Below are 115,343 nucleotides of genomic sequence, written 5' to 3' on the forward strand. Positions count from 1 at the left end.
GGCACGCGGCTTCACCGACCTGAAGGCCACCCTCAAGCTGGCCGTCTCCGGCAACAACCCACCCGACGTCGTCCAGGCCAACCAGGGTTACCCGGACATGGTCGCCTTCGTCCGCGCGGGGTTGCTCGCCCCGCTCGACAACTACGCGGGCATCTACGACTGGAACACCCGCTACCCGACCACGCTGCTCAACCACAACCGGGTCTCCGCCGACGGCCGCCGCTTCGGCACCGGCCGGCTGTACGGCATCTCCCAGACGGGCGAGTTCGTCGGCCTCTACTACAACAAGGACCTGCTCGCCAAGAGCGGCCTCAGGCCGCCGAGGACCTGGGGCGAGTTCACCGACCAACTCGCCCGCCTCCGCTCGGACGGCCGCCTGCCCATCCAGTTGGGCAACCTCGACAAGTACCCGGCCATCCACACCTTCGGCGTCCTGCAGAGCCAGGCGGGCGCCGCCCCCGTGCGCGACCTGGTCTTCGGACGCGCCGGCCGCTTCGACACCCGGCAGACCAAGGACGCGGCGGCCACCCTCGCCGACTGGCGCCGGCGCGGGTACCTCCCCAAGGGCGCCAACGGCCTCGGCTACGACGACGCCGCCAAGAAGTTCGCCTCCGGCGACGGCGCGTACCTGATCACCGGCACCTGGCAACTCGCCGACCTCAAGAAGGCCATGGGCGACAACCTCGGCCTCATGCCGCCACCGCCGGCCACCGCGGGCGGCCCGCCGGTCTCCACCGGCGGGCAGGGCCTGGCCTGGTCCATCACCTCGCGCAGCAAACACCCCGAGGTCGCCGCCGCCTACCTGGACTTCCTCACCAGCGAACACGCCGCCGACGTGATGACCCGGCACGGCGTGCTGCCCGCCGTGCCGGGCAAGGCCGCCGCGCGGGTGCCGCGCACCAGCGTGGACGGGCAGATGCTGGACACCTGGCGCCGCCTGAACGACGCGGACGCCCTGGTGCCCTACCTCGACTACGCCACACCCACCTTCTACGACACCCTCTCCGAGGGGCTCCAGGGCGTCATCGCCGGCGCCCAGTCACCCGAACGCTTCGCCGCCACCGCCCAGCGCGACTACGCCGCGTTCATGGCCGAACAACGCGAGGGCGACCGGGACGCCGCGGCCGGGCCGGGTCCGCAGCGGGACGGCCGATGAAGGGCGCCCCGCGCGGACCGGCCCGGCTCATCGGCCGCCGCTACGCGCGGCGCGCCCCGGGCGAGCCGCGCGCCGTCGGCTACCTCTACGTCCTGCCCGCGCTCGCGCTCTACGGGGCCCTGCTCATCTTCCCCTTCGGCCAGTCGGTGTGGCTGTCCCTGCTGCACTGGGACGGGCTGACCGCCGCCACCTGGGCCGGCGGCGACAACTACCACGACCTGCTCACCGACCCCGAGCTGCGCGCCCCCTTCGCCCACGCGCTGATCCTGCTCGTCTTCTACTCGGCGCTGCCGGTGGCCATCGGGCTGCTGCTGGCCGCCCTGCTGTCGCGGGCCAGGGTGCGCGGCATGACCTTCTTCCGCACCGTGCTCTTCCTGCCGCAGGTGCTCGCGCTCGTCGTCGTCGGCGTCACCTGGCGCTCGATCCTCGCCCCCGACGGACTGCTCAACGACACGCTGGAGGCCGTCGGCCTCGCCGCCCTGACCCGCCCCTGGCTGGGCGACTACGACTGGGCGCTGCCGGCCGTCGGCATCGTCGGCACCTGGGTCAGCACGGGCCTGTGCATGGTGCTGTTCCTGGCCGGAGCGCAGCGCATCCCGCGCGAGCTGTACGAGGCGGCGCGCCTGGACGGAGCCGGCCCGATCCGCGAGTTCCTCGCCGTCACCCTGCCGGGCCTGCGCCCGCAGATCGCCGTCGCGCTCACCCTGACCATCGTGGCCGGCCTGCGCAACTTTGACCTGATCTACATCACCACCAGCGGTGGACCGGGTAATGCCACGTCCGTCCCCGCGTACGAGGTCTACCACCGGGCCTTCGAGACCAACCAGGTGGGCTCCGCCGCCGCCATCGGGGTGACGCTGACCCTGCTGATCTTCGTGCTGACCGTCGGCATCTCCCGGCTCGTGGAAGGGCGGCGCACATGATCTCGCGCACCGAACGGACCCTCACCTACGCCATCCTCGCCCTGTTCACCGTCGTCTCGCTGACCCCCGTGCTCGGCATCCTCGCCACCGCGCTCGGCCCGCAGTCCTCGCTGAGCACCGGCTTCACGCTGCCGGACGACGGGCTGCACTGGGGGAACTTCGCCGACGCCTGGACCCGCGGCCACTTCGGCACCTACCTGCGGAACTCGACCCTGGTCACGCTGTCCGTGGTCGCCGTCGCCACGCTGCTGTCGGTGCTGGCCGGCTACGCCTTCGGGGTGATGCGCTTTCCCGGCTCCACGGTGCTGTTCTACCTGTTCGTGCTCGGCCTCGCGCTGCCGCAGGAGGCCCTGGTCGTCCCGCTCTACTTCGACCTGCGCCACCTCGAACTCACCGACACGTACTGGGGCCTGATCCTGCCGCAGGCCGCCCAGTCGCTGGCGTTCGGCGTGTTCTGGATGCGCACCTACTTCCGCGGCAGCGCCCGGTCCGTGATCGAGGCGGCGCGGATCGACGGCGCGAACAGTTGGACCACCCTGTGGCGGGTCCTGGTGCCCATGGCCCGCCCCGCCATCTCCACCCTGGTCGTCATCGTCTTCATGTGGACGTGGAACGAGTTCCTGATGGCCCTGGTCATGGTCAGCGACGAGGCCTATCGCACGGTCCCGCTCGGCCTGGCCTTCTTCCAGGGACAGCACAGCTCGGAGACGGCGCTGCTGGCCGCGGCGGCGGTGCTGATCGCGCTGCCCGTGGTCATCGTGTACGTGGCACTCCAGCGCCGCTTCATCGCGGGCATGCTCAGCGGCGCCGTCAAGGAGTGACCGCGCGCGACACGCGGGAGCCCCCGGTGCCGCCGGCATCGGCGTCCGCCGTCGCTGCCTGACGGCGGGGTGGCGGGGGCGCTGGGCGTCGACCATGCGGCCGAACCGGCGAGATCTGCGGGGCGTCGCCCCTCGCTGCCGGCCATCGGGGTGCGCACGGGTGATCATCGGACCATGTGGATGGCGGTACGGGCGAACGGGTGCCCCCGCCGCGCCGGCGCCGCCCGGCGCGCGGCGGGCGGGTGCCCGTTTGTCCAAGGGTCGCGCGTGAGCGTCCATGGACCCGTCCGGGACGTGGCGCGAATCCTTGAGCCCCGACCGGGTCGCCGCGACACCCCCCGACGAAGGCGAGCGTGTGAGCATGACAACCATCGACGTGGGACGGCGCTCCCTCATCAAGCGCGCCACCGCGACCGGCCTCCTCACCGTGCCCGCACTCGCCGCGCTCAGCGCGTGCGCGACGGGCGGCGGCGGGGGCACGCAGCAGGTCGCCGAGGGCAAGAAGTCGGCGCGGAATCCGCTGGCGGTCAACGAGAGCGCGGGGCTGGACGTCGTCATCTTCGACGGCGGTTTCGGCGAGGAGTACGCGAAGGCCGCGCAGGCGGAGTATGTGAGGGCGTATCCGAAGACGGACGGGAAGATCAAGCATTCGGCGACGCAGAAGATCCAGGCGAAGTTGGCGCCGCGGTTCAACGGTGGTACGCCGCCGGATCTGATCGACAACTCGGGTGCGGAGCAGATGGATTTCGGCACGTTGGTGTCGAAGGACCAGCTCACGGATCTGCGGGAGTTGTTGGACGCGCCGTCACTGGATGATCCGAACAAGAAGGTGCGGGACACGCTGCGGCCTGGCGTGTTGGAGATGGGCCAGTTCGAGGGGGATGAGGTCTGGGTCCTGTACTACGCCTACACCATCTACGGGGTGTGGTATTCGAAGTCGTTGCTGGCCAAGCACGGCTGGGAGTATCCGCAGACCTGGGACGAGATGTTGGCGTTGTGTAAGGAGGCGAAGAAGCAGGGGATCGCGGGGTGGACGTATCCGGGGAAGTACCCGTACTACCTGCCGTTCAGTCTGTATCCGTTCATCGCGAAGATCGGTGGCCGCGAGACGTTGGATGCCATCGACAACCTGGAGCCGAACGCGTGGAAGCACGACGCGGTGAAGGCCGCGTTCGAGGCGTATCACGAGTTGCAGGCCAAGGGGTACGTCCTCAAGGGCACGCCGGGGCTGGATCATATTCAGTCGCAGGTGGCGTGGAACGAGGGGAAGGCGTTGTTCATCCCGAACGGTTCGTGGGTGGAGAACGAGACGAAGAAGACCACGCCGAAGAACTTCGATATGGGTGTGGGTGCGCCGTCGTCGTTGGATGCGGGTGACAAGCTGCCGTACGGGACGATCTGGGCTTCGGGTGGTGAGCCGTTCATCGTGCCGAAGAACGCGAAGAACCCGCGGGGCGGTATGGAGTTGTTGCGGATCATGTTGGGCACGAAGTCCACGCAGAACTTCATCCAGCAGGTGTCGTCGCTGTCCTCGCTTAATGGTGGGACGGAGGGGTTGCGGCTTCCGCCGGGGTTGGCGTCGGCGCAGGAGTTGTGGAAGAAGGCGGGGGATAACGTCGTCAATCCGCGGTTGCAGGATTGGTATGTGACGTTGCAGAAGGAGAAGATCGGGGTGGCGGCGTTGGGCGAGATGATGGCGGGGCGTATGTCGCCGAAGGAGTGCATGGCCAAGTGTCAGAAGTTCGCGGATGAGACGGCGAAGGACTCCGCGGTGAAGAAGTACCGGCACAAGTGAGGGCGCGCTGGCAGTGGCGCTTCCCGCGGGCGAGGAGTGGGGTCGGTAGTAGTGCGGCACGGTAAGTACGGCTTCATCGTGGGGTTTTTGGCCCTGCCGTTGGCGATTTACGCGGTTTTTGTGATCTCGCCGTTCGTCCAGGCTATCTACTATTCGTTCACGAATTGGAGTGGTCTGAGTTCGGATCTCCAGATGGTGGGGTTCGATAATTACCGTAAGTTGCTGGATGATGATGTGTTCTGGCATGCGTTGCGGAACAATCTGGTGTTGTTGCTGGTGTTGCCTTTGGTGACGCTGGGTATGGGGTTGTTCTTCGCGTTCATGTTGAATGTGGGTGGGCGGCGTAAGGGGGCGGTGGTCTCGGGTGTGCGGGGGTCGTCGCTGTACAAGGTGGTGTACTTCTTCCCGCAGGTGTTGTCGATCGCGATCGTGGCGTTGATCTTCCAGTTCGCGTACAACCCGAACAGTGGGGCGTTGAACTCGTTCCTGTCGGGGATCGGGTTGGACTCGGTGCAGCCCAACTGGTTGGGTGATCCGAGCCTGGCGTTGTGGTGTGTGATGGCGGTGATGGTGTGGAGCAACGTCGGGTTCTACGTGGTGTTGTTCTCGGCGGCGATGAGCACGATTCCCCGGGATTTCTACGAGGCGGCGTTGTTGGATGGCGCGAACCGGTTCACGACGTTCTTCCGGATCACGTTGCCGCTGCTGTGGGACACCGTGCAGACCGGTTGGGTGTACATGGGCATCCTGGCGTTGGACGCGTTCGCGGTGGTGCAGATCATGACGGTCGGTCCCGGTGGTCCTGACTACTCGACCGAGGTCCTGACGTGGTTCGTGTACACGAAGGGCATTCGGGACGGGCAGGCCGGTTATGCCACCGCGTTGGGGGTGGCGTTGCTGATCGTCACGATGATCTTCGCGGCGATCGTCATGCGCCTCGGCCGCCGAGAAAGGCTGGAGTTCTGAGATGCCAGCACACCGTGCCCCTGTCGTACGCGTACGCCCTGACGTGGAGAGGAACGCGCCGTGAGCGGAGAGCTGTCATCCAAGGACCTGGTCGACATGCCCACGGCGCTGGAACTGCCCAGCGCGCAACCCCCCGTGAAAGTCGCGCCGCCGACGGTGTCGGGTGCCGGGCGGCAGCGTGGGGACCGCGCCGGTGGGGTGCTCAACGTGTTCTCGCACGGCATTCTGGCCGTGTGGGGACTGTTGGTCACGCTGCCGCTGTTGTGGGCGGCGATGAGTTCGCTCAAGACCGACCGGGAGATCTTCACCTCGCCCTGGTCGCTGCCCTCGTCGCTGCATTTCCAGAACTGGTCCGACGCGTGGAACACCGCGAACATGGGCCGGTACTTCCTGAACTCGGCCGTCGTCGTCGCCGGCTCCCTCTTCGGCACCATGCTGCTGGGCGCCATGGCCGCCTACGTCCTGGCGCGGTTCGAGTTCCGTGGGAACCGGTTCATCTACTACCTGTTCGTCGGCGGCATGAGCTTCCCCATCGTGCTGGCGTTGGTGCCGCTGTACTTCGTGTTGCAGAACATGGAGATGCTCAACACCAAGCACGGCCTGATCCTGGTCTACATCGCGTACTCGCTGCCCTTCACGGTCTTTTTCCTGACCTCGTTCTTCAAAACCCTGCCCACCTCCGTGGCAGAGGCGGCGATGATCGACGGGGCCTCGCACACGCGCACGTTCTTCCAGGTCATGCTGCCCATGGCCAAACCAGGACTGATCAGCATCGGCATCTTCAACTTCCTGGGCCAGTGGAACCAGTACATGCTGCCCTACGTACTCAACCAGGGCGAGGAGAAGGACAAACTCCTCCCCCAGGGACTGGTGGAACTCGCCGTCTCCCAGGGATACAAAGGCAACTGGGCCGTCCTCTTCTCCGGCCTCCTCATCGCCATGATCCCCGTCCTCGCCGTCTACATCATCTTCCAACGCCAGGTCCAGGCCGGCCTCACCGCCGGCTCGCTGAAATAGCCGGCCCGCCCTGACCCTCCGGCCCCGGACACGCGTAAGCCGCCGGGCACCAGCCCGGCGGCTTACGCGGAATATCGAGCACGATCCAGTTCAACCGCGTCGAACGCGAGTGCCGCCCCGCATCACCAGAGGACAGGCGGTACGCGACGACGAGGAGACCGGCCCGTCAACGGGCCTTCGCGGCTCGCGGTATTTCTAGTACTCCACCCAGTTGTGCTCCTGGGCCAGTTCGATGATGCGCTTGCGCGCCAGCACCAACTGCGTTCCGGTGAGCGAGGGAACGGCGTGCAACAGCGCTTCCGTCAGCTCGAGTTGGAATTCGGCGGAGGTCAGCACGTCACAGGTGCCATCCTCGGCCTCGGTGCGCACGCGCGGGCGGACCACGTCCCCGGTCACCGTGCCGGCCGGAGCGGAGCGCTCGATCAGCCGCACATCCGAAGCCTTCAGGCCGCGCTGACCATCTTCGATATCGAAAGCGACCCGAAGCCCCGGGCGAAACAGGGACTTGTCGCTACGCAGGTCGTTCGCGTGCATGAACACGTCCTCATCGCCGTCATCCGGCGTGATGAACCCATAGCCGCGGACCTCGTCAAACCGCAGAATCTTTCCCGTTGCCACCGCGAATACCCCACAACTCAGTCAATCGCTACCACAACCAGCGGCGTCTCTCGCCGACGCCGTTCACAGCCTACAAGGAAAACTCCGTACGGGAAGGGGCGTCCTGCCCGTGCTCAACACACCCACCGACAGCGACCACGAGGGTGGCGCCGGCCCCCCACGACACCGGCATGCGGCCCCCACAACACCGCGCGTGACGCACGCTGCGTTCGGCACACCCAAGTGGTTCACCTGGGTGTGGGCCACCCCCACGGTCGCTCGCCCCGCCGCCCCAATCCGCCGCCCCAGGCCGGTCGCGTCGGGGCCGGCGAGGCAGCCTGGTGCCATGTCCGGCACCGAGGGCGTGAACTGTCCGCCTTCTGATGGGATGTGACGCACCGGGTTGGCAGGGATGAGACACGTTCCCTGACGGCGCCCTGTGGTGGCGCGACATCGGTCCTAGCGTGCCGGCCATGACGACGCCCACTCCGCGTGAGGCGCGACGCTGCTACCACGCGCTGCATCCCGTCCACGCCGCCTACTACTTCGCGCCCGAGCACGACGACGCGTACGCGGCGCTCGGCCTGGAGCGCGGACCGATGGCCTACCTCGCCGGGCGGGCGGCACCGCTCGGACCGGTGGGCCCGGGCGCCGTGGTGGCGATGTTCTACAACTTCCAACCCGCCCTGGTGGCCCGGCACCTGCCGCGCGCCTGGCAGGTGGCCGCGCCGGAGCGGGTGCTCGCCACCCGGCCGCGGATCGTGGACGCCTGCCTGCGACGGCTGCTCGGGCCCGAGGCGCTGGCCTCCCGCGAGGTGGCCGAGGCGGCCGACCTCGCGCTGCGGGCCGCCGAGGGGTGCGGGCGCCCCGCGCGACCGCTGTACTCGGCCAACGCCGACCTGCCCGTCCCCGACACGCCGCACCTGGCGCTGTGGCACGCCGGGACCCTGCTGCGCGAACACCGCGGCGACGGTCACCTGATGGCGCTCTCGGCCGCCGGCCTGGACGGCCTGGAGGCGCTGGTGACCCACTCGGCCACCGGCACCGGCTGGAAGCCGCGGTACCTCCAGGCCAACCGTGGCTGGTCCGCCACCGACTGGGCCGCCGCGCAGGATCGCCTGCGGGAGCGCGGCCTGCTACGGGACGACGGCGAACTGACGGAGCGGGGCATGGAGTTGCGCCGGTCCATCGAGGCCGAGACCGATCGGCTCGATCTCGCTCCCTACCGCCACCTGGGCGCGGCCGGCACGCGCCGCCTGACGGAGCTGGCCGGGCCGCTCGGCAAGGCCGTACTGGCCGGCGACGGGCTGCCGCTGGCACAGCTGGGCAAGGGGTGAGGCGCCGATGGCGATTCGGGGGCCCACCGGGGAACGGGAAATTTGAATCCCGAAAGGCTTGACTGGGTCGAGCGATGTGATGAGATGCTGCACGGGTTCGTGGGAATTCCGCAGCCGCGCGATCCGCACCGTACGGGCGCGGCGAAACAGTACGCGGATCCCACCCTCGACCGATTCCGGTCATGTGAACCGGAGTCGGCGCGAGCCACTTACGAGCGTGACTCCACCGGTACGACGGGCGCGAAGGAGATGAGCGGCACCGAAACGTAGCTGACGGGTTCTTGTTGCCTAACGGGGGGCAGCTACTCGGACCTCATTCCGAACCTCTTCCACCGGCGTCGGGCCGCCTACGGCCCCGCCGTCGTACCGAACTGACCAGGCATTTCGCGGACGAGCCGGCCTGGCGCGCGGTGTGGTCACCCTGCTCGCGCAGCGCGGTGCGGCGCGTTCGGCGATAAGGAGAACCCGACCCGCGAGGGTCTTCGTAAAAGGGTTTTCCAAAGCGTCGGGTTGGCGATGGCGGATGAGGTGTCGAGCCTGCCTGAAACACATCTGAGGAGTCACTCGTGAACACCTTCGCGGGACATCGCCTTCCCTTGTCGGCCGCCCAGAGAGAAATATGGATCGCGCACCACATCGACGTAACGGGCGCGCTCCACAATTGCGGCGGCTACGTGGAGATAAACGGAGAGGTCGACGAGGGGAAACTCGCCGAGGCCGTGCGTCTGGTCGCCGCCGAGACGGAGGCGCCGCGGCTGCGGTTCGCCACCGAGGACGGCGAGCCCCACCAGTACCTGGCCGAGTCCGCCGACCCGCTGCGCGTCGTACGACTCGACGGGGAGCGCGATCCCGAGCGGGCGGCCGAGGAGTGGATGCACGCCGACCTGGCCCGCCCCACCGACCTCGCGGACGGGCCGCTGGTCCGCCACACCCTGCTGCGACTGACCGCCGACCGGTCACTGTTCTTCCTGCGCTACCACCACATCGTCCTGGACGGCTACGGCCAGGTGCTGTACTGGCGGCGGCTGGGCGCGCTGTACACGGCGCAGGTCACCGGCGTCGCCGCCCGGCCCACCGCCTGGGCCCCGCTCGCCGACCTGCTCGCCGAGGAGCGCGCCTACCGCGCGTCGGACCAGCACGCCGCCGACCGCGCCCACTGGCTCGCCACCATGGCCGAGCCTCCCGAGCCGCTGCGGCTCGGCGACGCGAGCACCCCGCCCGCCGTCCCCGCCCCGCGGCACGGCCCACCCGCCCGTGTCGAGCACGTACGCCAGAGCGCGGCCCACCACCAGACGCACTGGTCAGCGGTGGTCATCGCGGCGACCGCCGGCTACCTGCACCGGGTGAGCGGGCAGTCGGACCTGGTCATCGGCCTGCCGGTGCGCGCCCGCACCAGCCGCGCCGCCCTCACCACCCCCGGCATGTTCGCCAACGTGCTGCCGCTGCGGCTCGCCGTGACGCCCGAGACCACCTGCGGCGAACTGGTCGAACAGGTCGCCAGCCGGGTCAGCGAACTCCTCAGCCACCAGCGCTACCGTGGCGAGGAGTTGCACCGCGAACTCCGCGCCCAGCAGGGCGCCGCCGACCCCTCCGGCGTGGTCGTCAACGTCATCCCCTTCGACGGGGCGATCCGCTTCGGCACCCGGGACGGCGCCGTCCACCAGGTCTCCTCGGGCCCCGTGCGCGACGTGGCCATCGAGTTCTACGGCGGCACCGACGGCACCGACGTACGGGTGCGCGTCGACGCCGCCCCGCACACGCACGAGGCCAGCACCCTGGACGCGCACCGGGCGGGCCTCGGCACCTTCCTCGACGCCTTCACCACCGCCCCCACCGACCACCCCGTCGGCCGCGTCGACCTGCTCGACCCGGCCGGGCGGGCCCGCCTCGCGGCCGAGGACCGCGCGCACGCCCGCGCCTACGACCTCGACCGCTGCCTGCACGAACTCGTCCTCGACCAGGCGGCCCGCACCCCCGACGCGGTGGCCGTGCGCTACGCGGACACCGCGCTCAGCTTCCGCGAACTCGTCGACCAGGCCGCCCGCATCGCCACCCACCTGCGCTCCCTCGGCGTCGGCCCGGGCCACCTCGTCGGCGTCCACGACGAGCGCTCGCCCCGCCTGGTCGCCGAGCTGCTGGCCGTCCTGCTGGCCGGGGCCGGCTATCTGCCACTCGACCCGGAACTGCCCGCCGCCCGACTCGCCTTCCAGATCGAGGACGCCGCGCCCACCGCCGTCCTCACCCGCTCCGACCTCGCCGCCCAACTGGCCGACACCGGGGCCCGCCTCATCGCGACCGACACCCTGCTGCCCATCCTGCCCGCGGCCGAGCCGCCCGCCGCCGGCGCGAGCCCGGACGACACCGCGTACGTCATCTACACCTCGGGCTCCACCGGCCGCCCCAAGGGCGTCGTCGTGCCGCACCGCGGCGTCGTCAACCGACTCCTGTGGATGCGGGAGACCTACCAACTGAGCGCCGAAGACCAGGTGTTGCAGAAGACGCCGACCACCTTCGACGTGTCCGTCTGGGAGTTCTTCTGGCCGCTGCTCGCCGGCGCCACCCTGCGGCTCGCCGCCCCCGGCGCGCACCGCGACCCGCGGGCCCTCGCCGAGACCATCCGCACGTACGGCGTCACCACCACCCACTTCGTGCCCTCCATGCTCGACCTGTTCCTCGCCGAACCCGTCGCCGCCGAACTTCCCAGCCTGCGCCGGGTTCTGTGCAGCGGCGAGGCGCTGCGCCCGGAGACCGTCGGCCGCTTCTTCGCCCGCTACGCGCCCGGCGAGGCGGACCCGGCCATCGAGCTGCACAACCTGTACGGGCCCACCGAGGCGTCCATCGACGTCACCCACTGGCGCTGCCGGCCCGGCGACGCCGCCGGACCGGTGCCGATCGGCCACGCGGTCGCCAACACCAGCCTGTACGTGCTCGACGCGGCCGGACAGCCGGTGCCCGACGGCCTGCCGGGGGAGCTGCACATCGGCGGCGTCCAGGTCGCCTCCGGCTACCTGCGCCGCCCCGAGCTGACCGCCGCCGCCTTCCGCCCCAACCCGTACGGCGCCGGCGCCCTCTACCGCACCGGCGACCGCGTGGTGCGCCGCGCGGACGGCGCCCTGCTGTACGGTGGGCGCCTGGACCACCAGATCAAGGTCAACGGCTTCCGGGTGGAGCCCGGCGAGGTCGAGAGCGTCCTGCTCGGCCACCCGGCGCTCGCGCAGGCCGTGGTCAGCGCCCCGCACCGGCCCGACGGGCAGCCCCACCTGGTCGCCCACGTGGTGCCGAGGTCCGACGGGCAGGTACCGGCGCCCGAAAGCGGCGCGCTCCTCTCCTGGCTGCGCGAGCGGCTGCCCAGCCAACTCGTCCCCGCCCACCTGCTGGTCATCGACGCGCTGCCGCTGCTGCCCAACGGCAAGCTGGACCGCTCCGCCCTGCCGGCCCCCGGCGCCCAACCTGACCAGGCGCCGGCGACGCCACCCGAGACCTCGGCCGAGCACCTGCTGCACGCGGCCTGGGCCACCGTGCTCGGCGTCGCCGACTTCGGCGTGGACGACTCGTTCTTCACCCTGGGCGGCGACTCCATGCACGCCCTGCGCGTGCGCGCCGAGACCGAGCGCGGCGGCCACACCTTCGCCGTCGCCGAGCTCTTCGCCGGCCCCTCCGTGCGCGAACTGGCCCGCGTGCTGCGCCCGGTCGCCGACGCCGCGCCGCGCACCGAGCCGTTCGGGCTTCTCACCCCGGCCGACCGGGAGCTGTTGCCCGCCGGGCTCGACGACGCGTACCCGCTCAGCGCCATGCAGGCCGGCATGCTCTACCACGCCGCCTACGCCACCGACTCCGCCGTCTACCGCGTGGTCACCAGCGTGCGCGTGGCCGCCCGGCTCGACCTCGACGCGCTGCGCGCGGCCCTGGCCGACGTCGCCCGCCGCCACCCCTCGCTGCGCTGCTCCTTCGACCTGACGCGCTACTCCGAGCCGCTGCAACTGGTCCACCACCAGGTCACCGTGCCCCTCGAACGCGGCGACGACCTCGGCGGTCTGGGCGAGGACGAGCGGCGCGCGGCCATCCGCGCCTGGGTGGAGCGGGCCAAGTTCACCCGCTTCGACCCCGCCGAGCCACCGCTGCTCAGGTTCACCGCGCACCCGTGCGGGCCCGACCAGTTCGAGCTGTCCGTGGTGGAGCACCACGTCGTGCTCGACGGGTGGAGCGACATGCGGATGCTGGAGGAGATCGTCGAGCACTACGCCGCCCACCTGGCCGGCGCACCGCTCGACCTGCCCGCCGTGGCCGCCACCTACCGCGACTTCGTCGCCGCCGAGCGCGCCGCCACCGCCGACCCCGCCGCCCAGGACTACTGGAGCCGGGTGCTGACCGGCGCCGGCGAAGGCCCGCTGGCCGCCGTTGCCGGCTCGGCGCCCGGCCCGCACGAGGGCGGTGGCAGCCGCCGCTACGACGTGCCCGTACCGCCCGAGACCGCCACCCGCCTGCGCGCGCACGCCAAGGCCGCGGGACTGCCGCTCAAGTCGCTGCTGACCGCCGCCCACCTGGCCGTGCTGCGGCTGGTCGGCGGCCGGGACGAGGTGCTCACCGGCGTCGTCGCCAACGCCCGCCTGGAGGTGCCCGGCGGCGACGCCACCATCGGCGTCTTCCTCAACACCCTCCCTCTCCGCGCCGACCTGGCCCAGGCCACCGTCCTGGACGCGGCCCGGACGGCGTTCGCCCACGAGCGGGACAGCGCCGCCCACCGCCGCTACCCGTACGCCCGGATGCGGGACGACCAGGGGCGTGAGCCACGGCTCGACGCCTACGTCAACTTCATGGACTTCCACCGCGACCGGCGGCACGGCCAGGGCCTGCCCATGACGGTCACCGTGGGCGTCGCCGAGACCAACTACCCGCTCGCCGTCAACTTCCTGGTCGACCCGGACGGCGGCGGCCTGCAACTCTGGCTGGACTGCGACCCGGCCGTGCTGCCGGCGGAGTTCTGCGCCCGCCTCGCCGGCTACTACGCCCGCGCCCTGGAGCACGCCGCCCACCACCCAAGCGCCCCCGTCCACACCCTGGACCTGCTGGACCCGGCCGAACACCGGCGACTGGCCGCCTGGCACGGCCCGGTCGCCGAGTACGACCGCGGCGCCACCGTGCACGGCCTGATCGAGCGCCGGGCCGCCGAGCGACCCCGGGCCGTGGCCCTCGCCCACCGCCACGAGGAACTGGACTACGCCGGGCTCGACACCCGGGCCAACCAGCTCGCCCACCACCTGGCCGCGCTCGGCGTCGGTCGTGGCGACCTGGTCGGCGTGAGCCTGCGGCGCGGCCCCGACCTGGTGGTGGCCCTGCTCGCGGTCCTCAAGTCCGGCGCGGCCTACGTCCCCATGGACCCCGGCTTCCCGCGCGGCCGGCTGGCCACCATCGCCGCCGACGCCGACCTGAGCTGCCTCATCCAGGGCCCCGGCATCCCCGAGGGGCTCACCGCGCCCCGCCTGGTGGACGTGCGCGCGGACGCCGAGGCCATCGCCGCCCGGCCCGGCCAGCCGCTGGGGCGCGCGATCGACGGCGAGGACACCGCGTACGTCATCTACACCTCCGGGTCGACCGGCGCGCCCAAGGGCACCGCCATACGGCACCGCAACGCCGTCAACTACTTCACCGGCATGGACCAGCGGGTCGGCTGCGAGCCCGACGACGTGGTGCTCGCCGTCACCAGCGTCTCCTTCGACATCTCCGTCACGGAGCTGCTGTGGCCGCTCACGCACGGCGCCAAGGTGGTACTCGCGGGGGAGCGCGTCGTCAGCAACCTGGTGCCGCAGGCCGCGACCCGCGAGCGGGCGGCGACCTTCAGCCTGTTCTTCTTCGCCGCGTCCGGCGGCGACGACAACCGGGCCGGCTACCAACTCGTCCTCGACGCGGCCCGGTTCGCCGACCGCAACGGCTTCGAGGCGGTGTGGACCCCCGAACGGCACTTCAACGCCTTCGGCGGCCTCTACCCCAACCCCTCGGTCATGTCGGCCGCCCTGTCCACGATCACCGACCGCGTCGCCCTGCGCAGCGGCAGCGTGGTCGCCCCGCTGCACGACGCCGTGCGCATGGCCGAGGAGTGGTCCCTGGTGGACAACCTCTCCGGCGGCCGGGTCGGGCTCGCCTTCGCCGCGGGCTGGAACTCCAACGACTTCGTGCTGCGCCCGGAGAACTTCGCCGACCGCAAGCGGGTGATGGCGGACCAGCTCGCCGAGTTCCGCGCGTTGTGGCGCGGCGAGCCGGTCCGCCGCGTCGGCGGCAGCGGCGAGGAGGTGGACGTGCGGATCTTCCCCGCCCCGGTGCAGGACGAGCCGCCCATCTGGCTCACCTCCGTCGGCACCCTGGAGACCTTCCGCAAGGCCGGCGCCACCGGCGCCAACCTCCTCACCCACCTGCTCGGCCAGACCCCGGCCGAACTCGCCGAGCGCCTCGCCGCCTACCGCGAGGCCAGGGCGGCGGCCGGGCACCAGGGCCCGGGCCAGGTGACGGTCATGGTGCACACCTTCCTGTCCGACGACCCGGACCAGGCGCGCGAGCGAGCCCGGGACCCCTTCCGCGACTACCTGCTCAGCTCCACCGAGCTGTGGCGCACGGTGTTCGCCACCACCGGCCACGACCTGCCCGAGATGGGCGCGCGCGAGCAGTTGGAGGCCGTCGTCGACCTGGCCATCGACCGCTACTTCGCGACCTCCGGCCTCTTCGGCTCCCCCGAGACCTGCGCCGACCTGGTGCGCGAACTCTCCGCCGCCGGCGTGGACGAGATCGCCTGCCTGATCGACTTCGGCGTCGAGCCCGCCGCCGTCATGGACAGTCTCGGCTGGGTCGACAAGCTACGGGACGCGCACGAACAGGAGGTCGCCGACAGCGGCCACTCGCTGGCCGAGCTGTGCGCGCGCCACCGGGTGACGCTGGCCCAGGGCACCCCCTCGCTGCTGAGCGCCATCGCCACCGAACCCGAGGCGCTGGAGGCGCTGGGCCACCTGCGCGCGCTGCTCGTCGGCGGCGAGGCGTTCCCACCCGGCCTCGCCGAGCGGCTACGCGAGGCGCTGCCTAAGGTCGCGGTGTTCAACATGTACGGGCCGACCGAGACCACCATCTGGTCCACCGCGCACGCCCTGGACCCGGACGGGGAACCCGGCACCACCGTTCCCATCGGCACCCCGCTCGCCAACACCCGGGTGCGGGTGGCCGACGCGCACGGCCACCCGGTGCCGATCGGGGTCAGCGGCGAGCTGTGGATCGGCGGCGACGGCGTCGCCGCCGGCTACCTGGGCCGCCCCGAACTGACCGCCGAGCGCTTCGTCACCGCCGACGACGGACACGGCTACTACCGCACCGGCGACCGGGTGCGCCGCCGCGCCGACGGCGTCCTCGAGTTCCTCGGCCGGATCGACCGGCAGGTGAAGATCCTCGGCCACCGGGTGGAGCCGGACGAGGTAGAGAGCGTGCTCTCGCGCCACCCCGAAGTCTCCGCCGTCGCCGTCACGGCCGTCGACGGCCCGCGCGGCACCGAACTGGTCGCCTACGTCGCGCCCGCCAGCACGCCGTCGGACGACGCGGCGCGCGAGGCCCACGTCCGTGGCTGGAGCGAGGTGTGGGAGAGCGCGTACACGGCACAGGACACCATTGACGCGACCGACCCGACCGAAGCGGGCGGCGCGGACGACGCGACCGGTTCGCCCTTCGCGGGCTGGCTCAGCAGCTACACCGGCGAGCCCATCCCCGAGCCGCAGATGCGCGAGTGGCTGGCGCACACCGTGGAGCGGGTGCGGGCGCTGGGGCCCGGCGCGGTCGCCGACATCGGCGTGGGCGTCGGCCTGGTGCTGCGCTCGCTGGCCGAGCGGGCCGACGCGTACCACGGCGTGGACATCTCACCCGCCGCGCTCTCCGCCGCCGCCCGCTGCCTGGGCCCGGGCCGCCCGCTGCCCGCCCATGTCACGCTCGCCCACGCCGGGCCCGAGTACCTGGCCACGCTCGCGCCCGGCAGCCTGGACACCGTCGTCCTCAACTCGGTGGTGCAGTACTTCCCGGGCACCGGCTACCTGCGCACCGTGCTCACCGACGCGCTGCGCGCGCTGCGCCCCGGCGGCGCGGTCTTCGTCGGGGACGTGCGCTCGGTCGAGATGCTGCCGGAGTTCCACACCGCCGTACAACTGCACCGCGCCACCCCCGTGCACACGGTGGCCGAGATCCGGGCCGCCGTCGACCGGCAGGCCCGCGAGGAGCGGGAGCTGTGCCTGTCCCCGGCGTTCTTCCGACAGTTCGCCGCGGAGGCGCCGGGTGACGTGCGGGTGCGCGTCGAGCTCAAGCGCGGCCGGGCCGACAACGAACTCTCGCTCTTCCGCTACGACGTGACGCTGTTCGCGCCCCCGGCGACGGCCGGCCCGGACGACGCGCCACGCCCGGGCGAGCCGGCGGCCACGCCCGCCCCGCGCGTCGTCGCCTACGCGGACCCGAACGCGCCGGCGCCCGCCGGCGCCACGGCCACCGAGACCCTCCGCGGCCATCTCGCGCGGGCCGGCGGCCCCGTCCTGGTGACCGGCATCCCCAACCGGCGCCTGGTGCGCACGGCCGCGGCCGTACGCGTGCTCGCCGAGGCCGCGGACGCCGGCGAGGCCACCACCGCCTGGGACGTGGAGCGTGCCCTGTGGGAGCTGACGGCGGACACGGCCGACGCCGACGCGGGCGCGCACCCCGAGGACGTGTGGGAGCTGGCCGCGCGAACGGGCCACACGGTCCGCCTGCTGGTCCCCGACGACGGCCGACTCGACCGGTTCGACGCGCTGTTCCAACCCGCCGACCCCACGACGGCCGACCCAGTCCCTCGGGGCACGGCCCCGGCGGGCGCCCCACCCGGCGACCCGGCGCCAGCCGGCGACCAGCCGCCCGCCGATCACCGGCCCGCCACCGCGCACCCGGCCGCCCTGGCAGATCCGGCAGACCCGGCAGACCCGAAGGACCCGTCATGAGCCCACACCGACCGCTGGCCAACGATCCGCTCGCCTCCACCTGGTCCGCCGGCCTGCGCTCCGCCCTGCGCGGCTACGCCCGCGCCCACCTGCCCGAGCCGATGGTGCCCGCGCACTTCGTCGTCCTGCCCGAGCTGCCGAAGCTGCCGAACGGCAAGGTGGACCGGGCAAGCCTGCCCGCGCCGAGCGCCGAGGCCGAGACCCCGAGCGACTACGTCGCCCCGCGCACCGCGGTCGAGGCCCGCCTCGCCGGCCTCTGGCAGGACCTGCTCGGCAGCGACCGGGTCGGCGTCGAGACCGGGTTCTTCGACCTCGGCGGCGACTCGCTGACCGTCCTGCGGATGGCCGGCCAGGTCAAGGAGGCGTACGGCGTCCGCGTCGACCTGCGCCGCCTCTTCGAGGAGCCCACCGTCGCCCACCTGGCCCGGATGGTCGGCGACCAGCCCGACGTGGTGGTCAGCGAGGCGGCGAGCCCGCGCGGCGTCGCGGCCCGGGACATGGCCGCCGACGCGACGCTCCCCGACGACGTGCGGCCCACCGCGTCGGCCCTCCCGCCGGCGTCGGCCCCGTACCGGACCGTGCTGCTCACCGGTGGCACCGGGTACACCGGCGCGTTCCTGCTGCGCGAGCTGCTGGAGCGCTCCACCGCGACCGTGTACGTCCTGGTGCGCGCCGAGGACCCGGCGCGGGCCACCGAGCGGGTACGGGCCAACCTGGCCGAGTACGGGCTGCTGCGCGAGGACGACGCGGCGCGCGTGCGCGGCGTGCCCGGCGACACCGGCCGCCCCTACCTGGGGCTGACCCCGTCCACCTACCGGGAGTTGGCCGAGCGGGTCGAGATGATCGTGCACAACGCGGCCATCTCCAGTTGGCTCGTGCCCTACCCGAAGATCAAGCCGGTCAACGTCCTCGGCGCCCTGGAGGTGCTGCGGCTCGCGGGGCGCACCCGGGTCAAGCCCGTGCACTTCGTCTCCACCACCGGCGTCTACCCGGGACACCGCGGCGCGCGGACCTGGCCGGAGGAGCGGCTGACCGTGGCCGACGGCGTCGCCGGCGGCTACCGGCAGTCCAAGTGGGTGGCCGACAACCTGATGACCTCGGCCCGCGAGCGCGGCATCCCCACCCACGTCTACCGGCCGAGCCCCATCACCGGCGCGCGGACCACCGGCGTCTGCTCCGCCGACACCTTCATCAACCACCTCATCAAGGGCTGCCTGCAACTGGGCGCCTACCTGGACTTCGACATGGCCGTCGACCTGGTGCCGGTGGACTTCGTCGCCGCCAGCGTCGCGCACATCGCGCTCGGCGGCGTACGCGAACACGGCGTGTTCAACCTGCCCGGCGCCGGCGCCCTCGGCATGAACCGGATCTTCGAGCTGATCACCGAGTGCGGCTACCGGCTGCGCAAGCTCCCCTACGACGCCTGGTACGGCGAGCTGACGGACGCCGCCGCCCGAGGCGAGGACAACGAACTGATCCCCTACCTGCCCCTGTTCGGCCCGGAGGGCCCCGCCGAGGAGGTCGGGTTCGCCGGCAGCAGGCCCGAGTTCGACGCCACGCACCTGAGCGCCGCGCTGGCCGGGTCCGGCATCACCTGCCCGCCGGTCGACCGCGACCTGATGGGCCGCTACCTCAGCTACTTCGTCTCGACCGGCTACCTGCCCGCCCCCGACGGCGACGGGCCCGACACCCAGCCCGGTCCAGAGCCCCTGGAGCGCACCACCATGACCACCAGCACCCCGGAAGCCGCCAACCCCACGGCCCCCACCCCGGCCCCCGAGCCGAACGCGCGGCCGGCCACCGACGCCGTCCCCGACTTCCCGATGCCCCGCGCCCACCCGCTCGACCCGCCGCCCGCCTACCGCGAACTCAGCGCCGCACAGCCGGTCTTCCGGGTCCGCACCCCGCGCGGCGAGCTGGTGTGGGTGGTCACCCGGCACGAGGACGCCCGCGCCGTCCTGACCGACCTGCGCGTCAGCTCCGACCCCAAGAGCCCGGGCTACCCCTCGTACATCTCCGGCGACACGCCGCTGCCGCCCGGCTTCTTCCTCAACCAGGACCCGCCGGACCACACCCGGCTGCGCCGCCTGGTCACCCGCGAGTTCCTCATCAGCCAGATGGAACGCAAGCGCCCGGCCATGCGGCGGGTGCTCGACGGGCTGCTCGACGACCTCCAGGCGAAGGGCCCCGGCGCCGACCTGATCGGCGGGCTCGCGTTCCCCATGGCGGCGACCGTCATGTGCGAACTCCTCGACGTGCCGTACGAGGACAAGTCCGTCTTCATCACCCTCACCGACACCGTCCTCGACCGCTCCAGCACTCCGGAGCAGGCCGAGAACGCGGCCAGTGAACTCATGGCGTACTTCGACCGGCTGGTGACCGCGAAGAAGCGCGCGCCCGGCGACGACATGCTCGGCCGACTCGCCGAGCAGGAGGCGAACGGCACGCTCAGCCACGACGAGTTCGTGGGCCTGGTCATGCTGCTCCTGCTGTCCGGCTACGACACGATGGCCCAGATGATCGGCCTCGGCACGGCCACCCTCCTGGAACACCCCACCCAACTCGCCGACCTGCGCGCCGACCCCGCGCTGTACCCGCGGGCGGTCGAGGAGTTGCTGCGCTACCTGTCCATCAACCACGCCGGACTGCCCCGCGCCGCGACCCGGGACCTGACCGTCGGCGGGCAGCACATCCGGGCCGGCGAGGGCCTGCTGGTCATGCTGAACGCCGCCAACCGCGACGCCAGCGTCTTCCCCGAGCCCGACGTCTTCGACATCCACCGCGCCTCGCCGCAGGCCCATGTCGCCTTCGGACACGGCTTCCACAAGTGCATCGGCCTCACCCTCGCCCGCGTCGAGCTGACCACCGTCTTCGCCGGCCTCTTCGAGCGCTTTCCCACCCTGCGGCTCGGGGTGCCCCTGACGGAGCTGCCGTTCCGGCACGACATGGTCCTGTACGGACTGCGCGAACTGCCCGTCACCTGGTGACGCCACCGTGGGCGGCGCGCCCGGCGCGCCGCCCGTGACCCACGCACACAGCAACACGAGACGAACGAGGACGAGGGGGACCCGAGATGGCGGCCGAGACCGTTTTTCTCCTGCCGGGCCAGGGCGGCTACGTGCCGGGGATGTTCGCGGGCGAGACCGCGACCGAGGTCGCGGAGGTGCTGCACATCGCCGACGCGGTGGCCGGCGAGTTCGGCCGCGGGGGAGTGTCGGGCCTGCTGACCGACCCGGACGCGCCGGACGCGGCCACGCTGGCCAAGGACGACTCCTTCACCCTGCAACTGGCGCTGTACGCCGCCGCGCTGGCCAGCGCCCGGCGCGCCGCCCACCGCCGGAGCCCGGACGTGCTCGTCGGGCACAGCATGGGCGAGATCGCCGCACTGACCTACGCCGGCGCCTTCGACATCGCCGACGGCGCCCGCCTGGTGTGCCACCGCGCGCTGGCCCTGCTCGCCCACTGCCCACAGCCCGGCGGCATGCTCGCCCTCACGCTGCCGGCCGGCCGCGCCGAACACCTCGTACGGGCCGTCGCCGCGCCGGGGCTGGCCGTCGCCGTGACCAACGCGCCCCGACACACCGTCGTCTCGGGCCCGGAGGAGGCCCTGGCCACCGTGGCGCGCGTGGCCTCGGCCCTGGAGGTGGGCGCCGTACGGCTGCCCGCGCCCTTCCCCTTCCACGGCCCGCTGCTCGGCGTGGCCGCCGAGGCGTTCGCCGCGGCCGTGTCCGACGTACGCCAGCGCCCGCTGCGCGCGCTGGTCTACTCACCCGTCGCCGGGAGCCACGTCACCGACGCGACCGACCTCAAGGCCCTGCTCGCCCGCCAGTTGACCGCACCGGTGCCCTTCCTGGCCGCCGTCCGGGAACTGCACGCCGCGGGCGCCCAGCACTTCGTGGAGTGCGGCGCGGCCGGGCTCGCCGGCCTGGTGCGGCGCAGCGTCCCCGACGTCAGCACCGAGTCGACGACCGACACGTCCGCCGCGCCCGCGACCGGCGCCGGACCGGTGCCCGCTCCCGTCGACGCCGCGACGCTGGGGGGTGGTGGGCGTGACGTGTTGGGTGAGTTGCGGGAGTTGTACGCGGGAACGTTGGGTTATCCGGTGGAGGCGGTGACGGGGGACGCGGATCTTGAGGCGGATCTGGGGATCGACTCGTTGAAGCGGGCGGAGATGTTGGGGAAGGTGTCGACGCGCTTCGGGTTGGACGCCTCGGTCGATGGTGGTCGTTTCCTGGCCCAGTCCACGCTCGCCGAACTGGCCGAGCTGGTCACCGCCGCGGCGGGCCGGCCGACCGACCCCGGCGCCGCGTCCCCGACCGCCGCACCGCCCACCCGCACCGCCGACCCGGCCTCGGCCGCCGCTCCCACCCTGGCCTCTGGCCCGGCCTCGGCCGCCGCTCCCACCCTGGTCCCCGAAGCGGTCCCGGCCTCCGGTGAGATCGCGGGGGAGGAAACCGGGGCGCGCGCTGTGTTGGGTGAGTTGCGGGAGTTGTACGCGGGGACGTTGGGTTATCCGGTGGAGGCGGTGACGGGGGACGCGGATCTTGAGGCGGATCTGGGGATCGACTCGTTGAAGCGGGCGGAGATGTTGGGGAAGGTCTCGGCGCATTTCGGGTTGGATGCCTCGGTTGACGGTGGTCGTTTCCTGGCCCAGTCCACGCTCGCCGAGCTGGCCGAGCTGATAGCCGCCGCCCGGGCCACCGGACGCTGACCGGCCGACGATCACGGAGCCCCGCATGACGCCGCAGTCCGCCCACCCCGCCCGCCCGGTCATCCTGGTCGCCTCCGACGGCACGGCAGCGGCCGGGGAACTCGCCCGCCAACTCGCTGCCGACGGTGCCCACGTCGTACCCGACCACTCCGGCGATCCGCTGGCCGCCGCCGACCGACAGGGCGCCATCGACGCGCTGGTCACCGTGGCCGCCAGCCCCACCCCGGCCGCGCACCGCGCCCCGTCCGCCGCCACCCTGGCCGAGCTGGCCGGGCGCGGCTGCGGCGCCATCGTGCATGTCACCCTCGGCCCGCCCGGCCCGTCCCACCCGGCCCGCGACGCCGGGCGCGCCACCGTGGGTGACCCCACCCCCGAGCCCAGCGCGCCGTCGGCCGTACCCGCCACGGGTGGCCGCGCGCCGGTGCGGACCCACGCCGTGCACGCGCCCACGGACGCGGCCCGGGCCGTCGCCCCGCTCGTCCGCTTCCTGCTCGGCCCCGACGCCGGCGCCCTGCACGGCCAGACGCTGACCCTCACCGGCGAGGCGACGCCGGCCCCCGAGCCGCCACCAGCCCAGACACCGCCTCCCGCGACCGCCGCACCCCGGCCGGCGGCCGACCCCACGCCCGCCAACCCCACGCCCGTCGACGACGAGGTGGTCGTCGTCGGCATGGGGCTCGCCGTGCCGGGGGCCAGTTCGCCCGAGGCGTTCTGGGACCTGCTGCGGGCCGGCGAGCCGATGTTCGGCGAGCCGGGGGACCGGCTCGACCTGGCCACCCTGTGGTCGGCCGACCCGGCCGCCGAGGACAAGACGTACGCCCGGGTCGCCGGCTTCATGCGCGACTTCGTACCGCACCCCCGGCTGCGCGAGGAGATCGCCGCGGGGCGGTTCGCCAGCGACGAGTTCACCGCCCGGTGGCTGCGCCACTCGCTGCTCCAGGCCACCGACGACGTGACCATCCGCGCGTCCGACCGGCACCTGTTCGCCGTCGGGCTCACCCCCGACGGCAGCCACCACCTGGAACAGAGCCTGGTCACCACCGGCGTGCGCGGCCTCCTCGGCGCGGCGGGCGCCGACGTGCCGGCCGGGTTGGACGCGCTGTACCCGCTCGGCGCGGCGGCGCCACACGAGGTGTTGCCGCACCGCATCGCCCGGCTCGCCGCCCCGGACCTGCCGCCCGACGCGGAGATCGTCGTGGTCGACACGGCCTGCTCCTCCTCGCTCTACACCATCGACCTCGGTGCGCGGGCCCTGCGGGCCGGCGAGTGCGACGTGGCCCTGTGCGGCGGTGCCTTCGCGCTGAGCGCGCAGAGCATGGTCCTCTTCGCCAAGCTGCACGGTCTGTCCAGGACCGGCGAGGTGCGGGCCCTGGACGCCGGGGCCGGCGGCGTCCTGTTCAGCGACGGGGCCGCCATGCTGACCCTCAAGACGTACGCCAGGGCGCGCGCCGACGGCGATCCGGTGCTCGGCTTCGTGGCCGGCTTCGGCGGCTCCTCCGACGGGCGGGGCAAGGCCATCTACGCGCCCAACGCCGCGGGCCAGCGGATCGCCCTGGACCGGGCCTGGACCCAGGCGCGGGCCGAACCGGCGGACGTGGACTGGGTCGTGGCGCACGCCACCGGCACCCCCACCGGCGACCGGACCGAGATGACGGCCCTCGGCCAGAGCGCGGGCCCGGACAAGACCTGGACCATGACCTCCAACAAGTCCCTGGTCGGGCACGCGGGGTGGGCCGCGGGCGCGGTCTCCGCCATCCACGCGCTCCTCGCCCTGCGGCACGGGGCCATCCCCGCGCAGTCCCGCTTCGCCGCGCTCCCCGCCGATGTCGCGGCGAGCGTCGAGGTGCCCACGCGCGAACTCCCCTGGCCCGCCCGACCCGAGCGCCGCCGTCTGGTGGGCGTCTCGGCGATGGGCTTCGGCGGCACCAACGGGCACCTGCTGCTCTCCGACCGGCCGCGCGGCGGCGACCACCGCACGGGGGCACCCTCGCCCGCCACCCGTACGGACCGGCCCGCCGCCGACGCGGCCCCCCTCGCCACCGCCGGCCCGCGCGCCGTGGCGGCTGACGGAACATCCTCCGGCGCGTGCGCCCCGGTCTCGCCCGACGGGGCGTACGACCCCGTGGTGGTCGTGGCCACCGGCACCCACCTGCCGGACCTGCCGGACGCCGCGCGCGTCCGGCGCTGGCTGGCCGGGGGCGCCCCCGACTGGCCCGCCACCTTCGGCGACGCCTACCCGATGCCCTCGCCGGTCGAGGCGCGCCTCGCGCCGTCCGCGCTGGCGGCGCTCGACCGCAGTCAGGTGATGGCCCTGCGGTGCGCCGACGAACTCGCCGGCGACTGGCTGTCGGACGCCGCGCTGCGCGCCCGCACCGGCGTGTTCGTCGGGCACACCGGGCCCACCCGCTCCGCGCTCGCCCACGACCTGCGTTGTTACCTGGGCGACCTCACCGCCAAGCTCACCGACCCGGCCGGCCTTCCGCCCGCGCTGCTCGGCGACGCCGTGCGCGCCCTGACCCCGCCGACCAGCGAGGACTCGTACCCCGGCCTGATGCCCAACATCATCGCCGCCCGCGTGGTGCAACGGCTCGACCTGCACGGCCCGAACATGACCCTGGACGCCGGCGCCGACTCGACCCACTCCGCCCTGGCGACCGCCGTGCGCTACCTGCGGGACGGCGAACTCGACCTGGCCGTCGTCATGGGCGTCAACGCCGTGAGCCCGCTGCTGCCCAGCCCGGACGGCCGACAGCCCGCCGACGCCGCCGTGGGCCACCTGCTCACCCGGCTCAGCGTCGCCCGCGCCCACTCCCTGCCCGTACTCGGCACCCTGGCCATCGCCCCGCCCACCGCGCCCGACCCCACGACGCGGGGAACGCGGCGACACGCGGCGGGCGACGAGCGCGGTTACCGGGGCGCCGAAGGGGCCGTGGCCCTGCTGCGCGCCCTGCGCGCACCGGGCGACGGCGTCCTGCTGCGGCCGACGGAGGACGCCCACACGCCCGCGCTCCGGGTGAGCGCACCGCCGGACGCGGTGCGCACGGCGGACGCGGCGCGCGAGCCGAACGCGCGGCCGGCGCCCACGGCGCTAGCGGCCCGACCAGGCCGCTAGCGCCGCCGAGGCGTCCCTCGCCGAGCACCTGGCCCGACACGCCGTGACGCTGCGGCCCGTGCCGCCGCGTCCGGTGCGCACGGCGCTGCCGGCCCTGCCCGCCGGGGCGCTCGTCGTCACCGACGACCCGGCCGCCGTGGCCGCGCACTGTCCGCCCGACTGCCTGGTCGTGGCCCCCGCGTCGGCAGCCTCGCCGGCCCCCGCCGCGTACCCGGCCCCGCCCGGCGGCCCCACCGTGCTCCACCTGGACGACGCGGCCGACCTGCCCGCCGCACTCGCCGCCCGGGGGCGCGCCGGCGCCGCCCAGGTCCGGGTGGTCGTCGGCGCGCTCCGCGCGGAGGCCGGTCGCGCGGCGGCGTACGTGGCCGACGCGGACGGCGTGCCGCAGCGCCTGCTCGACCTGCACGACCTGGCCTTCGTGGCCGCGCAGAGCTGCGCCGGGCCGCTGCGGGACGGTGGCTGCTACGCGGTGCTCGCCCTGGCCGCGCTCGACGGCCCCACCCCCCGCCCGCACGCGGGCCTCTTCGGTGGCCTGGTGCGCAGCCTGGAGCAGGAGCTGCCGGGCGCCCTGGTGTACGCGCTGTTCACCGACGCCGCCGACGCCGACACCGGGCTCACCCAGCTCGCCGCCGAGTCCGCCCTCCACCGCCACCTGCCGCTCGCCTACCAGAGCGCGGGCCAGCGCGGCGAACTCACGCTCATCCCGGTGCGCGAGGACCACCGGGCCGGCGCCACGGACCGGCCGGGGACCGCCGGCCTCGGGTTGCCGGCCGACCCGGTGATCGTGGCGACCGGTGGCGCGCGCGGCCTGACCGCCCACCTCGTGCACGAGATCGTCGCGGCCGGCGCGCCCCGCTCCGTATGGCTGATCGGCACCGGCCCCGAGCCCGACCCGGGCGACGTGGAACTGGCCGCGCTGCCCAAGGTGGAGGCGGTGCGCCGCCTCATGCCACGCCACCCCGGCGAGAACCTGGCCGCCCTGGGCAGGCGTTACGAACGCGCCGTGCAACAGGCCGAACGGGCCGGAACGCTGCGCGCGTTGACAGAGGTGTGCGGCCCGGACCGGGTGCACTACCGGCAGTGCGACGTGCTGGACGCCACGGCGGTGGACCGCGTGATCGGCGAGGTGCTCGCCCGCGAGGGCCGTGTCGACGTGCTGCTGCACGGCGCGGGGCTCGCCCGCAGCGCCGCGCTGGAGCGCAAGCGGCTCGCCGACTTCCGCACCGTGCGCGACGTCAAGGTTCGTGGCTACGCCCACCTGCGGGCCGCCCTGCGCGGCCACCGGCCTGCGCTGTGGTGCTCGCTCAGCTCCATCTCCGCCTTCACCGGACTGCGCGGGGAGCCGGACTACGGCGCGGCCAACGAGTTCCTGCTGCTCGCCGCGGCCCAAGCCCGCGCCGACGGCCGGGACGAGGTCGCGTTGGTCTCCGGCCTGTGGGTGGAGTCGGGGATGGCGTCGGCCGACACGCCGGGCGGCGCGTTCCTGGCCCGCCAGGCCGAGATCGGGCAACTCACCGACGCCCAGGGCCATGCGTTCTACCGTACGGAACTGGCCGGGCGCGGCAGCCACGGCCTGGCCACCACCTGGATCGGCGACCTGGACTGGGCCACCCTGGAGCGCGCGGCGCCCGGCTTCCGCGCCGCCTGCCGGGCGTTGGCCGAGGCCGCGCCGGAGCCGCCGCGCGCCGCCGCGCCCCGCCCACCGGCCCGCGCCTTCCTCACCGGCCCGCCACGGCAGGTCCCCGCCGGGAGCGCCCCCGTGGCGGCCTCCGACTCCGCCGCCCCCGCGGCCTCGTCCGTCTGGGACTGCGAGGTGAGCCTCGACCGTCACCCCTACCTCCTCGACCACCTCGTGGACGGGCGGCCCACGGTGCCGGGCACCTTCATCCTGGAACTGGCCGCCGAGGCGGCGGCCGAACTCGCCCCAGGGCTGACGCCGGTGCGGATCACGGACGTGGTGCTCTCCCAGTTCATCCGGGCCGCACGGCACCGCTGGCCCCGCACCCTGCGGGTGACGGCGACCACCGAGGGGCCCGGGCGGATACGGGTGCGCGTCACCAGCCCGCCCCAGGGCCCGGTCCCCGAGCGCGAGCACACCCGCATGGTCGTGCACCTGGCCCGCAGCGCACCCGTCGGCCCCTGGTGCCCGCCGCCCGCCGGGCCCGGCACGCCGGCCCCCAACACCTACCGGCTGCCGGGCACCCCCGTGCGGTTGGGCGGCGTCTTCGACGCGCTGAGCGAGCCGCGCTTCGAGCCCGACGGCGGGTCGGCCGCGCTGCGCCTGGCACCCGTGCGCGACAGCGCCCCCTTTGACGGCTTCCTGCTGCCCAGCCTGGCGCTCGACTGCCTGTTGCGCACCTGCGTGCTCGACGGCCGCCGGCCGGGCGCCGTCCCCGTCCTGGTGCCGACGGCGCTGGCCAGCGTGGACCTGTTCACCACGGCCAACGACCGGGAACTGGCCGCCGCCTACCCGGAAGGGCTCGTGCTGCGCCACTGGTTCGACGCCGCCACCGACGCCGAGCGCTACGCCGCGCTCGCCCCGGACGGCCGCGTGCTGCTCCAGGTCACCGGCGTCAGCGGCGCGGTCAAGGGCTGGTACGACCCGGCGACCGCGTCCTGGCGACAGCAGGCCCCGACCGCCGCCGCGCCACCGGGCCCGTCCGCGTAGACCCACCCGGGCGGCCCCACGCCGCCCGCGCACGCCCACCACGGCACCCCGGGTGCCGCCGAACCCAGCACCGACGATGCGGAGTACGTGATGCCATCCGAAGCGGCCGACGCCAGGCCCCCCGGCCAGTCGCCGAAGCCCACCCCAGACCAGGCGCCACCGCCGGACGCCGGGCCGGCCGGCCCGCCCGGTGGGCCGGCGCCCGACGCGGCCGAGGAGGCGGCGTCGCGGCGCGCCCGGCCGTGGACGCTGGGCCTGGTCTGCGTGGCGATGTTCATGCTGATGCTGGACGTCACCGTGGTGAACGTCGCCCTGCCCGAGCTGCGCACCTCCCTGGACGCCGGCTTCTCCGACCTCCAGTGGGTCATCGACTCCTACACCCTGACCCTGGCCGCGTTCCTGCTCACCGGCGGCTCGCTGGCCGACCGGCTGGGCCGCAAGCGGGTATTCACCGTCGGCCTGGTGGTCTTCACCCTGTCCTCGCTGGTGGCCGGCCTGGCCCAGGACGTGCTCGCGCTCAACCTGGCCCGTGGCGTCCAGGGCGTGGGCGCCGCCGTGCTGTTCTCCGTCGGCCCCGCCCTCATCGGCCACGAGTTCCGTGGCAAGGACCGCGGCATGGCCTTCGGACTGTTCGGCGCCGTCGCCGGGCTCGCGCTGGCCTTCGGGCCGCTGGTGGGCGGGCTGCTGACGGACGCGCTGAGCTGGCGCTGGATCTTCCTGGTCAACGTGCCGATCGGGGTGGCCGCCCTGCTCGCGGGCGCGGTGCACCTGCGGGAGTCGCGACAGCCACAGGCGCACCGCGTCGACTGGTGGGGCATGGTCGCCTTCGCGGCGTCGCTCACCCTGCTCGTGCTCGGCTTCCTGCGCGGCGAGTCCTCCGGGTGGACCAGCGGCCCCATCCTGGCGGCCTTCGGCGGAGCCCTCGTGCTCATGATCGCCTTCGTGGCCATCGAGCGGCACCTCGGCGAGCGGGCCATGTTCGACCTGAGCCTGCTGCGCATCCCCACCTTCGGCGGCATCTGCGTGGCCACCTTCCTCTCCAACGCGACCAGCCTCGCCGCAGTCTTCCTCCAGATCTCCTACATCCAGAACGTGCTCGGCTTCTCGCCCTGGGAGACCGGCCTGCGGCTGATGCCGATGATGCTCACGCTGTTCGTGGTGGCCGCCCTGACCGGCGGGTTGCTCCAGACCATGCCGCCAGGGCTGCTGGTGGGCCTGTCCATCGGCTTCATCGCCGCCGGCATGGGCCTGGTGACGCTGGTGGAGCCGGACAGCTCCTGGACCGCGCTGCTGCCCAGCATGATCGTCACCGGCATCGGCATGGGCCTGTTCAACCCGCCCCGCGCCGCCGTCACCATCGGCGTGGTGCCGCCCGAGAAGGCCGGCATGGCCTCCGGCATGGGGGAGACCTTCCAACAGGTGGGCGTCGCCGTGGGCATCGCCGCCTTCGGCGCGCTCTTCCACCACCGGGTCACCGACGCCTTCGCGGCCTCGGACGCCGGAGACCAACTCGGCGACCGGGCCCACGAGGTAGGCACCGCGGTGGCCGCCGAGGGCCAGGGCCAGGCCGTCGCCGACGTTCCCGCGGACCTCGCCGACCCGGTGGCCGAGGCCGCCAGGACCGCCTTCGTCTCCGGGCTGACCGACGTGATGGCGCTGTGCGCGGCCGTGTGCGCGCTCGGCGCCGTGGTCGCCTTCGCCTTCATCCGCCGCCGCGACCTGCACGCGAGCGCGCGGGAGGGCGCCGGCGCCGAGCCCACGCCCGGCCCGGACTCCGCCCCGGTGCCCGCCTGACGCGCCCCGCCCGCGGGCGCCCCCGTACCGTCGCGGGCCGGCCCGGTAACCCCCTCACCGGCCGGCCCGCGACGCCCGCCCCCGCGCGTGCGGGTGCGCGGGTACGCGGCCGGCGTCGACGCCGGGGTGCACCCCGGCCCGCGGGCGTGAGCGCGCACGCGGAAGACTCGTGGGGCAAGCCCGAGCACGAGCCAACGAGGAGATCCACGATGCCCCCAGCGGCGCGCACCGCGACCGGCGTCCCCGCCGCGCCCCCGTCGACCACCACGCGGAGCCGGCCCCGCCCCACCCACCACGGCAGCGTCACCTGCCCACGCCCGGTGCCGGACCCCGCCCTGCGGCTGTTCCTCTTCCACCACGCCGGCGGCTCCCACCTGCTCTACCGGGGCTGGGCCGAACACTTCCCGGCCGACTGGGAGGTCTGCCTGGTCAACGCCCCCGGCCGGGGCAGCCTGCACGACGTGGGCCCGCTGGCGAGCAGCGAGGAGCTGGTGGCCTACCTCGTACGGGACCTGGAACCGCTGCTCGATCGGCCCTACGCCTTCTTCGGACACAGCATGGGCGGCCTCGTGGGGTACGAACTGTCCCGCCGACTCGCCACCGAGGGCCGACAGGTTCCCCGCTGGCTCGGCGTCTCCTCCTGGGGCGGGCCCCGCCCGTCTCCCGGCGCGGGGGCGCGGGGAGCCGAGCCCGAAGGACCGGCCGGCGGCGCGGGCCTGGCGCGGCACCTGTTGCCGGACGCCGAACTGCGCGACTGGCTGCGGTCGGTGGGTGGCACGCCGCCCGAACTACTCGACGACGACGGCCTGTGGGCGATGTTCGCCCCCACCTTCCGGGGCGACTTCTCGGTGGTGGACACCTGGCGCCCGGCGCCCGGCGCCGCGCCGCCGCCCGTGCCGCTCACCGTCTTCGGCGGTGACGCCGACGCCGTGGTGCCGCCCGCGCGGCTCGCCGGCTGGGCCGAGCACACCCCGCACTTCCAGGGCCTGCATCTGCATCCGGGCGACCACTTCTACCTGCGCGACCACGAGCGGGCGGTGGCGCGGCAGATCACCGAGTCCCTCACCCCGCTCCTGCCCACCCAGACCGCTCCTTCCCAGCCCCGCTGACGGCCCGACACCCGCGACCGGTGCGCCCGCGAGGCGACGGGCTCACCGGTCGCGAGCGGCGGCCCGCCCCGGCGAGGGCATGGCGACCGGATGAACCCCGGTGAACGCGGATGAACAGCGGATGCCACTCCCACCCCACCCCGCACCGGCCCAGAGGTACCCCCGTTCACCACCTGACGCGGGTCGCCCACCGGCCGCCTCCGGCTCACCCCACCTGGTAAAGCACCAGGTCAGAGCCGCACGTCGAGATGAATGCCACGAGGGTGGTCGGGCAGCACGGCGGCCCGGCGAGGGGCGCTCGCCCAGCCTTCGCCGGGGCCGGCCCGTACCGACGCGGTGTTGACGCGGCGCCCGGGCCGTTGCGACGCTCCGCCCATGTCAGCCACCCGCCCGCACCCCGCACGGCGCCCGCACGCCGCGCCGTGGCTCGGCCCGGCCGCGTGTCCACGCCGCCCGGCCGCCGCGTGACGCTGACCCGTACGCGGCGGGGGGTGCCACTTTCCGCACCCCATGGAGCCACCCGAGGGCACAGCCAAGAAGCCCGGCCCCCACCACCCAGCCCGCACCGCCCCACACCCGCCACCCGGCCGCGACCGCGCGCCGGGCCGCCGCCCCCCAAGCACCGAAAGGGCATCGCCATGACCTCCGCGCCGACCCGTGTGACGCCCGCCGCGACCGACCGCGACGACGGCCCGTTGCGTACCACCCGCCTCAACGGCCGCATCGGTGCCGTCATCGAGGGGGTGTGGCTCGGCGGTGACCTTGACGCCGCCACCGTGGCGGCCGTCCGCGAGCGCGTCCTCGCCCACAAGGTGGTCTTCTTCCGTGGCCAACACCACCTGGACGGGGTGCGACACGAGGCGTTCGCCCGGCTGCTCGGCACGCCCGTCGCCCACCCCACCGTCCCCTCAGCGGACGGCCGGTACGCGCTGAGTATCGCCTCCGACCACGGCGGCCGGGCCAACCAGTGGCACAGCGACGTCACCTTCGTCCCCGCCTACCCGGCCTTCTCCATCCTGCGGGCCGAGGTCATCCCGCCCTACGGGGGCAACACCCTGTGGGCCAACACCGCCACCGCGTACGCCGAACTCGCCGAGCCGCTGCGCATCCTCGCCGACAGCCTGCGGGCCCTGCACTCCAACGAGTACGACTACGCCGCCGTCCAACCCGACGCCCGGGACGAGCGACTCGACCAGTACCACCGGGTCTTCACGGCCACCTCGTTCACCACCGAGCACCCCGTGGTGCGCGTACACCCCGAGACCGGCGAACGCACCCTGGTGCTCGGCAACTTCGTGCAGCGCGTCAGAGGGGTGCCCAGCAGGGACTCGCGGCTGCTCATCGACCTGTTCCAGCACCACATCGAACGCCCGGAGAACACCGTGCGCTGGCAGTGGCAGGAGGGCGACGTGGCCATCTGGGACAACCGGGCCACCCAGCACTACGGGGTGGACGACTCGGGCGACCACCCGCGCGTCCTGCGCCGGATCACGATCGACGGGGAGGTCGCCATCGGCGTGGACGGGCGGCCGAGCGTGCTGGTGAGTCCGCGGACGGTGCCCGCGCCACCGTTCGGCACCCCGTCGGGGGCCTCGACGGCGGGATCACCGGAGGCCGGCGCGCCCGGTTCGGCGGGCTCACCCGCCTGACGGCGCGGCCCGCGGTGGCGCGGCTCGGCCGTGGGCGGGGCGGCGCCGTACGGGGGAGCCGTACGGGACGGGGCCGGAGGTGGGCGGTGGGGGTGCGAGGGCGGCGGCCGGGGCCGGGGCGCATGGGCCCGGCCGGCAGCCGCGGGGCCTGGTCGGCCATGTCGGCGGGTGGGCGCTGTGTGCCGTCGCCGCCGTACGGTCCCGTGGCCAGTGCCCGGGACCGGCCCGCCATCGCGGGCAACGTGCTGGTGCGGCCGTCAGGAGGCCGGGACCTCCGCCGCACCGTCGGAGTGGGACAGGGCGGCCGAGAGGCTGTCGTGGATCAGGAAGACCTCGGTCAGCCGGGTGGCGCGCAGCACCTTGAGCGTGAACGAGTCAGCCACCACCAGCCGCAGCAGCCGCCCCCTGCGCCGCAGGCGGTTGGCGAGCTGGCACAGCACGCCCAGGCCGCTGCAGTCGATGAAGGTGACCGCGGTCAGGTCGACCACCACGTCCGGCTGCCGATCCAGGTCCTGACCTGCGAGGAGGTCGCTGTTCGCGGCGGCGACGAGGATGTCTATCTCGCCGTGGAGCTCGATGATCAGGAACCTGTCAAAGGTCCAACGCCTGATCGCGTAGGGGAGTTCGTACTGCTCGGACATGGGGCGCTCCCTCGCCAGTGAAGGCGGGTCGATGATTACTCTGTGTTACTGTTTTTCGCCGCTCGGCGCCTCGGAAGGGATTGTGTGGTGTCGTTCATCCGCAGTTTCCGTGCCACGGGCTGAGGCGGCTACCAGGGATGATGCCCAATTCAACGGTGATCTACCGTCGAAAGGGGAACTTCTTGTGCCGAATCTGCATTTCGACCGATGATTACGAGGAGTAATTGCCCTTCGGGGCGAGTTTGGCGAAGTCTCATCGGCATACGTACAGTTCGGGGGTTTGCTGGTAGCACGAGGCCGAGGGACGGTAAGCGGCGATGACGGTGGCTGAGGAAAGCCCGGCCGAGGAGCAGGGGATCGACCCCGACCGACTCGCAGCCTGCTTGGACGTACTCGCGGAGCTCGATCGGCTGCCGCTCGACCACCCCGACGCGATAGCCGTGCGGCGGGCCACGGCCGGGATCTACCGGACGGTGAAGCAGCGCCGTCGCCAGGAGCGGCGCGCCGCCAAGACCGCCCACGACAAGGCGGTCACCGAGGCCACCGCCACCGGCGCCGCCGACCGCATCGACGACGAGACGATGGGCATCCCGCTGGCCGCCACCGCGGCCACCGAGATCGTGGGCGTGCTCCAGCGGCCCCGGGCCTGCTACATCTGCAAGACCCGGTACACCGAGGTGGACGCCTTCTACCACCAGATGTGCCAGCCGTGCGCCAAGGAGAACCGGGCCCGGCGCGACGCCCGCACCGACCTGAGCGGGCGGCGGGCGCTGCTCACCGGTGGCCGCGCCAAGATCGGCATGTACATCGCCCTGCGGCTGCTGCGGGACGGCGCGCACACCACCATCACCACGCGCTTCCCCAACGACGCCATCCGCCGCTTCAAGGCGATGCCCGACAGCGCCGAGTGGCTGCACCGGCTGAAGATCGTCGGCATCGACCTGCGGGACCCGGCCCAGGTGGTCGCGCTGGCCGACTCGGTGAGCGCCGAGGGCCCGCTGGACATCCTCATCAACAACGCCGCCCAGACCGTGCGGCGCACCCCGCGCGCCTACGCCGAGCTGATCGCCGCCGAGCAGGCGCCGCTGCCGGCCGGCGAACTGCCCGCCAAGGAGGTGTTCGGCCACTTCGGCAGCGGCAGCCACAACACGCTGCCCGGGCAGGCCGGCCGCTCCGACGAGCTGACCCCGAACGCCATCACCGCCCTCGCGCTGACCAGCGGCTCCGCCTCGCTGGCCCGCATCGAGGCCGGCAACGCCATCGACGCCGGTGGCCTGGTGCCCGACCTGGACCCCACCAACAGTTGGATACAGCGGGTCCACGAGGTGGACCCGCTCGAACTCCTCGAAGTCCAACTCTGCAACGTCACCGCGCCGTTCGTCCTGGTCAGCCGGTTGCGCCCGGCGATGGCCGCGGCGCCGGCACGCCGCAAGTACGTGGTGAACGTCTCCGCCATGGAAGGCCAGTTCAGCCGCGGCTACAAGGGCGCGGGACACCCGCACACCAACATGGCGAAGGCCGCCCTGAACATGCTCACCCGCACCAGCGCCCAGGAGATGCTGGAGACCGACGGCATCCTGATGACCGCCGTGGACACCGGCTGGATCACCGACGAGCGGCCCCACCCCGACAAGGTCCGCCTCGCCGCCGAGGGCTTCCACGCGCCGCTCGACCTGGTGGACGGCGCCGCCCGGGTCTACGACCCGATCGTGCGCGGCGAACTCGGCGAGGACCTGTACGGCTGCTTCCTTAAGGACTACGCGCCCTCCGCCTGGTAGGCACGCCGGCCGATCCGGCCCACGACGTCAGGTGGCCCGCGCCGGGAAGGCGCGGGCCACGGGTCGTTATGGCAGGCGGTGTTCATCGCCGTCGGCGGTTGGCTCAGGTGCCGGGCTTGCGGCCGTAGACGAAGGTGTCGTCGCCGTTCCGAAGCAGGCTCCAGTACTTCTTGGCGTCGGCCGTGCGCATGTTGACGCAACCGTGCGAACCCGGCGCCGACCACACGTTGCCGCTGATCGCGTGGAACGCCTGCCCGCCGTCGAAGAACTGGCTGTAGGGCATGCGCACGTGGTATAGCGTCGACCAGTGGTTGATGTTGCGCCAGTAGACCTTCTTGGACCCGGTGCGGGTCTCGTGGCCGTTGCGTCCGGTACGCACCGGCACCGGCCCGTACACCAGCTTCTTGCCGTCCTGGACCCAGCTCAACTGGCGGCTCAGGTCCACGCAGGCGATGCGTCCCCTGTTGGTGGGGCACTTCTTCGCCTTGTTGGGGTTCTTGCCCGCCGCCCGCTGCTTGCCGACCAGGTCCATCATGTTGCGCGTGATCGGCCCCGCGTACCCGATGTTGGGGGAGATGGCGTGCGCCGTCTGGAAGGAGCGGATGGCCCGGCAGTCGGCGGCCGACTGCTTGCCGTCCACCGGCCGGCCGAGGAACTTCTCGGCCTGCTTCTGGTACGGCCCCGCCTTGGCCGTACAGGCGCTCGCGGCCTGCGCGGTGCCGCTGCCCAGCGCGACGCTGAGCGGCACCGTCAGGCCGGCGATGCCCAGCAACACCCCCACCCGACGGCTCACCGTCCGGCTTCTACTCCCGTGTGAGCCCTGCTTGTTACTCTCGTTCACCCTCATGCCTCATATGACTGTTCATATGACCTCTTGGTTGCCGAGCGAATGCGACCAATCCCGCCCGATTTCCGTCGCGGACGTTCCCCCGCCCGGCGCGGCCCCTCCCTCGTCGGGGGCATCTTGCGCCCGCCCTCGCCCGGACGTGCCCGAGGGCGGGACGGCACGTGAGAGCGTGGTGCGTGGGCTGGGGGACCGGGACCCGGAGCGGAACGACGATCCACGGGAGGTCACGCCATGGCGACGACCGCGACGGAGCGGCTCGACGCGGCGGTGCGGCGGCTGACGCCGCGACCGGACGACAACCGGCTGGTGCCGCTCGTGGCGGCGGGCACGGCGCCGCTGGACGCCATCGCCACGCTCGCCCTGGAGCAGTACCGCATCATCGACAGCGACCGGCGCGCCTTCCTCCACCTGGCGCAGCGCTCCACCGGCTCCCCGGCCATCAGCACCTTCTTCACCGCGATGGCGGACGGTGAGTACATCGCCATGAGCCGGCTGCACGACCTGGCCGCAGCCTGCCGGCTCGACCAGGCGACGGTGCGCGACTACCGGCCCCGCGCCGGATGCCAGGTCTACCCCGCCTACCTGGCGTGGCTGGCGCTCAACGCGGAACCCGCCGACGTCGTGCTCGCCCTGGTCGCCAACTTCACCGCCTGGGGAAAGTACTGCGCCACGGTCTCCCACGGGCTGCGCACCCACTACGGCTTCGACGCGCGGGGCTGCGGCTTCTTCGACTTCTTCGCCCAACCGGTGCCCGGCGACGGCGAGCGGGCGCTCGCCGCCGTGCGGGCCGGCCTCGACAGCGGACTGCTCACCGAGGCGGCGGACCACTACGGGGACCTCGTCCTCCACTACGAGCTGATGTTCTGGAACACGCTCGCCGACCTCGCCCCGGCCGGGCCCGCCCGCTGAGCCCGCGGGCGACGGCCCGGAAAGCCAGGAGCCCGGAGGCGGCCCGGAAAGCCAGACAGCAGATGTCCGGTACCGGCGAGAGCATCGCGCCATGACGACGAGTTGGAACGACGTACGCCAGGCCGCCCCGGAGCTGGCGGACTGGGTCGAGGCGCGCTTCGCGGCGTACAAGCACCACGTCCTGGCGACCCTGCGCGCCGACGGGTCACCGCGCGTGACCGGCCTTGAGGTGGCCTTCCTCGGCGGCGAGGCGTGGCTGGGCATGATGTGGCACTCCCGCAAGGCGCTGGATCTGCGCCGCGACCCCCGCCTCGCGGTGCACGCCAATCCCGGGCCGGGGGCGGAGCTGCCGGACGGGGACGCCCGGTTCGGTGGGCGGGCCGTCGAGGTGCCGACGGGCGCGGCGCGCGCGGCGTACATCGCCGAGATCAAGCCACCGGAGCCGTTCCACCTCTTCCGGGTCGAGGTGCGTGAGGTGACCCGCACCCGGATCGTGGACGGCGCCCTCCAGCTCCAGACCTGGCGACCCGGGAGCGGGGTGCGGACCGTGTGGCCGCACGAGCCGGACGGCGCGCCGGACGCGGACCGGGGCGCGGACGAGGTCGGGCGGGGGTAGCCGGTGGCCGGGGCGCGCCTCGGCGGCCGTGGGCGTTGACCGGGCGGGTCGCGGCTCCGCCGGGCGGTGCCCGCCCGCCGCGCGCCGTGTCGCGTCCCGTGGGCGGGTGGGAGTAAATGGGAGGGGAAGGGGCAGCCGGTCGATGACGGGCGGATTGTCCGTGCACGCGAACCACAGGAGTTTCCTCATGGCGTACGACATCACAGCGATGACGGTGCCGCCGATCTACCCGGAGCCCGTGCCACCCGGCACGCCCGACCCCGTGCCGCCGACGCCCACGCCGCCCCCCGGCCCAGGGCCAGGCCCGGGTCCCGGGCCCGAGCCGGGGCCCGGCCCGGGACCGGTGCCACCCATTCCGCCGGACCCGACCCCGGCGCCGGGGCCCACACCGGGGCCCGAGCCGACGCCCCAGCCGGGCCCGGCCTGACCGGCGCCGCACCGGCCAGTCGGCCTCCGCGCCACGGTGCCGCCCGGGGTTCCCGCCCCGGGCGGCACCGTCGCGTCCGGCGCCGGCCGACCGCCGCGCCCGGCGACCGCACGCTCACCCCGCTCCGCCCCCGTCCCCCGCTCCGCCGGCTGTCCGCCCGGTGGAGCGGTGTCGCGTCCACCGTGTGATTCGCGCCGTTCGCTGGATGAACTAAGGCGACAAGGGGCTGAAATCATGGGTTTCCCAGGCCAGTTGGCGGTCTAGGCTAAGCGGCGGGGCATAGGGCGACGGCATGAGGACGCGCGAGCGCGCGAAGCAGAACGGAGCATGACCTGCCATGCCCACATCGTCCGCGGACATCTACCACGTGCCAGGCGAGCAGGCGGACTGGACGCCCGACACCGACCCCGTGCCGCTGCACCGCCTCTCGGTGCCGGCCCCCAACGTCCTGCCGTTCGCGATCGGCACCTTCGACACCATCGGCCCGCTGTCCCGGGCCACCTTCCCGCACCGGCACACCTTCTACGAGCTGCTCTACGTCACCTCCGGAACGGGCACCCACGTCATCGAACAGGTCCCCTGGCGGCTGCGACCACCCCATCTGTGCGTGATCGCCCCTGGCCAGGTGCACTACTGGGCCGGGGTGCGTGACCTGCAAGGGTGGGTCGTCCTGTTCACCGACGACTTCCTGCTGGCCCACCCGGAGGACCGGGCCGCGCTGCGGCGGCTGGCCGAGCGGCCGTGGCTGCATCCCGACCCCGGCACGGCGCCGGCGCTCGCGGCGCTCATCTCCGACATGGGGCGGGAGTTCCGCGACCGCGAGGACGGGTTCATCACGGTGCTGCGGTCCTATCTGCACGTGTTGATCGTCCGGGCCCAGCGGCTGCCCGGCGCGCTGCCGCCCGAGGAGGAGACCGTCGGCAGGTCGACCGCCGTGGCCCGGCAGTTCGCCCAGTTACTGACGATGCACACGCGCAGCGGCGGCACCGCGCTCTCCCCGCGCCCCGCCGGGGGCGGCAGCGGCGGCGGCCGGGCCGCCGTGCGCGCGACCGTCGGGGCGTACGCGGTGCGGATCGGGGTCTCGGTGGGCTATCTGACCGAGGCCGTCAAGCGCACCACCGGCCGCACCCCCGGCCAACTGATCCGGGAGGCGGAGATCCGCGAGGCCAAGCGGCTGCTCGCGGCCACCGGCCTGACCGTCAGCCAGGTCGCCCGCGAGGTGGGGTTCGCCGACCCGGCCTACTTCTGCCGCTTCTTCCGCCGCGAAACCGGGCTCAGCCCGGGTGACTTCCGCCGCCAGTCCGAGCGTGACCCCCTGCCACCGGCGGCTTCGCCGGGGACCGGAGGGAATCACCACGTTCGCCGAATCGAGTCCATCGACCGGCCCTGAGCGCTCCGCATAAGTTCAGTCCCGCTCGTACGGCCAGCACGACTCACCCCCAAAAAGGACCGCGGGAGGAACACCGTGGAAGGCGAGAACACCCAAGACCCCACGAACACGCACGAGGGCTCGCGTAGAGGCATGACCCGCAAGACGCTGCTCAAGGCGGCGCTCGCGGCGGCCCCCCTGCCGATCGTGCTCGGCGGCGTCTCCTGGGCGAAGGACGACCGGACGCCCTCGGGGCAGCCGCTCGCGCCCACCCCGTACTGCGACGACAACGACGACCCGACGCCGCCGCAGATGGAGGGCCCGTACTTCAAGCCCAACTCGCCCCGGCGCACCTCGTTGCTCGAATCGGGGATAACGGGCACCAAGTTGACGCTCACCGGCTACGTGTTCGGCCTCGCGTGCCGGCCCATAGCCAACGCGCTGCTCGACTTCTGGCAGGCGGACGTGCGCGGCGCGTACGACAACCGTGGCTACCGGCTGCGCGGCCACCAGTACACCGACGCCCAGGGCGCCTTCAAGCTGGAGACCATCGTCCCCGGCCTCTACCCGGGCCGCACCCGGCACATCCACGTCAAGGTGCAGGCCCCGAACCGGCCCATCCTCACCACCCAGCTCTACTTCCCGGGTGAGCCGGGCAACAACAGCGACCCGATCTTCCACCCGGCGCTGTTGATGAACATCTCCAACGGTGGCGGCGGGAAGCTCGCGAAGTTCGACTTCCTGCTCAACGTCAACCAGCGAAGCGGTCGCTGAGCCGCCACCCTTCGCCGGGCACCTGAACACCTGAGCACGTGACCCACCGTTGGTGCTGTCCGCTGCCCCTGCACCACTTCCCCACACGCCGCGCGGCGCGGCTGGTGCGCACGCGCCGCGCGGTCAGGGCACGGCACGGTGGAACGGGCACCGCACCGCTCGCCTTCCGGGGAAGGCGAGCGGTGCGGTGCGATCTTTGGCATCGTGGGACGGGCGAGCCTCCCCGCTCTTCGCCCGCCCGCCCCACGCCCCCTAGAGGTGCTCGATGACCCTCGCTCTCGTGCTCGACTGCTCGGACCCGGATGCGCTGGCCCCCTTCTGGGCGCGGGCGCTCGGCTACCGCGTCGTCCGTGGCAACCCGCCCTACGTCGTCCTCGGCGACCCGGGCGGCGTCGGCCCCGAGTTGCTGTTGCAGCGGGTGTCCGAGCCCAAGCGCGGCAAGAACCGGATGCACATGGACCTGCGGGTGCCCCGGATGGAACCCGAACTGGCCCGGTTGCGCGCGCTCGGCGCGCGGACGGTGCGCGGCCCCTTCGACGACAACGGCTGGCTGACGACGGTTCTCCAGGACCCGCAGGGCAACGAGTTCTGCGTGCTGGAGGTGCCGGACGCGGCGCGCCCCGCCGACCAGCGGCCCGAGGCGGCCGAAAGCACCGCGCCGGACGGCCCGTCGAGCTAGCGGCGCTCCTTCGCCCGGTCCGGGTTGCGCCCGTTGCGGCGCATCCAGTATGCCGGCAGGAACCAGCAGCACGTGAACCAGACCAGCACGGCGCCCACCAACCAGCCCGCCATCGTGTTGGTGACCACCACGCGCATGATGAGCAGGAGCGCCGAACCGATCGTGCACAACAGCAGGATCAGGCCGATCAACGTGAAGCGGGAGGCCCAGATCACGGTCTGTGGCTTGACGCCCCAGCCGGTGACGAAGCGGTGGATGGAGACCGGGGCGATCAACGCGCCGGTGGTCGCGGCGCCGAGCAGCACGGTGACCACGTAGATGTTGCGGTTGGTGTCCGACAGGTCGGGGAAGCGCGGCGTGAAGGCGACCGTGAGCAGGAACGCCAGCAGGATCTGCACGCCCGTCTGCGCGACACGCACCTCCTGCAGGAGTTCGACCCACCGCCGGTCCGCGCGCTCGTCCTGACTCTCCTGCCGTCCGCTACCTCCCGGTATCCGGTCTGACCCGGGACCGTGCTCGGCCTCGCCGGGTTCCTGGGCGCATGTTCCCTGGTTCACGTCCACGACCAGTTCCTCACCTCGGGCAGATCCTCTCCGTGCTCTCTGATGTACGCGTGGTGTTCGGTGCGTTTGTCGTTCATGCGCTGGCGCACCCCGATGGCCGTCAGCGCGAGGCCCGGGACACGGTCGATGACGTCCATGACCAGCCGGTAGCGGTCCATGTCGTTGCGGACGACCATGTCGAACGGGGTGGTCGTGGTGCCCTCCTCCTTGTAGCCGCGGACGTGGAGGTTGTCGTGACCGGCGCGGCGGTAGGTCATGCGGTGGATCAGCCACGGATAGCCGTGGTAGGCGAAGATCACCGGCTTGTCGGTGGTGAACACGGCCTCGTAAGCGCTGTCCGGCAGCCCGCTCGGATGGTCGCGCGGCGGCAGCAGCCGCATCAGGTCCACGACGTTGACCACCCGCACCGCCAGCTTGGGCAGGAACGCCCGCAGCAGCGACGCTGCGGCCATCACCTCCATGGTCGGCACGTCACCGGCCGCGGCCAGCACGACGTCCGGCTCCCGTCCGGTGTCGGTGCCCGCCCAGTCCCACACGCTGACACCCCGGTGGACGTGGTGGATGGCGTCCTCGACGGGCAGCCAGTCGAACGAGGGCTGCTTGCCGGCCGCGACGATGTTGATCCGGTCCCGGGTGTCCAGCGTCTGCTGGGCCACCGCCAGCAGCGAGTTGGTGTCCGGCGGCAGGTAGACCCGGATGGTGTGCGGGTCCTTGTTGACCATGTGGTCGATGAAGCCCGGGTCCTGGTGCGAGAAGCCGTTGTGGTCCTGCCGCCACACGTGCGAGGTCAGCAGGTAGTTGAGGGAGGCGATCGGCATCCGCCAGGGCAGCTCGCGCGACACCTTCAGCCACTTGGCGTGCTGGTTGGCCATCGAGGTGACGATGTGGATGAACGCCTCGTACGACGAGAAGAGGCCGTGCCGCCCGGTCAGCAGGTACCCCTCCAGCCAACCCTGGCAGTTGTGCTCCGAGAGCATCTCCAGGACCCGCCCGTCGCGGGCCAGGTCCTCGTCCACCGGCAGGATCTCCTCCTGCCACCCCTTCCCGCTGGCCTCGTACACGTCCTGGAGCCGGTTGGAGGCCGTCTCGTCCGGCCCGAAGACGCGGAAGTCCCGCCGCTCGTCGGTGGCTCGCAGCACGTCCCGCAGCAGCGCGCCGAGGGCCCGGGTCGGCTCGTGGAGCGTGGCGCCGGGTTTGATGACCTCGACGGCGTAGCGGCGGATGTCGGGCAGCGGCAGCGAGCGCAGCAGCCGGCCGCCGTTGGCGTGCGGGTTGGAGCCCAGGCGCCGGTCGCCGCTCGGCACGTGGCCCAGCACCTCGGGGCGTGGCCGGCCGTCCTCGTCGAAGAGCTCTTCGGGGCGGTACGAGCGCAGCCACGCGGCCAACTGCTCCAGGTGCTCCGGGTTCTCGCGCAGCCCGGACAGCGGGACCTGGTGGGAGCGCCAGGTGTTCTCGACCGGCTGCCCGTCCACCTCCTTGGGGCCCGTCCAACCCTTGGGCGTGCGCAGCACGATCATCGGCCAGCGGGGCCGGGTGGCGGCGGCCGAGCCACGTGACCTGGCCTCCCGCTGGTGGGCGGCGATGCGGTCCAGGGCGGTGTCCAGCGCGGCGGCGAGCTGTTGGTGCACGTCCCGCGGCTCGTCGCCGCTGACGTAGAGCGGGTCGTGCCCGTAGCCGCGCAGGAGTTCGTCGAGTTCCCGCTGTGGCATTCGGGCCAGCACCGTCGGGTTGGCGATCTTGTAGCCGTTGAGGTGCAGGATGGGCAGCACCGCGCCGTCGTGCATCGGGTCGAGGAACTTGTTGCCGTGCCAGCCGGTGGCCAGCGGGCCGGTCTCGGCCTCGCCGTCGCCGACGATGGCCGCGACCAGCAGGTCGGGGTTGTCGAACGCGGCGCCGTAGGCGTGGCTGAGCGAGTAGCCGAGTTCGCCACCCTCGTGGATCGAGCCGGGTGTCTCGGGCGCCACGTGGCTGGGCACGCCGCCGGGGAAGGAGAACTGCCGGAACAGACGCGCCATGCCCGCCCCGTCGCGCGGCACGTCCCGGTAGACCTCCGAGTAGCTGCCGTCCAGCCAGCAGCAGGCCACCGTGGCCGGGCCGCCGTGCCCGGGGCCCGTGATGTGGATGGCGTTCAGGTCCCGGGCGGAGATGACGCGGTTCAGATGCGCGTACACGAGGTTGAGCCCCGGGCTCGTACCCCAGTGGCCGAGCAGCCGTGGCTTGATGTGGTCCGGGCTCAGCGGCTCGGTGAGGAGCGGGTTGGCCAGCAGGTAGATCTGGCCGACGGCCAGGTAGTTGGCGGCCCGCCAGTACCGGTCCACCGTGGCGAGATCGTGATCGGACAACGGTTGGGGAGGGGCTGTGGCCATGCAGCGGGCCTTTCTGGTCCGGGGACGTCGACGGTCTCCGACTACCCAGCCTGGCTCCGGTATGCCGACCCCGCGAGCCAGGCCCCCGCCGGCGAAGGCCGCCGGCACCCGATCGGTGGGCTCCTGACCAGCGGCGGAGCGCGGGCCGGCGCCTACGGTCGGTGACGGGCCGCGCACCGTAACCGGTCGTCGGGCCTGGCGGGTGCCGGCGGTCGCGGGAGGTTTCCCCGGGGCGGGGGAGGCGGGGCTGAGGGACGCGTTTGCGGGTACCCGCAGGGCCTGCATGGTCGAACGACGGGGCCACGGCCCGCGCGCCGCGCCGGGTGCTCGCGTGGCGCGGCGCGGGGAGACGGCGTGGCCCCGCGCACCGCGAGCCAAGGAGGCACCGTATGCCCATCGCCACCGTGAACCCGGCGACCGGCGAGACCCTGATGACCTTCGACGCACTGAGCGAGGAAGCGGTGCGGGAGCGGCTCGATCGGGCCGAGGCGGCCTTCGCCGACTACCGCACGACGAGCTTCGCCCACCGCGCCGAACTCCTGAACCGGGCCGCCGACCTGTTGGAAGCCGACCAGGAGACGATCGCGCGCACCGTCACCACCGAGATGGGCAAGCCGCTGGGCGCCGCCCGGGCCGAGGCCGCCAAGTGCGTGAAGGCGATGCGCTGGTACGCCCGGCACGCCGAGCACCTGCTCGCCGACGAGCAACCCGCGCCCGACGACGTCGCGGACTCCGGCGCGGTCCGCGCCTTCGTGCGCTACCGGCCGATCGGCCCGGTGCTCGCCGTCATGCCGTGGAACTTCCCGATCTGGCAGGTCGTGCGGTTCGCCGCGCCCGCCCTGATGGCCGGCAACGTGGGCCTGCTCAAGCACGCGTCGAACGTCCCGCAGACCGCGCTGTACCTGGAGGAGCTGTTCCGCAGGGCGGGGTTCCCCGCGGGTGTCTTCCAGACACTCCTGGTGGGCTCGGGCGCCATCGAGGGCATCCTGCGCGACCCGCGGGTGGCGGCGGCGACCCTGACCGGCAGCGAGCCCGCCGGGCAGTCGGTGGCCGCCATCGCCGGCGACGAGATCAAGAAGACCGTCCTGGAGCTGGGCGGCAGCGACCCGTACCTGGTGCTGCCGTCGGCCGACGTGGAGCGCGCGGCGCGCACGGCCGTCACCGCGCGGACCCAGAACGCGGGCCAGTCGTGCATCGCCGCCAAGCGCTTCATCGTGCACGAGCGGGTCTACGACGCGTTCACCGAGGCCTTCGTGGCGGGCATGCGGGCGCTGCGCGTCGGGGACCCGACGGACGAGGCCACCGACGTCGGCCCGCTGTCCAGCGAGGCGGGCCGCGCCGACCTGGAGGAACTGGTCGACGACGCGCTGCGGCACGGGGCGAACGCCCTGTGCGGCGCCCGCCGCCCGCCGGACCAGCCGGCCGGCTGGTTCTACGAGCCGACCGTGCTCACGCACCTCACCACCGACATGCGCATCCACCGGGAGGAGGCGTTCGGGCCGGTCGCGTCGCTGTACCGGGTGGCCGACCTGGACGAGGCGATCGCCCTCGCCAACGACACCTCCTTCGGGCTCAGCTCCAACGCGTGGACGCGCGACGAGGCCGAGCAGAAGCGGCTCATCCGCGACCTGGCCGCCGGCGGCGTCTTCTTCAACGGCATGACCGCCTCCCACCCGGCGCTCCCCTTCGGCGGCGTCAAGCGCTCCGGCTACGGCCGCGAGCTGGCCGGCCACGGCATCCGCGAGTTCTGCAACGTCACGACCGTCTGGTACGGCCCGCCGAACGGGTGAGCCGCCCGGGCGCGCGCGGCGCGCCCGGGCCGCCCGGTTCAGTCCGCCTGGGCCGGGCGCACCAGCACCCGCACCGTGCGCAGCCGCTCGTCCGCGGCGTCCGGGACACGCATCCCCGCGTCCACGCCGGTGTGCAGGTAGCGCAGCACCGGCTCGGTGAGCCGCTCGCCCGGCAGCGCGGCCGGGATGCCCGGCGGGTAGGGCGTGAGCATCTCCGCCGCGATCCGCCCGGCCGCCGCGGACGGCGGCACGTCCTCGGTGGCGCCGAAGTACGCGTCGCGCGGCAGGCACACCTGCTCAAGCCGCAACTCCCCAGGCGTGGGCACGGCCACCGGTGGCGCGTCCCGCAGCTCTGACGCGTGCGCCACCAGGTCGCGCAGCGCCGCCACCAGCGGCCGGGTCGTCGCGGCCGAGTCGGCGTGGGTGAGCTGCGTGCTGATCCGCCGGTGGTCCACGAGGTGCACGTCGATCCGGTGGTGCTCCCGCAACCACCGCGCCGCCCGGTAGCCGGTGGTGCCCGTCTCCGCGAGGTCGATCACCACCGGCAGCGGGTCGAGGTCCGCGGCACGCCCGGGTCCGACGAAGTCGGCGCGGTCACACACGTGCAGCCCCGGCAGCGTCTCGATCTCGGCCCGCACCTCCTGGGCCAGGTCGAGCGCGTCGCCGATGAGCTGCTTGCCGTGTTCGACCATCTGCCGGCGCCAGCCGTCCAGGCCCGCGTAGATCAGCACGGACGGGCTGGTGGTGCCCAACAGGTCGGCCCGGGAGGCGAGCACCGCGGGGTCGATCAGGTCTCCGCCGAGGTGGAAGACCGAGCCCTGTTCCAGGCCACTGCCCATCTTGTGGATGCTGGTCACGCACACGTCCGCGCCGGCGTCCATCGCCCAGGTCGGCAGGTCGGGGTGGAAGGGCAGGTGAGCGCCCCACGCCTCGTCCACGATCAGCGGCCGGCCGCGCCGGTGGCACACCTCGGCGATGCCGACCAGGTCCGCGCACGCGCCGTACGGGGTGGGGCTGGTGACCAGCGCGCCGCGCGCCTCGGGGTGGGCGGCGAACGCGGCCTCGAACGCCTCCGGGGACGGCGGGTGCGCCAGCCGGCGTTCCTCGTCCCACTGCGGCTCCACCCACACCGGGCTCACCCCGGAGAGGATCAACCCCGCGACGACGGACTTGTGCGCGTCCCGGCCGACCAGCAGCTTCTGCTGGGGGCCGGCCACCGACAGCATGGCCGCCTTGACGGACAGCGAGCTGCCGCAGGTGGAGAAGAACGTGAGCCGCGCGTGCACCGCCTCGGCCATCAACTCCTCGGCCTGCACCAGCACCTGACGCGACTCCTGATGGTCGTCGAGACCGCCGATGGCCAGCACGTCCGCGGCGAAGGCCGCGTCCCCCAGCACGGCCCGCACCCGTGGATCGGCGCCCCGCGCCTGTTTGTGGCCAGGGGGCGTGTACGAGAGTTCCCCGTCGGACTGGTAGCGGCTGAGAGCTTGCAGGATCGGCGCTTGGCTTTGGTCCATGCGCCACGGGTTCCCCGCGGGTCCGCGACCTATCACCGCGGTAGGCCGGTCGTGGCGTCCGCCGCGGCGCCTGGCCCGTACGTGATCTCCGTAGGTGATCTCCGCGCCCCAGGGGACGCCGGAGGCGAGCGGGTCTCTCTCCTCCGCTACGGTGCGCTCTCCGAGCCCGTGCTGACCACCGAGTCGGACCGGGTGGCGGTGGCTTCACCGAGGAGCCCCGCGTCGACTACCGGGTCTCCACGGGTGTCTACGGTGTCTCCCGCGACACCCTCAACCCCTACCCACCGGGCCCGCCGCTCGGCTTCGACCAACTCGTCCTCGACCCGCTCGCGGCCGACGCCCCACCACACGCCTACGATTTCGACGGCTACTGGCTCGACACCGGCCGACCCGACGCCACCGACCGCGCCAATGCCGAGTTCACCCAACGCCGCGGCGTCCTCATCAAGGGAGCGTGACCGACCCGATGCGCATCCTCGTCCTGGGAGCCGGCGGTTTCCTCGGCGAACACACCGTCCGGCACCTGCGCGCCCTGCCCGGCGCGCGGGTGCTCACCGGCGGTCGCTCGCCCGCAGCCGACGCCCACATCGACCTCGCCACCATCGGCGTGGACCAACTCACCGACACCCTGGCCGCGCTGCGCGTGGACGCCGTGGTCAACTGCGCGGGCGCGGTTGGCGGCGGCTCGCTCGCCCTGGCCGGCACCAACGCCCGTGGTCCGGCCGCCCTGTGCGCGGCGCTCGCCGACGCCGCCCCCGGCGCCCGCCTCGTCCACCTCGGCTCCGCCGCCGAGTACGGCGCCTCCAGCGGCGACCTCGCCCTCACCGAGTCCAGCCCCACCTACCCGTTCGGCGTCTACGGGGCCACCAAGCTCGCCGGCACGCTCGCCGTCACCTCGTCCGGGCTCGACGCGGTGGTGCTGCGGGTCTTCAACCCGATCGGCCCCGGCTCGCCCACCAGCAGCCTGCCCGGGCGGCTCGCCGCCCTGCTGCGCGACGCCGACCGCGAGGGCACCATCCGGGTGGGCGCCCTCTCCGCGTACCGCGACTTCATCGACGTCCGCGACGTGGCCCGGGCCATCGGCCGTGCCACCACCGCCCCCGCGCCACTGCCGCCCGTCCTCAACCTCGGCAGCGGCACCGCCCACCCCGTGCGGGCCGTCGCCACCGGGCTCGCGCGGCTGGCCGACTTCCACGGGCACATCGACGAGAGCGGCGCCGACTCGGGTCGTTCGCCGGCCGCCTCCCGCGCCTGGGCCGACATCACCACGACCACCGCGGCGCTGGACTGGGAGCCCCGCCACACCTTCGACCAGTCGCTCGCCGACCTGTGGGCCGCCGCCACCGGCCAGCCCCTCGACGCACCGCGATGAACCCCGCGCTCCCACCCCCGGGGCCCCTGCTCGTGCCGCAGTACGTCCACCCCACGGAGAACCCGGCGGCCTGGCGGGCGCTCCACGGGCGCGCGCGGCGGCTCCACGCCGTGGTGCTCAACGCGGCCGACGGCCCGGGCCGCCGCCGCGACCCCGCGTCCCACGCCGGGGCGCGGGACCCGCGCGCAGCGGCGTACGCCTGCTCGGCTACGTGGACACCGCGTACGGGCGCCGGTCGCCGCGAGCCCTACTCACCGACGTCCTGGTCACCTTCGCGGGCGACTGGGCCAGCTACCAGCGGGCCCGGGTCCCCGTGGACGATCGGGCACGCGTCGCGGCGGATGTGCCACCTGGTGTACGTGGTGCCCGATAACGAGCAAAAAAAGGTGGCCCGTACATCGTATGATCGCGGGGCGGCGCCGCACTGTGCGGTGCCGGGGGAGGGGAGCAACCCGTGGCGGTGTCCCCCGTCTGGTGGAGACAACGGCAGGGGAGACGACGGGTGACGGCGCGGACCTCGCTCGCGGCATGGACCGGCGCGGCACTGCTGGTGCTGGTCGGATGCTCGAACGATGACACGGACGGTGACACGAACGACGACCAGGCGGCCAGGCCGTCGCCGACCAGTTCCGGCGAGCAGGCCCCGCGCGAGCCGGGGGAGCGGGCCGCCGTGAAGTGGCAACCGCGTCCCGGCACCGGCTGGCAGTGGCAGCTCAACGGCCGCGTGGACACCAGCTTCGACGTGCCCGTCTACGACATCGACGGCTTCGACAACTCCGCGAAGACCGTGGCCGGCCTGCACGCCGACGGCCGCAAGGTGATCTGCTACATCAACGCCGGTGCCTGGGAGGACTGGCGCCCGGACGCCGACGCCTTCCCCGAGGCCGTACGCGGCAAGGGCAACGGCTGGGAGGGCGAGCGCTGGCTGGACATCCGCCAGCGCGACACGCTGCTGCCGCTGATGGCCAAGCGGATGGACATGTGCGTGGAGAAGGGCTTCGACGCCGTCGAGCCGGACCTGATGGACGGCTACCGCAACCGCACCGGCTTCCCCCTCACCGCCGCCGACCAACTCGCCTACAACCGCGGGTTGTCCAAGCTCGCCCACGAGCGCGGCCTCGCCGTGGGCCTGAAGAACGACCTCGACCAGATCCCCGAGCTGGTGGACGACTTCGAGTTCGCGGTCAACGAGGAGTGCGCCGAGTTCGGCGAGTGCGCCAAGCTCACGCCGTTCATCAAGGCGAACAAGGCCGTCTTCCACGTCGAGTACACGCTGCCGACCGACAAGTTCTGCCGTACCGCCAAGGACCTCGGCCTCAGCTCGATGCGCAAGCGCCTGGACCTCGACCCCTGGCGCGACGCCTGCTGACCCCCGCGCCCCGGAACCCCGACCTGCGCCCCGGCCACGGCCGCACGGCCTGGCCTGATCGCGCCGCCAGCCCGGGACCCCTCCAGGCCGCGCCGGCCTAGCATCGCCAGGGTGCGGGCAACCACGGGCTGAGGCGGGGTACATGGGTTGGTTGACACGCCGGCGGCGCTCGGGCAACGGGCCACGGCTGAGCCACGTGACGCGGGCCGCGGTGCGGGCGGCCAGGGCCCGGGCCGCCGCGGCCGGCCTGGAGCCGGACGACGACCGCTCCCGGCGGGGCACGGAGCGGCACATCGTCTTCCGTGGCGGCGACGCGGAGCTGGCCAAGCGGTACCTGCTGGACCTCCCGCCGGTCGAGGAGCGGCTGCTGCGCTACGTCGTGCGGACCCCGGACGGCACCTGGGGCAGGGACTCCGGGGGCCTGTACCTGGAGGCCCTGCGGCCGTGGCAGCGGGACGCGTCGGCCGCCGACTGCACGGGCACGGTCGTCGCCGTCGCGGGGCTCCGGGGCCTCGTCCTGGCGGCCCGTGGCCAGAGCGACAACTTCATCGCGGAGGTCGCCTGCGGCCGGTGCGAGCACGAGTGGTACGACGGCCTCCGCTACCAGGCCGTCACCGCCGTACGCTGCCCGCACTGCGGGGCGCTCAACGGCGTGGACAGCGGCTGCGTCAACGTCAACCCGTTCTAGCCAACCCTCGTCCGGCCGCCCGCCGACGGCCCCGGGGCCCGTGCGCACGCCCAACGGGCGGGCCGCGGCCCGGCGACCCGCCACCCCGGTCCCTAGAGCCGCACCACGGTGACCTCCGTGGCCTTGACGCTGGCCCACGCCGCGGTGCCCTCCGCGAGGCCGAGCTCCACCGCCGCCGCGGGGGTGATCTCGGCCACCAGGTCGGGCACCTGCGCCGAGCCGAGGACCACCCGCAACCGGCTGCCCACGGCCGTGATCTCCCGCACCCGGCCCGGCCACACGTTGCGCGGGCTCCCGCTCGGCCGCTCCCGGTGCAGCGAGACCGCCTCGGGCCCGAAGATCGCCAGCGCCGCGCCCGCCTCCCCGACGGCTTCCGCGCCCGCCTTCTCCGCCGCCCCGGCCGCCGGCGGGGCACCGGCCGCTTCCTCGCCCGTGACCGGGTGCGCTCCGCCGCCACTCGGCGCGGGCGGCGGGTCGGCGGCCACCAGGCGCCCCGGGCCCGGCAGCGCGAGGCCACCGTCCGCGGTGACGGTGCACCGCCAGGCGTTGCGGCCGAGCATGCGGGCCACCCAGGGCGACCTCGGGTGGCGGGTCACCTCGGTCGGCGTCGCGTACTGCACGACCCGCCCCCGCTCCAGCACCAGCACCCGGTCGGCGAGCGAGACCGCCTCCACCGGGTCGTGCGTGACGATCAGGCAGACGCCGTCGAAGGCGGCCAGATGCCGGCGCAGCGCGTGGCGCACCTGGGCGCGGGTCGTCTGGTCGAGCGCCGCGAGCGGCTCGTCGAGGAGCAGCAGACGTGGTCGTACCGCCAGCGCCCGGGCCAGTGCGACGCGCTGCGCCTGCCCGCCGGAGAGCTGGCCGGGCCGGCGCTGCGCGAGGTGCCCCACCCCGAGCCGCTCCAGCCACTCCCGCGCCACGCGGTGCGCCTCGGCCGCGCCGACGCCGCGCGCCCGCAGCCCGTACGCGGTGTTGCGCACCGCCGTCAGGTGCGGAAACAGCGCGCCGTCCTGGGGCACCCACGCCACCCCCCTGCGGTGTGCCGGGAGGTCGCCCACCTCCGCGTCGCCCAGCCGCAGCGTGGCCCGCGACCGGTCGGTGAGCCCGAGCAGGGCGCGCAGCAGCGTGGTCTTGCCGGCGCCGTTGGGCCCGACGACGGCTATGGTGGTGCCCGGTGGCGCGTCGAGGGTCAGCTCGTTGAAGCCGGTGAGTTCGGCTCGCAGCGACCAGCCGGCCCGCCCGGCACCGGGCGCCTCAGCGCTGCCACGCCGGCCGTCGCCGGCAGTGCTGCCACCAGGGGCGTCGCCGTCCGGGCCCGCCTGCGCGTCCGGGCCTCCCTCCGTGTCCACGCCCGGAGCGTCGAACAGCGCGTCGTCCGGGCGCCCGGACGGTTGGCCCGGTGCGGGCGGCCCGTCGCCGTCGTGCGCGGCCTCGCGCCGGGTGCCGCCGCCCGGCGCGCGGGTGCCGCCGGCCCATCGGCCACGCAGCGCGATCAGCACGGCCATCGCGATGCCGAGCAGCAGCAGGGACACCGAGGTGGCCGCCGCCGGATCGACCTGCAACAGCAGATAGACCTGGAGCGGCAACGTCTGGGTGACCCCCGGCAGGTTGCCGGCGAAGGTGATGGTGGCCCCGAACTCGCCCAGCGCCCTGGCCCAGGTCAGCGCGGCGCCCGCGAGCAACCCCGGCGCCACCAGCGGCAGCGTGACGGTACGGAAGACCCGCCACGGACCGGCACCGAGCGAGGCGGCCGTCTCCTCGTACCGGCGGTCCAACCCGGCGAGTGTGCCCTCCAGGCTGATGACCAGGAACGGCATCGCCACGAACGTCGCCGCGACCACCGCGCCCGCGGTGGAGAACGGCAGGGTGACACCGAACCAGTCCTCCAACACCCCGCCCAGCAGCCCCTTGCGGCCGAAGCCCAGCAGCAGCGCCACGCCGCCCACCGTCGGCGGCAGCACCATCGGCAGCAGGACCAGCGAGCGCACCAGCGTCTTGCCAGGCAGCGCACCCCGGGCGAGCACCCAGGCCAGCGGCACGCCGAGCACCACGGAGATGCCCAGCGACCAGAACGAGACGGTCAGCGACAGCCACAGCGCCTCCCGGACCGGCGCGCTGCCCAGGTGCGTTCCCAGCTCGGACCAGGAGGTGCGGGCCACCATGCCGGCCAGCGGGAGCAGCAGGAACGCGACCGCGAGGGCGGCCGGCAGGGCGAGCGCCAGCGGCGTGCCCGCCCGCGCGACCCGCCGCCCGCGCACCGGGCGCCGACCCTCGCGAACCGGCCTCGCCCGCTCCGGCCCCCGATCGGCCCCAGCCCGGGGAAGATGTTCGGGGTCGCCGCCCCCATCGCGCGCGCTGCGTTTCATCCGTGCCGGTTCCTTACGGGTTCAGGAGGGCTCAGGGGCGCTGGAACCCCGCCGCGCGGAGCACCTTCTGCGCCGTGGGCGAGGTCAGCCACCGGACGAACGAGGTGGCCTGCGCGTCGTGCCGGGAGGAGGTGAGGGGCGCGGCGGGGTAGGTGGCGATGGCGTTCTGGGCGTCGGGGATGGTCACGGTGTCGACGCTGCCCTTGGCGGTGGCCGCGTCGGTGACGTAGACGATGCCCGCGTCGGCCTCGCCGAGCGTGACCTTGCTGAGGACGGCCCGCACGCTCGGCTCCTGCGACACGGGCTTGACGCTCACGCGCTGCCCGTCGAGGACTGCCTGGCTGTAGCGGCCCACCGGCACCTCGGGCGCCGCCAGGACCACCTTCAGGTCCGCGTCGGAGAGGTCGCGCAGGCCGCGCACGCGGTGCGGGTTGCCCTCGCCCACCGCTATCACCAGCCGGTTCCTCGCGATGGTCGTCATCGGCCCGGTCTCGCCCCGCAAACCGCGCATCGTCGGCAGGTCCGCGGTGACCAGCGCGTCGGCCGGGGCGCCCTGCCGCACCTGCGCGGCCAGGTCCTGCGAGCCGGCGAAGGAGAACCGCACCCGCACGTCCGGGTGCTCCTTCTCGTACGCGTCGCCGACCTTGGCGAACACGTCGGTGAGCGAGGCCGCGGCCAACACGGTCAACTGGGTCCGGCCCTCCCCACCGCCACCGGCGGACTCGTCGCCGGAGCCGCACCCGGCCACGGTCAGCAGGGCGGCGAGGCACAGCGCGGCGGCGGCGATCCGGCGGCGCGGGCGGGCGAGGGACATGGACGGCTCCTTGGAGAGATCCCGGGCGGGGGCCGGCGCGGGCCCGGACCACGGCGGTACGGCGGGTCAGATCCGGTCGATGTGCACGTTGGTGGACTTCACCCGCGCGGTGGCGCGCACGCCCACCTCAAGGCCCAGCTCCTCCACGGCCTCCCGGGTGAGCAGCGAGACGAGCCGATGCGGCCCGGCCTGGATCTCCACCTGGGCCGCGACGTCACCGAGCTTGACGGCGGTGACGATGCCCGCGAAGGCGTTGCGCGCCGAGGTGTACGGCACGTCCTCCTCGCCGTCGGCGGCCTGCGCCAACTCCACGGAGAACGCCGCGAGGTGCCGGCCGTCGATCAGGCGCCGCCCACCCTCGTCGCGGTGCGTCTCGACGCGACCCGCGTCGGCCCACCGGCGCACGGTGTCGGCACTGACGCCGAGCAACCGCGCGGCCTGACCGATGCTGTAGGACTGCATGTGCGGGACAATAAGCGACCTCTGGCAGCACCTGCAAACCTACGAGCGGTAATCGCTCGCATCTGCTGCCTCGCCTCCACTGTCTGTGGGTCCCACGCCTTATCCCATGAGCGCGCTCCCACGCCCCACGCCAAGGCGGCGCACTGAAGCGCGTCGAGAGCGGGAACACCGGGCGCACCCTCCGCACGCCCACCCATGCGTCACCCCGCCGCCCCCGCCGGGTCACCCGGCGTACGGCGGGTGGCCTGATGCGCGGCGCCACGCGGACCGTACGGGCGGCGCAGCGCATGCGAGAGCCCCGGCTGCGCCGCACGGGTGGTGACGCGACCGGGGCGGGGAGGGGCGGGTCTGTCGGCGGCGGAACGGCGTGTGGGCTGGGGCCGCCCCGCCGGGGGCCGCTAGCGGGCGGCCGGCGCCGCCGCGGGCGGCACCACGATCGCCGTGACGACGAAGCCGTCGTGGATCACCCAGCGGCCGTCGAACCCGGTGAGGGGGAACCCGTCGGGGATGTCCGCCGACGGGAGCAGGCGGGCCCGGAAGGTGCCCTGGTGGGCGGGGCCCTCGGCGTCGCCGGCCACCGCGGCCTCCGGCGTGAAGGTCAACTCGGCGTCGGAGAAGTCGAGTTCACGCCGGGCCAGTGGGTACCACGCCTTGAAGACGCTCTCCTTGGCGCTGAACAGGAGCCGGTCCCAGTGCACCGGGCCGCCGGGCCCCCAGGCGCCGTCGGCGATCCGCTGGCCGCGCTCCCGCTCGGCCTCCAGCGACACGATGCCGAGCACGCCGTCGGGCAGCGGGGCGTGCGGTTCCGCGTCGATGCCGATCGAGCGGGCCGCCGTGTTCGGCGCCAGGGCCGCGGCGCGGTACCCGTCGCAGTGGGTCATGCTGCCCACCACGCCGTCGGGCCAGTTGGGCTCGCCGCGCTTGCCCGGCAGGACCGGGGTGGGCGGGAGGTCGAGGCCGGCCATCGCGCGCCGCGCGCAGGCGCGTACCGTGGTGAACTCGCGGCGCCGCTTGAGTACCGCGCGTTCGAGCAGCGCGGCCTCCTCGGGGAAGAGCGCGTCGGGCTCGGCGTCGGTGCGGACGGCCTCGGCCCAGGAGACGACGCGGGGGACCAGCGCGGTCGATATGACCGAAGCCGAAGAGGCGGGTGCCGCCTCGTTTGTCAAATCCTTCACCGTGGCCTCGTCCGCGTCCCGTCCCATGGCCAACCCCCGTTGTGCGTAAGCGCCTTGCAGGTCATTCTGTCCGTACCTTAGCGATCTGTCGCGCTTACCAGGGGGGAACGAGGGCAAGATCACAGTGTGCCCTACTCCTGTCGTTCACAAACCTCCCCTAGTCTCCGTCGCATGACGGTCCTGCCCGACGGGCTCCCCTTGGCAGCCGAGTTCCCGGACGCATCCCGAGAGCAGTGGCAACAGCTAGTTGGCCACGTGCTGCGCAAGTCCGGTGCGTCCGACGCCACCGGCGTCGCGGCCGAGGAGGCGCTCAGAACCCCGCTCCAAGACGGCATCTTCGCCCGCCCCCTCTACACCGCTGACGACGCCCCCGACGCGTCCGCCGTCGGCTACCCCGGCTTCCCTCCCTTCGTGCGCGGCGGGCGGCCCGAGGGAGCGGCGGTCGCCGGCTGGGACGTACGCCAACGCCACGCGCACCCCGACCCCGAGCGCACCCGGGAGGCGGTCCTCGCCGACCTGGAGAACGGGGTGTCCTCGCTGTGGTTGGCGGTCGGCGACGGGGGACTGCCCACCGACGCGCTGCCCCGGGCCCTGGACGGGGTCTACCTCGACCTGGCGACCGTCGCCCTCGACGCGGGCGCCGACTTCGCCGCCGCGGGCTCGGCCCTGCTCGCCCTCTACGACCAGCGCGAGGTGCCCCGGCACGCCGCGCTCGCCGTCCTCGGCGCCGACCCGTACGGCGTCCTGGCCCGCACCGGCCGCGCCGAGGCCCTGGACGGGCATCTGGCCGCCGCCACCGAACTGGCCCGCCGGGCCAGCCGCGACTACCCGGGCGTACGGGCGCTGAGCGTGGACGCGCTGCCCTACCACGAGGCCGGCGGCTCGACCGCCGAGGAACTCGGCTGCTCGCTCGCCGCCGGCGTCGGCTACCTGCGCGAACTGACCTCGGCCGGACTGCCCGTCGACGCGGCCCTGGCGCAACTGGAGTTCCGCTACGCGGCCACCGCCGACCAGTTCCTGACCATCGCCAAGCTGCGCGCCGCCCGCCGCCTGTGGGCCAGGGTCGCGCAGGTCTGCGGCGCGGCAGGCGGCAGCGCCGCCCAGCGGCAGCACGCGGTGACCTCGCCGGTGATGATGACCCGGCGCGACCCGTGGGTGAACATGCTGCGCACCACCGTCGCCACCCTGGGCGCCGGCGTCGGCGGCGCCGACGCCGTGACCGTGCTGCCCTTCGACAGCGAGCTGGGCCTGTCTGACGGCTTCGCCCGCCGCGTCGCCCGCAACACCTCCTCCATCCTCATCGAGGAGTCGCACCTGGCCCGCGTCATCGACCCGGCCGGCGGCTCCTGGTACGTGGAGCGGCTGACCGCCGAGGTCGCCGAGGCCGCCTGGGCCTTCTTCCAGGAGATCGAGGCCGCCGGCGGCATGGCCGACGGGCTCACCTCCGGCCTGATCCCCGACCGGCTCGCCGCCACCTGGCAGCGCCGCTCGAAGGACCTCGCCCGACGCAAGGAGCCGATCACCGGCGTTAGCGAGTTCCCGCTGCTGGACGAGCGCCCCATCGAGCGCGAGCCGGCCCCGGCCGTGGCGACGCCGGAGGGCGGCCTGCCCCGGGTGCGCCGCGACGAGGCGTACGAGCGGCTCCGGGCCCGCGGCGACGCCCACCGGGCGACGGCGGGGGAGCGGCCGAAGGTCTTCCTCGCGACGCTCGGCCCGGCCGCCGCGTACACCGCCCGCGCCACCTTCGCCGCCAACCTCTTCCAGGCCGGCGGCATCGAGGCCGTGCGGGAACAGGCCGGCACCGACCCGCTGGCGGCGGCCGAGGCGTTCGCCGCCAGCGGCGCGCGGATCGCCTGCCTGTGCTCGACCGACCAGCTCTACGCCGAGCAGGCCGCGGACGCCGCCACTCGGCTCAAGGCCGCGGGAGCCACCCGGGTCTATCTGGCGGGCCGCCCCGGCGAGCGGCGGGAAGACTACGAGCGGGCCGGGGTGGACGAGTTCGTCTTCGCGGGCTGCGACGCGGTCGAGGTGCTGACCTCGGCCCTGAACACCATGGGGATTGCGTGATGCGAGGCGAAGCAGCAGCGACGGGTCAGATCCCGAACTTCGCGGACGTCGAACTGGCCGAGGAGGGCGGGAGTCCCGGCCCCACCGCCGACGACTGGCGCGCCGCGCTCCGCGAGAGCACCGGCAAGGACCAGGACGCGCTGGTCTGGGAGACGCCCGAGGGCATCGGCGTCAAGCCGCTCTACGGCGCCGAGGACCTGGCCGGCGTCGACTTCCTGAACACCTACCCGGGCATCGCGCCCTACCTGCGCGGCCCGTACCCGACGATGTACGTCAACCAGCCGTGGACGGTGCGCCAGTACGCGGGCTTCTCCACCGCCGAGGAGTCCAACGCCTTCTACCGGCGCAACCTCGCCGCGGGGCAGAAGGGCCTGTCGGTCGCCTTCGACCTGCCCACCCACCGCGGCTACGACAGCGACCACCCGCGGGTGACCGGCGACGTCGGCATGGCGGGCGTGGCCATCGACTCGATCTACGACATGCGGCAGCTCTTCGACGGCATCCCGCTGGACAAGATGAGCGTGTCGATGACGATGAACGGCGCGGTGCTGCCCGTGCTCGCGCTGTACATCGTCGCGGCCGAGGAACAGGGCGTCGCGCCCGAGAAGCTGGCCGGAACCATTCAGAACGACATTCTGAAGGAGTTCATGGTCCGCAACACCTACATCTACCCGCCGCAACCCTCCATGCGGATCATCTCCGACATCTTCGCGTACACCTCGCAGAAGATGCCGCGCTACAACTCCATCTCCATCTCCGGCTACCACATCCAGGAGGCCGGAGCCACCGCCGACCTGGAGCTGGCGTACACCCTCGCCGACGGTGTGGAGTACCTGCGGGCCGGGCTGGACGCGGGCATGGACGTGGACGCCTTCGCGCCGCGCCTCTCTTTCTTCTGGGCCATCGGCATGAACTTCTTCATGGAGATCGCCAAGCTGCGCGCGGCCCGCCTGCTGTGGGCCAAGCTGGTCAAGCAGTTCGACCCGCAGAACGCCAAGTCCCTCTCCCTGCGCACTCATTCGCAGACCTCGGGCTGGTCGCTGACCGCGCAGGACGTGTTCAACAACGTCGCCCGCACCTGCGTCGAGGCCATGGCCGCAACCCAGGGCCACACCCAGTCGCTGCACACCAACGCGCTCGACGAGGCGCTGGCGCTGCCCACCGACTTCTCCGCCCGCATCGCCCGCAACACCCAACTCCTGCTCCAGCAGGAGTCGGGCACCACCCGGGCCATCGACCCGTGGGGCGGCAGCGCGTACGTGGAGCGCCTCACCCACGACCTCGCGCGCCGCGCCTGGCAGCACATCGAGGAGGTCGAGGCCGCCGGCGGCATGGCCAAGGCCATCGACGCGGGCATCCCCAAGCTGCGCGTCGAGGAGGCCGCCGCGCGCACCCAGGCCCGTATCGACTCGGGCCGGCAGCCGGTGATCGGCATCAACAAGTACCGGGTGGACAGCGACGAGCAGATCGACGTCCTCAAGGTCGACAACTCCGCCGTGCGGGCCCAGCAGATCGACAAGCTGCGCCGGTTGCGCGAGGAGCGGGACGAGCAGGCGTGCCAGGACGCGCTGCGGGCGCTGACCGGCGCCGCTCGGGACGGCGCCCAGCGCGGCGGCGGCCTGGAGGGCAACCTGCTGGCCCTGGCCGTGAACGCGGCCCGGGCCAAGGCCACCGTCGGCGAGATCTCGGACGCCCTGGAGCAGGTGTACGGGCGGCACTCCGGCCAGATCCGTACGATCTCCGGTGTGTACCGAGACGAGGCAGGAACGTCATCAGGCGTGGAGCGCACCCGGGCGCTGGTCCGCGCCTTCGAGGAGGCCGAGGGCCGGCGCCCGCGCATCCTGGTCGCCAAGATGGGCCAGGACGGGCACGACCGGGGCCAGAAGGTGATCGCCACCGCCTTCGCCGACCTCGGCTTCGACGTGGACGTCGGCCCGCTGTTCCAGACCCCCGCCGAGGTCGCCCGGCAGGCGGTGGAGGCCGACGTGCACATCGTCGGCGTCTCCTCGCTGGCCGCCGGCCACCTCACGCTGGTGCCCGCGCTGCGCGAGCAACTGGCCGAGGCGGGGCGGGAGGACATCACCATCGTGGTGGGCGGCGTCATCCCGCCGCAGGACGTCGAGACCCTGCGCGAGATGGGCGCGGCAGCCGTCTTCCCACCCGGCACGGTGATCCCCGACGCCGCCTACGACCTGGTCACGTCGCTGGGCGCGGCGCTCGGCCACGAGCTGTGAGCCCATGCCACCCAAGATCGACATCGACCAGTACGTACGCGGTATCCGCGAGGGCTCGCGGGCGCACATCGCCCGCGCCATCACCCTCGTGGAGTCCACCAGGCCCGACCACCGGGCGCTCGCCCAGCAGTTGCTGATCGAACTGCTGCCGTACGCGGGGGGCGCCCGCCGCGTGGGCGTCAGCGGCGTGCCGGGCGTCGGCAAGTCCACCTTCATCGACGCGCTCGGCACCCTGCTCACCGAGCGCGGCCACCGGGTCGCGGTGCTCGCCGTCGACCCGTCCTCCAGCCGCACGGGCGGCTCCATCCTGGGCGACAAGACCCGGATGGAGCGCCTGGCCGTGGACCCGGCCGCCTTCGTCCGCCCCTCACCCACCTCGGGCACCCTGGGCGGCGTCGCCAGGGCGACCCGGGAGACCATCGTGCTGATGGAGGCCGCGGGGTACGACGTGGTGCTGGTGGAGACCGTGGGCGTGGGCCAGTCCGAGACGGCGGTGGCCGGCATGGTGGACACCTTCCTGCTGCTCACCCTGGCCCGCACCGGTGACCAGCTCCAGGGCATCAAGAAGGGCGTCGTGGAGCTGGCCGACCTGGTGGCGGTCAACAAGGCCGACGGCCCGCACGAGCGTGACGCCCGCTCCGCGGCCCGCGAACTGGCCGGCGCCCTACGGTTGCTGCGCCCGCAGGCGGCCCCGTCATCGGCTCCCGCCGCCGGGCCCGCGGGCACGCGCGGCGGCGGCGACGCGCCGCCGCACCCGGACGAGGTGTGGAACCCCCCGGTGCTGACCTGTAGCGCCCGCGAGGGCACGGGCCTCGACGCGCTGTGGGAGCGCGTCGAGGCACACCGCAAGGTCCTGGACGCGACCGGCGCGCTCGAGGCCAAGCGGCGCGACCAGCAGGTGGAGTGGGTCTGGTCGATGGTCAGGGACCAACTCCTGACCCAGCTCCGCGAGCACCCCGCGGTACGCCGGGTGGGACCCGAGGTCGAACGCCAGGTCCGGGAGGGCACGCTCACGGCCTCCCTGGCGGCCGAACGCGTCCTGGCCGCGTTCGCCTCGCCGACCACCGGCGAGGAGTCCGGCGCGTCGCTCAACGGGGGCGCGCCCCGCATCTGAGGCGGCCCGTGCCGGCCGGGCGCCCCGCGCGCCCGGCCGGCCGGGGCCGGGCCTAGCCGGCCGGGGCGACCAGCGTGGGGGACTGCCGCGAGCGGCGCAGCGCGTCGGCGACGAAGCCGCTCGCCTTCAACTCCTCCACGAGGTCGCGCAGGAAGTCGACCGTCGCCGGCTCGCGGTCCCTGGTGGTGCCCACGGCCTGCCGGATGTGCATGAACGGCTCCGTGAGCAGGCGCAGGTCCGGCTGCGCCGCGACGTACTCCGTCAGCGGCTCCCGGATGCCGGCCGCGACCTCAAGGCCCTCGGCGCGGAAGGCCGTCACACCCTCGTCGCCGCGCACCACGCTGGCGTGGCGCAGGGTGCGGGAGAGGAACAGGTCGTACGCGGACCCGCGCTTGACGCCGATGCGCACGCCCGCCCGGTCCACGTCGGCGGCGGTGACGAACGGTGCGCCGTGGGGCACGGCGTACACGCCCTCGATGAGCGCGTACGGGGCGGTGAAGGCGACGTCCGCCTCCCGGGCGGGCTCGACGGCCAAGAAGCACAGGTCCGCCTCGCCCGTCGCCATCGCCTCGTACGACTCGCGTGCCGCGTCGAAGCAGCGGAACGCGACCGGGACGCCCAGCCGCGCGCCGACCTCGCGCGCGAGGTCCACCGTGATGCCGGCCGGAGCCGTCGGCGTGCCCTGGGCCAGGACCGGGTTGCCCAGGTTGATGGAGGCCCGCAGGGTGCCGAGCGGGGCGAGGTCCCGCGCTATGTCGGTGATCGCGTTCGTCATGGCCCGGAGTCTAGGCCGCCCGCCTCGCCCGTCGCCGCGCGGAACCGTCGGTCACGGGCGGGCCGCCAGGCCCAACTCCTCCGGTCCCAGGTCCGCGAAGAACCGCTCCACGTCGGCCGGGCTCACCTCCGCGAGGTGGGCCGGACTCCAGCGGGGCCGGCGGTCCTTGTCGACCACCTGCGCGCGCACGCCCTCCACCAGGTCCGGCGTGGTCAGCGCGGCGCAGGAGACCCGGTACTCCTGGTCCAGGACCGGCTCCAGGGCGCCGAGTCGCCGGGCCCGGCGCAGCGCGCTCAGGGTCACCTTCAGCGCGGTGGGCGACTTGCCCGCGACGCGCTCCGCCGCCTCCTTGGCCGCCGGCACGCCGCAGTCGCGCAGCCGGGTCAAGATCTCCTCGACGGAGTCGGCGGCGTAGCACGCGTCGATCCACTCGCGGTGCTCGTCCCACTCGCTGGCCGGCGTCGGCGCGGCGAACCGATCCACCGCCTCCGCCGGCGTGTCGGTCTCCAACGCGGCCTTGAACGCGTCCAGTCGCTCGGCCGGTACGAAGTGGTCCGCGAAGCCGCACGCGATGGCGCCACCCGCCGCCATCCGGTCCGTGGTCAGCGCCAGGTGCGTGCCCAACTCGCCGGGCGCGGAGGCCAACAGGTGCGTGCCGCCCACGTCGGGCACGAAGCCGATGCCGACCTCCGGCATCGCGACCGTCGAACGCTCGGTCACCACGCGCACCCCGCCGTGCGCGGAGACCCCGACGCCGCCGCCCATCACGATGCCGTCCATGAGCGCCACGTACGGCTTGGGGTAGCGGGCGATGTGGGCGTTGAGCACGTACTCGTCGCGCCAGAACGCGCGGGAGGCGGTGCCGCCGGCGCGGGCGTCCTCGTAGATGGCCCGGATGTCGCCGCCCGCGCACAGGCCGCGCTCGCCGGCCCCCTCGATGACCACCGTGCGCACCGCGTCGTCGTGCTCCCACGCGGTCAGCGCGGCGTCGAGGGCGCGCACCATGGCGTGGCTGAGGGAGTTGAGGGCCTTGGGGCGGTTGAGGGTCAGCGTGGCGGACCTGCCGCGCACGCGGGTCAGGACGTCTTCGGCGGCGGGGGAGTGGTTCATCGGTTCGCTCCGGTCGGGTCGCTCGCGACGGCGCGTCGCGTGGTCTCGATGGCTGGGCCTGGCGCGCTGCTGGTGCGATCCTCTCAACCGGGCCACGCCGCCCGGACACTCCCCCCGCCTCCGTCGGTCCCGTCGCGATGGCCGGGCCGCGACGCCCGTGGACGGAACGGCTAGCCTGGTCCGCGCCCAGGCGTCGGGCGCCCCGACCGCGGGCCCCGGCCAGATGCGGAGAGGACGGCCGACACCGATGCCCGAGCCCGCCAGGCCAGCGTCGCCCACCCAGGCGCTGCACACGGTCGCCCGGATCGGGCCGTTCTTCGCCGTCCGCACCGACCCACCGGGCCCGGCCGGCCCTCGGGCCGAGGGCTACGTGCCGCTCGCCGAGGTGTACGCCGCGGGCCCACCGGCAGCCGACCGCCTGGAGGCCGCCCCGCCCGCGTTGCGCCACCGCTACACCACGGTCGCGCGGCGGCTTGGCACCGACGAACTCCGGGTGGCGGCCTCGCTCAGCTTCCAGGGGCTGGCCGGGCGGCTGTGGTCGCTGGCGGTGGGCCGCGCCGCGCTGACCGGCCAGGCTCCCGACCTGGAGCCGAGGCGCCTGTGGTGGCACCCCGAGCACGGCGCCCCGCGCGAGCTGTGGCTGCCCGACGCCGACGCGCCGCCGGACCCCGTCGACCCCGTGCCAGCCGCGGACCTGGCCGAACGGGTGCGGGCCGAGGTCATCGACCAGCACCTGGCCCCGCTGCATCGGGTGGCCGCGGCGGCCTCCGGACTCTCGGGCGCCCTGCTGTGGGGGAACGCCGGCTCGGCGCTGGCCGGCGCCCTGGGCGTACTCCACGGCTGGCTGCACGCGCCGGCGCAGCCGGGCGACGGCATCACGACCGAGGACCGCGAGGCGGCCACGGTCCGCGCGCGGACGCTGGCCCGCGACCTGTTCGCCACCGAACCGCTGCGCTCCACCGGCCACTGGAGCCCGGGCCCCCGCCCGACGTTCCGGCGCGGCACCTGCTGCCTCTACTACCGGGTGCCGGGCGGCGGCCTGTGCGGCGACTGCGTCCTGCCCCGCGTGCCCGGACGCTGACCCACGGCCGGCCCGCGAGCCCCGGGACCCGGCGGTGCCGGGGCCGGGGTCACTGCGCGGCGGCCCGGTCGCGGGCCGATCGCAGCAGGTCAGTAGAGTGCGGCTGCTGCCATCCCCGACCGCCGAGGTACCTCCCGTGAACGCCGACCCACCCGACGCACGCCCCGACGACGCCGGGCCAGTGACGGTCGTGGGCATCGGCGCCGACGGGTGGGGCGGGCTCACGGCCACCGCACGCGAGGCCCTGCGCGAGGCCCAGGTCCTGATCGGCGGGGCCCGCCAGCTCGACCTTGTCCCCGCCGACTGCCCCGGGCGCCGGGTCCCCTGGCCGTCCCCGCTGCGCCCCGCGGTCGCCGGCCTGCTCGCCGCGCACGCCGGGCACCGCGTCGCCGTCCTCGCCAGCGGAGACCCGTTCTGCTACGGCATCGGCCGGGCGCTGAGCGAGGAGTTGGGGGCCGAGCGGCTGCGCGTGCTGCCCCACCCCTCCTCCGTGGCGTACGCGTGCGCGCGGCTCGGCTGGCCGCAGGAGGACGCGGACGTGGTCAGCCTCGTCGGACGGCCGCTGGCCACGTTGCACCGCTGGCTCTTCGACCGGCGGCGGCTCCTCGTCCTGAGCGCCGGCGCCCACACCCCGGCCGAGGTCGCGGCCCTGCTGCGTGAGCGGGGCTTCGGACCGAGCACCCTGCGCGTACTCGAACAACTTGGCGGCGAGCGCGAGCGCCAGCTCGCCGGCACGGCCGACGACTGGCCGCACCCCCCGGGCGACGCCCTCAACGTGATCGCCGTCGAGTGCCGCGCCACCCCCGACGCGCCCCGGCTGGCCACCGTGCCCGGGCTGCCGGACGACGCGTACGAACACGACGGCCAGCTCACCAAGCGCCGGGTACGCGCCGCGACGCTCGCCGCGCTCGCCCCGGCCCCCGGCGAACTGCTGTGGGACATCGGCGGCGGCTCGGGCTCCATCGCCATCGAGTGGCTGCGCGCGCACCGCGCCTGCCGGGCCCTGACCGTCGAACGCGACCCGGTGCGCTCGACGCGCATCGAGCGCAACGCGGCGGCCCTCGGCGTGCCGTCGCTGCGCGTGATCACCGGCAAGGCGCCCGACGCGCTGACCGAACTGCCCACGCCCGACGCCGTGTTCATCGGCGGCGGGCTGACCACCCCCGACCTCCTGGAGACCTGCTGGGCCGCGCTGCCGGGCGGCGGCCGGCTGGTGGCCAACACGGTGACGCTGGAGTCGGAGGCGCTGCTGGCCGACTGGTACCGGCGCCACGGCGGCGAACTCGTGCGCCTCACCGTCGCGCGCGCCGTCGCCGTCGGCGGCTTCACCGGCTGGCGCCAGGCCATGCCGGTCACCCAGTGGGCCGTGACCAAGAACGCCGAGGCCCCCCGCGCCGCCGGCCGCACAGCCATCCCCGCCAGCCGCTCAGCCACCCCTGCCGGCCGCACAGCCACCCCCGCCGGCCGCGCCGGCATCCCGGGCGCGGACCGCGCGGCCGGACCGGACCGAGGAGAAGAACGATGACGGTGTACTTCATCGGTGCCGGCCCCGGCGCCGCCGACCTGATCACCCTGCGCGGCGCCCGCACCCTCGCGCGCTGCGCCGTCTGCCTGTACGCGGGCAGCCTGGTGCCGCGCGAACTGCTCGCCGAGTGCCCGCCGGACGCCCGCCTGGTGGACACCGCCCGGCTCGACCTCGACCAGATCACCGCCGAACTCGTCGCCGCCCACACCGCCGGGCACGACGTGGCCCGGCTGCACTCGGGCGACCCGTCGGTGTTCAGCGCGGTCGCCGAGCAGATGCGCCGACTGGACGCGGCCGGCGTGCCGTACGAGATGGTGCCCGGCGTGCCGGCGTTCGCGGCGGCGGCGGCGGCCCTCGGCCGCGAACTGACCGTGCCCACCGTCGGGCAGACCGTCATCCTCACCCGCGTCGCGCAGCGCGCCACACCCATGCCGGAGGGCGAGGACCTCGCCACCCTCGGCCGCAGCGGCGCCCTGCTCGTCGTCCACCTCGCGGCCCGCCACGTGGAACGGGTGGTGGCCGAGTTGCTCCCGCACTACGGCGCCGACTGCCCCGCCGCCGTCGTCGCCATGGCCAGCCGCCCCGACGAACTCGTGCTGCGCGGCACGTTGGAGACCATCGCCGAGCAGACCATCGCGGCGGACATCACGCGCACGGCCGTCATCATGGTCGGCCGCACGCTGGGCGCGGAGCAGTTCAGCGACAGCTACCTGTACTCCGTGGACCGCGAACGCCCGGCGTAGCCCGCTGCGCGGGTGCGGTGCGGTGCGGGCGTTGCGGGGCGCGAGTGATGCGGGGTGCGGCGTCTTGTCGGGTGCGGGCCGGTGGCGGCTCAGGTCTCCCCCACCTCGGCCTGGAGCAGGCGCGGGGAGACCGCGAACCCGTGCCGGCGGTACGCGGAGACCGCCCGGTCGCTGGAGTGAACGGTCACCCGCTCCAGGCCCAGTTCGCCCGCCCAGGTCAGGACCGTCTCGATCAACTCGCCGCCCACGCCGCCGCCTCGCTCGTCCGGCACGACGTACACGCACTGCACATCGCCCGACAGCCGCTCGAACGCGCGCGGGTGGGGCACGCGCCGCGTGATCGCCAGCCACGCCATGCCGATGACGACGTCCCCGCGGACCGACACCACGCACCGGTGTGAGGCCGTGTGCTGCCGGGCCCACGCCGCGAACCGGGGGACGAACGCGTCCAGCGTGACGTCCGGCGGTCCGTAGAGCTCTTCCACCCACCGCCACCGCAGCTCGGCGACAGCGGCGAACTCGTGGGGTCGGACGGGGCGGCAGGTGATGTCCTTCACGGCTTCATGGTGGCGCGGATCCGCGCGGACGACGGTTGTTTCGCTCATCCGCCGCAGATCTCCGGGTTCTCGGACGTGGGGTGCTACCGGCGGGCCGCGGTGGTGGAGGGGAGTTCGTGGAAGCGGGCGCGGTAGTCGGCGGCGAAGCGGCCGAGGTGGGTGATGCCCCACCGGTAGGCGATGGTGCCCACGCTGTCGGTGCTGGTGAGGATGTCCTCGCGGACGCGGTCCAGGCGCAGGTCGCGTACGTAGGCCAGCGGGGACAGGCCGAGGCGGTCGCGGAAGGCGGAGCTGATGGTGCGCGGGGCGCACCCGGCGGCGTCGGCGATGTCGGCGAGGGTGATGCGCTCGGCCAGGTGGATCTCGACGAAGGCGAGGGCCGCGCGCAGGGAACGCGGGTGACCGGGACGCGGGCCGTCGTACAACGCGTCGGTGTGTGAGTGCGGCTGGGCCAGCAGCAGGGCGGTGACGAGGCAGCGAAGCTGGCCGCGTTGGAGTTCGGCGCGCTGGAACAGGGGGTCGCCCGAGTCCAGTTGCTCCACCAGGGAGCGGACGAGCAGGTGTACGGCCCGGCCCTTGGGCCCGGCCAGGTCCAGGGCGAAGTCGAAGCGGACGGTGGACCGCGGGGGAGCGCCGGTCAGTGCCGCGTACGCCTGGTCGACCAGGGCCGCGTCGATCCGCAGCCCCAGGAAGCGCGAGGGGGCGTTCCGTACCGGGCGCAGTTCCTGGGTGTCTCCGGGGTTGACCACTCCGGCCGTGGCGGTCGTCAGGGTGGCGTCCAGGCCGTCGCGGGACGCGGCGATGGCCCCGGAGACGCCCAGGTTGACGAAGTAGGAGTTAAGTCCCTCCGCCGCGCGGACGCGCACCGTGAGCGGCGAGGCGAAGTAGCCGACGGCGAAGTCGTGTGCGGCCACCCCCCGCAGCTCGTGCCGCCCCGCACACAGGCCGTCCAACGGCGACGTGGTGACGGAGCCGCCGAACAGGCGGGTGGCGGCGTTCAGCAGGTCGACGGGGTTCCGGGAACGGGTGAGGAGGAATCCGCGCAGCGGGGCCGGCAATCCGCTCACCGTCCTTCCCTCGGGGGCGCTCGCCTCGGCGCCCCGGGCCTGCTGCCAGGTGCTCGGGTGCCCAGGTGTCCTTGGTGCCAGTGTGTCATCGGGGCTGGCTCGCGTACGGGCCGGCCCGCCACCGGTTCTCCAACCCTCCTGAGCGCTGAGGCGGGACGGGAACGCCGATGGTGGACGCGGGAGGCCGTCTGCCCGGGGTGCGAGCGACCCGTGGGTTACGCGGGCTCGGCCATCAGCCGGTGACACGCGTTGACCAGCGGGTACGCCTCGTCGTGACGCTGAGCCCGCTCCAGGTCGGCGATGGTCATCGAGGTCTCCACGAGCGTTCGGCAGCGCTGTGCGCGTCGGCTGGTGAACGCCGCGAGTCCGGCCCCGACCAACTCGTGTCGGTCCAGCTCCTGGGCCAGTACGAGGCCGTCCTCGATGGCCAGGGCCGCGCCGCTGGCCATCTGTGGCGCGGGTGCGTGGGCGGCGTCGCCGATGACCACGCCGCTGCCACGGCTCCAGGCGCCCCGCAGGACGTGGGTCCGTACCGGACGGCGTACCACCGCGCGGCACGCGGCCACCAGCGGGACCAGTTCCCGCACCCGGCCGGGGAAGGGTTCCAACAACCGGGCCAGGCGCGGGGCGAGTTCGGCCTCCGGGAGGTGGTCGTGGGCCACCCCGTTCTCCGTCAGGAAGACGTACGCCTGGCTGGCCGAGAGGGGGACGAGGCCCGCCGTGTCGACCGTCCCGGCGAACTGGTGGATGCCGGTCGCCCACGAGGGGCGCGGGACCAGCGCCCGCCACACCATCTGCCCGTGGTAGCCGGGCGAGGACCGAAGGCCGAGCAGTCCCCGTGCCGAGGAACGCGACCCGTCCGCTCCGACGACGAGGGTGGCCTGCCGCTCGGTGGCGTCCGACAGGCGCACGCGGACCGACTCCGCCCCCTGCTCCAGCGCGGCGACGGTCAGCCCGTGCCGCACCAGCGCGCCGGTCCGCTCGGCCGCCGCGTACAGGACGCGGTGCAGGGCCGGGCGCGCGATGCCGACCATCGCCGGCCGCCGCGCGCCGAGCAGTCGGGGCAGCTCGACCCGGTCCGTGGGCTCGCCGCGCACGTTCACGTGTGTGATCACGCTCATGCCGTGGCCCTCGGCCAGACACGCGTCGGCGAGGTCAAGCTCGGCCAGCGCGCGCAGCGCCGGCCCGGTCAGGCTCAACCCCCAACCGGTCGTCTCGCGTGCCGGGTTGGCCTCGACGACCTCCACCCGCCAACCCGCCCGCGCGAGGGCGGTGGCCGCCGCCAGACCAGCGACACCCGCCCCCACGATCAGGGCCGTCCGCACGCCACCGTGCCCACTGTCCATGTACGCCTCCAGAGGATCGCTTCCTTCGGAACCGTACGATCCACCGCCCCGCCGCCCTGTCCAGATCCGGCGACAACCATCCGCCGCCGGCGAGGAGTTGGCGGACTCTGCCTGCTGCCTGCTGCCTGCCGCCCGCGTACGGAGCGGTCGGCTGCCCGTGTAGGGCGTGGTCGGCTGGCCGCCCGTCGGTTGGTCGCGGCTGTCGCGATCCGGTCGGGATACGGGCGTCGCCGGGCAGCGGGCGCCGACCACCGCACGCCAGGCGCCCGGCGGCTGTCGGTGGGTGTTCCGCCCGCTGAGGGGGCGTCAGTCGTCGCGTGGGCCGCGTGGGCGGGCGCGGCCCACGATCGTGCCGGCCCGGTCGACGCAGATCACGTCCACCGCCACCGGCGCGCCGCGCAACACCCCGAGGGCCTGTTCGCGCGCGGCCTCGGCCACCAGGTCGCCCAGCGGAACCCCGCGCGCCGCGCACAACTGCACCGTCTCCAGGCCCGTGTTGGCCGTCGCGACCGCCGTCGCCAACTCCTCGTCGGCACCGCCGGTGCGGGCGAGTTCGGCCAGGAAGCCCTTGTCCACCTGGGAGCGCGAGGAGTGCAGGTCCAGGTGGCCCGCCGCCAGCTTGGACAGCTTGGCGAAGCCGCCGGCGATCGTGAGCCGGTCCACCGGGTGGCGGCGCAGGTACTTGAGCACCGCGCCGGCGAAGTCACCCATGTCGAGCAGCGCGTCCTCCGGCAGCGCGTGCTCGGCCACGGCGACCTTCTCGGAGGTCGAGCCGGTGCAGCCAGCCACGTGACGGCGCCCGGCCGCCCGCGCCACGTCCACCCCGCGCCGGATGCTGTCGATCCACGCGGAGCACGAGTACGGCACCACGATGCCCGTCGTGCCCAGGATGGACAGGCCGCCCAGGATGCCCAGGCGCGGGTTCCAGGTGCTCCGGGCGATCTCCTCGCCGTGGTCGACGGACACCTCGATCTCGACGTCGCCGCTCCCGCCGAGCCGCTCCGCCACGGCCGCGACGTGCTCGCGCATCATCTGCCGGGGCACCGGGTTGATCGCGGGCTCGCCGACCGGCAGCGGCAGGCCGGCGCGGGTGACGGTGCCGACCCCGGGGCCGGCGCGGAAGACCACGCCGGAGCCGGGCGGCAGCGCCCGCACCCGCGCGCGCACCAGCGCGCCGTGCGTGACGTCCGGGTCGTCCCCGGCGTCCTTGACGATGGCCGCCATCGCCCAGTCGGGGCCCGACTCCTCGGCCGCGAGCGCGAACGCCGGCCGCTGCCCCTTCGGCAGGGTGATGGTCACCGGGTCCGGGAAGTCGCCGCCGAGCAGGGCGGTGTACGCGGCCGTCGTCGCGGCCGTGGCGCACGCGCCCGTGGTCCAGCCGGGCCGCAGCCCGGTGTGCTGGAGCTGGGCCTGCCGGCCACCCACGGCCACCGGTTCACCTCCTCCGGCCACCGGCTCGCCTCCGGCCACCGGTTCACCTCCCACGGCCACCGACTCGCCACCCGCGCCGGCCGGCCCGCCCTCCGCTACCGCCGGGCTCGCGCCGTCCCGCGCGCGCTGCCGCTGGTCGGCCGCGTTCCGGTCGTCCTGTCCGGGGCCCTGCCGCTGGTCAGCCACGGGCCGCGCCGCTCGCCTGTGCCGCCGGGGCTCCGGTCGGCAGCGGGTCCGGGCCCGGGGACCAGGCGGCGGGGCGCGTCGCGGCAGCGCGTACCGTACCGATGGTGCCCCCGCGCGCGCCCGCGCGCGGCGCGGCACCCGCCGCGCTGGTGGCTCCGCCCCAGCGGCGGGCCCGCAAGCCGGCCGCGCCCGCGGCTGTCCAGCGGGCGACCATCCCGCACCGCCTCACCGGGAGCACCACGATGACCGCGGCACCCCACGTGCTGATCCTCGGCGGCACCACCGAGGCCCGCCTCCTCGCGGCGGCGCTCGCCACGGGCGACGGCGCCGGAGCGCGCCCGCCGCGCGTGACCAGTTCGCTCGCCGGCCGGGTCGCCGAGCCCCGGCTGCCCGCCGGAGAGGTGCGCGTCGGCGGGTTCGGCGGACCCGACGGGCTGGCCCGCTGGATGCGTGAGCAGCAGGTGGACGCGCTCATCGACGCCACTCATCCTTTCGCCGAGACGATCAGTTTCAACGCCGCCAGGGCGGCGGCCACCGCCCATGTTCCCCTGCTCGCCCTGCGCCGCCCCGGCTGGGTCCCCGGCCCCGGCGACCGCTGGCACCCGGTGGCCTCGCTGGACGAGGCCGCCGGGGCGCTGGGCGGCCTCGGCGAGCGCGTGTTCCTCACCACCGGGCGGATGGGGCTGGCCGCCTTCGCGCACCTGGCCGAGCACTGGTTCCTGGTCCGCTCGGTGGACGCTCCGGACGCGCCGGCGCCGCCCCGGATGGAGGTCCTGCTCGCCCGTGGGCCCTTCGACCTCGCGGGTGAGGCCGAGCTGCTGCGGCGGCACCGGATCGACGTCCTGGTGACCAAGGACAGCGGCGGCCAGGCCACCGCCGCCAAGCTCACGGCCGCGCGCCAGGCCGGCCTCCCGGTGGTTGTGGTGCGCCGCCCGCCCGTGCCCGCCGGGGTGCCGGTGGCCGACGACGTGCCGGAGGCGGCGCGCTGGCTGCGGGCCCGCCTCGGCTGAGCCGACGCGGCGCCGGCCCGGGGCGCGCTCACCCGCCGGGTGACCGCGCCCCGAGCCGCCTGCCACCAGCCTGCCTACGGCGACGCTCGGAACCGTCCCGCGCCCAAGCTCAGCTCACTGCGGCGGGTAGCGCCGTGGTGTCCACACCACCTCGGTGCCGTCTCCCCGGCGCACCGCCCGCGTCTGGGACGAGCCGACCAGCAGGATGGTGCGCATGTCCACCTGCTCGGGGTCGAGGTCGGCCAGCCGTACGATGCGCACGCTCTCCTCCGGGCCGCCCACGTCGCGGCCGAGCACGACCGGCGTGTCCGGGGCGCGGTGTTCGAGCAGCAGCTCGCGGGCCTTGCCCACCTGCCAGACGCGGCTGCGCGAGCCGGGGTTGTAGAGCGCGAGGACGAGATCGGCCGCCGCCGCGGCGTGCAGCCGCTCCGCGATCACCTCCCACGGCTTGAGCCGGTCGGACAGCGAGATCACCGCGTAGTCGTGCCCGAGCGGCGCGCCCGCCCGGGCGGCGGCCGCGTGCGCGGCCGTCATCCCCGGCAGCACGCGCACCGGTACCTCGCGGTACGGGGCGACGGACGCGGCCTCGAGGACGGCCGTCGCCATCGCGAACACGCCGGGGTCGCCGGAGGAGACCACCGCCACCCGTCGCCCGCGCCGGGCGAGATCGAGGGCGAACTCCGCCCGCACCGCCTCCACCTTGTTGTCCGAGGCGTGCCGCCGCTGCCCCGGCCGCACCGGCACCCGGTCCAGGTAGGTGGTGTAGCCGACCAGGTCGTCGGCCGCCGCCAGGGCGCCGCGCGCCTCCGGCGTCAGCCACATCGGCCCGGCCGGTCCGAGCCCGACGACCACGACCTCGCCGCCCGCCACCGGCTCGTCGCCCGCCGCCAGCCCGTCACCCGTCGTCGGCTCGTCGCTCGTCGCGGGCTCCGCCGCGCGCCGCGCCTCGCCGGCGGCCGGGTCCGGGCGCTGGGCGCCGATCCGGCTCGGGACCAGGGCCATCGAGAAGTACGGCACCGAGTCCGGGTCCACGTCCGCCAGCGCCGCGGTGCGCTCGGCTCCCATCGTGGCCCGCTCCACGTACCGCGCCTCCGCCAACCGCCCGGAGCGCTCCAGGGCCCGCCGCACGGTGGGGAAGGTGCGCCCCAGCTTGAGCACGGCGGCGGAGTCCGTGCCGGCGAGGCGGGCCGCCAACTCCTCCTCGGGCAGCGTGCCCGGCAGGATCGTCAGCACCTCCTCGGCCTCCACCAGCGGGCTGCCGGTCCGGGCCGCCGCGGCGCTCACCGAGGTGACGCCGGGGATGACCTCCGTCGGGTAGCGGTCCGCGAGCCGCTTGTGCATGTGCATGTACGAGCCGTAGAACAGCGGATCGCCCTCGGCGAGCACCGCCACCGTGCGGCCCGCGTCCAGGTGCGCCGCCAGCCGGGCCGCGGCCTCGGCGTAGAAGTCCTCCATGGCGCCCCGGTAGCCACCGGGGTGGTCGGTCGACTCGGTGGTGACCGGGTAGACCAGCCGCTCCTCGATGTGGTCCGGGCGCAGATGCCGCTCGGCGATGGCTCGCGCGATGCTGCGGCCGTGCTGGGCGCTGTGGTACGCGACCACGTCGGCGCCGGTGATGACCTCGACGGCCCGCACCGTCATCAAGGACGGGTCGCCGGGGCCGAGCCCGACCCCGTACAGCCTGCCCGTGCCGTGCTCCGGCGCGTCGGCCGCCCGCTCCTGCTGCTCGCTCACTCTTCCTCGCTCGCTATCGCGTTGATCGCGGCGGCGGCCATGGCGCTGCCGCCCCGCCGTCCGCGCACCACCAGGTGGTCGAGCGCCGCCGGGTGCCCGGCCAGCGCCTCCTTGGACTCGGCCGCGCCGATGAAGCCGACCGGTACGCCGATGATCGCCGCCGGCCGTGGCGCGCCCTCCTCGATCATCTCCAGCAGGCGGAACAGCGCCGTCGGCGCGTTGCCGACGGCCACCACCGCCCCCTCAAGACGGTCGCGCCACAGCTCCAGGGCGGCGGCGCTGCGCGTGGTGCCCAACTGCCGCGCCAACTCCGGGACCGTGGGGTCGGCCAGGGTGCACAGCACGTCGTTGTCGGCCGGCAGCCGCTTGCGGGTGACGCCGCTGGCGACCATGTTCGCGTCACACAGGACGGGCGCCCCGGCGCGCAGCGCCGCCCGGGCGGCGGCCACCACGTTCGGCGAGTACGCGAGGTCCTTGACGAGGTCGACCATGCCGCAGGCGTGGATCATCCGCACCGCGACCTGGCTGACGTCGGGCGGCAGGGCGTCCAGCGCGGCCTCGGCGCGGATGGTGGCAAAGGAGGCGCGGTAGATGGCCGCGCCGTCCTTCTCGTAGTCGAACACAGTGTCCTCGTTGTCCCTTGATGTTCCTGATGGCCTTCGATGTCCCGGGCTGTGCCCGGCCCCGGCGCGACCGGGGCGGCGGCGTCGGGTCACGGCACGCGTCGCGCCGCCGCCACCGTGGTCGCCAACTCCGCGAGCCGGAGCGGCCCCACGGGAGCCGCCGCCTCCGTCGGGCCCGGTGCGTCCGGGCGGTCCGGTGCGCCCGGGCGGTCCGGCGCGTCCGGCGTCCCCGCGCGCTCCGCCTCCGCCGCGCCCGGCGTCGGCCCGCCGGGCCGTGGCGCGGGCGCCACCTGGCGGGCCGCCGTACGCTCCGTACCCTCGATCGAGATCCGATAGCCGTCGGCGCCGGCCAGCACGTCCACCCAGCGGCCCCGAGGGTGGCCGCAGCGGCGCTCGCAGCCCGACCAGTACACCGGCAACCTCCGCTCGGGCCGCCGGTCGGCGGGCGTCGGCTCGGTCGGCGACGGCGTGGTCGCGGCCAGCGCGCCGGCCGCGTCCGCTCGTACGTCGGCCAGCGACTTCGCGCAGCCGGGCCGCCCCGTACAGGCCCCGACGCCGTGCCAGGCGGACGCGGCGTCGGTGACGAGGCCGGCCTCGGCGAGCACGCCCCACCAGTGCCGCGCGTCGGCCGTGGCGAGCCCCGGGACCACCACGCCGCGCCAGGGTGTCACACGCATCTCGCCCCGCCCCGCGCGGGCCGTGGCCACCAGCAGCCGCCACTGCGCGAGGGAGAGGCGGCCCAGCGGCGCGGCCACACTCAGCGCGGCCCGCCCGCCGCCCGGCGCCGGGACCAGGCCGAGGGCCGGGCCCGCGTCGAGCGGGGCCGTCCCCGGGGTACCGACACCGGTGCGGCCAGTGGTCGCGTCGCGCGCGGGCACCGCCTCGGCGTCGATGCCCGCGCGCGCCAGCGCGGCGCGCACCCGCGACTCCGTGAGCGCGTGTCCCGCCGGCAGCTCCCACACCCGCCACGCCTTCGCGCCGCTGTCCCGGCTCGCCGCGGCGAAGGCGAGCGCGGTCAACAGGGCGGCGCGCGGCGCCGCGTCGGCCGGTACGCGCAGCGCCGGAGACGGGTTGGCCCCGCCGCACGCGGCGGCGGGCGAGGTGTCGGCGCGCGCGCCGGTCGGCCGCTCGGGCGCGGGCGCCCCGGGCGCGCGACCGGCCGCCGGATCGGTGCCCACCCGCAGCAGGGCCCGACCGCCCGGCTCTGCGATCAATGTCACATCGGCGCCGAGCGTGGCCACATCGCCCCGGCCGTCGTCGACGGCGAACAGGAACCGCCCCGAAAGTCCCGCCGCGGCCGGCGTCCCGCACAACAGGCCGTCCAACTCCCGCACCCAGGCCGTCACGTCGGCCCGCCCCGCGCCGTCGAGCCCCGACAGGGGCGACAGGGCCACGTTGCGGACCCGCTCGTGCGTGTCGGAGGGCAACAGGCCCGCCGACCGCAGCCGCTCGGCCAGCTCGGCGCCGCACCCCGAGTCGAGCCCGCGCACCTGCACGTTGCCGCGCGAGGTCACATCGAGCGCGCCGTCGCCCAACGTCTCGGCCACCAGCGCCAGTTCCTCCGCCTGGTCCGCCGTCAGCAACCCGCCGGGAAGCCGTACGCGCGCCAGGAAGCCGTCGTCGGCCCGGTGCAGCCGCAGCGCGCCGGGACAGGCGTCATCGCCCGTGCGGCTGCGCGGTTCCTCCCCAGTTGGGGCGGTTGTCGGGGTGAGAGGCATGGCGGCGAGCATACCGACGATCCCCTCGGCCGCACCGTCCCGCACCAGGTCAGCCCACCCGGGCCGAACGCCGCCGCACCCGCCACCGCCCCACACACCCGGCGCCGCGCCCCACACCCTCGCCCGGCGGCCCGGCGCATCGCCCCCGCCCGGGCACACGGCCCGCGCCCCGGCCCACCCCCGCGCGCCCTCCGCGACCCCCATACCAGCCCCGTCCACGCACCGCGACCCCGCGTCGCTATCAGCCACCTGACCGGGAACGGAGCCAGCGACGCGGCCCCTGGTCGGTCGTTACTATGCTCCCCGGCGGGCCTCCCGGTCCGCCGACGCCAGCGACGGCGCCAGGGGAGGAAGCCGGTGTGAGACCGGCGCGGTCCCGCCACTGTGAGTTCGGCAGCGATGCCGGACGAGCCAGGAACTCCTGCCGTCCTCCCACCCGCCCGGGGCGCGGACCCCGAGGAAGGCTGCTGCCGCATGATCCTTTTGCTGTCGACGTCCGACACCGACCTGCTCAGCGCTCGTGCGGCCGAGGGCCCGGTGCCCTACCGGCTCGCCAACCCGGCCCGGCTCAGCCTGGATGACCTGCCCGCCCTCCTGGAGGGCGTCTCCCTCGTCGTGGTGCGCCTGCTCGGCGGCGTACGGGCCTGGCAGGAGGGGCTCGACCTGCTGCTCGCGGGCGACCGCCCGGTCGTCGTCCTCACCGGCGAACAGGCCCCGGACGCGCAGTTGATGGAGGCGTCCACCGTCCCCGTCGGCATCGCCGCCGAGGCGCACGCCTACCTCGCGCACGGCGGGCCCGCCAACCTCGACCAGCTCGCCCGGTTCCTCTCCGACACCGTGCTGCTCACCGGCCACGGCTTCGAGCCGCCGCACGCCGCCCCGACCTGGGGCCCACTGGAGCGCACCGCGCGCGCCGACGCCAGCGGCCCCGTGGTCGCGGTGCTCTACTACCGCGCCCACCACATGAGCGGCAACACCGCCTTCGTGGACGCGCTGTGCACCGCCGTCGAGGACGCCGGCGGACGGCCCCTGCCGCTGTTCGTCGCCTCGCTGCGGGCCCCCGAACCGGAGCTGATCGAGGCGCTCGGCGCGGCCGACGCGGTGGTGACCACCGTGCTCGCCGCGGGCGGCACCAAGCCCGCCGAAGCCTCCGCCGGCGGCGACGACGAGTCCTGGGACGCCGGCGCGCTGGCCGCGCTCGACGTGCCCATCCTGCAGGCCCTGTGCCTCACCGGCAGCCGCGCCGCCTGGCAGGACAACGACGAGGGCCTGTCCCCGCTGGACTCCGCCACCCAGGTCGCGGTGCCCGAGTTCGACGGCCGCCTGATCACCGTGCCGTTCTCCTTCAAGGAGGTGGACGAGGACGGGCTGCCGGTCTACGCCGCCGACCCCGAGCGCGCCGCCCGCGTCGCCGGCATCGCCGTACGGCACGCCCGGCTGCGCCACGTACCGGCCGCCGACAAGCGTCTGGCCCTGGTGCTCTCCGCGTACCCGACCAAGCACTCCCGGATCGGCAACGCCGTGGGGCTCGACACCCCCGCCAGCGCCGTCGCCCTGCTGCGCAGGCTGCGCGCCGAGGGCTACGACCTCGGCCCCGAGGAGGGCGAGGACGCGCTGCCCGGGCTCGCGTCCGGCAACGGCGACGAGCTGATCTACGCCCTGATCGAGGCCGGCGGCCACGACCAGGAGTGGCTCACCGAGGAGCAGTTGGCCCGCAACCCGGTGCGCATCCCCGCCGCCGACTACCGCCGCTGGTACGCCGAGCTGCCCAAGGAGCTGCGGGACTCGGTCGAGGAGCACTGGGGTCCGCCGCCCGGCCGGATGTTCGTGGACACCAGCCGCGACCCGGAGGGCGAGATCGTGCTCGCCGCCCTGCGCCGCGGCAACCTGCTCGTCCTCATCCAGCCGCCGCGCGGCTTTGGCGAGAACCCCATCGCCATTTACCACGACCCCGACCTGCCGCCCTCGCACCACTACCTGGCCGCCTACCGCTGGATCTCCGCCGCCCAGGAGGACGGCGGCTTCGGCGCCGACGCCATGGTCCACCTGGGCAAGCACGGCAACCTGGAGTGGCTGCCGGGCAAGAACGCGGGCCTGTCCGCCGCCTGCGCCCCCGACGCCGCGCTCGGCGACCTGCCGCTGGTCTACCCCTTCCTCGTCAACGACCCGGGGGAGGGCACGCAGGCCAAGCGCCGGGTGCACGCGACGCTCGTGGACCACCTGGTGCCGCCGATGGCCCGCGCCGAGTCCTACGGCGACATCGCCCGGCTCGAACAACTCCTGGACGAGTACGCGGCCATCTCCTCGATGGACCCGGCCAAGCTGCCCGCCATCCGCGCCCAGATCTGGACCCTGATCCAGGCCGCCAAGCTCGACCACGACCTCGGCCTGGCCGACCGGCCCGACGACGACGGCTTCGACGACTTCCTGCTGCACGTCGACGGCTGGCTGTGCGAGGTCAAGGACGTCCAGATCCGCGACGGGCTGCACGTGCTCGGCAGCGCCCCGGCCGCCGCCGACCGGGTCAACCTCGTCCTGGCCATCCTGCGCGCCCGCCAGATCTGGGGCGGCACCACGGCCCTGCCGGGGCTGCGCGAGGCGCTCGGCTACGACGAGTCGGCCAACAGCCGGATCGGCGCCGACGAGGCCGAGGAGCGGGCCCGGGCGCTGGTGCAGGCCATGGACGACGCCGACTGGGACCCCGCCGCGACCGAGACGGTCTGCGCGAGTCTCCCGGCCGACGCGCGCAAGGACGTCGCGGCCATCCTGGAGTTCGCCGCCCGCGAGGTGGTGCCCCGACTCGCCCGCACCACCGACGAGATCGACCACGCCGTGCACGCGCTCAGCGGCGGCTTCGTACCCGCCGGCCCCTCCGGGTCGCCGCTGCGCGGCCTGGTCAACGTGCTCCCCACCGGCCGCAACTTCTACTCCGTCGACCCCAAGGCGGTGCCGAGCCGCCTCGCCTGGGAGACCGGCCAGGCGCTTGCCGACTCCCTCCTGGACCGCTACCGCACCGACAACGACGGCACCTGGCCGCAGTCCGTCGGCCTCTCCCTGTGGGGCACCAGCGCCATGCGCACCGCGGGCGACGACATCGCCGAGGCCCTGGCACTGCTCGGCGTCCGCCCCACCTGGGACGAGGCGTCGCGCCGCGTCACGGGCCTGGAGCCCATCCCGCTCGACCAACTCGGTCGCCCGCGCATCGACGTGACGCTGCGCATCTCCGGCTTCTTCCGCGACGCGTTCCCGCACGTGGTGGGCCTGCTGGACGACGCCGTACGCCTGGTGGCCGGCCTCGACGAGCCCGCCGCCGACAACTACGTACGCGCCCACGCGCAGGCCGACCTCGCCGCGCACGGTGACGAACGCCGCGCCACCACGCGCATCTTCGGCTCCCGGCCCGGCACCTACGGGGCGGGTCTGCTCCAGCTCATCGACAGCCGCGACTGGCGCACCGACGCCGACCTCGCCGAGGTCTACACCGTCTGGGGTGGCTACGCCTATGGCCGCGGTCTCGACGGCCGCCCCGCGCGTGAGGAGATGGAGAGCGCGTACAAGCGGATCGCGGTCGCGGCGAAGAACACCGACACCCGCGAGCACGACATCGCCGACTCGGACGACTACTTCCAGTACCACGGCGGCATGGTGGCCACCGTGCGCGCGCTCAAGGGCACCGCCCCCGCCGCGTACATCGGCGACAGCACCCGCCCGGAGACCGTGCGCACCCGCACCCTGCACGAGGAGACCTCCCGCGTCTTCCGCGCCCGCGTCGTCAACCCCCGCTGGATCGAGGCGATGCGCCGGCACGGCTACAAGGGCGCCTTCGAACTCGCCGCCACCGTCGACTACCTCTTCGGCTACGACGCCACCACCGGCGTGGTCGCCGACTGGATGTACGACAAGCTCGCCCAGAGCTACCTGCTCGACCCGGAGAACCGCGCCTTCCTCGAAGAGGCCAACCCCTGGGCCCTGCACGGCATGGCGGAGCGGCTGCTCGAAGCCGAGAGCCGCGGCCTGTGGGCCGAGCCCGACCAGGAGACGCTGGCCGCGGTGCGGGAGCTGTACCTGGAGACCGAGGGCAACCTCGAAGACGGCGCGGCCGGGGAGGATTCCGGTGCCTGAGCGGACCGAGCGCACCAGCCAACTCACCGCCCTGGAGTCGGTGGCCTGGCTGTGCGTGCGCGACGGAAGCCTGCTGGCCGTCCGCACCCATGGCAAGGACCGGTTCTACCTGCCCGGCGGCAAGCTCGAACCCGGCGAGAGCGGGCCGCGGGCGCTGGCCCGCGAACTCGGCGAGGAACTGGGTGTGCGGGCCGACGCGCGGGAGCTGGCCCAGGCGTTCGTCATCGAGGACGAGGCCCACGGACAGGGCGGCCGGCCGCTGCGCATGACCTGCTACACCGGCCCGGCCACCGGCGCTCTCCAACCCGACCGCGAGATCGCCGAACTGGCCTGGTTCCGGGACCGCCCCGCCGACACGGAGCGCTGCGCCCCGGCGCTGCGACAGGTCCTGGCACGGCTGACCGCGGACGGCGTACTGGCGCGCTGACGCGACCGCCCGAGCGGATCACACGCCCCCGGCAGGCGGGCGGCCCGGCCGACTGGCCGCCGACCCACCTGCCCCGCCGCGTCCCGCCACGCGGCCCCACGGTCTGTGCGTTCGCCGGCGGGCGCCGCGCGCGGTGCGCACGTGCGATCCTCGACGGTGGCGCGGGGGAGCGCTGGCCAGGTGCGCGGGCGCCGGCCGCACGGGTAGGAGGCGGAGATTCCAGATGCCGAGCCCGCCTCCCTCAGCCCCCTTGACCGCCTGCTCGCCGAGCGTGCCTGCGAGCGCCTGATCGCCGCGTTCGTCCGCGAACTCGATTTCGGTGACCCGGCCGCCGTGGCCGACCTCTGCACGGCCGACGGAGTTTGGGAGTGGCCCGGCGGCGACCGCGGGGTCGAGGGCCGGGAGGCGCTGCGTGCCTACTTCGGCGCACGCCCCGCCGACCGGCTCTCGCGGCGCGTGAGCACGAACGTCCTGGTCACCCTCCTGTCCCCGACGACGGCGAGCGCGACCAGCTACTTCACGACGTACCGCGTCGACGGCCATGACGGTGGCATGGCGTCCCCGCGCGCGCCGGTGCGGGTGGGGCAGCACTACGAAGACACCGACACCTTCCGACGGGTGGACGGCCGGTGGGCGCTGGCCACCCGCACCGTCTTCCTGGCCTTCGCCGGGCCGACCGAGCGCCTGGCACCGGCCGACCGCCTAGCACCGGCCGAGCGTGCGGTGCCGCCCGGGCGGCCGTAGCGGCGGAGGCGCGGCGGCAATGCGGTGGCGCCGCCGGTGGTCGTCGCGCTAGCGTCCCCGGCATGTGCTTCCAGCAGCTCTACGGCTGACACGACGACGGGCCCAGCGCCCGTTCCCGCCACGCCCAGCGGCGCTCGCGGCGCGACCGGTCGAACCGTCGCGCCACCCCTGGGTGTCGGCTCGTCGTACCCACCTCCCGTAGCACTGCCAAGGAGCACATCCATGTCACGCCAGCGTGCCCACATCGCCATGGTCGGCATCCCCGCCGTCAGCCACGTCCTGCCCAGCCTGGAGATCATCCGGGAGCTCGTCGCCCGCGGCCACCGGGTCACCTACGCCAACGACCCGGCCGTCGCCGACGTGATCGCCCCCACCGGCGCCGAACTGGTCGCGTACCGCTCGACGCTGCCGGTGGCCGACAACGACTGGCCGGCCGACCCCATCGCCGCCATGGGCCTCTTCCTCGACGACGCCATGCACATGCTGCCGCGACTAAGCGCCGTCTACGACGCGGACCCGGCGGACCTCTACCTGTACGACATCGGCGGCTACGCGGCCCGCGCGCTGGCGGAGCGGCAGGGTCGGCCCACCGTGCAGCTGTCGCCCAGCCACGTCGCCTGGGACACCTTCGAGGAGGAGGTGGGCGCCCAGCTCAGGGCGCTGCCGGGAGCGGACGCCTACTTCGCGCGGTTCGCCGCCTGGCTGGCGGAGTGCGGCGCCACCACGACCGACGCCGAGGAGTTCGGCGGGCGCCCGAGGCGTGCGGTGGCCATGATCCCGCGGGCCATGCAGCCGCACGCCGACACCGTGGACCCGCGAATCGTGAGCTTCGTCGGGCCCTGCCTGGGCGACCGGGCCGACCAGGGCTCCTGGACGCGCCCGGCCGACGCCGAACAGGTGCTGCTGGTCTCGCTCGGCTCGGCCTACACCCGGCAGACCGACTTCTACCGCCGTTGCCTGGCGGCCTTCGGCGACCTGCCCGGCTGGCACGTCGTGCTCCAGGTCGGGAAGTACACCGACCCCGTCGCGCTGGGACGGATCCCGGCCAATGTCGAGGTGCACGCGTGGGTGCCGCAGGTGGCCGTGTTGCGGCAGGCCGACGCGTTCGTGACGCACGCCGGGATGGGCGGCTGCGGCGAGGGGCTCGACAGCGGCGTTCCCATGATCGCCGTGCCGCAGGCGGCCGACCAGTTCGCCAACGCCGACCGGTTGGTCGAACTCGGCGTGGCCCGGCGCCTCGACACCGAGGACGCCACGCCGGAGGCGCTCCGCGCGGCCCTGCTCGCACTCACCTCCGACGCCGAGGTCGCCCGCCGCCTCGCCGAGCTGCGCGCCCAGGCCAGGGCGGAGGGCGGCACGGCTCGCGCGGCCGACCTGATCGAGGCGGAGCTGTCACTGGGCTGAGCCGCGCGGCCGGCGCGGACCCCGCGCCGTGGGCCGCCGCACGAGAGGGCGGGCCCGCGCCACGCCGGGCCCGCCCGGGCCGCGCCCGTCCGGAGGGCGGCCCGGGCGGGTCCCGGGCCGCCCCTGCGCCGGCGGCCCGGGGCCGGGCCTCAGCCTTGCGGCGTCGCGCCGGCCCGGCGGGTGGCGGGCCAGGCGGGACGGTTGACGAGGTCCGCCCACTCCTGGTCGTACGCGCCCGGCACGGTCCGGCCCGCGCCGAGCCAGCGCTCGGCCAGCTCCGCGAAGATCGGCATGCCCGGTGCGCGGGGCGGGGGAGTCGGGCGGGGCAGCGGTCGCGGGGTGGCCGGCGCCTGGGGTCGGGGCGCGGCCACCGAAGGTGGGGCGGCGGCCGGTGGCCGGCTGACCGGGGGTGCGGCCGGGGAGGCGAGGGGTGGGCCGCCGGGGGAGCCGGGCGGCGCGCTGGCGCGTGGGCCGGTTGGCGGGTCGATCCGCACCGGCTGGGTGATCAGCGCCGGTGGCGGCGCCGGCCGCGCTGCCCGTACGGGCGGGGCCAGTCCCGGCGCGGGCTGCTGGTGAACCGTTTCCGCACCCGTTGTACACGCGGGCTTCGCCTCGGTGGGAGAGCGGAGCGGTCGTCGGCGGTGGTATGAAGTGGCACGCCGCATCGTTGTCACGCCGAACCAACGCCGGCGCCCGCCCGCCGGTCACGTTCCGGGTGGGTGCCTCACCCGCATCGGCGGGTACTCGAACGGGGTAGCGGCGGGTCGTTCGAGGCCCCTCGCGCGCCCGTCCGTCCGGGCTTCCGGCGGACACCGCGACGCGCGCAGGAGTGGACTAGACCTCTGGAGCGCTACGGGGTACAAATAAGACGCGCGGGAGATCACTGTTCGCGCTTCACAGCGCCCACCGGGAGGCACCTACATGTCGGCGACGACTGCCGCTCAGCACCACGATCGACCGGGCCAGATCATGGCCGGTGAGATGGCCGAGCAGCCCGAGGTACTGCGCCGCATCCTGGAGGAGGGCGCCCCTCGCATCCGGGAGGTGGCCGAGGCCATCGCGGCCCGCCAGCCCCGGTTCGTCCTGCTGACCGCTCGCGGGACCTCGGACAACGCGGCGCTCTACACGAAGTACCTCCTCGAGGTGCGCCTCGGCCTGCCGTGCGGCCTCACGTCGATGTCCACGACCACGGCGTACGGCGCCAAGCCCGACCTGCGTGACGTGCTGGTGATCACCGTCAGCCAGTCGGGCGGCTCCCCTGACCTGGTGGCCTCCACCCGCGCCGCGCGCGAGGCGGGCGCGATCACGCTGGCCGTGACGAACAACGCCGACTCACCGCTGGCCGAGGTCTCCGAGTACCACATCGACGTGCTGGCGGGCGAGGAGAAGGCGCTCCCCGCGACGAAGACCTACACCGCCGAACTGCTGGCCCTCTACCTCTTCGTGGAGGGGCTCGACGGAGGCGACGGCGCCGCGGCCAAGGTGCTGCCCGACCTCGCCCGGCAGATCCTGGACCGGCAGGAGGAGGTACGCACCCTGGCGGGGCGCTACCGCTTCGCCGAGCGTATGGTTCTCACCTCCCGCGGCTACGGCTACCCGACTGCCAAGGAGGCCGCGCTCAAGCTGATGGAGACCAGCTACATCCCGGCCCTGTCCTACTCCGGTGCCGACCTGCTGCACGGCCCGCTGGCCATGGTGGACAACGTGTCGCCGGTCATTGCCATCGTCACCGACGGGCGCGGCGGCGAGGCGCTGCAGCCGGTCCTGGAGCGACTCCGGGGCCGCGGCGCCGACCTGGTCGTGATCGGTACCCAGGCCGAGGTGGACAAGGCGTCGGCCGGGTTCGCGCTGCCCACCGATGGCGTGGTCGAGGAGGTCCAGCCCATCCTGGAGATCCTGCCGCTGCAGATGCTGGCGTACGAGGTGACCATCGCCCGGGGACAGGACCCAGACGCGCCGCGTGCCCTGGCCAAGGTCACCGAGACCCACTGAGCCGTGCCACACCGCGGTGGCGCGCCGACGGGCCGGCGACCGCGCCCGTCGGCCACCGCCGCGCCCGCACCACCCCACCCTCGCTGTTGAAAGGCTTCCCATGTCCCTCGTGATGTCCCCGCTGGCCGGGCGTGCCATCGGCCTCGCCGCTGTTCCCGATCCGGTGTTCTCCGGGGCGATGGTCGGCCCGGGCACCGCCATCGACCCCGTCCGCGAGGAGGGCGTGGCCGTCGCCCCGGTCAGCGGCGTCATCGTGTCGCTGCACCCGCACGCGTTCGTCGTCGTCGACGACGAGGGCCACGGCGTCCTCACGCACCTGGGCATCGACACCGTGCAGCTCGCCGGCGAGGGCTTCGAGCTGCTGGTGAACAAGGGCGACACCGTGCGGACCGGTGACCCGGTGGTGCGCTGGAACCCGGCCGAGGTCGAGCGCGCGGGGAAGTCCCCGGTGTGCCCCGTGGTCGCCCTGGAGGCCACCGCGGACGCGCTCAGCGAGGTCGTGGAAGAGGGAGACGTCGCCCCGGAGGACGTGCTCTTCCGCTGGCGGTAAGTAGGTCGTGAGCGGGTGGCCGTGGGGGCCATCCGCTCCGTACAGCGGGGCGGGGCGACCGCCCCGCGTCGGCGTGTTCGCGGGACGTGCGCGGGCGCGGATGCGTTGGGTTTCATCGGGTGGAACGGGAGATGGGTGTCATGGAGACGGTGCTGCGTGGCGTCGGCGTGAGCGACGGGGTAGCGGTGGGCGAGGTGCGCCACATGGGCACCGCCGTGCTGGAACCGCCGGTGCGTACGGTCGCCGCCGACGAGGTGGAGCGAGAGCAGGCGCGCGCTCGGCAGGCCGTGGAGTGGGTGGCCGCCGACCTGGTGGCGCGCGGCAACCTGGCGGGCGGCGAGGCCCAGGCCGTGCTCGAGGCGCAGGCGCTGATGGCGCGCGACCCGGAGCTGGCCACCGACGTGGAGCGCCGGATCGCCGAGGGCAGCACGGCCGAGCGCGCCGTCTACGACGCGTTCGCCGCCTACCGGGTGCTGCTCCTGGGAGCCGGCGACTACCTGGCCGGCCGGGTCGCGGACCTGGACGACGTACGCAACCGCCTGGTGGCCCGCCTCCTCGGCGTGCCGATGCCGGGCGTGCCCGACAGCGACTACCCGTACGTGCTGGTCGCGCGGGACCTGGCGCCGGCCGACACGGCGCTGCTCGACCCGGCGCTCGTGCTGGGCTTCGTCACCCAGGAGGGCGGTCCGACCAGCCACAGCGCGATCCTCGCGCGGGCGCTCGGGGTGCCCGCCGTGGTCGCGGTGCCCGGGGCCGGCGAACTCGTGGAGGGCACCACGGTGGCGCTCGACGGCTCCGACGGCCAGGTCGTGATCGAACCGGGCGAGGAGCTGCGGGCCGAGCTGGTGGCGCGGGCCGAGCAGCGCCGCGCCGCGGTGGCCGCGGTCAGCGGTCCCGGCGCCACCAGCGACGGGCACGCGGTGCCGCTGCTGGCCAACATCGGCGGAGTCGGCGACGTGGCCGCGGCCGTGCAGGCCGGCGCGGAGGGCGTGGGCCTGTTCCGGACCGAGTTCCTGTTCCTGGACGACCACAAGCAGGCGCCCTCGGTCGAGGTGCAGCAGGAGGCGTACCGGCAGGTCCTCGAAGCCTTCCCCGAGGGGCGCGTGGTGGTGCGGGTGCTGGACGCCGGCGCCGACAAGCCGCTGGACTTCCTCACCCCCGCCGAGGAGCCGAACCCGGCGCTCGGCGTGCGCGGCCTGCGGACCCTGCTCGACCACCCCGAGGTGCTGGCGGGCCAGCTCACGGCGCTGGCGCGCGCCGCCGACGGGCTGTCGGTGCGGCTTGAGGTGATGGCGCCGATGGTGGCCGACCGGGCCGACGCGGCGCAGTTCGCCGCTGCCTGCCAGGCCGCCGGGCTGCCCGCCAAGGTGGGCGCGATGGTGGAGATCCCCTCCGCCGCGCTGCGCGCGGGTGCGCTGCTGCGCGAGGTGGACTTCCTGTCGCTGGGCACCAACGACCTGGCCCAGTACACCTTCGCGGCCGACCGGCAGACCGGTTCGCTGGCGCGGCTCCAGGACCCCTGGCAGCCCGCCCTGCTCGACCTGGTGCACGCGGCGGCGCAGGCCGCCCAGACGCGGGGCAAGAGCTGCGGGGTGTGTGGCGAGGCCGCCGCCGACCCGCTGCTGGCCTGCGTCCTGACCGGCCTGGGCGTCACCAGCCTGTCGATGAGCCCCACCGCCATCCCGAGGGTGCGCGCCACGCTGGCGCAGTACACGCTGGCGGCCTGCCAGGAGGCGGCCCGCGCCGCCCTGGCCGCCGACACGCCGCAGGAGGCACGCGAGGCCGTCAAGGGCGTCCTCGGCGTGGCCTGACCCACCCGTCCCATCCGCCGCGCGCCGGCCGGACCGCGTCTCGCGGTTCCGGCCGGCGCGCGGCCGCCGCGCGCCCGGTCAGGGCGTGGCGCCGTCCGCCGCGTCGTGCCGCGGCAGAGCGCCGTCCAGGATGTGGCCGAGGCCGTCCGCGTAGCGGTACTCGGCCTCCCAGTGGCGTGAACGGCCCACCAGGCGGGCCAGGTGGGGGAAGTCGGCCGGGTCCCGGCTGGCCATGGCCACGTCGATGTAGTGCGGCGCCGGCTCGCCCCCCTGCCCCGTGGCGCCGTCCGTCGCGCCCGGCCCGTGCGCCGTGGACATGACCTGGCCGGCCGTGAAGTACCAGATGGTCTGGTGCGTCCGGAAGGCGTGCTGGTCGTCGAGGCCGAGCGCCACGAGCGCGGCCATGATCTCCTCGGTCATCCAGACGGCCGACACCCCCACCAGGTCGCCGCGCGCGACGATCGGCACCACCCACGGGTTGTCCAGGAACGCCTGGAACATCAGCGTGCACGCCGCCAGCAGCCGCTCCCGTGGCTGCTCGGGCAACTCGGGCCGGGGCAGGCCGCGCGCGACGTGCTCAAGGACGAGGACGAGCAACTCGTCCTTGTCGCGTACGTGGTGGTAGACGGCCATCGGCGTGCTGCGCAGCGCGCTGGCCAGCCGCCGCATCGTCAGGTGCTCGGCGCCCTCCCTGAGGATGATCTCGTGGGCCGTCTCGACGATCTGCTCGCGCGAGAGCCGCGGTGGCCGCCCCCGTCTCGGTCTGGTGGTCGCGTTCCCGGTCAACGCTCTGCCCTCATCGTCTCGCCCCGTCTCTCCTCGCCCGCGCCGCGCCGCCAGAGCCGCCGCGAAGGCTTGAGGATACTTTTATTGTACGTGTACGTTAATTCGCGTCGGGCCTCGTCGAAGGGCTGCGCCCCGACCGTGGCGGGGCGCGCCCGGCGGTGAGCCATGCCGCCCTTCGCGCACCGTCCACACCACCTCGCCCACCTCGCCCACTTCACCACTCTCACCGTACGGAGGAGCAGCATGCGCGACGACGGGCCGACACAGCCGCACGGCGGGCGCCGGGACGCGGCGCCCGCCACCGGGGGAGGGGCGGAGGGAGCGCCACGGGCCGAGGCGGAGTGGGCCGACGGCGGGCGCGCCGCGCCCCGGCGCGCCGTGCCGGGCGCGGCGCGCCCACGACGGCACGCCGACGGCGTACGGCGGAACGGGGCGCCGGAGGCTGCCGTGCGGTACGCGGTGGTGCTGGCCGTGGTGGTGGGCGTGCAGTTCATGGTCACGCTGGACGCCTCCGTGGTGAACGTGGCGCTGCCGGACATGCGCGGTGACCTGGGGTTCAGCGAGCCCGGGCTGTTATGGGTGGTCAACGCCTACACGCTGGTCTTCGGCGGCTTCCTGCTGCTCGGCGGGCGGGCCGCCGACTTCTTCGGGCTGCGGCGCGTGCTGTGGCTCGGGCTCGGCCTGTTCGGGCTCGCGAGCCTGGCGGGCGGCCTCGCCCAGGCGCCGCCCGCGCTGGTGGCGGCGCGCGCGGTGCAGGGGCTCGGCGCCGCCGTCCTGGCGCCGGTCGCCCTGACCATCGTCACCACCGTCTTCCCCGCCACGGGCCGGGCCCGCGCGCTCGGGCTGTGGAGCGCCGCTGGCGCGGCCGGCGGCGCCTCCGGCGTGCTGATCGGCGGCGTACTGACCGAGTACCTCAACTGGCGCTGGGTGCTGCTCGTCAACGTGCCGATCGTGGCGCTGGCCCTCGTGGCCGGGCGCGCGATCCCCGACCACCGCCCCGCGCGCCGCCCGCGCCTCGACCTGGTCGGCGCGCTGCTCGCCACGGTCGGACTGGCCGCGCTGGTCTACGGCGTGGTGCGCACCGCGGACGACGGCTGGACCTCGCCGACCACGGTGGGCACCCTGGGCGCGGCCGTCGTCCTGCTCGCCGCCTTCGGCTGGCAGGAGTCGCGGCGGGCCGCACAGCCACTGGTCCGCCTCGGCCTGCTCACCCACCGCGCCGTCGGCGGCGCCAACGCGACGATGCTCCTGCTCGCCTCGGGCCAGTTCGCCAGCTTCTACTTCGTCTCCCTCTACCTGCAACGGGTCCTCGCCCTGGGCCCGGCCGCGACCGGGCTGGCCTTCCTGCCCTTCTGCGCCGGCTTCACCGCCAGCGCCCTGCTCGCCAGCCGGCTCTACGGGCTTACCGGGCCGCGCGCGTTGGTGATGGGCGGCGCGGCGGCGGGGGCGCTCGGCCTGCTGTGGTTCAGCCGCCTCGGCGTGGACGGCACGTTCCTCGCCACCGTCCTCGGCCCCTCGCTGCTCACCAGCGCGGGCATCGGCGCCTGCTTCGTACCGCTGGCCAGCGCGGCCACCACCGGCGTCGGCGACGACGAGGCCGGGATGGCCTCCGGCGTGCTCAACAGCGCGCAACAGGTGGGCGGTTCGCTGGGCCTCGCGGTGACGGTGAGCGTGGCCGCCAGCCGCGGCGAAGCCGCCCGCTCCGCCGGCGAGCCGGCCCTGACCGCGCTCGACTGCGGCTACGGCGCCGCCCTGTCGGTCGCCGCCTGCCTGCTCGCGGCGGCGGCCCTGCTGTCCTGGGTGCTGCCGGGCCGCCGCACGAGCGGCGGTGCGACCACCGCCGGCCCGGCCGCTCCCACCACGGAGGGCGCGGGCTGAGCGGACGCCCGTGGCACGTTGGCCCGGGCCGCGCGCAGGCGACTGGCAGCCGCCACCTCGCGCGCGGCCGGCCGCGCGGCGGGCCGCCCGCCCGGGCGCGGCGCCGGGGCCTGTCCCGCCGCGCCGGGCGAACCCGGCGTCAGGCCGCCGCCCGCCTCCAGGCCGCGCCGCGCAGCAGCCGGAGGCCGTTCAGCCCGACCAGCACGGTGGAGCCCTCGTGGCCGGCGACGCCGAGCGGCAGCGGGAGGTGTCCGAACAGGTCCCAGGCCACCAGGGTGCCGATGCACACCGAGGCGATGACCAGGTTCTGCCGGACCACCCGGCGGGCCCGACGGGAGAGGGCCACCACGGCGGGCACGGTGCCCAGTTCGTCGCGTACGACCACCGCGTCCGCCGTCTCCAGGGCCAGGTCGGAGCCGGCCCGGCCCATGGCGATGCCGCTGTGCGCGGCGGCGAGCGCCGGGGCGTCGTTGACCCCGTCACCGACGACGAGCACCCTGTGCCCGGCCTCCTGCCAGGCCCGTACGGACGCGACCTTGTCCTGCGGCAGGAGGTCGGCCCGTACGTCACCGATGCCGGTCTCGGCGGCGAGCCGGGCCGCGGCGCGCGCGTTGTCGCCGGTGAGCAACGCGGGCTCGGCGCCGGCGAGTTCGCGCAGCGCGGCGACGGCGTCGGCCGCGCCCGCGCGCGTGCGGTCCTCGACGGCCAGCACCGCCCCGGGTCGGCCGGCCACCAGGACGACCACGGCGGTCCGGCCCGCGCCCTCCTCCTCGTCCACCACCCGCCACGCCTCGGCCACCTCCGGCGCGGCCTCGGCGCCCGCCCGCGCAGTGTCGGCCCGCGCGTGCGATGTCTCGGCAGGCGCTGGCCGGGAGGCGCGGCCCGCCGCGTGGGAGGCGCCGTCCGGGTGCTCGCGCGGTGGCGCGGGCGGCGCGTCGGCATAGCCGTGCGCGAGGCCGGGCGGCGCCGGGGCGCCGGCGCGCTCGCCCAGCGTCGTGGCCGGGCTGCCGACCCGTACCTCCTGGCCCGCCACCACCGCGCGCACCCCGCTGCCGGGCGCGGAGGCGAACGCGTCGGCGGGCTCCAGGGTCAGACCGCGCTCGTTGGCCGCGTCCACCACGGCCCGCGCCAGCGGATGTTCGCTCGGCTGCTCGGCGGCTGCGGCCAGCGCCAGGGCGGCGTCACGCGCGACCACGGCGGAGGCGGCGGTCGCACCGCCACCGCCCGGCGCCTCCCGCCCGAGCACCCGCACGGCCGCCACCCGGGGCGCGCCCTCGGTCAGGGTGCCGGTCTTGTCCAGGGCGACCTGGCTCACCTCGCCCAGCCGCTCCATCACCACCGCGGACTTCACCAGCACGCCGTGCCGGCCCGCGTTGGCGATGGCCGACAGCAGCGGCGGCATGGTGGCCAGGACCACCGCGCACGGTGACGCCACGATCATGAACGTCATGGCGCGCAGCAGCGTCTCGGTGAACTCCGCGCCGAGCGCCAGCGGGACGGCGAACAGCGCCAGGGTGGCCACGACCACGCCGACCGAGTAGCGCTGCTCGACCTTCTCGATGAACAACTGGGTCGGCGCCTTGGTCTCGCTGGCCTCCTCGACCATGGCCACGATCCGGGCGATGACGAAGTCCCCGGGGTCGCGGTCCACCCGCACGCGCAGCGCGCCCGTGCCGTTGAGGGTGCCGGCGAACACGCCGTCGCCGGGTCGCTTGGCCACCGGCAGCGGCTCGCCGGTGATGGTGGCCTGGTCCACGTCGCTGGCGCCCTCGACCACCGTGCCGTCGGCCGGCAGCCGCTCGCCCGGGCGCACCACCACCGTGTCGCCGACCCGCAACTCGGCCACCTCCACGCGCTGTTCGGTGCCGTCGGCGGCCAGCCGCAGCGCGGTGGCCGGAGCCAGGTCGAGCAGTCCGCGCACCGAGTCGGCCGTGCGCCGGGTGGCCAGCGCCTCCAGGGCGCCGGAGGTGGCGAAGATGACGATCAGCAGCCCGCCGTCCAGGAACTGGCCGATGCTCGCGGCACCCAGCGCGGCGACCACCATCAGCAGGTCGACGTCGAGGGTCCTGGCGCGCAGCGCCACCAGGCCCGCGTGCCCCGGCTCCCAGCCGCCCGCCGCGTAACACACCGCGTAGAGCGGGCCCCACGTCCAGGCGGGGGCGCCGGCCAGGTCCAGGGGGAAGGCCAGCGCGAAGGCGAGGGCGGCGAGCGCGGCCCAGCGCACCTCGGGCAGCGCGGTCAGGCGGGTCGGGTGCGGTGGCGGCGGGCCACCCGGGGCGGCGGGGGAGGGGAGGCGGTGCTCGTCGACGAGTTGAGCTGCCATGGCGGCGTACCTCTTCGCGGGCCGGGAACGGGCGGGGTCCCCTCACCATAGCCGAACACATGAAGAGATCTTCACTTGTTTGCGTGGGAGCGCGACTACGATGACCCGTATGGGACACGGAGCTAACGGAGCAAGGGGTGAGACCACCCCGGTGGAACTGCTCGACGCGGATTCCGCCGCCACCATCGCCGCCACGCTCCAGGCCCTGGCGACGCCGTCGCGGCTGATGATCCTCACCCGGCTGCGACAGGGGCCGTGCCCGGTGACCGAGCTGGCCGAAGCGGTCGGCATGGAACAGTCCGCGGTCTCCCACCAACTGCGCCTGCTGCGCGCCCTCGGCCTGGTCACCGGCTCCCGCCAGGGCCGGCGCATCGTCTACAGCCTCTACGACCACCACGTCGCCCAACTCCTGGACGAGGCGGTCTACCACATCGAGCACCTGCGCCTCGGCGCCCGCGACCTGCCCTGACCCACCGCGCGCCGCCGTCCCCGGGCTCCGCCCGCCGGGTCGGCCCACCCCGGGCGGCCGGCCCGGACCAGCGGCCCACTCGCCCGTGGCGCTCCCGGGCCACCGGGTGCCGTCAGCGGCGGGTGGGGTCGGCGGCCCGGCCGTACGTCAGCCGCCGCAGCGCCGCCTCGGCCGGCCCGCGCCGCCCCGCCCGCTCCAACCCGTACGCCACCACCGCGCTCGACAGCCACACGCCGACGGCGAAGGCCGCCATCCCGGCGCTGCCGAACGCGGCGCCCAGGCCCAGGCCCCAGGCGGCGAGCAGCGGCGCGAAGACCAGTGAGTGGCCGACGTAGCAGGACAGGGAGCGCTTGCCGACGGCGCGCACCGCCCGCACCGCCCGCCCGTACCGGGGGCGGCGCGCGAGGCGGTCGGCCAGCAGGCCGAACAGCGCCACGTACCCGAGGCCGCCGGCGAGCCCGGTGCCCTCGAGGACCAGGTGCAGCGCGCCCTCCTCGGAGACCGCCTCGCCCGGCACGTCGAGCGCGCCCACGTGGGCGAGGGCCGAGGGCAGCGAGCCCGCCAGGCTGATCGTCAGGCCCACGACGGCCGTCCGGCCCAGGAGCGCGCGGTGGCGGTGTGGTTCCTCGAGCACCCGCCGTCGCGCCGCCCAGAACCCGAGCAGCACGGCCGCGTGCGAGGCGAAGGACAGCACGGGGCCGAGCGAGGTGATGAACGACCAGGTGAGCAGCCGCGTGCCGGCCGCGGCGAGCGCGTTCTCCTCGCCCGAGGCGTACGCGTCGGTCGAGGGGTCGCCCCCGGTGCTGCCCAGGGCGTCCAGGTCGCCGCTCGCCACGGCCACGAGCCCGGGGGCCATCAGGGCGACCGACAGCGCCGCCGCGACCCCGGCCGCGATCAGCACCGTGCGGTCGCTCCGGCGCAGGAACAGCCCGCCGATCAGGAGGCAGACGACGCCGTAGAAGCCGATGATGTCGCCGCCGAGCAGCAGCGCGGCGTGGGCGAAGCCGAAGGCCACCAACCACAGACCACGGCGGCGCAGCAACCTGGTCGCGGAGCGCTCACTGGTGCCGGCCGCCCGCTGGCGCAGCAGGAGTTGGGTCATGCCGTAGCCGAAGAGGAAGGCGAAGAGCGGGTTGACCCGCAGGTCCACCACGGTGATGAGGAGGAACTGCGCGATCCGGTCCAGCGCGGAGCCCTCGTCGGGGTGCCAGCCGGACGGACCGTGCCGCGCGTCCCAGAGGTGGAAGACCGTGTTGGACAACACGATCATGAGCAGCATCGCGCCGCGCGCGAGGTCGGGGGCGAGGCTGCGTTCGGCGTCGCGCACGCCGCCGCGCGCGGGCCGACGGGAGGCGTCGCCCGTGGCGGGCGCCGGGGGCGGCGCGGCGGGTGCGGTGGTGCCGGAAGGGGTGTCCGACGGGGTGTGCGACGGGGTGTGCGCTGCCATGTCGGCCGGCCGGAGCGTACTGCTGTCATCCATGATCCGCACGCTAGGAACGGGGCCGGGGGCGGGGCATCGGCCATCGGTCGCGCGGCCGGTGACTTAAGTAGCCGGCCGGCGCCGGTCCCGGCGTCGAACGGAGTCGCGGCGGATGGGAGTTGGGCCCGTGGCGGCGGTGGCGCCGTGGCCGTCAGGGGGCCCGCCCGGACCCGAGCGCCCGGCGAGCGGCCGGCTGGCGGGCTCGGCCTGAACGACCACTCCGCACCACCTTGCTCCCGCGCGAGGACGTCAGCCTCCCCGCCGGCACCCGGTCACCGGCACCTGATCTGCGGTGCTGGTGGGGCCGGGCCACACCGCACCGGCGCTCCGGGGCGTCAGGGGAGCTGGGCCTCGACGCGGGCGAGTTGGGCGGCGAGGGCTTCCTCGAACGCGGCGCGGCGGTCCACGCCGAGGGGGCGGATGTCGCGGGCGAAGTGGGCCAGGGCGGGGAAGTTCTGGGGGTCGGCGCCGAGCACCGCGACGCGGAACTGTTCCATGCCCTGCTCGTACTCCTTGGGGCTGATGGTGCTCATGCCGGCCTCGGCGGCGATGAGCGCGGCGAGGACGACCACGATGCGGTGGTATCGCACCGGGACCTCCTCGTCGGGTAGGCCGGAGGCGCGCAGGGCCTGGAGCAGTTCCTCCATGACCCGCCGGGAGCCGGTGCCGCCGGACCCGTAGCGACCCCACACCGTGGCGAGTTGGGGCTGCTCGCCGAAGGCGTCGCGCAGGCGCAGGGCCACCGCGGCGACGCGCTGCCTCCAGTCGCCCTCCGGGTGGTAGCCGTCCATGGCGCTCAGCAGGATGCGGTCGGCAGCCGCCCGCAGCAGTTCGGTCTTGTTGCGGAAGTGCCGGTAGAGGCTGGAGGAGTCGGTTCCGAGCGCCGCGGCGAGCTTGCGCACGCTGAACGACTCCGCGTCGCTCGTACGCAACAGCTCCACCGCCGTGTCCAGGATCTCCTCGGTCGACCATCGCCTGCGACCCGTCATCGCGCCCCTCTCGTCAGGCTCAGCCTAATCCATGCACTTGCTGTTGCACGCACCGCGTGCATAATCGAGTGCACCACGCGGGCCAGCCGCGACGACACCCGGCGTCCGGCCGGGAGGGGAGAGGGACACGTGAACGAGACGACTGCCGCGACACGGCCGCCGGAGCCGGACTTCGCGACGATCACGACGGAGGAACTGCTCGTCTACCGCGCCGCGGAGAACCGCTTCCGGGCCTCCGAGGCGGCGCGGGCGTTCCTCGGAGAGCCGCACGCCGGCGCCGCGATCGACTGGCGGGAGATCGCGCTGCCCGACCGTGCCGTACCGGTGCGGGTCTACCGGCCGGCACCGACGGGAGGCGACGACGGCGCGGCCCGCACCGACCTGCCGCTCGTGGTCCACGTCCACGGAGGTGGCTTCGTGGGCACGGCGACCCAGTGCGACTGGACCAACAGTCACCTCGCCGCGCGGCTGCCCGCCCTCGTCGTCTCGGTCGAGCACCGCCTCCTGGCCCCCGACAGCCCGCTCGCGAACGCCGCCGACGACGGCTGGGACGTGCTCCAGCACGTGGTGCGCCACGCCGCGCGGTGGGGCGTCGACCCGGCGCGTGTGGCCGTCTTCGGTGAGAGCTGTGGCGCGCTGATCAGCGCGCTCACAGCCATCCGGGCGCGGGAGGCCGGCCTCCGACTCCTGGCGCAGGTGCTGGTCAACCCCGCGGTCGACATGACCGAGGCGATGTTCGACCACCCCTCGATCACCCGGTACGCGTACCACCCGTCCCGGGCCCTGCCGCTCCTGCGGTACGTGCGGCGACTGGCCGTCCCGCCGGGCGCCGACGCCGCCGCGCTCTCACCGCTGCACGCGGGCGACCTGAGCGGGCTCGCCCCGGCGCTCGTGGTCGTGCCCACCCAGGACGCGCTCGCCGACCACGGCCGCCGCTATGCCGAGCGACTGAGCCAGGCGGGGAACCCCGTGCGGCTCACCGAGTACCCGGAAGCCAAGCACGCCTTCCTCACCCTGCCCGGTGTGGAACCACAGGCCGAGGCCGCCCAGGCGGAGATCCTCGCGTTCCTCCGCACGGCCCTGGCGAAGTGACGAAAGGAGCGCTGTCCACCATGGGAGAAGACACAGGGCGCGGCGTCGGCGTCATCGGAGTGGGCGAGATCGGCCGGGCCGTCGTCGAGGGCCTGCGCCACGGGGGCGGTGCCTCGCCGGAGATCCACCTCTCTCCCCGAGGGGCCCGCACCGCCGCCGACCTGGCCGAGCGTTTCGATGGCGTGCGGGTGTGCGCCTCCAACCAGGAGGTCCTTGACCGCTCCGACGTGGTGATCATCGCCGTACGCCGCCAGGACCACCACGAGGCACTGGCCGGGCTGACGATCGAGGACGACAGGACCGTGGTCAGCCTGATGGCCGGGGTCGCCGTCGACGACCTGCGCCGAACCCTGGCCACCGACGCCCCGATCGTCCGCGCCATCCCGCTGCCCGCCGCGCGCGAGCGCCGCTCCGTCACCGTGACCTACCCCGCGCACCCGGTCGTGGACTCCCTCTTCGAACGGCTGGGCGGAGCGCTCCCGGTCGCGGACGAGGACGCCTTCAACGTCTGCTCCGCGCTGACCGGAACCCTCACCGCCCACTACGCCTACCTCGCCACGCTCACCTCGTGGGCCACCGACCACGGCATTGCCCCGGACGCCGCCGACCGGTACGTGCGCGGCCTGTTCCGCGGCGTCGGCCGCTCGCTGGGCGACGAGACCCGTTCACTGTCCCAACTCGCCACCGACCACGAGACGCCCGGAGGGAACAACGAGCGCGTCCGCACCACCTGGTTCGACCCGGCCAACGCGACAGCCCTGACGAACGCCCTGGACGGGCTCCTCGCCGACCTCACGTAACCCGCCCAAGCCACCAGTCCGACCTGATCGCGGCCCCGGCGCGGTGTCCCGCACGTCCACGCGGGACACCGCACGCCGCGCGCGAGCGTCCCCCCGCTCCCGCCGGCGCTTGACCCTGTCGCAGCGACAACGTTTCTACTGGCGGTATGCGCATCGGAGAACTCGCCGGCGTAGCCGGCATCACCCCACGCGCCGTGCGGCACTACCACCGCATCGGCCTGCTGCCCGAGCCCCCTCGACACCCCAACGGATACCGGTCGTACTCGCTGCGCGACGCCGTCGAACTCGCGCGCATCCGCCGCCTGGTCGAACTCGGGCTGAGCCTGGACGAGGTGCGCGACGTCATCGCCGACGACGCCGGCCGCGAGCTGGCCGAGGTGTTGGCCGAACTCGACGCCGACCTGGCCCGCCAGGAGGAGGCCATCCGGCAGCGCCGCGCGCGCCTGGCGCAACTGCTGCGACAGGTCGAGGAGGGCGGCAGACTGCCCGCCGAGGCGCCGGTCTCACCGGCTCTGACCACCCTGTTCGACGAGATGGCCCGCGTCTCGGCCCAGATGCCGGGCCCGGAGCCCGCCATGGCGGCCAAGGAGCGCGAGTTACTGGCCCTGCTGGAGACCGCCGCCCCGGACGGCGCCGACCGCGGCTGGCTGGACGGCCTGATGGGGGCGCTGGGGTCCGATCCGGAGGCCGTCGCGCGGGCGTACGAGGTCTACGCGCGGTTCGACGAGTTGGCCCAGGCGCCCGAGGACGACCCCCGGGTGGAGGCGACGGCCCGTGCCGTCGTGGACTTCCTGCCGCCGGAGATCATCACGCACATGGCCGACGCGGGGGAGTGGGAGCCGGAGACCGCCGGCGACGGCTTCGCCGCGGCACTCTTCGCGGACCTGGCGCCGGCGCAGGCGGCGGCCGTGCGCGGTGCCATCCGGCTGCTCCAGGAGCGGGTCCGATGACCGGCCCGCCGGTGTTGCGCACGCTCGCGCGGTGGTCGGCGTCGGCGACGGCGCTCGGCGAACTGGCGCTGGTGCTGTGCCTGGCCTCCGGCACCCGCGTCCCGCCCGTGGTGCGGGCCGGTGTGGGGTTGGTGACGCTCGCCGCCGTGGTGGCCATGGCGACGCTCCTCGTGGTGGACTGCCGCCGCCACCGGCGCACCGGGTTGGGCTGGCGCCCCGCCGCCGTGGCCGCCGTCGCGGACGCGGTGCCGACGCTCGTGCGCCGGCTCGTCGCCCACGAGGCACGGCTGTTCACCAGCTCGCTGCGCTGGGTCACGCGCCGGGGGCCGCACGGCGTGCGCGCGGGTGACACGGCGCTCCCGTACGCGTCGGGGCAGGCGGCCGTCATGTACGGCCTCCTGTCCGTGAGCGTCGTGGAGACGGTGGCGCTCGCGTACCTCATCCCCTGGCCCCTGCTGCACACGATCACCCTGGTGGTGGACGTGTGGGGCGTGTACCTCGTCATCGCCCTGCACGCCTCCTGCGTCGTACGCCCGCACGTCATCGGCGCCGACGGCTCGCTGCGGCTGCGCTACGGGGTGCTGCTCGACATCCGCGTCCCCGCGGGGCACATCGCGGCCGTCCGCGTCGATCGCCGCTTCCCCGAGAGCGGACTGGCGGCCGTCGACGCGCACGGCGCCGCCGACCTCGCCGTGGCCAGCCAGGTGACCGTCACCGTGGAACTGCGGGAGCCGGTGGTCTTCGTACGGCCGCTGGGCGGGTCGGCGCGGGCCCGCGTCTTCCGCTTCCACGCCGACGACCCGGCGGCGGCCGTCGCCGCGCTCCGCGCCCGCGCGGCCCTCGACGCCGCCTGACGCCACCACCGCCCACCATCCCCCGCCCCGGGGACCCGTCCGCCGCGGGGTCAGGGCCCCTCGGGCGGCGGGGCGAACCCCGCGCGGCGGGCCGTGGAGGAGAGAGTTTCCAGCGTCACCGGCGGCAGGTAGGCGCCGGCGGGGGTGCGGTGCCACCACTGCCCCGTCTCGCGCAGCTCGCGCCAGGTGGTGAAGCGGTACGCGTAGCGCCTGGCCCGCACCTGGGCGGGCGGCGCGTCCGGGAACGGGTTGGTGCGCAGCAACCGCAGCGTCGCGCGGTCCCCCTCCAACAGCTTGCCGACCAACGCCGCGAACCACGGCCGGGCGAACGCGGGGGACATCGCGGCGAACCACATCATCCAGTCCAACCGCCGGTGGTACGGGGCGCACGGGCGCGGCACGCGTCGTGGATCACCCGGCTTGCCCTTGAACTCGTAGGCGCGCCACCGCGGTTCGGGAGTGCCGGGCGGGTCGTCGGTGCCCTCGATGACGACCTCGTGCCGGTGGCGGTTGACGCTGCCGAACGCGCCGTAGGCGCCGGCGATGTGGAACGGGTTGAACGAGGCGTTCATCCGCTGCCGCCTGGCGACCAGGTTACGGGCGGGCCAGTAGCTGAGCACCACCACCAACGCGGTCGCGGCCAGCACCAGCACGGTGAACCACAGCGGGGGATCGCCGCGCTCGGCCGGGTCGGACAGGGCCAGGAGGTCGCCGATCAGGTGGCCGTCGACGGCGGTCAGCGCGAGGGCGATGGTGATCCAGTTCAGCCAGGCGAAGTTGCCCGAGAGGACCAGCCAGAGCTGGGTGACGATGACGGCCAACGCGGCCCAGGTGGCCACGGGTTGCGGGGTGAACAGGGCGAACGGGACGACGAGCTGGGCGACGTGGTTGGCCGCCGTCTCCACCCGGTGCAGCGGCTTCGGCAACCGGTGGAAGAACCAGCTCAGCGGGCCCGGCATGGGCTGGGTCTCGTGGTGGTAGTCCAGGCAGGTCAGCTCGCGCCAGCAGCGGTCGCCACGCATCTTGATCAGGCCCGCGCCGAACTCGACCCGGAACAGCAGCCAGCGCACCAGCCACAGCACGAGCACCGGGGGACCGACGCGCGCGTTCCCCAGGAAGATGGCCAGGAAGCCGGCCTCGAGGAGCAGCGACTCCCAGCCGAACCCGTACCACGTCTGGCCGACGTTGACGATCGAGAGGTACAGCGCCCACAGCGCGGCCCACATCAGCACCCCGGCCCACAGCGGCACCGCGTCGGCGCAGCCCACCAGGACGGCCGCCGACAGCGCGACCCCGAACCAGGCGACGGCGGCGAAGCGGCGGTCGGAGTACGAGAGGTGGAAGAGGCTGGGCGCGGCGCGGAACGGCACCCGGGCCACGAACCGGGGGATGGGCGTGAGCCCGCGCTCGCCGAGCAGCGCCCGGAACTGGAGGGCCGCGGTCAGGAACGCCGTCAGATAGAGGGCGGCCAGGGCCCGTTGGAAGGCCAGCCGGCTCCACCAGTAGTCGTCCGCCGTGAACCACTCCATGCCTCGCTCCTCGCCCTGCTCGCCGCGGAAGTGGGCCATGCGTACCACCCGAGGGGCGGGCGGCGCCGCTTCCCGTGGGCGCCGCGTGTCGCCCGGGCCCGGGCGACACGCGGCGCGGCGGACGACTACCGCGCCTCGTGCTCCGGCAAACCGGCCCCCCGGCAGGTGACGTCGGCGGCGGGGAGATCGCCGGTGAGCAGGTACGCCGTCGTCGCGCGGTCCACGCACGGGTTGCCCCGGCTGGCGAAGACGCCGTGCGCATAGTCGTCCCGCAGGGTGACCAGCCGCGCGCCCGGCAGCCGGGCCGCCAACTGCCGGGCCCCCGCCAGCGGGGTGACCGGGTCGTGCTCGCTGGCGACCAGCAGCGCCGAAGCCGCTCGCGGACCGCCGAGCGGGGTGTGGTGGCGCGGCCGGTGGTGCCAGTACGCGCAGGCGCTGGCCTCCAGGCCGGTCACGAGCGGGTACGGGTCGAGCCGGCGCAGCCCGCGCAGGTCGGCGACCACCCGCCGCGGGCTGGGGCCCGGGCCGTCCGCGCACTTGACGACGCGGTTGGCCGCCTCGTAGTTGCGCGATGCCGCGTCGCCGAACGGCGCCGGCGGCCGCAGCTTGGCAACGTTGCCAGTGCGCAGGTAGTCGCGCAGCCCGTCGCCGAGCGGGGCCCAGCGCTCGGTGCGGCCGAGCGCCCGGTAGACGGTGCGGTCGAACTCGGCCGGGCCGAAGCCGTCCACCGGCCGGGCCGCGAGCCGCTCACGCGCCCGCGCGTACGCCGCCCGCACCTGGCCGGCGCTCTCGCCGAGCCCGTACCGGCGCGGGTCGCCGGCCAGCCAGCCGAAGAGCACCTCGCGCTGGCGCAGCAGCGCCGCGGCCTGTCGGACGTCGAAGTCGTGCCAACTCCACGGCCCGACAACGCTGTCCAGCACCATCCGGCCGGCGCGGTCCGGGAAGAGCGTCGCGTACGCCGCGCCCAGGTAACTGCCGTAGGAGACGCCGAGGAAGTGGGTGCGGGGCTCGCCGAGCGCGGCGCGGATGGCGTCCATGTCGCGCGCCGTCGCCTCGGTGGACAGCGCGCCGAGCGCCGCCGGGCCCGCGCCGTGGGCGCAGTCATCGGCCAGGTCGCGCAGCGCTGTGAGGTGGCGCCGCTCGCCGGCGGCGTCGGTCGGCAGCGGGTCGGCGCCCGGGCTGGCGAACAGGCCACCCATCGGGCCGCAGTCGGCGGGGGCGCTGTGGCCCACGCCGCGCGGGTCGAAGCCGACGACGTCGTACGCGCGGCGCACCTGCTCGGGGAGCTTGGCGCGCTTGGTCACGGCGTAGGGCAGTCCGGAGCCGCCCGGGCCGCCGGGGTTGACCAACAGGGCGCCGCGCCGCTCGGCGGCGGTGCCCGAGGCGCGGACCCTGGAGACGGCGATGTCGAGCGCGGGCCCGGTGGGGCGCTGCCAGTCCAGCGGTACCCGGACCGTGCCGCACTCGACCCGCTCGCCGGGCGGCGGGCTCGGCAGCGAGGCCGGGCACGGACCGAAGTCGATGGTGGGGCGTGGAGCGGCGCCGGAGCGGGACGCGGCATGCGCGGCTGACGGCGATATGGGCGACATGGGCGAGAGGGGAGACAGCGGCGATATGGGCGGTATGAGCGCGGCGATGCTGGCGGCGAGCGCGGCCGTGGTGGCGGCGCGTCGGGCGCGTGGCGGGGTGGTTCGGGTGCCCGTCGCGGCGGCCGGCGCCGCGGGTGTCGAGGTCGGGATGGCGGAGGGCATGGCGAAGCTCGCAATCGGAAGATCAGTGGTCCAGCTAGGTGACAATGAAAATGATTATCGATAGCGTGTGCTCTTGGTCAACCACGGCCCCGGCCGCCAAGGGGCTTCCCTTCGCGCGTCCGGACGCCCAAGTGCCCTGCCGAAAAGGAGAGTTGTGGGTCACCTTCTGATGATCGAAAGCTGGGTCGGGTCCATGAGCCGGCTGCTGCCGCGCGCCGTGCGGGAGAGCGGGCACGAGTTCACGTTCCTCACCCGTGACCTGCACCACTACCTGCGCAACGCCCCCGAGGGCGCCAGCCACCCGCTGCTCGGCGCGCGCAACGTCCTCACCTGGGACACCAACGACACCCAGGCGCTGCTCCCGCAGGTGGAGCGGCTGCACGCGGCGCTCGGCTTCGACGGCGTCATCACCTCGTGCGACTACTACCTCCCCGCGGTCGCCGAGGTCGCGGCCCGGCTCGGACTGCCCGGCGCGCCGCCCGGTGCCGTGGCGGACGCCTGCCGCAAGGACGCCACGCGGCGCGTGCTGCACGCCGCCGGCGTGCCGGGGCCACGGTTCGCCGTCTGTACCGACTGGGCCCAGGCCGCCGAGGCAGCCCGCGAGATCGGCTACCCGCTGGTCATCAAGCCCGTGGACCTGTGCGCCGGCATGTTCGTACGGCGCGTCGACGACGAGGGCGACCTCTCCCGCGCCTATCGGTCCCTCGCCGACTTCCCCGTCAACGCGCGCGGCCAGCGGCGCGCCCCGCAGGTGCTCCTCGAAGAACTCCTCGAAGGCCCCGAAGTCAGCGTGGAGACCGTCTCGTTCGACGGCAAGAGCCACGTCGTGGGCGTCACCGACAAGAGCGTCGGCGGGGCACCGGCGTTCATCGAGACGGGCCACATGTTCCCCGCCGCCCTCGACGCCGAGGCCACCACCGCCGCCGCGAGCACCGCCCAGGACGCGCTCGCCGCGCTCGGCCTCGACCACGTCGTGGCGCACACCGAGATCAAGCTCACCGCCCACGGCCCCCGGGTCGTGGAGGTCAACCCCCGGCCCGCGGGCAACCGCATCACCGAACTCGTACGCCACGTCACCGGCATCGACCTCGCCGCGGCCTTCGTGGACGTCGCCCTGGGCAACACGCCCGACCTCGCCGCACGCGACACCGGCCTGGAGAGCGCCGCCATCGGCTTCCTCGTACCGGAGACCGCGGGCGTCCTGGAGGCCATCGAGGGCGCCGACGGCCTCGCCGAGCGCCCGGGCGTCCTGGAGGCCCAACTCGCCGGGCCGGGCGCCACGGTGAAGGCGGCCGGCAGCAACAACGAGTACCTCGGCCACGTCATGGCCGCCGACCCCACCGGCGGCGGCGCCCGCGCCCGGGTCGAGGAACTGCTCGGGGCGCTGCGCCCGCGGGTGGCGACCCGATGAGCACCGCCCTCGGCACCGCCACCGGATACGCCGACCTGCTGCGCCGGGTGCGAGCCGGCGAACTCGGCCCCGACCCCGCGGGCCAGCGGGTCTCCGTCGCCTTCAGCACCAGCCAGGCCGTACGGCACGAGGGCCGCGGCGGCGGGTACCGCAACGAGGTGCTCAGCCTGCGCCTGGCCGAGGCCGTCGGCTCCTGCGCGGTGGAGCCGGGCACACTGCCGCCCGCCGCGCTCGACGACTGTATCGGCGCCGACGTCGCCACCCTGCTCACCCACCCGCTGCCCGCCGTGCGGGTCGCCGCGCTCGACGCGTACCTGCTGCACGCCCTGCCGCACCACACGGCCAGCGGCGCCCGCCCCTACCCGCTGCCCGCCGGCAGCTCGCTGCACAAGTCGCGGGCCCGCGCCCGCGCCGTCACCGCCCTGCTCGAACCGGCCCGCCCGCGGCGGGTGCTGGTCATCGGCGTCGTCAACTCGCTGCTCGAGGCGTTGCGGGAGCGCGGCATCGGCTACCTGCCCTGCGACCTCAAGGGCGGCAGCACCGAGTGGGGCGAGCCCGTCAGCACGGACGCGGCGGCCGAGCTGGAGCGCTGCGACGCCATCCTGGCATCCGGCATGACCCTCGGCAACGGCACCTTCGAGGAGTTGCGCGCACACGCCGCGCGTCACGACAAGCCCCTGGTGATGTTCGCCCAGACCGGCAGCGCCATCCTGCCCCGGCTGATCGGCGCGGGCGTCAGCGCCGTGTGCGCCGAGCCGTACCCGTTCTTCTGGCTCGACGGCGGCCCCGGCGTCATCTACCGCTACGGGGGCCCCCGTTGACGACCACCGCGCTCGCGCCCACCGCGAGCCACGAACTCCTCGCCCTGCTCGGCCGCACCCCGCTCGCCCGCGTCACCGCCCCGCTGCCCCACCCGCACCCCGGCTTCTGGGCCAAGCTCGAAGGGCTCGGCGCCGGCGGCATGAAGGCGCGGGCCGCCGTCGCCATGCTGCTCGGCGCCCGCGAACGCGGCGAGCTCGTGCCCGGCGCGCCCGTGGTGGAGTCCACGTCGGGCACCCTCGGCATCGGCCTGGCCTTCGCCGGGCAGGCGCTCGGCCACCCCGTCGTCCTCGTCTGCGACGACGAACTCGAACCGGCCATGCGCCAGTTGCTCCGCGCCCACGGCGCCCGCCTGGAGATCGTCGACCACCCGGCGCCGCACGGCGGCTGGCAAGCCGCCCGCATCCGCCGGCTGCGCGAACTGCTGGCCGCGCTGCCCGGCGCGTACTGGCCCGACCAGTACAACAACCCCGACAACGTCGCCGGCTACGCCTCGCTGGCCGCCGAACTCGCCGTCCAACTCGACCACCTGGACATCCTGGTGTGCAGCGTGGGCACCGGCGGCCACAGCGCCGGCATCATCGGGCCGCTGCGCCGCCACTGGCCGGCGCTGCGGCTGATCGGCGTGGACGCCACCGGCTCCACCATCTTCGGGCAGCCCGCCAGGGCGCGCCTGATGCGCGGCCTGGGCAGCAGCATCCACCCGCGCAACGTGGCCTACCACGCCTTCGACGAGGTGCACTGGGTGGGCCCGGCCGAGTCCGTCCACGCCTGCCGCCGGCTCGCCAGGACCAGCTTCGTCAGCGGCGGCTGGAGCACCGGGGCCGTCGCGCTGGTCGCGGCCTGGGCCGCCCGCGTGCACCCGGGGGCGGTCGTCGCCACCGTCTTCCCCGACGGCCCACACCGCTACCTCGGCAGCGTCTTCGATGACGCCTTCACCGCGGCCCACGGCATCGACCCGGACCGCGCCGCCACCCGGCCCGTGGAGATACCGCACCCGCGCGCCGCGGAGGCCGCCGGCTGGGCGCGCTGCACCACGGTCATCGACCCCCTGGAGGGCACCCCATGAAGACCACCCTGCGCACCACCCGGCTGCGGCTCGCCGAACCCCTGCGCATCTCCCGCTCGGTCATGGACGCCCGCGACGCGGTGTGGCTGACCATCGAGCACCGCGGCCTGCGCGGCCACGGCGAGGTGGTGGCCAGCGTCTACTTCGGCCTCGACGCCGACACCATCGGGCACCTGCTGACCGACGCCGGGCTCGACCTCGCGCGCCACCCCGACCCGGAGTCCGCGCTCGGCGCCCTGCGCGCCGGCGAGCTACCCGCCGACGGGACGCCGCCCGCCGTGGTCGCCGCCGTCGAGGCGGCCCTGCTCGACCTCGTGGGCAAGCGCGCCGGGGCGCCGGCCCACCACCTGATCGGCACGCTCACCCCGCCGGCCGCCGCGACCGCCCGTACCATCGGCATCACCACCGCCGTCAGCGCGGCCGTGCGCGCCCGGTGCCTGGCCGACAGCGGGTTCCGCAGCATCAAGGTCAAGGTGGGCGCGGCCGACCCGGAGGCCGACCTGGAGCGGGTACGCGTCATCCGGGCCGAGGCCCCCGGCCTGCGGCTGCTGCTCGACCCCAACGGGGCCTGGACGGTGGCCGAGACGCGCGCGCTGTTGCCCCGGTACGCCGCACTCGGCGTCGAGGCCGTCGAGCAGCCCATCGCCCCCGGCACCCCGGACGACCTCGCGGCCATCGCCGCCGACTCGCCGTTGCCCATCATCGCCGACGAGGACGCGGTCAGCATCGAGGACGTGCGCCGCCTCGCGGGGCGGGTCCAGGGCGTCAACGTCAAGCTCGCCAAGTGCGGCGGCGTGCACGCCGCGCTGCGCATCGGCGAACTCATCGCCGGCACCGGCACCGCGCTCATGCTCGGCTGCCTCACCGCCAGCTCCCTCGGCATCGCGCCCGCCGTGCACCTGGCCGACCGGGCCCGCTGGGTCGACCTGGACGGACACCTCCTCCTCGCCCACGACCCGTGGACGGGCATCGGCGGCACCGACGGCACCGTCCGCGCCAGCGCCCACGCGGGCCTAGGCGTGCGCCCCACGCGCCCGGTCGGGCCCGAGCCCCGCCCGGCCCAGGCGCCGCCCCGACTCCGGACGTGACGGGCCGGCCGCCGGCCAGCGGGCTCACCCGCACCGGCGGCCGGACGGGGCCGGACGAGACGGCAGCGGCGGCGCCCCGCGCGGCGGCCGGCTCGGCGGTACGCGGCGCGGGGTCGCCGGCCGGCCCGGGCCCCGTTCGCCCGCGCCGCACGCCGCCCGGCCGCGCGGGGGCCGCGGCGTCCGGTACGTGAACCCGCCCCGGCCGGAGCGGGTTCGGCCGCGCGGCGGCGGCACGCGTGGTGGCGGCGCACGAGCGGTGTGTCGCACCCCACCGCCGCGCGGCCGGCGGCCCCGCTCCGGCCGGTCGGTCGAGGCGCCAGCGTCCGGCCTGACTCGGCGCGGCCCACCCGCCCCGTACCCGCGAACCACCAGCCCGCGCGCTCCGTGAACCCACCCCCACCAAGGAAGAGAGCATGCCGTGAAGACCTGGCGCGCGATGCGCGGCTTCCCGTTGGCCATCCGCCTGCTGCTGGTCAACCAGCTCGGCGTGAACACCGGCTTCTACCTGCTCATCCCCTACCTCGCCACGCACCTCAGCGAGGACCTCGGGATGTCCGCCGCGGTGGTCGGCATCGTGCTGGGCGTGCGCAACCTCAGCCAGCAGGGGCTGTTCATCATCGGCGGGTCGGCCGCCGACCGGCTCGGCGCCCGTGGCGTGATCATCGCCGGTTGTGGGCTGCGCACGCTGGGGTTCGCGCTCTTCGCGCTCGGCGACGGGCTGCCGGTCCTGCTGGCCGCCTCCGTACTGAGCGGGCTGGCGGGCGCGCTGTTCAACCCGGCCGTACGCGCCTACCTGGCCCAGGAGGCGGGGGAGCGGAAGGCCGAGGCGTTCGCGCTGTTCAACGTGTTCGCCACCACCGGCGCGCTGGTCGGGCCGCTGCTCGGCAGCGCCCTGCTGCTGGTCGACTTCCGGGCCTCGGCGCTCACCGCCGCCGCCATCTTCGCGCTGCTCACCGCCGCCCAGGCCGTGGTGCTCCCCGCCCGCCCGGTGCCGCCGGCCCGCACCAGCGTGCTCGGCGACTGGCGCGAGGTCGTCTCGCACCGCGCCTTCCTCGCCTTCTCCCTCGCCATGGTCGGCATGTTCGCCATGGAGAACCAGCTCTACCTGCTGCTGCCCGACAGCGCGCGGCGCGCCAGCGGTTGGGAGGGCGCCGCGGGGTTGGTCTTCCTCGTCGGCACGGTGGCCAACCTGGCCCTGCAGATGCGCATCACCGGGCGGCTCGGGCAGCGGGGCGCGCGGCCACGCTGGATCGCCTGCGGGCTGGCCGTGATGAGCCTGGGGTTCGTGCCGCCGCTCGTGGTGGCCGGGCGCGGCGCGCCCGAGGGCGCGTTGGCGGCGGGCCTGGCCCTGCTGCCGGTGCTCGCCGGGGCGCTGCTGCTCTACCTCGGTGCCATGGTCGCGCAGCCGTTCGTGATGGAGCTGATACCGCAGTTCGGCCGCGCCCACCTGACCGGCACCTACTTCGGCGTCTTCTACGTCGTCTCCGGCATCGCGGCGGCCCTGGGCAACACGGCCGTGGGCTGGGCGATGGACGCCGGCGAGCGGGGCGGCGCCCACTGGCTGCCCTGGGTGTGCTGCCTCGGCTTCGGCCTGGCGTCGGCCAGCGGCGTGGCTTGGCTGCACCGGCTGCGCGCCCTGCCCACCCCGGCCGGCGGCCCCGGCGCCCCCGCCGCCGAGCCACCCGACGCCACCCGCGCCGAGCGCCCCGCCGCCCCGCACGCCACCGCGTCCCCGAAGCGGCCCGCCGGCCAGGCCGCGCCCCACGCCGACCGGGCCAACGCGCCCGCCCCGGCCCGGCGCCCCGCCACCGACCCAGCCACCCCGGCCCCGGCCGCGCCCACCCCGGCCCGGCGATCCGCCACCCGAGCCCACCCCGCGGGCGCCGCCGCGAGGCGACGCGCCGCCGGCCCCAGCGACGACCCGACGGGAGCAGCCCGATGACCGACCCCACCCCGACGCACCCAGCCGCCGACCACCAGCCGGCCACCCCCCTGCCCGCCGCCCCGCCGCCCACGCCACAGCCACCGACGCCCCACGCGACCACCGCCGCTCCGGCGTCCGTCAACCCCGGCCCGCCCGCGCCCGCGTCGGACAGCGGCAACCTGCTCACCGACAACCCCGAGCTGTACGAGGCGCGCTTCCCCGACCCGCACGGCCTCGCGGCCCGCTGGGTGGAGGCGACCCTGCGGGCGTACGGCGCCGGGCCGCGCGTCCTCGACCTCGGCTGCGGCACCGGCCGGGACGCGGCCCACCTGCACGCGGCGGGCCGCCGCGTCGTGGGGGCCGACCTGTCCCAGGCGATGCTGACGCACGCCAGGCGGCACTACCCCGGGCCCACCTACGTCGCCGCCGACCTGCGCGGCTTCGACTTCGGCCCGGGCGCCTTCGACGCGATCACCTGCCTGGACAGCGCCCTGCTGTACTGCCACACCGGCCAGGACCTCGACGGACTGCTCGCCTCCTGCCGGCGCGCGCTCGCCCCCGGCGGGCTGCTCGTGGCCGAGCTGCGCAACGGGGCGTTCTTCCTGGGCAACACCGAACTCCTGGACGCCCCGACGCACTCCACCCTGACCTGGCAGGGCGTCAGCTACACCGCGCTCACCACGCTCTGGCTCGACCGCGCCGCCCAACTGCTGCGCCGGCGCCGGGTGTGGACCGCGGACGACGGTTCGCCGCCCATCACCCAGCACTCCGCGTGGCGGCTGCTGTTCCCACAGGAGCTGCGCCACCTGCTGGCCGCGCACGGCTTCCGCGTACGGGAGCTGCACGACGGCCCGGGGCCGCGCACCGAGCCCGCGTGGCACGAGGACGCGCCGGCGCCGCGCGGCACGGCCGACGGCGACCGGCTGCACCTGGTCGCCGAGCGCGAGGCCGACTGACACCCGCCACCCCCCCGTCCCCCGGCGCGGCCCATGCCGCCGCACCGCCAGCCGCCCCCCACGTTCCGCGCCCGTTCCCCGCACAAGGAGTCTCCCGTGACCGCATCCGCTCACCCCGACCGCGCCTTCCCCGCCCTGCGGAGGCGCGGGTTCCTCGCCGCCGGCGCCGCGGCCGGCCTCGGCACCCTCGCCCTGACCGGCTGTGGCGGCGGTACCGAGGACGCCGGCGCCGCCGGCGGGGACGGCAAGCCCCGGCGCGGCGGCCGGCTGCGCGCGGCGTTCGCCGGTGGCGGCGCGGCCGAGACGCTCGACCCGCACCTGAGCAACCTGTTCGCCGACGCCGCCCGCGCCAAGGCCCTGTACGACAAGCTCGCCGACTGCGGGGCCGACATGTCGGCCAAGCCCCGCCTCGCCGCCTCCTGGGAGCCGGGCCCCCGGCTCGACCGCTGGAAGATCACCCTGCGCGAGGCCACCTTCCACGACGGCAAGCCGGTCACCGCCGAAGACGTGCTCTACAGCTACCGCCGCATCGCCGACCCGCGAAAGACCTACCGGGCCAAGGCGTCCCTGGAACCCATCGACCTGAGGGCGAGCCGCGCCCTGGACGCGCGCACCGTCGAGTTCCGCCTCAAGCGCCCCACCGCCGAGTTCCCCAACGTGCTGGCCGCGTTCGGCGCGTACGTCATACCCCGCGACACCGAGCGGTTCGACCGGCCGGTCGGCTCCGGCCCCTTCCGCTTCGTCTCCTTCGCCCCCGGCCGCTCGTGCACCGTGCGCCGCTATGACGACTACTGGGACGGCGCCCCCTACCTGGACGAGCTGCGGTTCGTCATCGCCAACGAGGAGTCCGCGCGGATCAACGCGCTGCTCGGCGGGCAGATCGAGTACGCGCACGAGCTCAACCCCGCCACCGCGCGCGCCCACGAGAACCGGGGCCAGATCGCCATCGTGCGGCTGCGCAACAGCGCCATGCAGGCGTTCGCGATGAAGACCGACCGCGCGCCGTTCGACGACCCGCGGGTGCGCCAGGCGTTCTTCCTCATCGCCGACCGCCAGGAGCTGGTGGACGGCGCGCTGTCGGGGGCCGGCGAGATCGGCAACGACCTGTTCGGCAAGGGGTACCAGTACTACGCGGCCGACCTGCCGCAGCGCGCACAGGACCTGGACCGGGCCCGGCACCTGCTCAAGCAGGCCGGCGCCGAGGACCTGCGGGTCACCCTGGACACCTCGGAGGTGGCCGCCGGATTCACCGAGGCCGCCGGCATCTTCCGCGACCAGGCGGCCAAGGCCGGCGTCACCGTGAAGGTCAGGTCCGGCAGCAAGGACACCTACTGGAGCGACGTCCTGAACTCCGGCACCCTGTGCTGCTACCGCTCGGGCGCCATGCCCATCGAGTCGCACATCTCGCAACGGCTGCTCACCGACTCCTCCACCAATGCCACGCACTGGCGCCACCGAGACTTCGACGCCCAGTACCAGCAGGCCCAGTCCACCAAGGACCCGCGGGCCCGCGCCGGCGTCTACGAGCGCATGCAGCGCCGCCTGCACGCCGAGGGCGGCTTCCTGGTGTGGGGCTTCGCCGACTGGATCGTCGGCACCGCCAAGAAGGTGGCCGGCGTGCGCTCCGGCGCGCCCGCCAACACGCTGGACTGGGCCCGCTTCGACAAGGTGTGGCTGCGATGAACTCGCTCCGCTCCTGGCTCGCCCGACGGCTGCTGCTCGGCCTCGCGCAGACCGTGGCCGTGGTGCTGCTGGTCTTCGCGCTCACCGAGGCGCTGCCGGGCGACGCCGCCGTCGCGCTGGCCGGCGACGACCCGGACCCGCGGCGCATCGAGCAGATCCGCGCGGCGATGGACCTCGACCGGCCCGCCCTGGAGCGGCTGGCGGACTGGACCGGCGGGCTGCTCCACGGCGACTTCGGCACCTCGCTGGCGTCCGGCCGACCCGTCGCCGACTACCTCTCCGCCGGCTTCGGGCCCACGCTGCTGCTCGCGGCGCTCACGGTGGCGCTGCTGGTCCCGATCTCGGTCGGGCTCGGCGTGCTCGCCGCCCGCCGCGAGGGCGGCGCCCTCGACCGGCTCATCAGCTCGGTGACGCTGGGCGTGTACGCGGTGCCGGAGTTCGCGTTCGGCGTGCTCCTGGTCACCGTCTTCGCGCTGCGCCTGGACTGGCTGCCACCGACCGCGGTCGGGTACGGCACCGACCTGCTGGCCCACCCCGCCGTCCTGGTGCTGCCGGTCCTCGTGCTGCTGTCGCGACCGGTGTGCTCCATCAGCCGGCTGGTCCGCGCCGGCATGATCGACGCGCTGGCCGCCCCGTACGCCGCGCAGGCCCGCCGCTACGGGGTCAGCGGGGCCCGCGTGTGCTACGCCCACGCGCTGCCGAACGCCGTGGCGCCCGCGGCCCAACAACTCGCCCGTACCGTCGACTGGTTGCTGTGCGGCGTCATCGTCGTGGAGGCGCTGTTCATCATCCCCGGGCTCGGCACGGTGCTCATCGACGCGGTCGCCGCCCGCGACGTGCCGGTGGTGCAGGGCCTCGCGGTGATCTTCGGCCTGCTCGCGGTGGTGCTCAACCTCGCCGCCGACCTGGTCGCGCACCGCTTCGCCCCGCGCACGGGGGTGGCCGCGTGAACCCGACCGACCCCCGCACCCCGGCCGCCCCGACCCTCCCGCGTGCCAGTACCCCACCGGAGCCGACGCCCGGCGCGCCGCGCCGGCGCCGGCCCTCGCCCGGCAGGTTCGCGCTCGGCCTGCTCGTCCTCGCCCCGCCGCTGCTGCTCGCCCTGTTCGGGCCGCTGTTCGCGGGCGACCCGGGGGAGCGGGGCGTGTCCTTCACCGCCGGCGACGGGCACTGGCTCGGCACCGACTTCGTCGGCCGCGACGTGTGGCGACAGGTGCTGCTCGGCGGCCACTCGGTGGTGCTCGTCGCGCTGTCGGCGACGCTCCTGTCCTACGTCGTCGCCCTGCCGATCGGCCTCACCGCGGCCCTGACCCGCCGCGGCTGGCTGGAGGAGGTGCTGATGCGCCCGCTGGACGTGCTGCTCGCCGTGCCGTCGCTGCTCCTCGTGCTCCTCGTCGCCGCCGTCTACAGCCCGGGCACGCTGGGCCTGGTGCTGCTGGTGGCGCTGGTCAACATCCCGGACGCGGCCCGCATGGTCCGCGCTTCGGCGGCGGAGGCGGCCTCCCGCCCGGCCGTGGAGGCGCTGCGGATGCAGGGCGAGAGCTGGTGGCGGATCGCGGTGGGGTACGTCGGCCGCGCCACCCGGCGCACCCTGGTCGCCGACGCGGGCGTGCGCCTGACGGGCGTGCTCTACCTGGTGGCCACCGCCGCGTTCCTCGGTGTGGGCGTCGCCCCCGACGCCGCCGACTGGGCCGTGATGGTCGACCGCAACCGCACCGGCCTCTTCCTCCAGCCGTGGGCCGTGGTGGTGCCCGCGCTGCTGATCGTGGGCCTGTCGATGGGCACCAACCTGCTCTTCGACGCCGCCCTCGCGCCCCGCGCCGACCGCCGGGCCCGCACCCGCCCACCGACCCGGCGTCGCCTGGTCCGCCTGATTCGCCCGCGCGCCGGCGCCCCGGACGAGGCCCGCCCCGTATCCGCTCAGCGCTCCACGCGCCCCGCCGAGGGAGAGGAGAAGCGCCGGTGAACGCCGACGTGCCGGCCGTTGCCGAAGTGAGGGACCTGCGGATCGAGGTGGCGGGCCGGACCCTGGTGGACGGCGTGAGCCTGCGCGCCCGGCCCGGCCGGGTGACCGCGCTGGTCGGCGCCTCCGGCAGCGGCAAGACCACCACCGGCCTGGCCCTGCTCGGCAGCTATCCGACGGGCGCCGTCGTCAGCGGCGAGGTCCGGGTCGCCGACGGGCTCGCCGGTTACGTGCCCCAGCACCCGGCGGCCGTGCTCAACCCGGCCCGGCGCGTGGGCGCGCTGCTCACCGACATCGCCCGCCGCCAGGTGCGCGACCTGCCGCGCGGGCAGCGGCGGGCCGCCGCACGCGAGCGGGTGCTCGGCGCGCTGGCCGCGGCCCACGTCGCCGACGGCCCGGAGACCGTCGGGCGCTACCCGCACCAGCTCTCGGGCGGGCAGCAACAGCGCGTCGTACTGGCCCAGGCGCTCCTCCTCGGCGCGCGCGTCATCGTCGCCGACGAGCCCACCACGGGGCAGGACGCGCTGACCAAGCGCCGGGTGGTGGCCGAACTCGCGGCCGTGGCCCGGCGCGGCATCGCGCTCGTCCTGCTCAGCCACGACCTGGAGGTGGTGCGCGAACTGGCCGACGACATCCTGGTGTTGCGCGCCGGCCAGATCGTCGAAGAGGGCCCCGCCGACCGCCTCCTGACCGAGCCCCGACATCCGTGGACCCGACAGCTCCTGGCCCCGCCACCGACCCCCGCCCACGACAACCCGCGCGCCGCGCCACCCACCGCCCGCGCGGGCACGGACGACGCGGGGCCGCACCGCGCGACCCCGCCCGCTGCCGAGGGCCTGGTCGTACGGGACCTCACCGCACGGCACCGCGCCGGCGGACGCCGGGGCGGTGTCGCCGTCGTGCGCGGCGCCGACCTCGCGGTGGCCCCGGGCGAGTCCCTGGCCCTGGTCGGCCGGTCCGGCAGCGGCAAGACCACGCTGGCCCGCTGCGTGGCCGGGCTGCACCGCGACGTCACGGGCCGGGTGCTGCTGGACGGCGCGACGCTGCCGCCCAGCCTGCGGGACCGCTCCCGGGCCGAACTGGCCGCCGTGCAGTACGTGTTCCAGGACGCCCGGGCCGCCTTCGACGCGTACCGCCCCGTACTCGACCAGGTGGCGCGCACCGCCGTACGGCTGCGCGGCGCCACGCCCGGCGCGGCGCGCGGGCAGGCCACGGCGACGCTCGCCGCCACCGGCCTGAGCGAGGAGTTGGCCGCGCGACGGCCGGAACAGCTTTCCGGCGGGGAGTTGCAGCGCGCGGCGCTGGCCCGGGCCCTGCTCGCCCGGCCACGGGTGCTGCTGTGCGACGAGGTCACCTCGGGGCTCGACGCCGTCACCCGGCACGGCATCCTGCGCCTCCTCACCACGCTGCTGCGCGACCGCGCTGACCTGGCGCTGATCCTGATCACGCACGACCTGGAGACGGCCGCGCTCGCCCACCGCGTGGCCGTGCTCGACGCGGGCGAGATCGTCGAACAGGGCACGGCCCGCCAGGTCCTCACGGCGCCCCGCCACCCCTTCACGGCCTCGCTCGTGAGAGCCAGCGAGCCGCAGGCGCCCGGCGCCGGGGCCGAGCCCGGGGGCACTGTCGCCGCGGACCAGCCCGTGCCGCCGTGAGGGTGGGCGGGCGCACGGGAAGCGGTCCGGCGGTCCGAGGTGTTGACTTAAACAATTGTTGAAGTCATACGTTCATCTCGAACCGCCGGTCAGGCGGTGCGCCACCCATCGAGGAGAGCCAAGCCCCATGGACATGGAAGTCACCGCCTGGACATCGCTCCACCACGCGATGAACGCCAAGAACGACAAGCGCCCCTTCTCCAGGGCCGCCCTGCGCCGCATCGCGCGTTTCGCCAGGCCACACCGCCCGCAGATCGTCAGGTTCCTGGTGCTGAGCGTCGTCACCGCCGCGCTCGCGGTCGCCACGCCGGTCGTCGCCGGCTGGGTGGTCAACGCCATCGTGGACGGCGACGCGGTACGCAAGGTCGTCGGCCTCGCCGCGCTGATCGCCGGCATCGCGGTGGCCGAGGCCGGCCTCGGCCTCACCCAACGGTGGTTCTCGGCCCGCATCGGCGAGGGCCTCATCCTCGACCTGCGCCGGGCCGTCTACGACCACGTGCAGCGGCTGCCCGTCGCCTTCTTCACCCGCACCCGCACCGGCGCGCTCGTCAGCCGGCTCAACAACGACGTGATCGGCGCCCAACGCGCCTTCAGCGACACCCTCTCGGGCGTGGTGAGCAACGTCGTCACGCTGCTGCTGACGCTCGGCGTGATGCTCAGCCTCTCCTGGCAGATTACCCTGCTGGCGCTGGTCCTGCTGCCGATCTTCGTGCTGCCGGCCCGCCGGATGGGCGCCCGACTGGCCCGGCTCCAGCGCGAGGCCGCGACCCACAACGCCGCGATGAGCACCCAGATGACCGAGCGGTTCTCGGCGCCCGGCGCCACGCTGGTCAAGCTGTTCGGCCGCCCGGACGACGAGTCGGCGGAGTTCGCCGCGCGGGCCAGCCGGGTGCGGGACATCGGGGTGCGCAGCGCGATGGTCCAGACGGTGTTCATGACCGCCCTGACCATGGTCTCGGCCCTGGCCCTCGCCCTGGTCTACGGGCTCGGCGGCTACTACGCGCTGCGCGGCAGCCTGGACGCCGGCGCCGTCGTCGCCCTCGCCCTGCTGCTGACCCGCCTGTACGCCCCGCTGACCGCGCTGGCCAGCGCCCGGGTGGAGATCATGAGCGCCATGGTCAGCTTCGAGCGGGTCTTCGAGGTGCTCGACCTGGAGCCGCTGATCACCGAGAAGCCGGACGCCCGCACGGTCTCCCCGGGCCCGGTCTCCGTCGAGTTCGACGCCGTCGACTTCGGCTACCCCTCCGCCGACAAGGTCTCCCTCGCCTCGCTCGAAGAGGTCGCCACGCTCGACACCCGAGGCGGCGAGCAGGTGCTGCACCAGGTCTCCTTCCGCGCCGAG

The 115,343-nt window shown here is 74.6% G+C and carries 80 protein-coding genes, 3 pseudogenes and 1 riboswitch (2 of these 84 running past the window's edge); of the genes and pseudogenes, 57 read left to right on the forward strand and 26 right to left on the reverse strand.

Features of this window, described 5'->3' with window-relative positions:
* From H7H31_RS32145 to H7H31_RS32170, 6 genes are all read left to right on the forward strand, one after another.
* Positions 1–1,156, forward strand: the 3' portion of a protein-coding gene (locus H7H31_RS32145) for an extracellular solute-binding protein (RefSeq protein WP_232110188.1). 284 nt of this gene lie to the left of the window's left edge; 1,156 of the gene's 1,440 nt are visible here — the last part of the coding sequence; the start codon falls outside the window, past its left edge; the stop codon is at positions 1,154–1,156.
* Entirely contained in the window at positions 1,153–2,079 is a 927-nt protein-coding gene (locus H7H31_RS32150) for a carbohydrate ABC transporter permease (protein WP_187063066.1), read from the forward strand. Before H7H31_RS32145 ends, H7H31_RS32150 begins: the two co-directional genes overlap by 4 nt.
* Entirely contained in the window at positions 2,076–2,900 is an 825-nt protein-coding gene (locus tag H7H31_RS32155; protein ID WP_187063067.1) for a carbohydrate ABC transporter permease, read from the forward strand. Before H7H31_RS32150 ends, H7H31_RS32155 begins: the two co-directional genes overlap by 4 nt.
* Before the next feature lie 361 nt (positions 2,901–3,261).
* Positions 3,262–4,695 carry an N-acetylglucosamine/diacetylchitobiose ABC transporter substrate-binding protein gene (gene ngcE / locus H7H31_RS32160; protein ID WP_187063068.1) on the forward strand — a complete coding sequence of 478 codons (1,434 nt, stop codon included), beginning with the start codon at positions 3,262–3,264 and terminating at the stop codon, positions 4,693–4,695.
* Positions 4,696–4,746: 51 nt separating this feature from the next.
* Positions 4,747–5,661, forward strand: coding sequence for a carbohydrate ABC transporter permease (locus H7H31_RS32165; RefSeq protein WP_187063069.1), 915 nt, complete (start codon positions 4,747–4,749; stop codon positions 5,659–5,661).
* Between the two features lie 96 nt (positions 5,662–5,757).
* Complete coding sequence (locus H7H31_RS32170) at positions 5,758–6,678, forward strand: carbohydrate ABC transporter permease (protein ID WP_187063073.1); 921 nt, start codon at positions 5,758–5,760, stop codon at positions 6,676–6,678.
* A gap of 195 nt (positions 6,679–6,873) precedes the next feature.
* Here H7H31_RS32170 and H7H31_RS32175 read toward each other — a convergent pair whose 3' ends face one another.
* Complete coding sequence (locus H7H31_RS32175) at positions 6,874–7,296, reverse strand: cold-shock protein (protein ID WP_187063070.1); 423 nt, start codon at positions 7,294–7,296, stop codon at positions 6,874–6,876.
* A 452-nt stretch (positions 7,297–7,748) separates the two neighbouring features.
* Here H7H31_RS32175 and H7H31_RS32180 point away from each other — a divergent pair, with 452 nt between their 5' ends.
* The 9 genes from H7H31_RS32180 (at position 7,749) to H7H31_RS32225 (ending at position 32,639) form a co-directional block, all read left to right on the forward strand.
* The gene (locus tag H7H31_RS32180) at positions 7,749–8,612 is read left to right on the forward strand and encodes an SCO6745 family protein (RefSeq protein WP_187063071.1); all 864 of its coding nucleotides are present in this window, start codon (positions 7,749–7,751) and stop codon (positions 8,610–8,612) included.
* A gap of 566 nt (positions 8,613–9,178) precedes the next feature.
* Entirely contained in the window at positions 9,179–17,596 is an 8,418-nt protein-coding gene (locus H7H31_RS32185; protein WP_187118186.1) for a non-ribosomal peptide synthetase, read from the forward strand.
* Positions 17,593–20,583: a thioester reductase domain-containing protein gene (locus H7H31_RS33535; protein ID WP_197995981.1), complete on the forward strand. Its 2,991-nt coding sequence runs from the start codon at positions 17,593–17,595 to the stop codon at positions 20,581–20,583. Before H7H31_RS32185 ends, H7H31_RS33535 begins: the two co-directional genes overlap by 4 nt.
* An 86-nt stretch (positions 20,584–20,669) precedes the next feature.
* Positions 20,670–22,307 (forward strand): ACP S-malonyltransferase, encoded by a 1,638-nt coding sequence (locus H7H31_RS32200; protein ID WP_187059860.1) that lies wholly within the window; start codon positions 20,670–20,672, stop codon positions 22,305–22,307.
* Between the two features lie 25 nt (positions 22,308–22,332).
* Positions 22,333–25,419, forward strand: coding sequence for a beta-ketoacyl synthase N-terminal-like domain-containing protein (locus H7H31_RS32205; protein WP_187118187.1), 3,087 nt, complete (start codon positions 22,333–22,335; stop codon positions 25,417–25,419).
* A gap of 58 nt (positions 25,420–25,477) precedes the next feature.
* Positions 25,478–28,087 carry an SDR family NAD(P)-dependent oxidoreductase gene (locus H7H31_RS32210; RefSeq protein ID WP_187118188.1) on the forward strand — a complete coding sequence of 870 codons (2,610 nt, stop codon included), beginning with the start codon at positions 25,478–25,480 and terminating at the stop codon, positions 28,085–28,087.
* A 90-nt stretch (positions 28,088–28,177) separates the two neighbouring features.
* A complete protein-coding gene (locus tag H7H31_RS32215) occupies positions 28,178–29,881 on the forward strand; it encodes an MFS transporter (protein ID WP_232110190.1) in 1,704 nt (567 codons plus the stop codon).
* 209 nt (positions 29,882–30,090) lie between these two features.
* Positions 30,091–30,990, forward strand: coding sequence for a thioesterase II family protein (locus tag H7H31_RS32220; protein ID WP_187118189.1), 900 nt, complete (start codon positions 30,091–30,093; stop codon positions 30,988–30,990).
* A gap of 638 nt (positions 30,991–31,628) precedes the next feature.
* Positions 31,629–32,639, forward strand: coding sequence for a TauD/TfdA dioxygenase family protein (locus tag H7H31_RS32225; RefSeq protein ID WP_187059561.1), 1,011 nt, complete (start codon positions 31,629–31,631; stop codon positions 32,637–32,639).
* 257 nt (positions 32,640–32,896) lie between these two features.
* On the opposite strand, the gene H7H31_RS32230 is transcribed toward H7H31_RS32225, so the two are convergent.
* Positions 32,897–33,280: an STAS domain-containing protein gene (locus H7H31_RS32230; RefSeq protein ID WP_187060278.1), complete on the reverse strand. Its 384-nt coding sequence runs from the start codon at positions 33,278–33,280 to the stop codon at positions 32,897–32,899.
* Between the two features lie 317 nt (positions 33,281–33,597).
* On the opposite strand from H7H31_RS32230, the gene H7H31_RS32235 reads away from it, so the two are divergent.
* The gene (locus tag H7H31_RS32235; protein ID WP_187060279.1) at positions 33,598–35,058 is read left to right on the forward strand and encodes an SDR family NAD(P)-dependent oxidoreductase; all 1,461 of its coding nucleotides are present in this window, start codon (positions 33,598–33,600) and stop codon (positions 35,056–35,058) included.
* A gap of 103 nt (positions 35,059–35,161) precedes the next feature.
* Here H7H31_RS32235 and H7H31_RS32240 read toward each other — a convergent pair whose 3' ends face one another.
* A complete protein-coding gene (locus H7H31_RS32240) occupies positions 35,162–35,905 on the reverse strand; it encodes a L,D-transpeptidase (protein WP_187060280.1) in 744 nt (247 codons plus the stop codon).
* Positions 35,906–36,136: 231 nt separating this feature from the next.
* Between H7H31_RS32240 and H7H31_RS32245 the strand changes: the two genes are divergently transcribed.
* From H7H31_RS32245 to H7H31_RS32265, 5 genes and pseudogenes are all read left to right on the forward strand, one after another.
* Positions 36,137–36,814 carry a transcriptional regulator gene (locus tag H7H31_RS32245; protein ID WP_187060281.1) on the forward strand — a complete coding sequence of 226 codons (678 nt, stop codon included), beginning with the start codon at positions 36,137–36,139 and terminating at the stop codon, positions 36,812–36,814.
* A gap of 91 nt (positions 36,815–36,905) precedes the next feature.
* The gene (locus tag H7H31_RS32250; protein WP_187060282.1) at positions 36,906–37,430 is read left to right on the forward strand and encodes a pyridoxamine 5'-phosphate oxidase family protein; all 525 of its coding nucleotides are present in this window, start codon (positions 36,906–36,908) and stop codon (positions 37,428–37,430) included.
* A gap of 764 nt (positions 37,431–38,194) precedes the next feature.
* Positions 38,195–39,247 carry a helix-turn-helix domain-containing protein gene (locus H7H31_RS32255; RefSeq protein ID WP_187064454.1) on the forward strand — a complete coding sequence of 351 codons (1,053 nt, stop codon included), beginning with the start codon at positions 38,195–38,197 and terminating at the stop codon, positions 39,245–39,247.
* 132 nt (positions 39,248–39,379) lie between these two features.
* Positions 39,380–39,994 (forward strand): annotated as a pseudogene (locus H7H31_RS32260) (dioxygenase family protein); the annotation flags it as partial.
* Between the two features lie 271 nt (positions 39,995–40,265).
* Positions 40,266–40,679 carry a VOC family protein gene (locus H7H31_RS32265; protein WP_187064456.1) on the forward strand — a complete coding sequence of 138 codons (414 nt, stop codon included), beginning with the start codon at positions 40,266–40,268 and terminating at the stop codon, positions 40,677–40,679.
* On the opposite strand, the gene H7H31_RS32270 is transcribed toward H7H31_RS32265, so the two are convergent.
* Together H7H31_RS32270 and H7H31_RS32275 are read right to left on the reverse strand one after the other, a co-directional pair.
* A complete protein-coding gene (locus tag H7H31_RS32270; RefSeq protein ID WP_187064475.1) occupies positions 40,676–41,173 on the reverse strand; it encodes a DUF6328 family protein in 498 nt (165 codons plus the stop codon). The genes H7H31_RS32265 and H7H31_RS32270 overlap by 4 nt on opposite strands.
* A gap of 59 nt (positions 41,174–41,232) precedes the next feature.
* Positions 41,233–43,608 carry a phosphoketolase family protein gene (locus H7H31_RS32275; protein ID WP_187064457.1) on the reverse strand — a complete coding sequence of 792 codons (2,376 nt, stop codon included), beginning with the start codon at positions 43,606–43,608 and terminating at the stop codon, positions 41,233–41,235.
* A gap of 389 nt (positions 43,609–43,997) precedes the next feature.
* Here H7H31_RS32275 and H7H31_RS32280 point away from each other — a divergent pair, with 389 nt between their 5' ends.
* Complete coding sequence (locus tag H7H31_RS32280; protein ID WP_187064458.1) at positions 43,998–45,398, forward strand: NADP-dependent succinic semialdehyde dehydrogenase; 1,401 nt, start codon at positions 43,998–44,000, stop codon at positions 45,396–45,398.
* 38 nt (positions 45,399–45,436) lie between these two features.
* Here the strand turns inward: H7H31_RS32280 and H7H31_RS32285 are convergent, their stop codons facing one another.
* The gene (locus H7H31_RS32285) at positions 45,437–46,915 is read right to left on the reverse strand and encodes an aminotransferase class I/II-fold pyridoxal phosphate-dependent enzyme (RefSeq protein ID WP_187064459.1); all 1,479 of its coding nucleotides are present in this window, start codon (positions 46,913–46,915) and stop codon (positions 45,437–45,439) included.
* Between the two features lie 168 nt (positions 46,916–47,083).
* Between H7H31_RS32285 and H7H31_RS34485 the strand changes: the two are divergent.
* From H7H31_RS34485 to H7H31_RS32300, 4 genes and pseudogenes are all read left to right on the forward strand, one after another.
* A pseudogene (locus H7H31_RS34485) lies at positions 47,084–47,373 on the forward strand (nucleotidyltransferase family protein); the annotation flags it as partial.
* A gap of 8 nt (positions 47,374–47,381) precedes the next feature.
* Positions 47,382–48,287 (forward strand): NAD-dependent epimerase/dehydratase family protein, encoded by a 906-nt coding sequence (locus H7H31_RS32290; protein ID WP_187064476.1) that lies wholly within the window; start codon positions 47,382–47,384, stop codon positions 48,285–48,287.
* Between the two features lie 670 nt (positions 48,288–48,957).
* Entirely contained in the window at positions 48,958–49,656 is a 699-nt protein-coding gene (locus H7H31_RS32295) for an endo alpha-1,4 polygalactosaminidase (RefSeq protein WP_308118062.1), read from the forward strand.
* Between the two features lie 142 nt (positions 49,657–49,798).
* Entirely contained in the window at positions 49,799–50,344 is a 546-nt protein-coding gene (locus tag H7H31_RS32300) for a hypothetical protein (RefSeq protein ID WP_187064460.1), read from the forward strand.
* Positions 50,345–50,436: 92 nt separating this feature from the next.
* On the opposite strand, the gene H7H31_RS32305 is transcribed toward H7H31_RS32300, so the two are convergent.
* The 4 genes from H7H31_RS32305 to H7H31_RS32320 form a co-directional block, all read right to left on the reverse strand.
* Complete coding sequence (locus H7H31_RS32305) at positions 50,437–52,602, reverse strand: ABC transporter permease (RefSeq protein WP_372456082.1); 2,166 nt, start codon at positions 52,600–52,602, stop codon at positions 50,437–50,439.
* Positions 52,603–52,741: 139 nt separating this feature from the next.
* Positions 52,742–53,524, reverse strand: coding sequence for a molybdate ABC transporter substrate-binding protein (gene modA / locus H7H31_RS32310; RefSeq protein ID WP_187064462.1), 783 nt, complete (start codon positions 53,522–53,524; stop codon positions 52,742–52,744).
* A gap of 66 nt (positions 53,525–53,590) precedes the next feature.
* Positions 53,591–53,986, reverse strand: a complete 396-nt coding sequence (locus H7H31_RS32315) for a TOBE domain-containing protein (RefSeq protein WP_176160163.1) — start codon at positions 53,984–53,986, stop codon at positions 53,591–53,593.
* A 398-nt stretch (positions 53,987–54,384) separates the two neighbouring features.
* On the reverse strand, positions 54,385–55,113 hold the full coding sequence (locus tag H7H31_RS32320) for a 4'-phosphopantetheinyl transferase family protein (protein ID WP_232110401.1): 729 nt from the start codon (positions 55,111–55,113) through the stop codon (positions 54,385–54,387).
* 219 nt (positions 55,114–55,332) lie between these two features.
* On the opposite strand from H7H31_RS32320, the gene H7H31_RS32325 reads away from it, so the two are divergent.
* The 3 genes from H7H31_RS32325 to meaB are packed head-to-tail and all read left to right on the forward strand — an operon-like array spanning position 55,333 to position 60,576.
* A complete protein-coding gene (locus H7H31_RS32325) occupies positions 55,333–57,228 on the forward strand; it encodes a methylmalonyl-CoA mutase family protein (RefSeq protein ID WP_187064464.1) in 1,896 nt (631 codons plus the stop codon).
* Entirely contained in the window at positions 57,228–59,462 is a 2,235-nt protein-coding gene (scpA, locus tag H7H31_RS32330) for a methylmalonyl-CoA mutase (protein ID WP_187064465.1), read from the forward strand. The genes H7H31_RS32325 and scpA overlap by 1 nt, the downstream gene beginning before the upstream one ends.
* Positions 59,463–59,466: 4 nt before the next feature.
* Positions 59,467–60,576 (forward strand): methylmalonyl Co-A mutase-associated GTPase MeaB, encoded by a 1,110-nt coding sequence (gene meaB, locus H7H31_RS32335; RefSeq protein WP_187064466.1) that lies wholly within the window; start codon positions 59,467–59,469, stop codon positions 60,574–60,576.
* Positions 60,577–60,628: 52 nt separating this feature from the next.
* On the opposite strand, the gene H7H31_RS32340 is transcribed toward meaB, so the two are convergent.
* Together H7H31_RS32340 and H7H31_RS32345 are read right to left on the reverse strand one after the other, a co-directional pair.
* Entirely contained in the window at positions 60,629–61,351 is a 723-nt protein-coding gene (locus H7H31_RS32340; protein WP_187064467.1) for a transporter substrate-binding domain-containing protein, read from the reverse strand.
* A gap of 51 nt (positions 61,352–61,402) precedes the next feature.
* The gene (locus H7H31_RS32345) at positions 61,403–62,461 is read right to left on the reverse strand and encodes an enoyl-CoA hydratase/isomerase family protein (protein ID WP_187064468.1); all 1,059 of its coding nucleotides are present in this window, start codon (positions 62,459–62,461) and stop codon (positions 61,403–61,405) included.
* 247 nt (positions 62,462–62,708) lie between these two features.
* On the opposite strand from H7H31_RS32345, the gene H7H31_RS32350 reads away from it, so the two are divergent.
* The 3 genes from H7H31_RS32350 (at position 62,709) to cobM (ending at position 65,810) form a co-directional block, all read left to right on the forward strand.
* Positions 62,709–63,542: a (2Fe-2S)-binding protein gene (locus tag H7H31_RS32350; protein WP_187064469.1), complete on the forward strand. Its 834-nt coding sequence runs from the start codon at positions 62,709–62,711 to the stop codon at positions 63,540–63,542.
* A gap of 136 nt (positions 63,543–63,678) precedes the next feature.
* Positions 63,679–65,067, forward strand: coding sequence for a precorrin-6y C5,15-methyltransferase (decarboxylating) subunit CbiE (gene cbiE / locus H7H31_RS32355; protein WP_232110192.1), 1,389 nt, complete (start codon positions 63,679–63,681; stop codon positions 65,065–65,067).
* Positions 65,064–65,810, forward strand: a complete 747-nt coding sequence (gene cobM, locus H7H31_RS32360) for a precorrin-4 C(11)-methyltransferase (RefSeq protein WP_187064470.1) — start codon at positions 65,064–65,066, stop codon at positions 65,808–65,810. Before cbiE ends, cobM begins: the two co-directional genes overlap by 4 nt.
* A gap of 89 nt (positions 65,811–65,899) precedes the next feature.
* On the opposite strand, the gene H7H31_RS32365 is transcribed toward cobM, so the two are convergent.
* The 4 genes from H7H31_RS32365 to H7H31_RS32380 all read right to left on the reverse strand — a co-directional run bounded on the left by H7H31_RS32365 (position 65,900) and on the right by H7H31_RS32380 (position 70,232).
* Entirely contained in the window at positions 65,900–66,367 is a 468-nt protein-coding gene (locus H7H31_RS32365) for a GNAT family N-acetyltransferase (RefSeq protein WP_232110193.1), read from the reverse strand.
* 83 nt (positions 66,368–66,450) lie between these two features.
* The gene (locus tag H7H31_RS32370) at positions 66,451–67,434 is read right to left on the reverse strand and encodes a helix-turn-helix transcriptional regulator (RefSeq protein WP_232110194.1); all 984 of its coding nucleotides are present in this window, start codon (positions 67,432–67,434) and stop codon (positions 66,451–66,453) included.
* Positions 67,435–67,649: 215 nt separating this feature from the next.
* Positions 67,650–68,780: an FAD-dependent oxidoreductase gene (locus tag H7H31_RS32375; RefSeq protein WP_232110195.1), complete on the reverse strand. Its 1,131-nt coding sequence runs from the start codon at positions 68,778–68,780 to the stop codon at positions 67,650–67,652.
* Between the two features lie 306 nt (positions 68,781–69,086).
* Complete coding sequence (locus H7H31_RS32380; protein WP_187064481.1) at positions 69,087–70,232, reverse strand: cobalt-precorrin-5B (C(1))-methyltransferase; 1,146 nt, start codon at positions 70,230–70,232, stop codon at positions 69,087–69,089.
* Between the two features lie 407 nt (positions 70,233–70,639).
* Here H7H31_RS32380 and H7H31_RS32385 point away from each other — a divergent pair, with 407 nt between their 5' ends.
* Complete coding sequence (locus H7H31_RS32385; protein ID WP_187064472.1) at positions 70,640–71,407, forward strand: cobalt-precorrin-6A reductase; 768 nt, start codon at positions 70,640–70,642, stop codon at positions 71,405–71,407.
* A 114-nt stretch (positions 71,408–71,521) separates the two neighbouring features.
* Here H7H31_RS32385 and H7H31_RS32390 read toward each other — a convergent pair whose 3' ends face one another.
* The 3 genes from H7H31_RS32390 to H7H31_RS32400 all read right to left on the reverse strand — a co-directional run bounded on the left by H7H31_RS32390 (position 71,522) and on the right by H7H31_RS32400 (position 75,494).
* Positions 71,522–73,141 (reverse strand): precorrin-2 C(20)-methyltransferase, encoded by a 1,620-nt coding sequence (locus tag H7H31_RS32390; RefSeq protein ID WP_187064473.1) that lies wholly within the window; start codon positions 73,139–73,141, stop codon positions 71,522–71,524.
* On the reverse strand, positions 73,138–73,764 hold the full coding sequence (locus tag H7H31_RS32395; RefSeq protein ID WP_187064474.1) for a precorrin-8X methylmutase: 627 nt from the start codon (positions 73,762–73,764) through the stop codon (positions 73,138–73,140). The genes H7H31_RS32390 and H7H31_RS32395 overlap by 4 nt, the downstream gene beginning before the upstream one ends.
* An 89-nt stretch (positions 73,765–73,853) precedes the next feature.
* Positions 73,854–75,494: a hypothetical protein gene (locus tag H7H31_RS32400; protein ID WP_222625509.1), complete on the reverse strand. Its 1,641-nt coding sequence runs from the start codon at positions 75,492–75,494 to the stop codon at positions 73,854–73,856.
* 335 nt (positions 75,495–75,829) lie between these two features.
* A riboswitch (cobalamin riboswitch) is annotated at positions 75,830–75,903 on the forward strand.
* A gap of 53 nt (positions 75,904–75,956) precedes the next feature.
* Between H7H31_RS32400 and cobN the strand changes: the two genes are divergently transcribed.
* The 4 genes from cobN (at position 75,957) to H7H31_RS32420 (ending at position 82,179) form a co-directional block, all read left to right on the forward strand.
* Complete coding sequence (gene cobN, locus H7H31_RS32405) at positions 75,957–79,604, forward strand: cobaltochelatase subunit CobN (protein ID WP_187060698.1); 3,648 nt, start codon at positions 75,957–75,959, stop codon at positions 79,602–79,604.
* Positions 79,597–80,031: an NUDIX hydrolase gene (locus tag H7H31_RS32410; RefSeq protein ID WP_232110197.1), complete on the forward strand. Its 435-nt coding sequence runs from the start codon at positions 79,597–79,599 to the stop codon at positions 80,029–80,031. Before cobN ends, H7H31_RS32410 begins: the two co-directional genes overlap by 8 nt.
* Positions 80,032–80,247: 216 nt before the next feature.
* Positions 80,248–80,775, forward strand: coding sequence for a nuclear transport factor 2 family protein (locus H7H31_RS32415; RefSeq protein WP_187060702.1), 528 nt, complete (start codon positions 80,248–80,250; stop codon positions 80,773–80,775).
* 222 nt (positions 80,776–80,997) lie between these two features.
* On the forward strand, positions 80,998–82,179 hold the full coding sequence (locus H7H31_RS32420; RefSeq protein WP_187060699.1) for a macrolide family glycosyltransferase: 1,182 nt from the start codon (positions 80,998–81,000) through the stop codon (positions 82,177–82,179).
* A gap of 149 nt (positions 82,180–82,328) precedes the next feature.
* Here the strand turns inward: H7H31_RS32420 and H7H31_RS32425 are convergent, their stop codons facing one another.
* Positions 82,329–82,472: a hypothetical protein gene (locus H7H31_RS32425; protein ID WP_187060700.1), complete on the reverse strand. Its 144-nt coding sequence runs from the start codon at positions 82,470–82,472 to the stop codon at positions 82,329–82,331.
* A 628-nt stretch (positions 82,473–83,100) separates the two neighbouring features.
* On the opposite strand from H7H31_RS32425, the gene H7H31_RS32430 reads away from it, so the two are divergent.
* The 3 genes from H7H31_RS32430 to ptsP all read left to right on the forward strand — a co-directional run bounded on the left by H7H31_RS32430 (position 83,101) and on the right by ptsP (position 86,532).
* Positions 83,101–84,171 carry an SIS domain-containing protein gene (locus tag H7H31_RS32430; RefSeq protein ID WP_187061249.1) on the forward strand — a complete coding sequence of 357 codons (1,071 nt, stop codon included), beginning with the start codon at positions 83,101–83,103 and terminating at the stop codon, positions 84,169–84,171.
* A gap of 100 nt (positions 84,172–84,271) precedes the next feature.
* Entirely contained in the window at positions 84,272–84,721 is a 450-nt protein-coding gene (locus H7H31_RS32435) for a PTS sugar transporter subunit IIA (protein WP_187061250.1), read from the forward strand.
* 140 nt (positions 84,722–84,861) lie between these two features.
* Positions 84,862–86,532: a phosphoenolpyruvate--protein phosphotransferase gene (gene ptsP, locus H7H31_RS32440; protein WP_176165799.1), complete on the forward strand. Its 1,671-nt coding sequence runs from the start codon at positions 84,862–84,864 to the stop codon at positions 86,530–86,532.
* Between the two features lie 78 nt (positions 86,533–86,610).
* Here the strand turns inward: ptsP and H7H31_RS32445 are convergent, their stop codons facing one another.
* Positions 86,611–87,318 (reverse strand): TetR/AcrR family transcriptional regulator, encoded by a 708-nt coding sequence (locus H7H31_RS32445; RefSeq protein ID WP_187061251.1) that lies wholly within the window; start codon positions 87,316–87,318, stop codon positions 86,611–86,613.
* A 243-nt stretch (positions 87,319–87,561) separates the two neighbouring features.
* On the opposite strand from H7H31_RS32445, the gene H7H31_RS32450 reads away from it, so the two are divergent.
* A complete protein-coding gene (locus H7H31_RS32450) occupies positions 87,562–89,196 on the forward strand; it encodes an MFS transporter (RefSeq protein WP_232110198.1) in 1,635 nt (544 codons plus the stop codon).
* A 139-nt stretch (positions 89,197–89,335) separates the two neighbouring features.
* Here H7H31_RS32450 and H7H31_RS32455 read toward each other — a convergent pair whose 3' ends face one another.
* Positions 89,336–91,519, reverse strand: a complete 2,184-nt coding sequence (locus H7H31_RS32455; RefSeq protein WP_187118190.1) for a heavy metal translocating P-type ATPase — start codon at positions 91,517–91,519, stop codon at positions 89,336–89,338.
* A 109-nt stretch (positions 91,520–91,628) separates the two neighbouring features.
* Here H7H31_RS32455 and H7H31_RS32460 point away from each other — a divergent pair, with 109 nt between their 5' ends.
* Complete coding sequence (locus H7H31_RS32460) at positions 91,629–91,988, forward strand: ArsR/SmtB family transcription factor (protein ID WP_176160141.1); 360 nt, start codon at positions 91,629–91,631, stop codon at positions 91,986–91,988.
* A 112-nt stretch (positions 91,989–92,100) separates the two neighbouring features.
* On the opposite strand, the gene H7H31_RS32465 is transcribed toward H7H31_RS32460, so the two are convergent.
* Positions 92,101–93,468, reverse strand: coding sequence for a DUF418 domain-containing protein (locus H7H31_RS32465; RefSeq protein WP_232110199.1), 1,368 nt, complete (start codon positions 93,466–93,468; stop codon positions 92,101–92,103).
* Between the two features lie 335 nt (positions 93,469–93,803).
* Positions 93,804–94,457: a TetR/AcrR family transcriptional regulator gene (locus tag H7H31_RS32470; RefSeq protein ID WP_187062276.1), complete on the reverse strand. Its 654-nt coding sequence runs from the start codon at positions 94,455–94,457 to the stop codon at positions 93,804–93,806.
* A 129-nt stretch (positions 94,458–94,586) separates the two neighbouring features.
* Between H7H31_RS32470 and H7H31_RS32475 the strand changes: the two genes are divergently transcribed.
* The 4 genes from H7H31_RS32475 to H7H31_RS32490 all read left to right on the forward strand — a co-directional run bounded on the left by H7H31_RS32475 (position 94,587) and on the right by H7H31_RS32490 (position 98,153).
* Complete coding sequence (locus H7H31_RS32475) at positions 94,587–95,549, forward strand: alpha/beta hydrolase (protein WP_187062277.1); 963 nt, start codon at positions 94,587–94,589, stop codon at positions 95,547–95,549.
* A gap of 20 nt (positions 95,550–95,569) precedes the next feature.
* A complete protein-coding gene (locus H7H31_RS32480; protein ID WP_187062278.1) occupies positions 95,570–96,349 on the forward strand; it encodes an NAD(P)-binding domain-containing protein in 780 nt (259 codons plus the stop codon).
* Positions 96,350–96,495: 146 nt separating this feature from the next.
* Positions 96,496–97,299: a MerR family transcriptional regulator gene (locus tag H7H31_RS32485; protein ID WP_187062279.1), complete on the forward strand. Its 804-nt coding sequence runs from the start codon at positions 96,496–96,498 to the stop codon at positions 97,297–97,299.
* Entirely contained in the window at positions 97,296–98,153 is an 858-nt protein-coding gene (locus H7H31_RS32490; RefSeq protein ID WP_187062280.1) for a hypothetical protein, read from the forward strand. Before H7H31_RS32485 ends, H7H31_RS32490 begins: the two co-directional genes overlap by 4 nt.
* 50 nt (positions 98,154–98,203) lie before the next feature.
* Here the strand turns inward: H7H31_RS32490 and H7H31_RS32495 are convergent, their stop codons facing one another.
* The gene (locus tag H7H31_RS32495) at positions 98,204–99,682 is read right to left on the reverse strand and encodes a lipase maturation factor family protein (protein ID WP_187062287.1); all 1,479 of its coding nucleotides are present in this window, start codon (positions 99,680–99,682) and stop codon (positions 98,204–98,206) included.
* A gap of 125 nt (positions 99,683–99,807) precedes the next feature.
* Entirely contained in the window at positions 99,808–101,271 is a 1,464-nt protein-coding gene (locus H7H31_RS32500) for an alpha/beta hydrolase (RefSeq protein ID WP_187062281.1), read from the reverse strand.
* Between the two features lie 316 nt (positions 101,272–101,587).
* Here H7H31_RS32500 and H7H31_RS32505 point away from each other — a divergent pair, with 316 nt between their 5' ends.
* The 11 genes and pseudogenes from H7H31_RS32505 to H7H31_RS32555 all read left to right on the forward strand — a co-directional run.
* The gene (locus H7H31_RS32505) at positions 101,588–102,844 is read left to right on the forward strand and encodes an ATP-grasp domain-containing protein (protein ID WP_187062282.1); all 1,257 of its coding nucleotides are present in this window, start codon (positions 101,588–101,590) and stop codon (positions 102,842–102,844) included.
* Complete coding sequence (locus H7H31_RS32510; RefSeq protein WP_187062283.1) at positions 102,841–103,665, forward strand: Rossmann-like domain-containing protein; 825 nt, start codon at positions 102,841–102,843, stop codon at positions 103,663–103,665. The genes H7H31_RS32505 and H7H31_RS32510 overlap by 4 nt, the downstream gene beginning before the upstream one ends.
* Positions 103,662–104,732 (forward strand): PLP-dependent cysteine synthase family protein, encoded by a 1,071-nt coding sequence (locus tag H7H31_RS32515; RefSeq protein WP_187062284.1) that lies wholly within the window; start codon positions 103,662–103,664, stop codon positions 104,730–104,732. Before H7H31_RS32510 ends, H7H31_RS32515 begins: the two co-directional genes overlap by 4 nt.
* Positions 104,729–105,820 carry an enolase C-terminal domain-like protein gene (locus tag H7H31_RS32520; RefSeq protein ID WP_187062285.1) on the forward strand — a complete coding sequence of 364 codons (1,092 nt, stop codon included), beginning with the start codon at positions 104,729–104,731 and terminating at the stop codon, positions 105,818–105,820. The genes H7H31_RS32515 and H7H31_RS32520 overlap by 4 nt, the downstream gene beginning before the upstream one ends.
* Positions 105,821–106,238: 418 nt before the next feature.
* Positions 106,239–107,510: pseudogene (locus tag H7H31_RS32525) on the forward strand (MFS transporter); the annotation flags it as partial.
* Between the two features lie 248 nt (positions 107,511–107,758).
* A complete protein-coding gene (locus H7H31_RS32530; RefSeq protein WP_187118191.1) occupies positions 107,759–108,700 on the forward strand; it encodes a class I SAM-dependent methyltransferase in 942 nt (313 codons plus the stop codon).
* Positions 108,701–108,796: 96 nt separating this feature from the next.
* Positions 108,797–110,383 carry an ABC transporter substrate-binding protein gene (locus tag H7H31_RS32535; protein ID WP_232110200.1) on the forward strand — a complete coding sequence of 529 codons (1,587 nt, stop codon included), beginning with the start codon at positions 108,797–108,799 and terminating at the stop codon, positions 110,381–110,383.
* Positions 110,380–111,333 (forward strand): ABC transporter permease, encoded by a 954-nt coding sequence (locus H7H31_RS32540; protein ID WP_176160129.1) that lies wholly within the window; start codon positions 110,380–110,382, stop codon positions 111,331–111,333. The genes H7H31_RS32535 and H7H31_RS32540 overlap by 4 nt, the downstream gene beginning before the upstream one ends.
* Positions 111,334–111,452: 119 nt before the next feature.
* Entirely contained in the window at positions 111,453–112,349 is an 897-nt protein-coding gene (locus H7H31_RS32545) for an ABC transporter permease (protein ID WP_222624864.1), read from the forward strand.
* Positions 112,346–114,001, forward strand: coding sequence for an ABC transporter ATP-binding protein (locus H7H31_RS32550; RefSeq protein WP_232110201.1), 1,656 nt, complete (start codon positions 112,346–112,348; stop codon positions 113,999–114,001). The genes H7H31_RS32545 and H7H31_RS32550 overlap by 4 nt, the downstream gene beginning before the upstream one ends.
* A gap of 127 nt (positions 114,002–114,128) precedes the next feature.
* On the forward strand, positions 114,129–115,343 hold the 5' portion of the coding sequence (locus H7H31_RS32555) for an ABC transporter ATP-binding protein (protein WP_187061536.1). The gene runs 735 nt beyond the window's last position; 1,215 of the gene's 1,950 nt are visible here — the first part of the coding sequence; its start codon is at positions 114,129–114,131; its stop codon lies beyond the right edge, outside the window.

This window comes from Streptomyces buecherae, from assembly GCF_014295035.1.
Taxonomy (GTDB): Bacteria; Actinomycetota; Actinomycetes; order Streptomycetales; family Streptomycetaceae; genus Streptomyces; species Streptomyces youssoufiensis.

What these genes read in the sequence shown, in the direction of transcription:
- H7H31_RS32150 (WP_187063066.1), top strand. Translation starts at nt 1,153, where the DNA reads ATGAAGGGCGCCCCGCGCGGACCGGCCCGGCTCATCGGCCGCCGCTAC.
- H7H31_RS32155 (WP_187063067.1), top strand. Translation starts at nt 2,076, where the DNA reads ATGATCTCGCGCACCGAACGGACCCTCACCTACGCCATCCTCGCCCTG.
- ngcE (WP_187063068.1), top strand. Translation starts at nt 3,262, where the DNA reads ATGACAACCATCGACGTGGGACGGCGCTCCCTCATCAAGCGCGCCACC.
- H7H31_RS32170 (WP_187063073.1), top strand. Translation starts at nt 5,758, where the DNA reads ATGCCCACGGCGCTGGAACTGCCCAGCGCGCAACCCCCCGTGAAAGTC.
- H7H31_RS32180 (WP_187063071.1), top strand. Translation starts at nt 7,749, where the DNA reads ATGACGACGCCCACTCCGCGTGAGGCGCGACGCTGCTACCACGCGCTG.
- H7H31_RS33535 (WP_197995981.1), top strand. Translation starts at nt 17,593, where the DNA reads ATGAGCCCACACCGACCGCTGGCCAACGATCCGCTCGCCTCCACCTGG.
- H7H31_RS32200 (WP_187059860.1), top strand. Translation starts at nt 20,670, where the DNA reads ATGGCGGCCGAGACCGTTTTTCTCCTGCCGGGCCAGGGCGGCTACGTG.
- H7H31_RS32205 (WP_187118187.1), top strand. Translation starts at nt 22,333, where the DNA reads ATGACGCCGCAGTCCGCCCACCCCGCCCGCCCGGTCATCCTGGTCGCC.
- H7H31_RS32215 (WP_232110190.1), top strand. Translation starts at nt 28,178, where the DNA reads ATGCCATCCGAAGCGGCCGACGCCAGGCCCCCCGGCCAGTCGCCGAAG.
- H7H31_RS32220 (WP_187118189.1), top strand. Translation starts at nt 30,091, where the DNA reads ATGCCCCCAGCGGCGCGCACCGCGACCGGCGTCCCCGCCGCGCCCCCG.
- H7H31_RS32225 (WP_187059561.1), top strand. Translation starts at nt 31,629, where the DNA reads ATGACCTCCGCGCCGACCCGTGTGACGCCCGCCGCGACCGACCGCGAC.
- H7H31_RS32230 (WP_187060278.1), bottom strand. Translation starts at nt 33,280, where the DNA reads ATGTCCGAGCAGTACGAACTCCCCTACGCGATCAGGCGTTGGACCTTT.
- H7H31_RS32235 (WP_187060279.1), top strand. Translation starts at nt 33,598, where the DNA reads ATGACGGTGGCTGAGGAAAGCCCGGCCGAGGAGCAGGGGATCGACCCC.
- H7H31_RS32240 (WP_187060280.1), bottom strand. Translation starts at nt 35,905, where the DNA reads ATGAGGGTGAACGAGAGTAACAAGCAGGGCTCACACGGGAGTAGAAGC.
- H7H31_RS32245 (WP_187060281.1), top strand. Translation starts at nt 36,137, where the DNA reads ATGGCGACGACCGCGACGGAGCGGCTCGACGCGGCGGTGCGGCGGCTG.
- H7H31_RS32250 (WP_187060282.1), top strand. Translation starts at nt 36,906, where the DNA reads ATGACGACGAGTTGGAACGACGTACGCCAGGCCGCCCCGGAGCTGGCG.
- H7H31_RS32255 (WP_187064454.1), top strand. Translation starts at nt 38,195, where the DNA reads ATGCCCACATCGTCCGCGGACATCTACCACGTGCCAGGCGAGCAGGCG.
- H7H31_RS32265 (WP_187064456.1), top strand. Translation starts at nt 40,266, where the DNA reads ATGACCCTCGCTCTCGTGCTCGACTGCTCGGACCCGGATGCGCTGGCC.
- H7H31_RS32275 (WP_187064457.1), bottom strand. Translation starts at nt 43,608, where the DNA reads ATGGCCACAGCCCCTCCCCAACCGTTGTCCGATCACGATCTCGCCACG.
- H7H31_RS32280 (WP_187064458.1), top strand. Translation starts at nt 43,998, where the DNA reads ATGCCCATCGCCACCGTGAACCCGGCGACCGGCGAGACCCTGATGACC.
- H7H31_RS32285 (WP_187064459.1), bottom strand. Translation starts at nt 46,915, where the DNA reads ATGGACCAAAGCCAAGCGCCGATCCTGCAAGCTCTCAGCCGCTACCAG.
- H7H31_RS32290 (WP_187064476.1), top strand. Translation starts at nt 47,382, where the DNA reads ATGCGCATCCTCGTCCTGGGAGCCGGCGGTTTCCTCGGCGAACACACC.
- H7H31_RS32300 (WP_187064460.1), top strand. Translation starts at nt 49,799, where the DNA reads ATGGGTTGGTTGACACGCCGGCGGCGCTCGGGCAACGGGCCACGGCTG.
- modA (WP_187064462.1), bottom strand. Translation starts at nt 53,524, where the DNA reads ATGTCCCTCGCCCGCCCGCGCCGCCGGATCGCCGCCGCCGCGCTGTGC.
- H7H31_RS32315 (WP_176160163.1), bottom strand. Translation starts at nt 53,986, where the DNA reads ATGCAGTCCTACAGCATCGGTCAGGCCGCGCGGTTGCTCGGCGTCAGT.
- H7H31_RS32325 (WP_187064464.1), top strand. Translation starts at nt 55,333, where the DNA reads ATGACGGTCCTGCCCGACGGGCTCCCCTTGGCAGCCGAGTTCCCGGAC.
- scpA (WP_187064465.1), top strand. Translation starts at nt 57,228, where the DNA reads ATGCGAGGCGAAGCAGCAGCGACGGGTCAGATCCCGAACTTCGCGGAC.
- meaB (WP_187064466.1), top strand. Translation starts at nt 59,467, where the DNA reads ATGCCACCCAAGATCGACATCGACCAGTACGTACGCGGTATCCGCGAG.
- H7H31_RS32340 (WP_187064467.1), bottom strand. Translation starts at nt 61,351, where the DNA reads ATGACGAACGCGATCACCGACATAGCGCGGGACCTCGCCCCGCTCGGC.
- H7H31_RS32345 (WP_187064468.1), bottom strand. Translation starts at nt 62,461, where the DNA reads ATGAACCACTCCCCCGCCGCCGAAGACGTCCTGACCCGCGTGCGCGGC.
- H7H31_RS32350 (WP_187064469.1), top strand. Translation starts at nt 62,709, where the DNA reads ATGCCCGAGCCCGCCAGGCCAGCGTCGCCCACCCAGGCGCTGCACACG.
- cobM (WP_187064470.1), top strand. Translation starts at nt 65,064, where the DNA reads ATGACGGTGTACTTCATCGGTGCCGGCCCCGGCGCCGCCGACCTGATC.
- H7H31_RS32375 (WP_232110195.1), bottom strand. Translation starts at nt 68,780, where the DNA reads ATGGACAGTGGGCACGGTGGCGTGCGGACGGCCCTGATCGTGGGGGCG.
- H7H31_RS32385 (WP_187064472.1), top strand. Translation starts at nt 70,640, where the DNA reads ATGACCGCGGCACCCCACGTGCTGATCCTCGGCGGCACCACCGAGGCC.
- H7H31_RS32400 (WP_222625509.1), bottom strand. Translation starts at nt 75,494, where the DNA reads ATGCTCGCCGCCATGCCTCTCACCCCGACAACCGCCCCAACTGGGGAG.
- cobN (WP_187060698.1), top strand. Translation starts at nt 75,957, where the DNA reads ATGATCCTTTTGCTGTCGACGTCCGACACCGACCTGCTCAGCGCTCGT.
- H7H31_RS32420 (WP_187060699.1), top strand. Translation starts at nt 80,998, where the DNA reads ATGTCACGCCAGCGTGCCCACATCGCCATGGTCGGCATCCCCGCCGTC.
- H7H31_RS32425 (WP_187060700.1), bottom strand. Translation starts at nt 82,472, where the DNA reads ATGCCGATCTTCGCGGAGCTGGCCGAGCGCTGGCTCGGCGCGGGCCGG.
- H7H31_RS32430 (WP_187061249.1), top strand. Translation starts at nt 83,101, where the DNA reads ATGTCGGCGACGACTGCCGCTCAGCACCACGATCGACCGGGCCAGATC.
- H7H31_RS32435 (WP_187061250.1), top strand. Translation starts at nt 84,272, where the DNA reads ATGTCCCTCGTGATGTCCCCGCTGGCCGGGCGTGCCATCGGCCTCGCC.
- ptsP (WP_176165799.1), top strand. Translation starts at nt 84,862, where the DNA reads ATGGAGACGGTGCTGCGTGGCGTCGGCGTGAGCGACGGGGTAGCGGTG.
- H7H31_RS32450 (WP_232110198.1), top strand. Translation starts at nt 87,562, where the DNA reads ATGCGCGACGACGGGCCGACACAGCCGCACGGCGGGCGCCGGGACGCG.
- H7H31_RS32455 (WP_187118190.1), bottom strand. Translation starts at nt 91,519, where the DNA reads ATGGCAGCTCAACTCGTCGACGAGCACCGCCTCCCCTCCCCCGCCGCC.
- H7H31_RS32460 (WP_176160141.1), top strand. Translation starts at nt 91,629, where the DNA reads ATGGGACACGGAGCTAACGGAGCAAGGGGTGAGACCACCCCGGTGGAA.
- H7H31_RS32465 (WP_232110199.1), bottom strand. Translation starts at nt 93,468, where the DNA reads ATGGATGACAGCAGTACGCTCCGGCCGGCCGACATGGCAGCGCACACC.
- H7H31_RS32470 (WP_187062276.1), bottom strand. Translation starts at nt 94,457, where the DNA reads ATGACGGGTCGCAGGCGATGGTCGACCGAGGAGATCCTGGACACGGCG.
- H7H31_RS32480 (WP_187062278.1), top strand. Translation starts at nt 95,570, where the DNA reads ATGGGAGAAGACACAGGGCGCGGCGTCGGCGTCATCGGAGTGGGCGAG.
- H7H31_RS32485 (WP_187062279.1), top strand. Translation starts at nt 96,496, where the DNA reads ATGCGCATCGGAGAACTCGCCGGCGTAGCCGGCATCACCCCACGCGCC.
- H7H31_RS32490 (WP_187062280.1), top strand. Translation starts at nt 97,296, where the DNA reads ATGACCGGCCCGCCGGTGTTGCGCACGCTCGCGCGGTGGTCGGCGTCG.
- H7H31_RS32495 (WP_187062287.1), bottom strand. Translation starts at nt 99,682, where the DNA reads ATGGAGTGGTTCACGGCGGACGACTACTGGTGGAGCCGGCTGGCCTTC.
- H7H31_RS32500 (WP_187062281.1), bottom strand. Translation starts at nt 101,271, where the DNA reads ATGTCGCCCATATCGCCGTCAGCCGCGCATGCCGCGTCCCGCTCCGGC.
- H7H31_RS32510 (WP_187062283.1), top strand. Translation starts at nt 102,841, where the DNA reads ATGAGCACCGCCCTCGGCACCGCCACCGGATACGCCGACCTGCTGCGC.
- H7H31_RS32520 (WP_187062285.1), top strand. Translation starts at nt 104,729, where the DNA reads ATGAAGACCACCCTGCGCACCACCCGGCTGCGGCTCGCCGAACCCCTG.
- H7H31_RS32530 (WP_187118191.1), top strand. Translation starts at nt 107,759, where the DNA reads ATGACCGACCCCACCCCGACGCACCCAGCCGCCGACCACCAGCCGGCC.
- H7H31_RS32540 (WP_176160129.1), top strand. Translation starts at nt 110,380, where the DNA reads ATGAACTCGCTCCGCTCCTGGCTCGCCCGACGGCTGCTGCTCGGCCTC.